Origin of the sequence: Parvibaculum sp., from assembly GCF_030651915.1 — a bacterium.
Classification (GTDB): Bacteria; Pseudomonadota; Alphaproteobacteria; order Parvibaculales; family Parvibaculaceae; genus Parvibaculum.
Map to the genome: position 1 here is coordinate 1 of NZ_JAUSBV010000010.1, position 109630 is coordinate 109630.

At 62.3% G+C, this 109630-nt stretch carries 123 protein-coding genes, 2 tRNA genes and 2 pseudogenes (1 of these 127 cut by a window edge); 89 read left to right on the forward strand and 38 right to left on the reverse strand.

Annotation, left to right across the window (positions count from 1 at the left end; genetic code table 11):
* From tuf to Q7V31_RS13990, 29 genes and pseudogenes are all read left to right on the forward strand, one after another.
* Positions 1-141: pseudogene (tuf, locus tag Q7V31_RS13850) on the forward strand (elongation factor Tu); the annotation flags it as partial.
* A gap of 83 nt (positions 142-224) precedes the next feature.
* Positions 225-533, forward strand: a complete 309-nt coding sequence (gene rpsJ, locus Q7V31_RS13855) for a 30S ribosomal protein S10 (protein ID WP_012111657.1) — start codon at positions 225-227, stop codon at positions 531-533.
* A 39-nt stretch (positions 534-572) separates the two neighbouring features.
* Positions 573-1334, forward strand: coding sequence for a 50S ribosomal protein L3 (gene rplC, locus Q7V31_RS13860; RefSeq protein ID WP_304735157.1), 762 nt, complete (start codon positions 573-575; stop codon positions 1332-1334).
* On the forward strand, positions 1334-1954 hold the full coding sequence (gene rplD / locus Q7V31_RS13865) for a 50S ribosomal protein L4 (RefSeq protein WP_304735158.1): 621 nt from the start codon (positions 1334-1336) through the stop codon (positions 1952-1954). The genes rplC and rplD overlap by 1 nt, the downstream gene beginning before the upstream one ends.
* Positions 1951-2241 (forward strand): 50S ribosomal protein L23, encoded by a 291-nt coding sequence (locus Q7V31_RS13870; RefSeq protein ID WP_304735159.1) that lies wholly within the window; start codon positions 1951-1953, stop codon positions 2239-2241. The genes rplD and Q7V31_RS13870 overlap by 4 nt, the downstream gene beginning before the upstream one ends.
* 4 nt (positions 2242-2245) lie before the next feature.
* Positions 2246-3082 (forward strand): 50S ribosomal protein L2, encoded by an 837-nt coding sequence (gene rplB, locus Q7V31_RS13875; RefSeq protein ID WP_304735161.1) that lies wholly within the window; start codon positions 2246-2248, stop codon positions 3080-3082.
* A gap of 11 nt (positions 3083-3093) precedes the next feature.
* Positions 3094-3372 (forward strand): 30S ribosomal protein S19, encoded by a 279-nt coding sequence (rpsS, locus tag Q7V31_RS13880; protein WP_304735163.1) that lies wholly within the window; start codon positions 3094-3096, stop codon positions 3370-3372.
* 3 nt (positions 3373-3375) lie between these two features.
* Entirely contained in the window at positions 3376-3756 is a 381-nt protein-coding gene (rplV, locus tag Q7V31_RS13885) for a 50S ribosomal protein L22 (protein WP_304735164.1), read from the forward strand.
* Positions 3756-4466 (forward strand): 30S ribosomal protein S3, encoded by a 711-nt coding sequence (gene rpsC, locus Q7V31_RS13890; protein WP_304735165.1) that lies wholly within the window; start codon positions 3756-3758, stop codon positions 4464-4466. Before rplV ends, rpsC begins: the two co-directional genes overlap by 1 nt.
* Before the next feature lie 33 nt (positions 4467-4499).
* Positions 4500-4919 carry a 50S ribosomal protein L16 gene (gene rplP / locus Q7V31_RS13895; RefSeq protein WP_304735166.1) on the forward strand — a complete coding sequence of 140 codons (420 nt, stop codon included), beginning with the start codon at positions 4500-4502 and terminating at the stop codon, positions 4917-4919.
* 47 nt (positions 4920-4966) lie between these two features.
* Entirely contained in the window at positions 4967-5173 is a 207-nt protein-coding gene (rpmC, locus tag Q7V31_RS13900; protein WP_304735167.1) for a 50S ribosomal protein L29, read from the forward strand.
* A 10-nt stretch (positions 5174-5183) separates the two neighbouring features.
* Positions 5184-5420: a 30S ribosomal protein S17 gene (gene rpsQ, locus Q7V31_RS13905; protein WP_304735169.1), complete on the forward strand. Its 237-nt coding sequence runs from the start codon at positions 5184-5186 to the stop codon at positions 5418-5420.
* Between the two features lie 46 nt (positions 5421-5466).
* Entirely contained in the window at positions 5467-5835 is a 369-nt protein-coding gene (gene rplN / locus Q7V31_RS13910; protein ID WP_304735171.1) for a 50S ribosomal protein L14, read from the forward strand.
* On the forward strand, positions 5835-6152 hold the full coding sequence (rplX, locus tag Q7V31_RS13915) for a 50S ribosomal protein L24 (RefSeq protein ID WP_304735172.1): 318 nt from the start codon (positions 5835-5837) through the stop codon (positions 6150-6152). The genes rplN and rplX overlap by 1 nt, the downstream gene beginning before the upstream one ends.
* Positions 6145-6702 (forward strand): 50S ribosomal protein L5, encoded by a 558-nt coding sequence (gene rplE / locus Q7V31_RS13920; protein ID WP_304735173.1) that lies wholly within the window; start codon positions 6145-6147, stop codon positions 6700-6702. The genes rplX and rplE overlap by 8 nt, the downstream gene beginning before the upstream one ends.
* A gap of 44 nt (positions 6703-6746) precedes the next feature.
* Positions 6747-7052, forward strand: coding sequence for a 30S ribosomal protein S14 (gene rpsN, locus Q7V31_RS13925; protein ID WP_304735175.1), 306 nt, complete (start codon positions 6747-6749; stop codon positions 7050-7052).
* Between the two features lie 11 nt (positions 7053-7063).
* A complete protein-coding gene (gene rpsH / locus Q7V31_RS13930; protein WP_304735176.1) occupies positions 7064-7462 on the forward strand; it encodes a 30S ribosomal protein S8 in 399 nt (132 codons plus the stop codon).
* Positions 7463-7509: 47 nt separating this feature from the next.
* Positions 7510-8043 carry a 50S ribosomal protein L6 gene (rplF, locus tag Q7V31_RS13935; protein ID WP_304735178.1) on the forward strand — a complete coding sequence of 178 codons (534 nt, stop codon included), beginning with the start codon at positions 7510-7512 and terminating at the stop codon, positions 8041-8043.
* Between the two features lie 13 nt (positions 8044-8056).
* The gene (rplR, locus tag Q7V31_RS13940) at positions 8057-8413 is read left to right on the forward strand and encodes a 50S ribosomal protein L18 (protein ID WP_304735180.1); all 357 of its coding nucleotides are present in this window, start codon (positions 8057-8059) and stop codon (positions 8411-8413) included.
* 12 nt (positions 8414-8425) lie between these two features.
* Positions 8426-8980, forward strand: coding sequence for a 30S ribosomal protein S5 (rpsE, locus tag Q7V31_RS13945; protein ID WP_304735181.1), 555 nt, complete (start codon positions 8426-8428; stop codon positions 8978-8980).
* Between the two features lie 23 nt (positions 8981-9003).
* Positions 9004-9207, forward strand: a complete 204-nt coding sequence (gene rpmD / locus Q7V31_RS13950) for a 50S ribosomal protein L30 (RefSeq protein WP_304735182.1) — start codon at positions 9004-9006, stop codon at positions 9205-9207.
* 40 nt (positions 9208-9247) lie between these two features.
* On the forward strand, positions 9248-9727 hold the full coding sequence (rplO, locus tag Q7V31_RS13955; protein ID WP_304735183.1) for a 50S ribosomal protein L15: 480 nt from the start codon (positions 9248-9250) through the stop codon (positions 9725-9727).
* Positions 9728-9797: 70 nt separating this feature from the next.
* A complete protein-coding gene (gene secY / locus Q7V31_RS13960; RefSeq protein WP_304735184.1) occupies positions 9798-11129 on the forward strand; it encodes a preprotein translocase subunit SecY in 1332 nt (443 codons plus the stop codon).
* Entirely contained in the window at positions 11126-11716 is a 591-nt protein-coding gene (locus tag Q7V31_RS13965; protein WP_370690663.1) for an adenylate kinase, read from the forward strand. The genes secY and Q7V31_RS13965 overlap by 4 nt, the downstream gene beginning before the upstream one ends.
* 177 nt (positions 11717-11893) lie before the next feature.
* A complete protein-coding gene (gene rpsM, locus Q7V31_RS13970; RefSeq protein WP_304735185.1) occupies positions 11894-12262 on the forward strand; it encodes a 30S ribosomal protein S13 in 369 nt (122 codons plus the stop codon).
* 68 nt (positions 12263-12330) lie between these two features.
* Entirely contained in the window at positions 12331-12720 is a 390-nt protein-coding gene (gene rpsK / locus Q7V31_RS13975; protein WP_304735186.1) for a 30S ribosomal protein S11, read from the forward strand.
* 96 nt (positions 12721-12816) lie between these two features.
* Positions 12817-13890 (forward strand): DNA-directed RNA polymerase subunit alpha, encoded by a 1074-nt coding sequence (locus tag Q7V31_RS13980; RefSeq protein WP_304735187.1) that lies wholly within the window; start codon positions 12817-12819, stop codon positions 13888-13890.
* A 56-nt stretch (positions 13891-13946) separates the two neighbouring features.
* Positions 13947-14366 carry a 50S ribosomal protein L17 gene (rplQ, locus tag Q7V31_RS13985; protein WP_304735188.1) on the forward strand — a complete coding sequence of 140 codons (420 nt, stop codon included), beginning with the start codon at positions 13947-13949 and terminating at the stop codon, positions 14364-14366.
* 182 nt (positions 14367-14548) lie between these two features.
* Positions 14549-16006, forward strand: coding sequence for a Do family serine endopeptidase (locus tag Q7V31_RS13990; protein WP_304735189.1), 1458 nt, complete (start codon positions 14549-14551; stop codon positions 16004-16006).
* Here the strand turns inward: Q7V31_RS13990 and bfr are convergent.
* Both bfr and Q7V31_RS14000 read right to left on the reverse strand, forming a co-directional pair.
* Entirely contained in the window at positions 16003-16485 is a 483-nt protein-coding gene (gene bfr, locus Q7V31_RS13995; RefSeq protein WP_304735190.1) for a bacterioferritin, read from the reverse strand. The genes Q7V31_RS13990 and bfr overlap by 4 nt on opposite strands.
* 133 nt (positions 16486-16618) lie before the next feature.
* A complete protein-coding gene (locus tag Q7V31_RS14000; RefSeq protein WP_304735191.1) occupies positions 16619-16825 on the reverse strand; it encodes a bacterioferritin-associated ferredoxin in 207 nt (68 codons plus the stop codon).
* A 186-nt stretch (positions 16826-17011) separates the two neighbouring features.
* On the opposite strand from Q7V31_RS14000, the gene Q7V31_RS14005 reads away from it, so the two are divergent.
* The 11 genes from Q7V31_RS14005 (at position 17012) to Q7V31_RS14055 (ending at position 28989) form a co-directional block, all read left to right on the forward strand.
* The gene (locus tag Q7V31_RS14005; RefSeq protein WP_304735192.1) at positions 17012-18316 is read left to right on the forward strand and encodes a replication-associated recombination protein A; all 1305 of its coding nucleotides are present in this window, start codon (positions 17012-17014) and stop codon (positions 18314-18316) included.
* On the forward strand, positions 18313-18696 hold the full coding sequence (gene crcB / locus Q7V31_RS14010; RefSeq protein WP_304735193.1) for a fluoride efflux transporter CrcB: 384 nt from the start codon (positions 18313-18315) through the stop codon (positions 18694-18696). Before Q7V31_RS14005 ends, crcB begins: the two co-directional genes overlap by 4 nt.
* Positions 18693-19685, forward strand: a complete 993-nt coding sequence (locus Q7V31_RS14015) for an RluA family pseudouridine synthase (protein ID WP_304735195.1) — start codon at positions 18693-18695, stop codon at positions 19683-19685. The genes crcB and Q7V31_RS14015 overlap by 4 nt, the downstream gene beginning before the upstream one ends.
* Positions 19686-19720: 35 nt before the next feature.
* Positions 19721-20104 carry a type II toxin-antitoxin system RelE/ParE family toxin gene (locus tag Q7V31_RS14020; protein WP_304735196.1) on the forward strand — a complete coding sequence of 128 codons (384 nt, stop codon included), beginning with the start codon at positions 19721-19723 and terminating at the stop codon, positions 20102-20104.
* Entirely contained in the window at positions 20085-20420 is a 336-nt protein-coding gene (locus Q7V31_RS14025) for a helix-turn-helix domain-containing protein (RefSeq protein WP_304735198.1), read from the forward strand. The genes Q7V31_RS14020 and Q7V31_RS14025 overlap by 20 nt, the downstream gene beginning before the upstream one ends.
* A complete protein-coding gene (locus tag Q7V31_RS14030; protein WP_304735200.1) occupies positions 20417-21145 on the forward strand; it encodes an HAD-IA family hydrolase in 729 nt (242 codons plus the stop codon). The genes Q7V31_RS14025 and Q7V31_RS14030 overlap by 4 nt, the downstream gene beginning before the upstream one ends.
* A complete protein-coding gene (locus Q7V31_RS14035; RefSeq protein ID WP_304735201.1) occupies positions 21142-22908 on the forward strand; it encodes an AsmA family protein in 1767 nt (588 codons plus the stop codon). The genes Q7V31_RS14030 and Q7V31_RS14035 overlap by 4 nt, the downstream gene beginning before the upstream one ends.
* A complete protein-coding gene (locus Q7V31_RS14040; protein WP_304735203.1) occupies positions 22905-23714 on the forward strand; it encodes an ATP12 family chaperone protein in 810 nt (269 codons plus the stop codon). Before Q7V31_RS14035 ends, Q7V31_RS14040 begins: the two co-directional genes overlap by 4 nt.
* A 148-nt stretch (positions 23715-23862) precedes the next feature.
* Positions 23863-25395: an acyl-CoA carboxylase subunit beta gene (locus tag Q7V31_RS14045; RefSeq protein WP_304735204.1), complete on the forward strand. Its 1533-nt coding sequence runs from the start codon at positions 23863-23865 to the stop codon at positions 25393-25395.
* A gap of 246 nt (positions 25396-25641) precedes the next feature.
* The gene (gene accC / locus Q7V31_RS14050) at positions 25642-27657 is read left to right on the forward strand and encodes an acetyl-CoA carboxylase biotin carboxylase subunit (protein ID WP_304735205.1); all 2016 of its coding nucleotides are present in this window, start codon (positions 25642-25644) and stop codon (positions 27655-27657) included.
* Positions 27658-27963: 306 nt separating this feature from the next.
* On the forward strand, positions 27964-28989 hold the full coding sequence (locus Q7V31_RS14055) for a polymer-forming cytoskeletal protein (RefSeq protein WP_304735206.1): 1026 nt from the start codon (positions 27964-27966) through the stop codon (positions 28987-28989).
* Positions 28990-28993: 4 nt separating this feature from the next.
* Here the strand turns inward: Q7V31_RS14055 and Q7V31_RS14060 are convergent, their stop codons facing one another.
* The 3 genes from Q7V31_RS14060 to Q7V31_RS14070 form a co-directional block, all read right to left on the reverse strand.
* A complete protein-coding gene (locus Q7V31_RS14060) occupies positions 28994-29200 on the reverse strand; it encodes a hypothetical protein (protein WP_304735207.1) in 207 nt (68 codons plus the stop codon).
* Positions 29201-29224: 24 nt separating this feature from the next.
* Complete coding sequence (locus tag Q7V31_RS14065; RefSeq protein ID WP_304735209.1) at positions 29225-29428, reverse strand: hypothetical protein; 204 nt, start codon at positions 29426-29428, stop codon at positions 29225-29227.
* Between the two features lie 163 nt (positions 29429-29591).
* A complete protein-coding gene (locus Q7V31_RS14070; RefSeq protein WP_370690664.1) occupies positions 29592-29759 on the reverse strand; it encodes a hypothetical protein in 168 nt (55 codons plus the stop codon).
* On the opposite strand from Q7V31_RS14070, the gene Q7V31_RS14075 reads away from it, so the two are divergent.
* Positions 29758-30075 carry a winged helix-turn-helix transcriptional regulator gene (locus Q7V31_RS14075; protein ID WP_370690665.1) on the forward strand — a complete coding sequence of 106 codons (318 nt, stop codon included), beginning with the start codon at positions 29758-29760 and terminating at the stop codon, positions 30073-30075. The genes Q7V31_RS14070 and Q7V31_RS14075 overlap by 2 nt on opposite strands.
* A gap of 290 nt (positions 30076-30365) precedes the next feature.
* Here the strand turns inward: Q7V31_RS14075 and lipB are convergent, their stop codons facing one another.
* On the reverse strand, positions 30366-31049 hold the full coding sequence (gene lipB, locus Q7V31_RS14080; RefSeq protein ID WP_304735211.1) for a lipoyl(octanoyl) transferase LipB: 684 nt from the start codon (positions 31047-31049) through the stop codon (positions 30366-30368).
* Positions 31050-31130: 81 nt separating this feature from the next.
* Here lipB and Q7V31_RS14085 point away from each other — a divergent pair, with 81 nt between their 5' ends.
* The 6 genes from Q7V31_RS14085 to Q7V31_RS14110 all read left to right on the forward strand — a co-directional run bounded on the left by Q7V31_RS14085 (position 31131) and on the right by Q7V31_RS14110 (position 35735).
* Positions 31131-31379, forward strand: a complete 249-nt coding sequence (locus Q7V31_RS14085; protein WP_304735212.1) for a FliM/FliN family flagellar motor switch protein — start codon at positions 31131-31133, stop codon at positions 31377-31379.
* Positions 31380-31548: 169 nt separating this feature from the next.
* A complete protein-coding gene (locus Q7V31_RS14090; protein WP_304735214.1) occupies positions 31549-32109 on the forward strand; it encodes a bifunctional precorrin-2 dehydrogenase/sirohydrochlorin ferrochelatase in 561 nt (186 codons plus the stop codon).
* A complete protein-coding gene (locus tag Q7V31_RS14095; RefSeq protein WP_304735216.1) occupies positions 32106-32930 on the forward strand; it encodes a phosphoadenylyl-sulfate reductase in 825 nt (274 codons plus the stop codon). Before Q7V31_RS14090 ends, Q7V31_RS14095 begins: the two co-directional genes overlap by 4 nt.
* A gap of 87 nt (positions 32931-33017) precedes the next feature.
* Positions 33018-33104 (forward strand) — tRNA-Leu (locus Q7V31_RS14100).
* A 201-nt stretch (positions 33105-33305) separates the two neighbouring features.
* A complete protein-coding gene (gene mgtE / locus Q7V31_RS14105; RefSeq protein ID WP_304735217.1) occupies positions 33306-34691 on the forward strand; it encodes a magnesium transporter in 1386 nt (461 codons plus the stop codon).
* A gap of 30 nt (positions 34692-34721) precedes the next feature.
* Positions 34722-35735, forward strand: coding sequence for a kelch repeat-containing protein (locus Q7V31_RS14110; RefSeq protein ID WP_304735218.1), 1014 nt, complete (start codon positions 34722-34724; stop codon positions 35733-35735).
* A gap of 22 nt (positions 35736-35757) precedes the next feature.
* Here the strand turns inward: Q7V31_RS14110 and Q7V31_RS14115 are convergent, their stop codons facing one another.
* Positions 35758-36648, reverse strand: coding sequence for a phosphatase PAP2 family protein (locus Q7V31_RS14115; protein WP_304735220.1), 891 nt, complete (start codon positions 36646-36648; stop codon positions 35758-35760).
* A 106-nt stretch (positions 36649-36754) separates the two neighbouring features.
* On the opposite strand from Q7V31_RS14115, the gene Q7V31_RS14120 reads away from it, so the two are divergent.
* The gene (locus tag Q7V31_RS14120) at positions 36755-37954 is read left to right on the forward strand and encodes an acetyl-CoA C-acyltransferase (RefSeq protein WP_304735222.1); all 1200 of its coding nucleotides are present in this window, start codon (positions 36755-36757) and stop codon (positions 37952-37954) included.
* Here the strand turns inward: Q7V31_RS14120 and Q7V31_RS14125 are convergent.
* The gene (locus Q7V31_RS14125; protein ID WP_304735224.1) at positions 37951-38346 is read right to left on the reverse strand and encodes a nuclear transport factor 2 family protein; all 396 of its coding nucleotides are present in this window, start codon (positions 38344-38346) and stop codon (positions 37951-37953) included. The two genes, Q7V31_RS14120 and Q7V31_RS14125, sit on opposite strands and share 4 nt — an antisense overlap.
* Before the next feature lie 63 nt (positions 38347-38409).
* Between Q7V31_RS14125 and Q7V31_RS14130 the strand changes: the two genes are divergently transcribed.
* Complete coding sequence (locus Q7V31_RS14130) at positions 38410-38844, forward strand: DUF1489 family protein (protein ID WP_304735226.1); 435 nt, start codon at positions 38410-38412, stop codon at positions 38842-38844.
* Here the strand turns inward: Q7V31_RS14130 and panC are convergent.
* Genes panC through Q7V31_RS14150 form a run of 4 tightly spaced genes read right to left on the reverse strand, consistent with a single transcriptional unit; the run spans position 38841 to position 43642 of the window.
* Positions 38841-39707: a pantoate--beta-alanine ligase gene (panC, locus tag Q7V31_RS14135; RefSeq protein ID WP_304735227.1), complete on the reverse strand. Its 867-nt coding sequence runs from the start codon at positions 39705-39707 to the stop codon at positions 38841-38843. The two genes, Q7V31_RS14130 and panC, sit on opposite strands and share 4 nt — an antisense overlap.
* Position 39708: 1 nt before the next feature.
* Complete coding sequence (locus Q7V31_RS14140; protein ID WP_304735228.1) at positions 39709-40887, reverse strand: iron-containing alcohol dehydrogenase; 1179 nt, start codon at positions 40885-40887, stop codon at positions 39709-39711.
* Positions 40884-42278, reverse strand: coding sequence for an aldehyde dehydrogenase family protein (locus Q7V31_RS14145; RefSeq protein WP_304735229.1), 1395 nt, complete (start codon positions 42276-42278; stop codon positions 40884-40886). Before Q7V31_RS14145 ends, Q7V31_RS14140 begins: the two co-directional genes overlap by 4 nt.
* Positions 42275-43642, reverse strand: coding sequence for a glutamine synthetase family protein (locus Q7V31_RS14150; RefSeq protein WP_304735230.1), 1368 nt, complete (start codon positions 43640-43642; stop codon positions 42275-42277). The genes Q7V31_RS14145 and Q7V31_RS14150 overlap by 4 nt, the downstream gene beginning before the upstream one ends.
* A gap of 216 nt (positions 43643-43858) precedes the next feature.
* On the opposite strand from Q7V31_RS14150, the gene Q7V31_RS14155 reads away from it, so the two are divergent.
* A complete protein-coding gene (locus tag Q7V31_RS14155) occupies positions 43859-44704 on the forward strand; it encodes a division plane positioning ATPase MipZ (protein ID WP_304735231.1) in 846 nt (281 codons plus the stop codon).
* Here the strand turns inward: Q7V31_RS14155 and Q7V31_RS14160 are convergent.
* Entirely contained in the window at positions 44701-46254 is a 1554-nt protein-coding gene (locus Q7V31_RS14160; protein ID WP_304735232.1) for a D-alanyl-D-alanine carboxypeptidase, read from the reverse strand. The two genes, Q7V31_RS14155 and Q7V31_RS14160, sit on opposite strands and share 4 nt — an antisense overlap.
* Before the next feature lie 347 nt (positions 46255-46601).
* Between Q7V31_RS14160 and Q7V31_RS14165 the strand changes: the two genes are divergently transcribed.
* The 4 genes from Q7V31_RS14165 to Q7V31_RS14180 all read left to right on the forward strand — a co-directional run bounded on the left by Q7V31_RS14165 (position 46602) and on the right by Q7V31_RS14180 (position 50386).
* Complete coding sequence (locus tag Q7V31_RS14165) at positions 46602-46994, forward strand: DUF1499 domain-containing protein (RefSeq protein ID WP_304735233.1); 393 nt, start codon at positions 46602-46604, stop codon at positions 46992-46994.
* A 141-nt stretch (positions 46995-47135) separates the two neighbouring features.
* The gene (clpS, locus tag Q7V31_RS14170) at positions 47136-47468 is read left to right on the forward strand and encodes an ATP-dependent Clp protease adapter ClpS (protein WP_304735234.1); all 333 of its coding nucleotides are present in this window, start codon (positions 47136-47138) and stop codon (positions 47466-47468) included.
* A 39-nt stretch (positions 47469-47507) separates the two neighbouring features.
* Positions 47508-49898 (forward strand): ATP-dependent Clp protease ATP-binding subunit ClpA, encoded by a 2391-nt coding sequence (gene clpA, locus Q7V31_RS14175; RefSeq protein ID WP_304735235.1) that lies wholly within the window; start codon positions 47508-47510, stop codon positions 49896-49898.
* 119 nt (positions 49899-50017) lie between these two features.
* Positions 50018-50386 (forward strand): VOC family protein, encoded by a 369-nt coding sequence (locus Q7V31_RS14180; protein WP_304735236.1) that lies wholly within the window; start codon positions 50018-50020, stop codon positions 50384-50386.
* 62 nt (positions 50387-50448) lie between these two features.
* Here Q7V31_RS14180 and Q7V31_RS14185 read toward each other — a convergent pair whose 3' ends face one another.
* Genes Q7V31_RS14185 through Q7V31_RS14200 form a run of 4 tightly spaced genes read right to left on the reverse strand, consistent with a single transcriptional unit; the run spans position 50449 to position 54218 of the window.
* Positions 50449-52059: an SMP-30/gluconolactonase/LRE family protein gene (locus Q7V31_RS14185; RefSeq protein WP_304735238.1), complete on the reverse strand. Its 1611-nt coding sequence runs from the start codon at positions 52057-52059 to the stop codon at positions 50449-50451.
* Positions 52060-52101: 42 nt separating this feature from the next.
* Positions 52102-52521: an HIT family protein gene (locus tag Q7V31_RS14190; protein ID WP_304735239.1), complete on the reverse strand. Its 420-nt coding sequence runs from the start codon at positions 52519-52521 to the stop codon at positions 52102-52104.
* Positions 52522-52523: 2 nt separating this feature from the next.
* Positions 52524-53723: a GNAT family N-acetyltransferase gene (locus tag Q7V31_RS14195; protein ID WP_304735240.1), complete on the reverse strand. Its 1200-nt coding sequence runs from the start codon at positions 53721-53723 to the stop codon at positions 52524-52526.
* Positions 53724-53750: 27 nt separating this feature from the next.
* A complete protein-coding gene (locus Q7V31_RS14200; RefSeq protein ID WP_304735241.1) occupies positions 53751-54218 on the reverse strand; it encodes a RidA family protein in 468 nt (155 codons plus the stop codon).
* A gap of 106 nt (positions 54219-54324) precedes the next feature.
* Between Q7V31_RS14200 and Q7V31_RS14205 the strand changes: the two genes are divergently transcribed.
* On the forward strand, positions 54325-55365 hold the full coding sequence (locus tag Q7V31_RS14205; protein WP_304735242.1) for an agmatine/peptidylarginine deiminase: 1041 nt from the start codon (positions 54325-54327) through the stop codon (positions 55363-55365).
* Between the two features lie 5 nt (positions 55366-55370).
* Here the strand turns inward: Q7V31_RS14205 and Q7V31_RS14210 are convergent, their stop codons facing one another.
* The 3 genes from Q7V31_RS14210 to Q7V31_RS14220 all read right to left on the reverse strand — a co-directional run bounded on the left by Q7V31_RS14210 (position 55371) and on the right by Q7V31_RS14220 (position 58124).
* Positions 55371-56090 carry a GGDEF domain-containing protein gene (locus tag Q7V31_RS14210; protein ID WP_304735243.1) on the reverse strand — a complete coding sequence of 240 codons (720 nt, stop codon included), beginning with the start codon at positions 56088-56090 and terminating at the stop codon, positions 55371-55373.
* 178 nt (positions 56091-56268) lie between these two features.
* Positions 56269-57162: a formylglycine-generating enzyme family protein gene (locus Q7V31_RS14215; RefSeq protein ID WP_304735244.1), complete on the reverse strand. Its 894-nt coding sequence runs from the start codon at positions 57160-57162 to the stop codon at positions 56269-56271.
* Entirely contained in the window at positions 57159-58124 is a 966-nt protein-coding gene (locus Q7V31_RS14220) for a D-glycerate dehydrogenase (RefSeq protein WP_304735246.1), read from the reverse strand. The genes Q7V31_RS14215 and Q7V31_RS14220 overlap by 4 nt, the downstream gene beginning before the upstream one ends.
* A gap of 95 nt (positions 58125-58219) precedes the next feature.
* On the opposite strand from Q7V31_RS14220, the gene Q7V31_RS14225 reads away from it, so the two are divergent.
* Positions 58220-59047, forward strand: a complete 828-nt coding sequence (locus Q7V31_RS14225) for a cell envelope integrity EipB family protein (RefSeq protein ID WP_304735247.1) — start codon at positions 58220-58222, stop codon at positions 59045-59047.
* A gap of 105 nt (positions 59048-59152) precedes the next feature.
* Here Q7V31_RS14225 and Q7V31_RS14230 read toward each other — a convergent pair whose 3' ends face one another.
* Positions 59153-60421 carry a DNA polymerase IV gene (locus Q7V31_RS14230; protein WP_304735248.1) on the reverse strand — a complete coding sequence of 423 codons (1269 nt, stop codon included), beginning with the start codon at positions 60419-60421 and terminating at the stop codon, positions 59153-59155.
* A 128-nt stretch (positions 60422-60549) separates the two neighbouring features.
* Here Q7V31_RS14230 and Q7V31_RS14235 point away from each other — a divergent pair, with 128 nt between their 5' ends.
* Positions 60550-61446 carry a hypothetical protein gene (locus Q7V31_RS14235; protein ID WP_304735250.1) on the forward strand — a complete coding sequence of 299 codons (897 nt, stop codon included), beginning with the start codon at positions 60550-60552 and terminating at the stop codon, positions 61444-61446.
* Between the two features lie 83 nt (positions 61447-61529).
* Here the strand turns inward: Q7V31_RS14235 and Q7V31_RS14240 are convergent, their stop codons facing one another.
* The gene (locus Q7V31_RS14240) at positions 61530-62549 is read right to left on the reverse strand and encodes an SIR2 family protein (protein WP_304735251.1); all 1020 of its coding nucleotides are present in this window, start codon (positions 62547-62549) and stop codon (positions 61530-61532) included.
* A gap of 11 nt (positions 62550-62560) precedes the next feature.
* Complete coding sequence (locus Q7V31_RS14245; RefSeq protein WP_304735252.1) at positions 62561-63493, reverse strand: ROK family protein; 933 nt, start codon at positions 63491-63493, stop codon at positions 62561-62563.
* 106 nt (positions 63494-63599) lie between these two features.
* Between Q7V31_RS14245 and Q7V31_RS14250 the strand changes: the two genes are divergently transcribed.
* Positions 63600-64796, forward strand: coding sequence for a CapA family protein (locus Q7V31_RS14250; RefSeq protein WP_304735253.1), 1197 nt, complete (start codon positions 63600-63602; stop codon positions 64794-64796).
* 258 nt (positions 64797-65054) lie between these two features.
* Here Q7V31_RS14250 and Q7V31_RS14255 read toward each other — a convergent pair whose 3' ends face one another.
* On the reverse strand, positions 65055-65759 hold the full coding sequence (locus Q7V31_RS14255; protein ID WP_304735254.1) for a hypothetical protein: 705 nt from the start codon (positions 65757-65759) through the stop codon (positions 65055-65057).
* Positions 65756-66034 (reverse strand): DUF3572 domain-containing protein, encoded by a 279-nt coding sequence (locus tag Q7V31_RS14260; RefSeq protein WP_304735255.1) that lies wholly within the window; start codon positions 66032-66034, stop codon positions 65756-65758. The genes Q7V31_RS14255 and Q7V31_RS14260 overlap by 4 nt, the downstream gene beginning before the upstream one ends.
* Before the next feature lie 221 nt (positions 66035-66255).
* On the opposite strand from Q7V31_RS14260, the gene Q7V31_RS14265 reads away from it, so the two are divergent.
* Both Q7V31_RS14265 and Q7V31_RS14270 read left to right on the forward strand, forming a co-directional pair.
* Complete coding sequence (locus Q7V31_RS14265) at positions 66256-66621, forward strand: response regulator (protein WP_304735257.1); 366 nt, start codon at positions 66256-66258, stop codon at positions 66619-66621.
* 30 nt (positions 66622-66651) lie between these two features.
* Positions 66652-68025: a PleD family two-component system response regulator gene (locus Q7V31_RS14270; protein ID WP_304735259.1), complete on the forward strand. Its 1374-nt coding sequence runs from the start codon at positions 66652-66654 to the stop codon at positions 68023-68025.
* A gap of 433 nt (positions 68026-68458) precedes the next feature.
* On the opposite strand, the gene rpmG is transcribed toward Q7V31_RS14270, so the two are convergent.
* From rpmG to Q7V31_RS14290, 4 genes are all read right to left on the reverse strand, one after another.
* Entirely contained in the window at positions 68459-68626 is a 168-nt protein-coding gene (rpmG, locus tag Q7V31_RS14275; protein WP_012111739.1) for a 50S ribosomal protein L33, read from the reverse strand.
* Positions 68627-68734: 108 nt separating this feature from the next.
* A complete protein-coding gene (locus Q7V31_RS14280; protein WP_304735262.1) occupies positions 68735-69940 on the reverse strand; it encodes an MFS transporter in 1206 nt (401 codons plus the stop codon).
* A 161-nt stretch (positions 69941-70101) separates the two neighbouring features.
* On the reverse strand, positions 70102-70773 hold the full coding sequence (locus Q7V31_RS14285) for an NUDIX hydrolase (protein WP_304735263.1): 672 nt from the start codon (positions 70771-70773) through the stop codon (positions 70102-70104).
* A 5-nt stretch (positions 70774-70778) separates the two neighbouring features.
* Entirely contained in the window at positions 70779-71546 is a 768-nt protein-coding gene (locus tag Q7V31_RS14290) for an NUDIX domain-containing protein (RefSeq protein ID WP_304735264.1), read from the reverse strand.
* A gap of 237 nt (positions 71547-71783) precedes the next feature.
* On the opposite strand from Q7V31_RS14290, the gene Q7V31_RS14295 reads away from it, so the two are divergent.
* On the forward strand, positions 71784-72797 hold the full coding sequence (locus tag Q7V31_RS14295; RefSeq protein ID WP_304735265.1) for a fatty acid desaturase: 1014 nt from the start codon (positions 71784-71786) through the stop codon (positions 72795-72797).
* Positions 72798-72802: 5 nt separating this feature from the next.
* Here Q7V31_RS14295 and Q7V31_RS14300 read toward each other — a convergent pair whose 3' ends face one another.
* From Q7V31_RS14300 to Q7V31_RS14330, 7 genes are all read right to left on the reverse strand, one after another.
* Positions 72803-73210 (reverse strand): DUF983 domain-containing protein, encoded by a 408-nt coding sequence (locus Q7V31_RS14300; protein ID WP_304735266.1) that lies wholly within the window; start codon positions 73208-73210, stop codon positions 72803-72805.
* A gap of 134 nt (positions 73211-73344) precedes the next feature.
* On the reverse strand, positions 73345-75690 hold the full coding sequence (rnr, locus tag Q7V31_RS14305) for a ribonuclease R (protein WP_304735267.1): 2346 nt from the start codon (positions 75688-75690) through the stop codon (positions 73345-73347).
* A 2-nt stretch (positions 75691-75692) separates the two neighbouring features.
* Positions 75693-78386, reverse strand: coding sequence for a type I DNA topoisomerase (gene topA, locus Q7V31_RS14310; protein ID WP_304735268.1), 2694 nt, complete (start codon positions 78384-78386; stop codon positions 75693-75695).
* Between the two features lie 269 nt (positions 78387-78655).
* Positions 78656-79771: a DNA-processing protein DprA gene (gene dprA, locus Q7V31_RS14315; RefSeq protein ID WP_304735269.1), complete on the reverse strand. Its 1116-nt coding sequence runs from the start codon at positions 79769-79771 to the stop codon at positions 78656-78658.
* A 5-nt stretch (positions 79772-79776) separates the two neighbouring features.
* Entirely contained in the window at positions 79777-80421 is a 645-nt protein-coding gene (gene plsY, locus Q7V31_RS14320; RefSeq protein ID WP_304735270.1) for a glycerol-3-phosphate 1-O-acyltransferase PlsY, read from the reverse strand.
* A 65-nt stretch (positions 80422-80486) separates the two neighbouring features.
* On the reverse strand, positions 80487-81788 hold the full coding sequence (locus Q7V31_RS14325; protein ID WP_304735271.1) for a dihydroorotase: 1302 nt from the start codon (positions 81786-81788) through the stop codon (positions 80487-80489).
* Positions 81785-82777, reverse strand: coding sequence for an aspartate carbamoyltransferase catalytic subunit (locus Q7V31_RS14330; RefSeq protein ID WP_304735272.1), 993 nt, complete (start codon positions 82775-82777; stop codon positions 81785-81787). Before Q7V31_RS14330 ends, Q7V31_RS14325 begins: the two co-directional genes overlap by 4 nt.
* A gap of 120 nt (positions 82778-82897) precedes the next feature.
* On the opposite strand from Q7V31_RS14330, the gene Q7V31_RS14335 reads away from it, so the two are divergent.
* A complete protein-coding gene (locus Q7V31_RS14335) occupies positions 82898-84589 on the forward strand; it encodes an isovaleryl-CoA dehydrogenase (RefSeq protein WP_304735273.1) in 1692 nt (563 codons plus the stop codon).
* On the opposite strand, the gene Q7V31_RS14340 is transcribed toward Q7V31_RS14335, so the two are convergent.
* Entirely contained in the window at positions 84590-85504 is a 915-nt protein-coding gene (locus Q7V31_RS14340) for an AEC family transporter (RefSeq protein WP_304735275.1), read from the reverse strand.
* A gap of 21 nt (positions 85505-85525) precedes the next feature.
* Entirely contained in the window at positions 85526-85996 is a 471-nt protein-coding gene (gene ruvX, locus Q7V31_RS14345) for a Holliday junction resolvase RuvX (protein WP_304735276.1), read from the reverse strand.
* A gap of 201 nt (positions 85997-86197) precedes the next feature.
* Here ruvX and gatC point away from each other — a divergent pair, with 201 nt between their 5' ends.
* From gatC to Q7V31_RS14480, 27 genes and pseudogenes are all read left to right on the forward strand, one after another.
* Entirely contained in the window at positions 86198-86485 is a 288-nt protein-coding gene (gatC, locus tag Q7V31_RS14350; protein WP_304735277.1) for an Asp-tRNA(Asn)/Glu-tRNA(Gln) amidotransferase subunit GatC, read from the forward strand.
* A 2-nt stretch (positions 86486-86487) separates the two neighbouring features.
* Entirely contained in the window at positions 86488-87966 is a 1479-nt protein-coding gene (gene gatA, locus Q7V31_RS14355) for an Asp-tRNA(Asn)/Glu-tRNA(Gln) amidotransferase subunit GatA (protein WP_304735279.1), read from the forward strand.
* On the forward strand, positions 87966-89471 hold the full coding sequence (gene gatB, locus Q7V31_RS14360; RefSeq protein WP_304735280.1) for an Asp-tRNA(Asn)/Glu-tRNA(Gln) amidotransferase subunit GatB: 1506 nt from the start codon (positions 87966-87968) through the stop codon (positions 89469-89471). Before gatA ends, gatB begins: the two co-directional genes overlap by 1 nt.
* A gap of 680 nt (positions 89472-90151) precedes the next feature.
* Positions 90152-90442 (forward strand): annotated as a pseudogene (locus Q7V31_RS14365) (glutathione S-transferase family protein); the annotation flags it as partial.
* Between the two features lie 276 nt (positions 90443-90718).
* Entirely contained in the window at positions 90719-91069 is a 351-nt protein-coding gene (locus tag Q7V31_RS14370; RefSeq protein WP_304735282.1) for a hypothetical protein, read from the forward strand.
* A gap of 68 nt (positions 91070-91137) precedes the next feature.
* The gene (locus tag Q7V31_RS14375; RefSeq protein ID WP_370690666.1) at positions 91138-91806 is read left to right on the forward strand and encodes a glutathione S-transferase N-terminal domain-containing protein; all 669 of its coding nucleotides are present in this window, start codon (positions 91138-91140) and stop codon (positions 91804-91806) included.
* A gap of 168 nt (positions 91807-91974) precedes the next feature.
* On the forward strand, positions 91975-92244 hold the full coding sequence (locus tag Q7V31_RS14380; protein ID WP_304735283.1) for a hypothetical protein: 270 nt from the start codon (positions 91975-91977) through the stop codon (positions 92242-92244).
* A gap of 111 nt (positions 92245-92355) precedes the next feature.
* Positions 92356-93261 (forward strand): acyl-CoA thioesterase II, encoded by a 906-nt coding sequence (tesB, locus tag Q7V31_RS14385; protein ID WP_304735285.1) that lies wholly within the window; start codon positions 92356-92358, stop codon positions 93259-93261.
* A 72-nt stretch (positions 93262-93333) separates the two neighbouring features.
* Positions 93334-93426: transfer RNA gene (locus Q7V31_RS14390), tRNA-Ser, on the forward strand.
* A gap of 243 nt (positions 93427-93669) precedes the next feature.
* The gene (locus Q7V31_RS14395; RefSeq protein ID WP_304735287.1) at positions 93670-94131 is read left to right on the forward strand and encodes a hypothetical protein; all 462 of its coding nucleotides are present in this window, start codon (positions 93670-93672) and stop codon (positions 94129-94131) included.
* Positions 94132-94173: 42 nt separating this feature from the next.
* On the forward strand, positions 94174-94938 hold the full coding sequence (locus Q7V31_RS14400; protein WP_304735289.1) for a beta-ketoacyl synthase chain length factor: 765 nt from the start codon (positions 94174-94176) through the stop codon (positions 94936-94938).
* Positions 94925-95701: a 1-acyl-sn-glycerol-3-phosphate acyltransferase gene (locus Q7V31_RS14405; RefSeq protein ID WP_304735290.1), complete on the forward strand. Its 777-nt coding sequence runs from the start codon at positions 94925-94927 to the stop codon at positions 95699-95701. Before Q7V31_RS14400 ends, Q7V31_RS14405 begins: the two co-directional genes overlap by 14 nt.
* Positions 95688-95954 (forward strand): phosphopantetheine-binding protein, encoded by a 267-nt coding sequence (locus tag Q7V31_RS14410; RefSeq protein ID WP_304735291.1) that lies wholly within the window; start codon positions 95688-95690, stop codon positions 95952-95954. The genes Q7V31_RS14405 and Q7V31_RS14410 overlap by 14 nt, the downstream gene beginning before the upstream one ends.
* Positions 95951-96202, forward strand: a complete 252-nt coding sequence (locus Q7V31_RS14415) for an acyl carrier protein (protein WP_304735292.1) — start codon at positions 95951-95953, stop codon at positions 96200-96202. The genes Q7V31_RS14410 and Q7V31_RS14415 overlap by 4 nt, the downstream gene beginning before the upstream one ends.
* The gene (locus tag Q7V31_RS14420) at positions 96177-96758 is read left to right on the forward strand and encodes a hypothetical protein (protein WP_304735293.1); all 582 of its coding nucleotides are present in this window, start codon (positions 96177-96179) and stop codon (positions 96756-96758) included. Before Q7V31_RS14415 ends, Q7V31_RS14420 begins: the two co-directional genes overlap by 26 nt.
* A complete protein-coding gene (locus Q7V31_RS14425) occupies positions 96755-98410 on the forward strand; it encodes an AMP-binding protein (protein ID WP_304735294.1) in 1656 nt (551 codons plus the stop codon). Before Q7V31_RS14420 ends, Q7V31_RS14425 begins: the two co-directional genes overlap by 4 nt.
* Positions 98407-100116 (forward strand): glycosyltransferase, encoded by a 1710-nt coding sequence (locus Q7V31_RS14430; RefSeq protein WP_304735295.1) that lies wholly within the window; start codon positions 98407-98409, stop codon positions 100114-100116. The genes Q7V31_RS14425 and Q7V31_RS14430 overlap by 4 nt, the downstream gene beginning before the upstream one ends.
* Positions 100117-100130: 14 nt before the next feature.
* The gene (hutH, locus tag Q7V31_RS14435) at positions 100131-101693 is read left to right on the forward strand and encodes a histidine ammonia-lyase (protein ID WP_304735296.1); all 1563 of its coding nucleotides are present in this window, start codon (positions 100131-100133) and stop codon (positions 101691-101693) included.
* Positions 101690-102109, forward strand: coding sequence for a thioesterase family protein (locus Q7V31_RS14440; protein WP_304735298.1), 420 nt, complete (start codon positions 101690-101692; stop codon positions 102107-102109). The genes hutH and Q7V31_RS14440 overlap by 4 nt, the downstream gene beginning before the upstream one ends.
* Positions 102058-102678 (forward strand): outer membrane lipoprotein carrier protein LolA, encoded by a 621-nt coding sequence (locus Q7V31_RS14445; protein ID WP_304735299.1) that lies wholly within the window; start codon positions 102058-102060, stop codon positions 102676-102678. Before Q7V31_RS14440 ends, Q7V31_RS14445 begins: the two co-directional genes overlap by 52 nt.
* Complete coding sequence (locus Q7V31_RS14450) at positions 102675-104909, forward strand: MMPL family transporter (protein WP_304735301.1); 2235 nt, start codon at positions 102675-102677, stop codon at positions 104907-104909. The genes Q7V31_RS14445 and Q7V31_RS14450 overlap by 4 nt, the downstream gene beginning before the upstream one ends.
* The gene (locus tag Q7V31_RS14455; RefSeq protein ID WP_304735304.1) at positions 104899-106119 is read left to right on the forward strand and encodes an NAD(P)/FAD-dependent oxidoreductase; all 1221 of its coding nucleotides are present in this window, start codon (positions 104899-104901) and stop codon (positions 106117-106119) included. Before Q7V31_RS14450 ends, Q7V31_RS14455 begins: the two co-directional genes overlap by 11 nt.
* Positions 106110-106676: a DUF3261 domain-containing protein gene (locus tag Q7V31_RS14460; protein WP_304735305.1), complete on the forward strand. Its 567-nt coding sequence runs from the start codon at positions 106110-106112 to the stop codon at positions 106674-106676. Before Q7V31_RS14455 ends, Q7V31_RS14460 begins: the two co-directional genes overlap by 10 nt.
* Positions 106677-106678: 2 nt before the next feature.
* Positions 106679-107854, forward strand: a complete 1176-nt coding sequence (locus Q7V31_RS14465; RefSeq protein ID WP_304735306.1) for a beta-ketoacyl-ACP synthase — start codon at positions 106679-106681, stop codon at positions 107852-107854.
* A 50-nt stretch (positions 107855-107904) separates the two neighbouring features.
* Positions 107905-108312 (forward strand): hypothetical protein, encoded by a 408-nt coding sequence (locus tag Q7V31_RS14470; protein WP_304735308.1) that lies wholly within the window; start codon positions 107905-107907, stop codon positions 108310-108312.
* Positions 108309-109046 (forward strand): 3-ketoacyl-ACP reductase FabG2, encoded by a 738-nt coding sequence (locus Q7V31_RS14475; RefSeq protein ID WP_304735309.1) that lies wholly within the window; start codon positions 108309-108311, stop codon positions 109044-109046. Before Q7V31_RS14470 ends, Q7V31_RS14475 begins: the two co-directional genes overlap by 4 nt.
* Positions 109046-109630 carry the 5' end (the start) of a beta-ketoacyl-ACP synthase gene (locus tag Q7V31_RS14480; protein WP_304735310.1) on the forward strand. Its footprint extends 642 nt past the window's final position, so the window shows 585 of its 1227 coding nt (coding positions 1-585); it begins with the start codon at positions 109046-109048; its stop codon lies off the right edge, out of view. The genes Q7V31_RS14475 and Q7V31_RS14480 overlap by 1 nt, the downstream gene beginning before the upstream one ends.

Sequence of the window (109630 nt, forward strand, 5' to 3'; positions counted from 1 at the left end):
GAGATGGTGATGCCGGGCGACAATGTGAAGATGAACGTGACGCTGATCGCGCCGATCGCGATGGAAGAGAAGCTCCGCTTCGCCATCCGTGAAGGCGGTCGTACCGTCGGCGCCGGCGTCGTCTCGAAAGTGTTGAAGTAAACGAAGTCGACGGGGCGCGGTCCGACCGCGCCTTCACTTTTCAAGTCGCGAAAGCGCAGGGCCGAGAGGCACAGGGACCGAAAATGCAAAGGCAGAAAATTCGCATCCGGTTGAAGGGATTTGATCATCGTGTGCTCGACGTATCGACACGCGAGATCGTCAACACGGCAAAACGCACCGGTGCTCAGGTGCTTGGTCCGATCCCGCTTCCGACCCGGCTCGAAAAGTTCACGGTGCTTCGCGGCCCGCATATCGACAAGAAAAGCCGCGAGCAATTTGAAATTCGGACACACAAACGTGTGCTCGACATCGTAGATCCCACCCCTCAGACGGTCGATGCGTTGATGAAGCTCGATCTTGCTGCCGGTGTGGACGTCGAGATCAAGCTTTAAGACGTGCTTGCTCTCGAAACAGAACGAGGAATGGGACCCATGCGTTCCGGTGTGATTGTCAAAAAGGTCGGTATGACCCGTCTCTTCATGGAAGACGGTCGTCATGTCCCGGTCACGGTGCTGAAGCTCGACAACTGTCAGGTTGTCAGTCAGCGCACAGAAGATAAGAACGGCTACACGGCTGTCCAGCTTGGTGCTGGTCGGGCCAAAGCCAAGAACGTGCCGAATGCGCAGCGCGGTCAGTTCGCGCGCGCCGAGGTGGAGCCGAAGCTGGAACTCGTTGAGTTTCGTGTGACGCCGGACAATCTGCTCGATATCGGCGTGGAAATCACAGCCGATCATTTCGTGGCGGGACAGTATGTCGACGTCAGCGGCACCTCGATCGGCAAGGGCTTTGCGGGCGTCATGAAGCGCCACAATTTCGGCGGCCTGCGCGCCACGCATGGCGTGTCCGTGAGCCATCGTAGCCACGGCTCGACCGGTCAGAACCAGGATCCGGGCAAGGTCTTCAAGGGCAAGAAGATGGCCGGCCACATGGGCGCGACGCGCGTCACCACGCAGAACCTCGAGGTCGTCCGCACGGACGCCGAGAAGGGCCTGATCATGGTCAAGGGCGCGGTGCCAGGTTCGAAGGGCGGCTGGGTGCTGCTGCGCGATGCGGTGAAGAGCAAGTTGCCGGACAGCGTGCCGATGCCGGGCGCGTTCCGCCGCAACGGCGAAGTGGCCGCGGCGCCGGCGACTGAAGAAGCGCCTGCCGCCGCCGATGTGGCGGATGCCGGTGCCGAGAAGGAAGGTGCGTGATGAAGGCCGACGTTAAAACTCTTGCGGCCAAGAGTGCCGGCACGGTCGAGCTGACGGACGACGTGTTCGCGCTCGAGCCCCGCGCCGACATCCTGCATCGGATGGTGACGTATCAGCTCGCCAAGCGGCAGGCCGGTACGCACAAGACCAAGGGCCGTTCCGAGATCGCGCTGACGGGCAAGAAGTTCGTCAAGCAGAAGGGTTCGGGCGGTGCGCGTCACGGCGATCGCAAAGCGCCGCAGTTCCGCGGTGGCGGCAAGGCTTTTGGTCCGGTTGTGCGCAGCCATGCGATCGATATGCCGAAAAAGGTTCGGGCTCTGGCGCTGAAGTTGGCGCTGTCGGCCAAGGCCAAGAGCGATAACCTCGTCATTCTCGACGAAGCAAAACTCAAGGACCCGAAGACCAAGGCGGTGAAGGACGCGTTTGCCAAGCTCGGTCTCAAGTCGGCGCTGATCGTCGATGGTGCGGAGCTTGACGACAACTTCGCGCTCGCGGCGCGCAACGTTCCGAATGTGGACGTGCTGCCGGTCCAAGGCATCAACGTCTACGACATTCTGCGCCGTGAGACGCTGGTGCTGACCAAGGCCGCGGTCGAAAGCCTGGAGGCTCGCTTCAAATGAACGCGCATCTTTATGACATCATCCTGTCGCCGGTGATCACCGAAAAGGCGACGATGGCTTCGGAAGCCAATCAGGTCATTTTCAAGGTGGCTCCGAAGGCAACGAAGCCGCAGGTCAAGGAAGCGGTCGAAAAGCTCTTCGATGTGAAGGTGAAGGCGGTCAATACGCTGATCCGGAAGGGCAAGACCAAGCGGTTCCGCGGCATTGCGGGACGGCAAAGCGATTTCAAGAAAGCGATCGTGACCCTTGAAGATGGTCATTCGATCGATGTGACGACCGGGCTCTGAAACCATGGCATTGAAAAAATATAAACCGACCAGCCCCGCGCAGCGCGGTCTTGTGCTTGTCGACCGTTCGGGCCTCTACAAGGGCAAGCCGGTCAAGGCGCTGACCGAAGGCCTGACGAAGTCGGGTGGCCGCAACAACCACGGTCGCATCACGGTGCGGTTCCGCGGTGGTGGGCACAAGCGTAGCTATCGCATGGTCGACTTCAAGCGCTCGAAGTTCGATATGCCGGCGACAGTCGAGCGGCTCGAATACGATCCGAACCGCACGGCGTTCATCGCGCTGATCAAATATGCGGATGGCGATCTCGCCTATATCCTGGCGCCGCAACGGCTTGCTGCCGGCGATACGGTCGTGTCGGGAAGCCGCGTCGACGTAAAGCCGGGCAATGCCATGCCACTGGCCAATATTCCAGTCGGCACCATCGTCCACAATGTGGAGATGAAGCCGGGCAAGGGTGGGCAGATCGCGCGGTCAGCGGGCACTTATGTGCAGCTCGTTGGGCGCGACCAGGGGTATGCGCTTCTGCGCCTTTCGTCAGGCGAACAGCGGATGGTCCCGGCCACATGCATGGCGTCGATCGGCGCGGTGTCGAACCCGGATCATTCGAACATCACGATTGCCAAGGCGGGTCGTAATCGCTGGCTCGGCAAGCGCCCACATGTGCGCGGCGTCGTGATGAACCCGGTCGACCATCCGCATGGTGGCGGCGAAGGCCGTACATCCGGCGGCCGTCATCCGGTCACGCCGTGGGGCAAGCCGACAAAGGGCAAGAAGACGCGTGCCAACAAGGCAACGGACAAGTACATCGTTCGTAGCCGTCATCAGAAGAAGAAGGGTTAAGGGAGCTCGATATGGCGCGTTCTGTCAAAAAAGGCCCCTTCGTGGATGGCTACCTTCTGAAGAAGGCAGAAGCCACACGCGGTTCGGGCCGCAAGGAAGTCATCAAGATGTGGAGCCGTCGTTCCACGGTCCTGCCGCAATTTGTTGGTCTGACCTTCGGTGTCCACAACGGCAAGAAGCACATTCCGGTTCTCGTGACTGAGGACATGGTGGGGCACAAGTTCGGTGAGTTCTCGCCGACGCGGACCTATTTCGGACACACGTCCGACAAGAAATCGAAGAAGGGCTAAGTCATGGGCAAAGCTGCTACAAAGCGTCGCCTGCCCGAGAACGAAGCGCAGGCCGTTGGCCGGATGCTCCGGGTGAGCCCGCAGAAGCTCAACCTCGTTGCGCAGCTCATTCGCGGCAAGAAGGTCGATACGGCGATCGCCGATCTCACTTTCTCACGCAAGCGGATTGCGAATGATGTGAAGAAGGTTTTGCAGAGCGCGATTGCGAATGCGGAAAACAACCACGATCTCGATGTCGACGATCTCGTCGTCGCCGAGGCTTATGTGGGCAAGAATCTGGTCATGAAGCGCTGGCATGCGCGGGCGCGCGGGCGCGTCGGCCGTATCGAAAAACCGTTCAGCCAGATCACGATCGTGGTTCGGCAAGTCGAGGAGCAAGCCTGATGGGTCACAAGGTCAATCCGATAGGGCTGCGCCTGGGCATCAACCGGACCTGGGATTCGCGCTGGTTCGCCGGCCGCCAGGAATACGGCAAGCTGCTGCACGAAGACATCAAGATCCGTGAGATGCTGAGCAGTCAGCTGAAGCAGGCTGGGGTCTCGAAGATCGTGATCGAACGTCCGCACAAGAAGTGTCGTGTGGCGATCCATACAGCGCGTCCGGGCGTCGTGATCGGCAAGAAGGGCGCTGATATCGAGAAGCTGCGCAAGGACATTGGCAAGATCACGGCATCCGAAGTGCATCTCAACATTGTTGAAGTGCGCAAGCCGGAAATCGACGCGACGCTGGTCGCCGAGAATATCGCACAGCAGCTCGAGCGCCGCGTGGCGTTCCGCCGGGCGATGAAGCGGGCCGTGCAGTCGGCCATGCGGCTTGGTGCGGGTGGTATCCGCATCAACTGCGCCGGTCGCCTCGGCGGTGCCGAAATCGCGCGTACGGAATGGTATCGCGAGGGTCGCGTGCCGCTGCACACGCTGCGCGCCGATATCGATTACGGCGTGGCAACGGCGAAGACGGCCTATGGCACCTGCGGTGTCAAGGTCTGGATCTATAAGGGCGAGATACTGGAGCACGACCCGATGGCTTCCGAGCGCCGTGCGCTCGAAGGCGGCGGCGATGGTGGTGGCCGTCAGCGTCGTGAAGAGCGGGCCTGAGCCCCGAAGAACTGAGCGAAGAGAGTTTCGACCATGTTGCAACCGAAGCGCACGAAGTTCCGCAAGGCCCACAAGGGCCGTATCCATGGCAAAGCCAAGGGTGGAATGAATCTCGACTTTGGGGCTTTCGGCCTCAAGGCGCAGGAGCCGGCCCGCATCACCGCGCGGCAGATCGAGGCGGCGCGCCGTGCGATCACGCGTCATATGAAGCGCGCGGGTCGTGTGTGGATCCGGATTTTCCCGGATGTGCCGGTGTCCTCGAAGCCGACCGAAGTCCGTATGGGCAAGGGCAAGGGCGCGCCGGAATATTGGGCGGCACGCGTGAAGCCGGGCCGGATCATGTTCGAGATCGACGGTGTGTCGCTCGCGGTCGCCGAAGAGGCGATGCGCCTTGGCGCCGCAAAGCTCCCGATCAAGACGCGCTTCGTTGCGCGTCCTGGCGAGCACGCCTGAGACTAACGACCCCCGCCGACAGGCGGATCGAATGAAAGGGTAAGGCCATGAAGGCCAGTGAAGTGAAAGATATGACGCCGGACCAGCTCGACGATGAGCTGCTCAAGCTGAAGAAGACGCAGTTCAATCTGCGATTCCAGGGCGCGAGCGGGCAGTTGGAGAAGGTTCACCAGATGCGTCAGGTGCGCCGCGACATCGCGCGCGTCAAGACCATCCAGCGCCAGCGCGACGCCGCGCAGGCGAACAAGGGCTGAGGATACCGAAATGCCGAAGAGAATCCTTCAGGGTGTCGTGGTCAGCGACAAGAATGAAAAGACAGTCGTGGTGAATGTCGAACGCCGCTTCAAGGACCCGCTCCTTAAGAAGATCGTGCGCAGTTCGAAGAAGTATCACGCGCATGACGAGAACAAATCGGCGAAGGTCGGCGATCTGGTGAAGATTCGCGAGTGCCGCCCGATTTCGAAACTGAAGAAATGGGAAGTTTTTACGGACGAGGCCTGATCCTTTTCGGATTTCAGGAACCGGTTCGAGCAAGGCGGATGAAGTTATGATCCAGCAAGAGACAAACCTGGAAGTGGCCGACAACTCGGGTGCGCGTCGTGTGATGTGCATCAAGGTGCTCGGCGGCTCCAAGCGGAAGTACGCTTCCGTTGGCGACATTATTGTCGTCAGCATCAAGGAAGCGATTCCGCGCGGCAAGGTTAAGAAGGGCGACGTCATGAAGGCGGTCGTTGTGCGCACGGCGAAGGATATCCGCCGCGCCGATGGCAGCGTCATTCGCTTCGACCGCAACGCGGCCGTTCTGATCAACGCCCAGGGCGAGCCGATCGGGACACGTATTTTCGGGCCTGTGACCCGCGAACTGCGCGCGAAGAACCATATGAAGATCGTATCGCTCGCGCCGGAGGTGCTTTGATGGCTGCGAAGATTAAAAAGGGCGACAAGGTCGTCGTTCTGACAGGCAAGGATAAGGGCAAGAAGGGCGCTGTGATCGCCGTCTTCCCGAAGGAAGAACGCGCGCTCGTGCAGGGCGTCAACATGGTCAAGCGCCACGAAAAGCCGTCGCAGACGACGACAGGCGGTATCGTGACGCGTGAAGCGAAGGTGCATTTGTCCAATCTGGCGATCCAGGATCCGAAGACGGGCGATGCGACGCGAGTTGGTTTCAAGACGCTGGACGACGGCCGCAAGGTCCGCTTTGCCAAGGCGTCGGGAGAGACGATCGATGGCTGAAGCTCAGTATATCCCGCGGCTCAAGGTTCAGTATCTGGACAGCATCCGTCCCGAGCTGACCGAGCAGTTCAAGTACAAGAACATGCTCCAGGTGCCGCGGCTCGACAAAATCGTGCTCAACATGGGTGTGGGCGAGGCCGTCGGCGACTCGAAGAAGATCAAGAGTGCTTTCGAGGACCTGCAGTCGATTGCCGGACAAAAGCCGGTCGTCACCAAGGCAAAGACCTCGATCGCGACCTTCAAGTTGCGTGAGGAGATGCCGATCGGTGTCAAGGTCACGCTGCGCAAGGATCGCATGTACGAATTCCTCGACCGGCTGGTGACGATCGCGCTACCGCGCGTGCGAGACTTCCGGGGCCTGAATGCGAAGAGCTTTGACGGGCGTGGCAACTTTGCCATGGGCCTCAAGGAGCACATCGTGTTCCCGGAAATCGACTACGACAAGGTCGATCAGGTTTGGGGCATGGATATCATCGTGTGTACGACGGCGAAGACGGATGACGAGGCGCGTGAGCTGCTTCGGAAGTTCAACTTCCCCTTCACGAAATAAGTTTTTTGAGCGGTTCGCGAATGGCGAATCCGACGGAGGTTTGAATGGCTAAGAAGAGCGCCATAAATCGGGATCAGAAGCGGCGCAAGCTGACGGCAAAGTTTGCCGCCAAGCGGGCGAAGCTGAAGGCCGCCACGAAAGACGATGCGCTTTCGATGGAAGACCGGTTTCAGGCGCAGCTCAAGCTCGCCGAGTTGCCGCGCAATTCGTCCAAGACCCGTATTCACAACCGCTGCGAGATCACGGGTCGCAGCAAGGCCTATTACCGCAAGCTGCGCATGTCGCGTATCGCCCTCCGGGACCTCGCGTCCAAAGGGCAGATCCCCGGCATGGTGAAGTCGAGCTGGTAGGAGAGACACGAATGACGATGACCGATCCTCTTGGCGATATGCTCACACGCATCCGCAATGCTCAGCTTCGCGGCAAGAGCAAAGTGGTAACGCCGGCCTCGAAGCTTCGTGGCTGGGTGCTGGATGTGCTTGCCGACGAAGGCTTTATCCGAGGCTATGCGCGTGTCGAATATCCGGGCGGCAAAAGCGATTTCGAGATCGAGCTGAAATACAATGAAGGCGCGCCGGTCATCCAGATGATCGAACGTGTTTCGACGCCGGGCCGGCGTGTTTATTCGTCGGTGAAGACCATGCCGACGGTGCACAACGGTCTCGGCATTTCGATCCTCTCGACGCCAAAGGGCATCATGTCCGACAACGCGGCGCGGGAACAGAATGTTGGTGGCGAGGTGCTCTGCCGCGTCTTCTAGAGGCGCGGGCGGCAATCGACGAATGCAGACGACAGGAAACAGAGACCATGTCGCGAATTGGTAAGTACCCCGTCGGAATCCCCAAAGGGGTGACGGTGACACTGAGTGGCCAGGAAGTGGCCGTGAAGGGTCCGAAGGGTGAGCTGAAGCTCACGCTGGTGGATGATGTTACGATCGAGCAGGGCGAGGCGGGGCTGACCGTGCGCCCGCGGGATGACTCACAGCGCGCCCGCGCGATGTGGGGGCTTTCGCGCACGCTGGTCGAAAATCTGGTTGTCGGTGTGACCGATGGCTTTACGAAGACGCTCGAGATCAATGGCGTCGGCTATCGTGCGGCGATTCAGGGAAAGAACCTGCAGCTCAATCTCGGCTTTAGCCATGATGTGATCTATCCGATCCCCGCGGGCATCGACATCAAGTGCGCCAAGCCGACCGAGGTCACGATCAGCGGCATCGACAAGCAGCAGGTCGGTCAGGTGGCGGCGGAAATCCGCGGCTATCGTGGTCCGGAACCCTACAAAGGCAAGGGCGTGAAGTACGCCGGCGAATATATCTTCCGCAAGGAAGGCAAGAAGAAGTGAGCGGATGCGCGCCATGAGCAAATTGAAAAACACCTCCCAACGCCGTGCGATGCGCAATCGCAGCAAGCTCGCAAGGGTTGCGACCGAGCGGCCACGACTTTCGGTGTTCCGTTCGTCGAAGCACATCTATGCGCAGGTCATCGACGACCGGCGCGGGATCACGCTGGCTGCTGCATCGACGCTCGACGAGAAATTCGGCAAGAAAGCCGGCGCCGATGTATCGGCAGCCGGAGAGGTTGGCAAGCTCGTCGCCGCGCGTGCGAAAGAAGCGGGTATCACCGATGTCGTCTTCGATCGCGGCGGCTACATCTATCATGGGCGCGTCAAGGCGCTCGCTGAGGGCGCCCGCGAAGGCGGCCTCAACTTCTAAGGGATTCAAGCTGTGGCACGTAAAGAAAACAGGGATCGGGACGAGCGCGACGGCGAATTTGTCGACAAGCTGGTCCACATCAATCGCGTCGCCAAGGTCGTGAAGGGCGGTCGGCGCTTCGGCTTTGCGGCGCTTGTCGTGATCGGCGACCAGAAGGGTCGGGTCGGCTTTGGCCATGGCAAGGCGCGCGAAGTTCCCGAAGCGATCCGCAAGGCGACGGAGTCGGCCAAGCGGGCGATGATCCGCGTGCCGCTGCGCGAGGGCCGGACGCTGCATCACGATGTCGACGGACGTCATGGCGCGGGCCGCGTTGTTCTGCGCGCCGCACCGCCCGGCACCGGCATCATTGCCGGTGGCCCGATGCGTGCTGTGTTCGAGACTCTCGGTGTCCAGGACGTGGTGGCAAAGTCGCTCGGTTCGAGCAATCCCTACAATATGGTGCGCGCGACCTTTGACGCGCTGAAGAACGAGGAAAGCCCGCGCATGGTTGCGGCGCGCCGCGGCAAGAAGGTCAGTGAGATCGTTGGCCGCCGTACGGATGCCGCCACCGAGGCGAGCGCCGAGTAAGGCCCGAGAAGAGGAAGCGAGCGATGTCAGCGAAGAAGACCGGCGACAAGACAGTGACTGTGCAGCAGATCGGAAGCCCGCTTCGGCGCGAGCCTTCGCAGCGGCAAACGCTGATCGGGCTCGGCCTCAACAAGATGCGGCGTACACGGACGCTGGAAGATACCGCCGCCGTGCGCGGCATGATCAACAAGGTTGCCCATCTCGTCCGCGTCGTGGACGAGGCTTAACCGGCAACAGGGTCGGACAACAGGCTCACGAGGCATTTCGATGAAATTGAATGAAATCACCGACAACGAAGGCGCGCGCAAGTCGCGTATCCGCGTCGGCCGCGGCATCGGCTCCGGCAAAGGCAAGACCGGCGGTCGTGGCGTGAAGGGCCAGAAGTCCCGCACCGGCGTCGCGATCAAGGGCTATGAGGGCGGCCAGATGCCGATCCACATGCGCCTGCCGAAGCGCGGCTTCAAGAATCTCTTCCGGCTCGACTACAACGCGGTCAATCTCGGTCGCGTCCAGGTTGCGGTCGATGCCGGCAAGCTCGACAAGGGCGCGACGGTCGATGCGGCGGCGCTCGTCGCCGCTGGCGTCATTCGGCGCGCCAAGGACGGCGTCCGGTTGCTTGCCAAGGGCGAACTGACAACCAAACTTAATTTCGAAGTGGCCGGTGCATCCGCAAGCGCGGTGACCGCGGTTGAAAAGGCTGGCGGGTCAGTCAAAGTGAGCGTGCCGGCTCGGGTTGCCGCCGAATAAGACGATCTGGGGAGCGGGCACTCTCTTTCATATGCGCGCACATGGTTCCGGTGTGCACAGGGTGAGATGAATGGCATCAGCAGCTGAACAGCTCGCGGCAAATCTTAACTTTGCCGCCTTCGCGAAAGCGACCGAGCTGAAAAAGCGCATCTGGTTCACACTGGGTGTGCTGATCGTCTATCGTCTCGGCACCTATGTGCCGCTGCCTGGCATTGACCCGCTGGCGCTGGCGCGTATTTTCGAGCAGCAGCAATCGGGCCTTCTTGGCGTTTTCGACATGTTTGCCGGCGGTGCTGTCGGCCGCATGGCGATCTTTGCTCTTGCGATCATGCCCTATATTTCCTCGTCGATCATCATGCAGCTGATGACGACGGTGTCGCCGCACCTCGCCCAGCTCAAAAAAGAGGGCGAACAGGGCCGCAAGCAGATCAATCAGTACACGCGCTACGGCACGGTTATCCTTGCCGCGCTTCAGGGCTACGGGATTGCCGTGGGCCTTGAAGGAGCGCAAGGCGTTGTCATCGATCCCGGGGTCTTCTTTCGCATGACCACGGTTATCACGCTGGTTGGCGGCACGATCTTTCTAATGTGGCTCGGCGAACAGATCACGGCACGCGGCGTCGGCAACGGCATTTCGCTGATCATCTTCTCCGGCATTGTGGCGGAGTTGCCGCGGGCATTGGCCGGCACGCTGGAGCTTGGACGTCAGGGCGCGCTATCGACCGTTATCATCCTTTTCCTCGCTGTGATGGTTGTGGTCGTCATCATGATCATCGTTTTCGTCGAGCGCGCGCAGCGTCGGTTGCTGGTTCAATACCCCAAGCGCCAGGTCGGCAACAAACTCTATGGTGGCGACAGTTCGCATCTTCCGCTGAAGCTCAACACGGCCGGCGTCATCCCGCCGATCTTTGCGTCGTCGCTGTTGCTGTTGCCCATGACGATCGCCAATTTCAGCTCAGGTCAGGGGCCGGACTGGCTCAACACCATGACGGCCATGCTCGGGCATGGTCAGCCGCTTTATATTGCGCTTTATGCGGCCGGTATCATCTTCTTTGCCTTCTTCTATACGGCGATCGTTTTCAACCCTGCAGACACGGCCGACAACCTCAAGAAGTATGGTGGTTTCATTCCAGGCATCCGCCCCGGACAGCGTACGGCCGAGTATATCGACTTCGTGCTGACCCGATTGACGGCTGTCGGCGCCGTGTATTTGACCATTGTCTGTCTGCTGCCGGAGATTCTGATCTCGCAATACAAGGTGCCGTTCTATTTCGGTGGTACCTCGCTCCTGATCGTTGTCAGCGTGACGATGGACACGGTATCGCAAGTCCAGAGCCATCTGCTCGCGCACCAGTATGAAGGACTGATCAAGAAATCGAAGCTGCGCGGGGGCAAGCGATGAGGTTGATCCTGCTTGGACCGCCTGGTGCCGGCAAGGGGACGCAGGCGAAGCGTCTCGAAGACAAGTACGGCTTCATCCAGCTTTCGACCGGGGACATGCTGCGGGCGGCGGTCGCTGCCGGGTCCGATGTCGGCAAGCAGGCCGAGGCTATCATGGCGCGCGGCGATCTGGTGCCGAACGAGGTGGTCGTCGGGATTATTGCCGAGCGGATATCTCAGCCGGATGCGGTAAAGGGCTACATCCTCGATGGGTTCCCGCGCAATGTGGCCCAGGCTGAAGCACTCGATGCGATGCTGGCAGGCCGGGGTGCGGGGCTCGACGCGGTGGTGGAGCTTGGCGTCGATGACGGCATTCTGCTGCAGCGGATTGAAACCCGCGCGGCGGAAACCGCCGGAGGCCCGCGGGCCGATGACAATGCCGAGGCGCTGGCGAAGCGCCTCAAGGTCTATCACGAGCAGACGGCGCCGCTGGTCGCCTATTACAAGACCAAGGGAACGCTTCGGACCGTGGACGGCATGAAGGATATGGATGAGGTGACCCGCCAGATCGAGGCGGCCCTCGGGCTTTCAAACAGGAATGGGAAATAGCTTAAGCGGTTGACTGGGAAAAAGTAAATTCTATAATCCCGGCCTTCGCGACGGTACTTTCAGGGCAAATGACGGTCTGGGCCGAAAAATGGCGGAATTCCGCGGTTTTCGGGCGCTCCCAGTCGGCATTTTACGCAAGTGCCGTGTCAGGCGATTCCCGAAGTTTAGGAGAAGAACGTGGCTCGTATCGCTGGTGTCAATATCCCGACCAACAAGCGGGTGGTCATTGCACTGACCTATATTCACGGCATTGGCGACACCAAGGCGGTGGAGATTTGCGGCAAGGTCGGTATTCCGGCCGAGCGCCGCGTCAACGAGCTGACCGATGCCGAGGTTATCCAGATCCGCGAAGCGATCGACAGCGATTATATGGTCGAGGGCGATCTGCGGCGCGAAGTGGCCATCAACATCAAGCGGTTGATGGATCTTGGCTGCTATCGTGGCCTCCGGCACCGCAAGGGCCTGCCGGTCCGCGGCCAGCGGACACACACCAATGCCCGCACCCGCAAGGGGCCGGCCAAGGCGATTGCCGGCAAGAAGAAGTAACGCCCTTAGGACATTAGAGCCGGGGCGCGTTTCTTGCGGCTCCCGCGTGACACGAAGGTTTAGGACGGATGGCGAAGGAAAAGACGCGCGTCAAGCGCAAGGAACGAAAGAATATCTCATCGGGCGTTGCCCATGTGAATTCGACGTTCAACAACACCATGATCACCATTGCGGATGCGCAGGGCAATGCGATTGCATGGTCGTCCGCCGGGATGATGGGTTTCAAGGGCAGCCGCAAGTCGACGCCCTTCGCCGCGCAGATGGCCGCGGAAGATGCGGGCAAGAAGGCCATGGAGCACGGCATGCGGACCCTCGAAGTCGAGGTTTGCGGTCCGGGTTCGGGCCGCGAGTCGGCGCTCCGCGCGTTGCAGTCGGTCGGCTTCACCGTCACGACGATCCGCGACGTGACGCCGATCCCGCACAACGGCTGCCGCCCGCCCAAGCGGCGTCGCGTCTAGGCTGGTATCTGGCCGGCAGCCCCTCGGGGTCTTTACCGGTCACGTCCGCTCGCACGATTGAATGGTGGGGTGGACGTTAAAGAGATCAGGTGGCGGATGTCTCCCGCCCGGTGCGTTCGCAAGGCGCGCCGCAAACGACACGAGGTTATCAACGTGATCCAGAAAAACTGGGAAGAGCTTATCAAACCGAACAAGCTCGAGATCAATCCGGGCCATGACGCGCAGCGTTTTGCGACCGTCGTCGCCGAGCCGCTGGAGCGCGGCTTTGGCCTGACGCTGGGCAACTCGCTTCGCCGCGTTCTGATGTCGTCGCTGCAGGGCGCAGCCGTCACCGCTGTCCAGATCGACGGTGTGTTGCACGAGTTTTCGTCGATCGCCGGTGTGCGCGAAGACGTGACCGATATCGTTCTGAACATCAAGCAGCTGGCGCTGCGCCTTCACGCTGAAGGCCCCAAGCGCATGTCGCTGACGAAGAAGGGCCCGGGCGTTGTCACGGCTGGCGATATCACAGTCGGCGCCGACATCGAGGTGCTCGATCCCGATCTCGTGCTCTGCACACTCGACGAGGGCGCTGAAATCCGCATGGAATTCACCGTCGCACTCGGCAAGGGTTATGTAGCGTCGGATCGCAATCGTCCGGAAGATGCGCCGATCGGCCTGATCCCGGTCGACAGCCTCTACAGCCCGGTGCGCCGCGTTTCCTACAAGGTCGAGAACACCCGTGAGGGCCAGATTCTCGACTACGACAAGCTGACCATGCAGATCGAGACCAACGGCGCCATCACGCCGGAAGACGCGGTCGCCTATGCCGCGCGCATCCTGCAGGACCAGCTCCAGACCTTCGTCAATTTCGACGAGCCGGAGCAGAAGCATGTCGAGGAGAGCCGCCCCGAACTCGAGTTCAATGCGGCGCTTCTGAAGAAGGTGGACGAGCTCGAACTTTCGGTGCGCTCGGCCAACTGCCTGAAGAACGACAACATCGTCTATATCGGCGACCTGATCCAGAAGACGGAAGGCGAGATGCTTCGCACGCCGAACTTTGGCCGCAAGTCGCTGAACGAGATCAAGGAAGTGCTGGCGCAGATGGGGCTCCATCTCGGCATGGAAGTGCCGAACTGGCCGCCGGAGAATATCGAAGAGCTGGCCAAGCGCTACGAAGACCAGTACTGAGTTTCAAGATGAACGCCGCGTCCCGGTGACGCCGCAGGTAACGAGGAGAAGGGCACATGCGTCACGGAAATTCCGGCCGCAAGCTCAACAGGACGGCAAGCCATCGCAAGGCCATGCTGGCGAACATGGCGATCGCGCTCATCAAGCATGAGCAGATCGTCACGACGCTGCCCAAGGCCAAGGAGCTTCGTCCCTATGTCGAGAAGCTGGTGACGTTGGGCAAGCGGGGCGATCTTCATGCACGCCGCCAGGCCTATGCGGCGTTGCCGGACAAGGTCTGGGCCGCAAAGCTGTTTGATGTGCTGGGCCCGCGTTACCAGGAACGCGCTGGCGGCTATATCCGCGTCCTCAAGGCCGGCTTCCGGCATGGTGACAGCGCGCCGATGGCCGTGATCGAGTTTGTCGATCGCGACGAGAGCGCCAAGGGTCAGGATTCCGGTCCGGTGCAGGTCGGGGCCGAAGACGAAGTCGCCTGATCGGCCGTTCAATCGTTGAATTAAAAAGGGCAGCTCCCGGCATCTGGGTGCTGCCCTTTTCATTAACCGTGCCGTTTTCGGTCATTTCGGTCTTGTCAGCGCGGTCTTGAGCACACAGAATTTCGTCGGCGGTGTGTCCGGGCTGGGGATCGATTACCCGTCCTTTTGTAAGGGCGCGGGTCATGGTGGTTGAGATGTTGTCCGAGTCTTCCTGGGCCGGTGTATTTTCGATGGCGCTGGCCGCAATCGTGCTGACGGCGGCCCTGGCGTTTCTGTCTTTCGGCGCAGCCGCGCAGGAGCGGCATTTGCCCGGTAGCCGCGCCGAAGTCCAGCTTTCCTATGCGCCGGTCGTCAAGCGCGTCGCACCCGCCGTGGTCAACGTTTACACCAAGCGCGTCGTGCAGGAGCAGGCCCGCTCGCCCTTCGCCAACGATCCCTTCTTCCAGCAGTTCTTCGGCAACCGTTTCAGCTTTGGCGTTCCGCGCGAGCGCGTGCAGCAGTCGCTGGGCTCTGGCGTCATCGTCGACCCCTCGGGCCTTATCGTCACCAATCACCACGTCATCAAGGGCGGGCAGCAGTTCACGGTGGCATTGTCGGACCGGCGCGAGTTCGACGCGCAACTGGTGCTCGCCGACGAGCGCACCGATCTCGCGGTGCTGAAGATCGACACCGGGCGGCAGCAACTACCGCATCTTGTCTTCAAGGATTCCGATACCATCGAAGTCGGCGATCTCGTGCTCGCGATCGGCAATCCGTTCGGCGTTGGCCAGACGGTGACGAGCGGCATCGTCTCGGCACTGGCGCGCACGCATGTCGGCGTTTCGGACTACCAGTTTTTCATCCAGACGGATGCCGCAATCAATCCCGGCAATTCGGGCGGTGCGCTGGTCACGATGGATGGCGGTCTCGTCGGCATCAACAGCGCCATCTATTCGCAGACCGGCGGCAGCATCGGCATCGGCTTTGCGATCCCCTCCAACATGGTCGAAAGCGTCGTCGCCTCGGCGCGCGACGGCGGTCATGTCAAACGGCCCTGGTTCGGTGCGCAATTGCAGGCCGTCGACAGCGATCTCGCGCAGTCGCTCGGGCTCGACCGGCCGGGCGGTGGCATTGTGCGCGATGTGCATCCGGGCGGTCCGGCCGACAAGGCAGGCTTACGCGTCGGCGACGTCATCCGCTCGATCGACGGCTTCGACGTCGATGATCCGCAAGCCGTGCGCTACCGGTTTGCGACCAAAGGCCTCGGCGGTCAGGTGCGGATCGGCTATCTGCGCGACGGCCGGGCGCGCGAGGCGCAAGTGGCGCTGATCGCGCCGCCCGAGGAGCCGGCGGCCGAAGAGACCGAAATCACAGGGCGCAATCCCTTCGCCGGTGCGACGGCAGCCAATCTTTCGCCAGCCGTTGCCGATCGCCTGGGCCTCGATACGATGAGCGCACGCGGCGTTGTCGTCACCAATGTCGGCGTCGGCACGCCGGCGGGGCGCATGCAGCTGCAGCGCGGCGATATCGTTGTCGAGGTGGCGGGAACGCGGATTGCGACCGTGCGCGACCTTGTCCGCGTCACGGCGACACCGCGCGCCCAATGGGATTTCTCGATCAAGCGCGGCGAGCGCACCTTCCAGGCGACGGTCGGCGGCTAGCTCGCGTCCCCGCCGCCCATCTGCGATTGCAGGTAATTCTCCAGCCCGACCTTCTTCACCAGATCAAGCTGCGTTTCGAGGAAGTCGATGTGCTCTTCCTCGTCCTCCAGAATGTCCTCGAAGATTTCGCGGCTGACATAGTCGCGCGCCTGCTCGCAATGGGCGATCGCTTCCTTGTAAAAGGCGTGGCCGGCATATTCGAGCTTCAGGTCGCATTCCATGCATTCGACGACATTCTCGCCGATCAGCAGCTTGTCGAGGTCCTGCAGGTTCGGCAGGCCCTCAAGGAACAAGATGCGCTCGATCAGCTTGTCGGCATGCTTCATCTCGTCGATCGATTCGTGATATTCGATCTCGCCGAGCTTCGTGAAGCCCCAGTTCCTGAACATCCGTGCATGCAGGAAATACTGGTTGATGGCCGTCAGTTCGAGCCTCAGGGCCTTGTTCAGATATTCGATGACCTTGGCGTCGCCGCGCATGTGCCGCTCCTTGTGACTCGGGATGCGACATGGTCGTCCCGCGCGTGCGCGGCGTCAAACGCAATTCGAAAAAAATCGAACGGCGACAAATAGTTGCGAATGATCTTGAGAGTGTCTCGCGAAAGTGGCGGTGTCAGTCGGCGGCGGCCATCAGTCCGGCGAGTGTTTCGTCGGCGCGCGCTTCGGCGATCAGTTCGGCCAGAGAGGGCAGGCAGCGGCCACATTGCGGCTTGCAGCCCATGGCGCGGTGGAGCGCGGCGGGCGTGTCGACATGCGGCGCGCCAGCGAGCGTCTCGCGGACGGTCTGGCAGTTCTTGGCATTGCACACGCAAACGATCATCTGGGTCGTTTCCTGCCGGCTTGTCGCTTGTTGGCCCGGGGGAGTCCCGGGCGCCCTTCAAAGTGTCAAATCTGCGAATGGTTTGCAATATCGTTGTGAATGCGAATCCCTTGCAAAATTGTCGCAGGGGCAAGCGGGCCCTGCAGGGTCGATGAGGGCGGCCCCGAAACGTGCTAAACAGCGCCCATGAGCAATCTTTTCGAGGCGGCGGGGATGGATGAGGGGGCGCCGCGCCCGCTCGCCGACCGGCTGCGCCCGAAGGTTCTGGAGGAGGTCGTCGGCCAGGAGCACCTGATCGGGCCGAAGGGCCCCCTGGGGCGGATGCTGGCCGCCGGGCACCTCTCCTCGATCGTCTTCTGGGGCCCGCCCGGCACCGGTAAAACCACCATCGCCCGCCTGCTGGCGGATCGGGTCGGCCTGCATTTCGAGCCGATGTCGGCGATCTTTTCGGGCGTTGCCGACCTCAAGAAGGTCTTCGAGGCCGCCCGCGCCCGGCGCTCGACCGGCAAGGGCACGCTGCTGTTTGTCGACGAGATCCACCGCTTCAACCGCGCCCAGCAGGACGGTTTCCTGCCGGTGATGGAAGACGGCACCGTCACGCTGGTCGGCGCCACCACCGAGAACCCCTCTTTCGAGCTCAATGCGGCGCTGCTGTCGCGCGCACAGGTGCTGGTGCTCAACCGGCTCGACGATGCGGCACTCGAAGAGCTGCTGACCCGTGCCGAAGCCTTCTACGAAAAGAAACTGCCGCTGACCGACGACGCCCGCGCCTCGCTTCGCGCGATGGCGGACGGCGACGGGCGCTATGCGCTCAATCTCGCCGAAGAAGTCTTCGCGCAGGCGCCCGAGGCGCCGCTCGATACCGGCGAACTGATCGCCGCCGTCCAGCGTCGCGCGCCGCTTTACGACAAGGGCCGGGAAGGGCACTACAACCTCATCAGCGCGCTCCACAAGTCGATCCGGGGATCGGATTGCGATGCGGCGCTCTACTGGCTGGCCCGCATGCTGGCGGGCGGCGAAGATCCGCTCTATATCGCGCGGCGTCTGGTGCGCGCGGCGATCGAGGATATCGGCCTTGCCGACCCGGAAGCCGTGCATCAGGCGCTGGCCGCGAAAGACGTGTTCGATTTCCTCGGCGCGCCGGAAGGCGAGCTGGCGCTGGCGCAGGCGGTGATCTATCTGGCCACCGCGCCGAAATCGAATGCCTCCTATGCCGCCTTTGGCGCGGCGAAGCGATCCGCGCGCGACACCGGCTCCGTCGCACCGCCGGCCCATATTCTCAACGCGCCGACGAAACTGATGAAAGACCTTGGCTACGGCGCCGGATATGAATACGACCACGATGCGCCGAACGCTTTTTCCGGGCAGGACTATTTCCCCGCGGAAGTCGGCCGCCAGAATTTTTACCGGCCCGAGGAACGCGGTTTCGAGCGCGAGATCGGCAAGCGGCTTGCTTACTGGCAGAAGCTGAGAGAGGAACGGCAGGGATGAACAGTCTGTTTGCGGTCGCCGCCGGCGGCGCCATCGGCGCCTCGGCGCGCTATCTCTTCAACCTTCAGGCGCTGCGGCTGCTTGGGCCCAATTTTCCGTGGGGCACATTCGGCGTCAACATCGTCGGCTCGCTGCTGATGGGCCTTCTCGCCGGCGCCTTCGCGCTGAAATACGATTTCTCGCCCGAAATGCGCAGCTTCCTGACCACCGGCATTCTCGGCGGCTTCACCACCTTCTCGGCCTTTTCGCTCGACGCCGCCAACATGATCGAACGCGGCGACATCGGCCTTGCCGGTCTCTACATGGCAGGCTCGGTCGTTGGCGCCGTCGGCGCACTTTTCGTCGGCCTGTGGATCGCACGCATGTTGTTTTCGGCATGAAAGAAGTCGCGCAGATCGGCGTCACCGCCGACGAGGACGGCATCCGCCTCGACCGCTGGTTCAAGCGGCGTTTCCCGGCGCTGACCCATGGCCGCCTTGAAAAGCTGCTGCGCACCGGCCAGGTGCGGGTCGATGGCGCACGCGCCAAGGCCAGCGCGCGGCTTGCCGCCGGCCAGACCGTGCGCGTGCCGCCTTTGGGAGAAGAGGCGGAGAAGCCGGCGCCGAAGACGGAGCCGGCGCTGAACGACAAGGATGCGGCCTTTGTCCGTTCGCTGGTGATCCACAAGGACAAGTCGCTGCTGGTGCTCAACAAGCCGGCCGGGCTTGCCGTGCAGGGCGGCACCAAGACCGAGCGTCACCTCGACGGCATGCTCGATGCGTTGCGCTTCGAGGCGAAGGAGCGCCCGCGCCTTGTCCATCGTCTCGATCGCGACACCTCGGGCGTCATCGTGCTGGCGCGCAGCGCCAAGGCTGCCGCCGCGCTTGGCCGTGCCTTCCAGCAGAAGGACGCGCGCAAGATCTACTGGGCGCTGGTCATCGGCACGCCAAGCCCGCTGCAGGGCACGATCGACCTTGCGCTGGCCAAGCAGGGCGGACCGCGCGCCGAGCGCGTTTCGCCGGCCGAACACGGCGATGAGGGCGCGCAGCACGCCGTCACGCATTATTCGGTCGTCACCAGCATCTCGACCAAGTTCGCCTGGGTTGCCTTCATGCCGCTGACGGGCCGCACGCACCAGATCAGGGCGCATGCGCGTGCCATCGAGGCGCCGATTGTCGGCGACGGCAAGTATGGCGGCATCACCGCGCATCCGGGCGGCGAAATCCCGCGCCAGCTTCATCTCCATGCCCGCTCGATCGACATTGCCCATCCCGAAGGCGGCCGCTTCTTCATCGAGGCCGAATTGCCGCCGCACATGAAGAAGAGCTGGAAGCTGCTCGGCCTTGAGGAGCGCGACGCCGAGGGCGCGTTTGACGGGCTGGAGGGGTAGCCAATGTTTGACATTATCCTTGAAATGGGATATCTATGGCCCGCAATCCCGTAGACGGCGAAAAGCCGCTCGACTGGGTCGGATCGTCCAAGAAGGACTTTCTGGCGTTCCCGGCACCCGTCAAGGACGAGATGGGCAACGCGCTGGGGCTGGCGCAATTTGGCGGCAAGCATCCGAAAGCGAAACCGTGGAAGGGGTTGGGCCCGGGCGTTCTCGAGATCGTCGAAAGCTATGACGGCGACACTTACCGCGCTGTCTACACGATCAGTTTCAAGGAAGTTGTGTACGTGCTTCACGCCTTCCAGAAGAAATCGCCGAAAGGCATCAGGACGGCGCAAGTCGATGTGGATTTGATCGAGCGGCGGTTGAAGGCTGCACGACAGGACTACGAGGTTCGTCATGGCAAAAGCAAAAGCTGAAAAAATTATCCGCGGGAGTGACAACGTCTTTGCCGACCTTGGCTATGCAGACGCGGATGAACGGCAGACGAAGCTCCGCCTTGCCTTCGAACTCAATCGGGTGATCGGCGAGCGTGGACTTGTGCAGGCGACAACTGCCGATCTGCTCGGGATCAACCAGCCGAAGGTCTCCGCGCTCGTCAACTACAAGCTTGACGGCTTTTCGGTGGAGCGCCTGATGGCGTTCCTGACGCAGCTCGACCGCGACGTCGAGATCGTCGTCAGGAAAAAACCAAAATCACGACAGGCGGGACGCATTACCGTGGTTGCCGCTTGACCGCGCCCCTCCGCCTCATCGTCTTCGATTGCGACGGCACGCTGATCGACAGTCAGCACATGATCGTGGCGGCGATGGCGCATGCCTTTGCGGCGCACGGGCTGGCCGAACTACCGCGCGAGCGGGTGCTCTCGATTGTCGGCCTCTCGCTCGACGAGGCGCTGGCGGCGCTGCTGCCGCAAGCGGAGGCGGGCTTTCGTCGCCGCGTCACCGACAGCTACCGGGACGCCTTTTTCGAAGTTCGCCAGCGCGCCGATCTTGCCGAGCCGCTTTTCCCCGGCGCGCGCGAGGCGATCGATGCGCTGCATGCGCGTGGCGACGTGCTGCTCGGCATTGCCACCGGCAAGTCGCAGCGCGGTCTGGCCCATGCGCTCGAAACGCACGGCCTTCGCGATTATTTCGTGACGCTGCAGACCGCCGACGATGCGCCCTCCAAGCCCCATCCCGAAATGCTCCATCGTGCGATGCGGGCCGCTGGCGCCGGGGCCGCCGACACGGTGCTGATCGGCGATACCAGCTACGACATCGAGATGGCGCGCGCGGCGGGGACCCATGCATTCGGCGTCGATTGGGGTTATCATCCAGCCGAAATGCTCCGGCAGAGCGGCGCGCATCAGGTTCTGTCCAGTTTTGCCGCGCTGGCGCCCGCGCTCGACACGCTCTGGGACGAAGCCGGGGTGCCGGAGACCGCCCGGATGGCCGTTCAGGGGAGGCAGAAGCCATGAGGAAGTTGCTGCGTTTCATTGTCGTTGTCGCGCTGCTGCTCGCTGGCGCGCTTTATGCGCTGACCTTTGTCGATCTCGGCCGTTTCGCCCCGCAGATCGAGGCGGCGGCGAAAGAGGCCACCGGCCGCACGCTGAAAATCGAGGGCGGCATTCACATCGGCTATTCGCTGGTGCCGACGGTGGTTGCCGAGCAGATCCGTTTCAGCAACGCCGATTGGGGCACGAAGCCGCAAATGCTGACGGCCGAAAAGCTGTCATTGCAGCTGGCGCTGCTGCCGCTTTTCTCGGGCAATGTCGATCTGCGCGAGGTGGCGCTGTCGGGCGCCGACATTTATCTCGAGACGGATCGCCGCGGCCGCGGCAACTGGGTGTTCGGCGATGCCGCAACAGCGCCCGCCGAAGCCCCGGCCGGCAGCGGCATGGCGCTGGCCGGCATTCCCCAGATCGAAATCTCCGACATCCGCATTGCCTATCGCGACGGCACGACGGGGCAGGTGACGGAAGCCGCTTTCCGTGAAATCACCGCACGGCCGAAAGGCGCCGGTGTCCATGCCGTCATCGAGGGCGACGTCAATGGTTCGGCGGTCGCCTTTGCGGCCGATATCGCCGGTGATGCGACGAAGATCGCGCTGGCCGATGCGGCGCTGACGGTTGCCGGCACCAGTGTCGGCGGCGATCTCATCCTCGATCTGACCGGCCGGCCGACACTGACCGGCGCGCTCGCGAGCCCGAATTTCGACGTGACGCCCTTTCTCGGTGGCGGTTCTTCGGGCGCGAAGGGCGGGCCGGTCTTCAGCCGCGATCCGCTGCCGCTCGACGCGCTTGAGGCGTTCGATGCCGATCTCGCCTTTGCGCTGGGCGAACTTCGCTACGGCAAACTGGTTCTGACCGACATGAAGCTGCCGCTGACGATCAAGGGTGGCAAGCTCAATGCGCCGCTCGCTGCCGTCTATCGCGGTACGCCGCTGACGCTGGCCGTCACCGCCGACGGCAAGGCGAAGTCGGTCGCGGTCGATGCCGGGGCGCTGAATTTCGATCTTGGCAGCCTCCTCACCGATCTCGATCTCACCACCATGCTGGTGGCGCGCGCCGATTTCGGGGCGAAGCTTTCGGGCCGCGGCAATTCGCTTCATGCGATTGCATCGTCGCTGGGCGGTCAGACCAATCTGGCGATCGGGAAGGGCACCATCAATTCGCGCGCCTTCGCGGTTGTCTCCGACGATCTCGTCAATGTGCTGATCCCCGGCGGCAAAACCGGCGACACGGCGCGCCTGACCTGCGCCATCAGCCGCTTCGATTTTTCCGGCGGCGTCGGCACCTCGAAGGCGCTGGCGCTTGAAACCGACAGCCTGGTCACGACCGGCACCGGCACGGTCGATCTCGGCCGCGAACGGATCGACCTCTTGTTCAAGCCGAAGCCGAAAAACGCCAGCCTGCTGAGCGTCGCCTTTCCGGTTCGCCTGTCGGGTCCGCTCTCGGCGCCGACCGCCGGGCTCGACCGGATGGGGGTTGCGACCGGCGTTGCCACGGCGTTTGGCGGCGCGGCGCTGACCGGCGGCGTCGGCCTGTTGCTGCCGCTGATGAGCACCGGCGCGGGCTCGGTTGCCGGCAGCGGCGATTGCGGCGCGGCGGCGGCCGCGGCACAGCAGGAATCCGGCGGCGTCACCGGCACCGTCCGCGATGTCGGCGGCGCCATCGGTGGCGCGGCCGAAGATGCCGCCAAGGGCGTCGGCGATGCGGTGCGCGGGATATTCGGACGGTGAGCGACAAGGGCGCCGACACGGCATCGGGTATCCTGTTCGATCTGGCGCGCAACCGCACGCTCGACGAACAGCCGCCGCATCCGGGCCGCGAGGCGCCCCGCCTGCCGAAACGTTTCTACAAGCGCGCCGAAGCGGGAGCGGTCGAAACCGGCCATGCGATCCTGCTCGACGGGCGCTCGGTCAAGACGCCGTCGAAACAGGTGCTGGCGGTGCCGCATCCGGCACTGGCGCGCGCCATGGCGGCGGAGTGGAACGCGCAGGGCGAATATATCGACCCGCGCTCGATGTGGCTGACCAAACTCGCCAACACCGCGCTCGATCTTGTGGCGCCGCGCCGCGATGCGGTCATTGCCGAAATCGTCACCTTCGCCGGCAGCGATCTCCTCTGCTACCGCGCCGAGGCGCCGGCGGCGCTTGTCGCGCGTCAGGCGGCGGTCTTCGATCCGCTGCTCGAATGGGCGGCGGCGGCGCATGGCATCCGGATGAAGGTCACGACCGGCATCGTCCATGTCGCGCAGGACGAGGCGGCGCTGGCGGCTTATGGCCGGGCGCTGGCCGCGCTCGATCATTTCCGCCTCGCCGCGCTCCACAATGCGGTCACGCTGGCCGGTTCGGCGGTCATCGGCCTCGCCTTGATCGAAGGCCGGATCGATGCCGCCGCCGCCTTCGAGGCGGCCTATCTCGACGAGGCCTGGCAGATGGAGATTTCGGGCCGCGACGAGGAGGAGGAAGCCCGTCTGGCGCGCCGCCGCGCCGAGCTTCTCGAAACCGCCCGGTTTCTCGATCTTCTTGCTGACGCAACGTAAGCCCCACCCATCGGAATGGCGGCCAAGCCATTGGCAAAAAGCAGATTTCGGTGCTATTCAAAGCCCGCAACAGCCGGTTTGCGGGATATTTTTTGGCAACGGTTTCAGGCCGCGCAAGCGCGCGGATTCTCCGGTTTCAGGGGGCGGTATGAAGGACATTCTTCGTCGGCTTGAGGAGCGGCGCGCGGTGGCGCGGCTGGGCGGCGGGCAGAAGCGCATCGATGCGCAGCACGCCAAGGGCAAGCTGACGGCGCGCGAGCGCATCGAGCTCCTGCTCGACGAAGGCTCCTTCGAGGAGTTCGACATGTTCGTCGAACATGACTGCAACGATTTCGGCATGGAGAAGCAGAAGATCCCCGGCGACGGCGTCGTCACCGGCTGGGGCACGGTCAATGGCCGTCCGGTCTATCTCTTCGTCAAGGACTTCACCGTCTTCGGCGGTTCGCTGTCGCGCAATCACGCGAAGAAGATGACCAAGGTCCAGGACATGGCGCTGAAAACCGGCGCCCCGATCATCGGATTGTTCGATGCCGGCGGCGCCCGCATCCAGGAAGGCGTCGATGCGCTGGGCGGCTATGGCGACGTCTTCACGCGCAATGTGATGGCGTCGGGCGTCATCCCGCAAATCTCGGTGATCATGGGCCCCTGCGCCGGCGGCGACGTCTATTCGCCGGCCATGACCGACTTCATCTTCATGGTCCGCGACACCTCCTACATGTTCGTCACCGGCCCCGATGTCGTGAAGACGGTGACCAACGAAACCGTGACCTCCGAACAGCTCGGCGGCGCCTCGATCCACACCGCCAAATCCTCGGTCGCCGACGGCGCCTTCGACAATGACGTGATCGCGATGACGCAGATCCGCCGCCTTGTCGATTTCCTGCCGTCCTCCAACAAGGACGAAGTGCCGGAGCGCCCCTTTTTCGACGAGCCGAACCGCATCGAGGCGTCGCTCGACACGCTGATCCCGGCCAATCCCAACATGCCCTACGACATGAAGGAACTGATCCTGAAGGTCGTGGATGAAAGCGACTTCTTCGAAATCCAGGAAAGCTTCGCCAAGAACATCATCACCGGCTTTGCCCGCATCGAGGGCCGCACGGTCGGCGTCGTCGCCAACCAGCCGATGGTGCTGGCGGGCGTGCTCGATTCCGATGCCAGCCGCAAGGCGGCGCGTTTCGTCCGCTTCTGCGATTGCTTCTCCATCCCCATCGTCACCTTTGTCGATGTGCCGGGCTTCCTGCCGGGCACGGCGCAGGAATATGGCGGGTTGATCAAGCACGGCGCCAAGCTCTTGTTCGCCTATACCGAAGCCACCGTGCCGAAAGTCACCGTCATCACCCGCAAGGCCTATGGCGGCGCCTATGACGTGATGGCCTCGAAACATATCCGCGGCGACCTCAACTATGCCTGGCCGACCGCCGAGATCGCGGTGATGGGCGCCAAGGGTGCGGTCGAGATCATCCACCGCGCCGACATCGGCGATCCCGACAAGATTGCGGCCCATACCAAGACCTACGAAGACCGCTTCCTCAATCCTTTCGTCGCCGCCGAACGCGGCTATATCGACGAAGTCATCATGCCGCATTCCACGCGGCCCCGCATCGCGCGGGCCCTTGCGCTCCTCCGCCACAAGGAGCTCGAGAACCCGTGGAAGAAGCACGACAACATTCCGTTGTGAGGATGAGAGGGTGACGGTTTTGTATTCGCCACGGCATCACACTTCCCACCCGCCCCTGGGGGGCGGGTCGACAAAATTCGAGCGGGACGCGAAGAATTTTTCGGGGCGGGGGCTGGACCTTACGGCTCACCCCACCCCGAAATTTGTGCCGCTGACGCGCCTCAAATTTCGACCCTCCCCCAAGGGGAGGGTGGGGAATGTGCTCCGCCTCCCGTCATTCGATTTCGCTTCGCAAGGTTCCCGCTGATGTTCAAGAAAATCCTGATCGCCAACCGGGGCGAAATCGCCTGCCGCGTGATGAAGACGGCGAAGAAGATGGGCATCGCGACGGTCGCGGTCTATTCGGCCGCCGACAAGGACGCGCTGCATGTCGAGATGGCGGATGAAGCCGTCGCCATCGGCCTCGCGCCGGCCTCGGACTCCTATCTCGTCATCGACAAGATCATCGCCGCCTGCAAACAGACCGGCGCCGAAGCCGTCCATCCGGGTTACGGCTTCCTGTCGGAGAATGCGAAATTCGCGCAGGCGCTGGCCGACAACGGCATCGCTTTCATCGGCCCCAACATCAAGGCCGTCGAGGTGATGGGCGACAAGATCGAGTCGAAGAAATTCGCCAACGCCGCCAAGGTCAACACCGTGCCGGGCTATCTCGGCGTGATTAAAGACGTCGCCGAGGCGACGAAGATCGCCAACGAGATCGGCTATCCGGTGATGATCAAGGCGTCCGCCGGTGGCGGCGGCAAGGGCATGCGCATCGCCTGGTCGGAAAAGGAAGTGGCCGAGGGCTTCACCTCCTCGATGTCGGAAGCCAAATCCTCCTTCGGCGACGACCGCGTCTTCATCGAGAAATTCGTGACGCAACCGCGCCACATCGAAATCCAGGTGCTGGGCGACAAGCACGGCAATGTGATCTATGCGATGGAGCGCGAATGCTCGATCCAGCGCCGCAACCAGAAAGTCATCGAAGAGGCGCCGTCGCCCTTCCTCGACGAGAAGACGCGGCATGCCATGGGCGAGCAGGCGGTGGCGCTGGCCAAGGCCGTCGATTATGAAAGCGCCGGCACGGTCGAATTCATCGTCGACAAGGACCGCAATTTCTATTTCCTCGAAATGAACACGCGCCTGCAGGTCGAGCATCCCGTGACCGAACTGATCACCGGCATCGATCTTGTCGAACAGATGATCCGCGTCGCCTATGGTGAAAAGCTCGCCATCAAGCAGTCGGATGTGAAGATAAAAGGCTGGGCGATCGAGTCCCGCGTCTATGCCGAAGATCCCTACCGCAATTTCCTGCCCTCGACCGGCCGCCTCGTGCGCTACCAGCCGCCGGCGGAGGGAACGGCGAACGGCCTCACCGTCCGCAACGATACCGGCGTCTATGAAGGCGGCGAGATTTCGATGTTCTACGATCCGATGATCGCCAAGCTCTGCACGCATGGGCCCGACCGTCTCGCCGCCATCGACCGCATGGCGCTGGCGCTCGACGAGTTCCACATCGAGGGCATCCAGCACAACATTCCCTTCGTCAACGCGATCATGGAACATCCGCGTTTCCGCTCCGGCAACATCACCACCGGCTTCATCGCCGAGGAATATCCGGAAGGCTTCCACGGTGTGGCGCTGGCCGACGAACGTGCCGTGCGTTTCGCGGCGATTGCCGTCTATATCAATTCGGTTCACATGGGCCGCGCCGTGCAGATTTCCGGCCAGCTGTCGGGACGGCCGCGCAAGCTGCCGACGGAATGGGTGGTTTCGGTCGGCGACTGGAACCAGCGCGTGACGGCGGAAGATGCGAACGGGGCGCTGCGCGTCGTTTTCGTCGACGACAAGGGCGGGCGCGGCGAAAGCCATCTGGTGCGCTCCGAATGGGTGCCGGGCCAGGCCGTTTTCCGCGGCGAGGTCGACGGCGTGGCGATGACGGTCGAGATCGTCCGCGCCAAGCAGGGCTATGTGCTGCGCTATCGCGGCGCCTCGGCCCATGCGGTGGTGCGCACCGTGGCCGGCCATCGCCTCAATGCGTTGATGCCGGAAAAGGTCGCGGCCGACACCTCGAAGTTCCTGCTCTGTCCGATGCCGGGTCTCGTCAAGGCGATCCATGTGACGGAAGGCCAGGAAGTCAAAGCCGGCGAGGCGCTGGCCGTGGTCGAGGCGATGAAGATGGAAAACATCCTGCGCGCCGAAAACGACTGCACGGTCGAAAAAATCAACGCCGCCCCCGGCGACAGCCTCGCGGTCGATGCGGTGATCATGGAGTTTGCGTAGAGGGGCAGGGGCCGCCGCGCCCCTCACCCTTCCGCGGGCTGACGCCCGCTCCCTCCCTCTCCCCGGAGGGGAGAGGGAATAGAGTGTCGACCCTTATCTCCCTCTCCCCAGCGGGGAGAGGGGTGAGAGGGCACAGGAAAAGGTCCAGAGGACCTTTTCTTCCTCGAACGCCCGCCGAAGCAGCGAAGCTGCGCAGGTGGGAAGGGTGAGGGGGCGCCGCACCCGCTTCCACCCCCCAATCCATGCACCCGCCACATTCTCACGCTATAGTCCTTTCCGGGGCTAAATGAATCGCAAGGAGAGACCATGCGCGGCGCAATCCGGTCGACACTCGTCATTCTGGCCCTTGCTTTCGGCGCCGGCGCCGCCCAGGCCGAGCCTGCCTCCGGCCGCAGCGTCGAATGGGTCAGCGGCAAGGATGTCTTCGCCGCGGCCGAGGAACTGACCATCGATCGCCAGATCGAGGGCGCGCTGACGGCCGCCGGCCAGATCGTGATCCTGACCCGCGATGCCCATGTCAAGGGCGACGCCTGGATCGCGGCGCGGCGCGTGGCCATCGAGGGCGAGTTCGAGGGCGACCTCTCGATCCGCGCCCAGGAAGCGCTGATCAACGGTCATGTGCAGGGCGATGTCACCTTTTACGGCCTCCAGCTCTCGCTCGGGCCCGATGCGCGCATCGACGGCGATGTCGACTATTATTCGGCCTCGGCGGCGAAGATCGACAAGGGCGCGCGGGTCAAGGGCGAGGTCAACGGCCATGCCTTCCGCGCCACCGATGACAGGGTCACGCGCGACACGCGTGAGCACTGGCGCGAAAGCCATATGCGCGACCGCCGCGGCGGCTTTTCGGCGCCGGGCTATCACATGTCGGCCGGCGGTGCGGTCGTCTTTGGCGGCCTGGCGATCCTGCTTGGCCTGCTTGCGCCGGGTGCGGCGGCGCGGATGCGCGACGCTGCCACCGCCGAACCCTGGCAGGCGCTCGGTCTCGGCTTCGTCTGGCTGGTCGGTGTGCCGGTGCTGGCCATCGCCTCGGCGATCACGCTGGTCGGCCTGCCGGTCGCCTTCCTGCTGATGCTGCTTTACCCGCTCGGCATCGTTTTCGGTCTCGTCGCGGCGCTTGTGGCGCTGGGCGGTCTCATCGCGGCGCGCCTCGGCGCGGCCGGCGAGGGCGCGCTCGGCCTGGTCGTCGGCATTGTGCTCGCCGCCGCCATTCTCTGGATCGCCATCTCGATCCCCGCCATCGGCGCCATCGTCTGGCTCGCCGCCGTCGCCGCCGGTCTCGGCCTCGTCGTCATGGCGCTGTGGGGGCCGCCGGTAACGGCCCCCGCCTGAGACGCTATTCCTCGACGGGCACGCCCTCGCCGGGATCTGGCACATCCGGCGGCGGTTCGCCGGGGAAATGCGCGCCGCTGTCGTCGGTTTCGATGCAGGTCTCGGCAACGCCGTCATCGTCGAAGTCGACGCAGGTCATGCCGGCTGCCGCGGGACCGGCGGCAAACGCCGCGGCCAGCGCGGCAAGCAATGGCCATATCGCTCTTGTCATGGGTTTGCTCCTTTGCCGAAGGGCCTATTCGTCGCTCTCGATCGGGCCGCCGTCCGGCGGGTTGCAGCGTTCGGGCGCGAGCGTGCAGGGATCGATGGGCGGGCAGTCGGCCGGGTCGCAAGGCAGCGGCACGGGATCGGCGGTGGCGATGCCGTCTGCAAGCCAGATCGCGCCGCCCAGCGCGACGGCGGCAAGAATGACCGCCAGTTTTCTTGTAAACTTCGACATGGTGGACCCTCCCTTTTCCATGCGGGAGCACGGGATGGATCTCCGCCCGGGGCGGCCCCCGTCGCGCGGGAGCGGAGCATTTTCACCAGGGTCGCAAGCGGTATCGGCATTCATTCTATCAGCCCGTCGGGCCTTTGCCTATCGGTTCTCCCGACGCCCCTCGTCACGCCGCCGGAAACAGATGCCGGTAGGGCGCCGCTTCCTCGAAGACGCGGGCGAAGGAGGGGCGTTTCATCAGCCGGTCGAAATAGACGGCGAGGTTTTTGTATGCGTCGAAGGGGACAATGCGGTTGGCATAATAAAGCGTCGGCGCGGCGGCGCAGTCGGCCATGCTGAAATCCGTGCCCGCCGCCCACAAGCAGAAAGTCATCTACAGCCTCACCGAACGGGGCGTCGAGCTCTTGCCGATCCTCGCCGCCATGTCGGCCTGGGGTGTCAAACACATGCCTGTCACCGAGGAACTCGGCATCCGCGCCAAACTCCTCACCGATGGCGGCCCCAAACTTGTCGCCCGCTTCATGGACGAACTCCGCGCCGAGCATCTCGGCACCGCGAAGAAGGGCAGGCGGGGTCCCACCGTGCGCGCGGCGTTGCAGGCGGCTTATGAAGCGGTGGTGGCGCGGAAGGGACGGCGCGCGAAGCGCTGATCATTCCCCCGGGGACAAGTTTTTTCGCCTCGGGAGACAAAAAAACTTATCCCCGCCCTTTGTCCCTGGCAGCCGGTGCCGGCCGGGGATTCGTTGCGGGGGCAATAAAACCGGGGATAAGTTTCTTCTTCATCCGTACACGGATATTCATTTTCGCGGTTTGTGACAGTTTTATGACTGTTTTGTGACAGAAGGGGGGTCCGCTCTTCAGCCATCGTCTGTGCATTCCGGCGCAAGCCGTTGATGCGGCCGGGAAATCCGGCCTGGAGGCTGTTTAGTCTGTAGACGGATTATTCGCTGTCGCGGTTGAAGACCGTGTCGAAGGTCGATCGGAGGGCGATGTCGACATCGGCCATCGTCGCTGTCAGGCCGAGATCGGCCAGGCTGGTGACGCCATGTTGTGCGATTCCGCACGGCACGATCCCCGAAAAATGATCGAGGTCCGGATCGACATTGAGGCTAACCCCATGAAACGTCACCCATTTGCGGATGCGCACGCCGATGGCGGCGATCTTGTCTTCGGCTGTCAGCCCGCGCTCGGGGCGGCGGACCCAGACGCCGACGCGGTCGGGTCGCGTCTCGCCGGTGACGTTGAACTGTGCCAGCGTGGCGATCAGCCAGGCCTCGAGGTCCTGCACGAAGGCGCGCACATCGGGCCTGCGCCGCTTCAGGTCGAGCATCACATAGGCGACCCGCTGGCCGGGCCCATGATAGGTGTATTGCCCGCCGCGTCCGGTCTGGAAGACGGGAAAGCGTTTGGGATCAATGAGATCGGCGGTGTCGGCGCTGGTGCCGGCGGTATAGAGGGCCGGGTGTTCGAGCAGCCAGACCAGCTCCGGCGCGCTCCCCTCGGCGATCGCCGCCACGCGTGCCTCCATCTCCGCCACCGCCATTTCATAAGGCACCGGCGCATCCGAGACACGCCATTCAACGGCGTGGGCCAGCATGTCGGCAAGGGGCAGGGGCTTAACCATCGGGTAACTCTAGCATGGCAATTTGGTTGGCTGGTAAAGCACTTGGGACCGGTCCGGTCTCTGGTTCAGGTGGAGTTGCGCGTGAATTCGGTCAACAACGTCTTCGTCGAAATTACCGTCGTTCTGGGCCGGACGACGCTGCCGATCCATCAGCTTCTGCGGATGGGCCGCGGCGCGATCATCGAACTCGGCACCATCCAGGACGAAGAAGTCTGGATTCTCGCCAACAACGTGCCGATCGCGCGCGGCGAGATCATCGTCAAGGGCGAGCGCCTCGCGGTCTCGGTCACCTCGGTCATCTCCAGCGCCATGGCCGAAGCACGGGGCTGAAATCATTCGATTTTTCGTTCGGGACGGGCTCCTTTCGGGGCCCGTTTTTTTGTTCTACCATTCTTTTTGTGTGAATTTTAGAATTATACGGACGTGAGTTGAATTATTCGTCACAATTGCTATCTCTAACGGGAATTGGAAGACCTGCTGCCTTCTGGAGGTGCGCGCCATGTTTCCAGTCATGCTCGATCTTGGCACGCTGAAAGCGATGCTCATCGGCGAGGGCGAAGTGGCTGAAAAGCGGCTGGCGGCGCTGGATGCCGCCGGTGCGGCCCATCTGGAGGTTTATTCGGGCGCGCCGACGCCGGTTCTGGTCAAGCAGGCCGGCAGACGGCTGAAGGGCGCGCGGCCCACAGGCGAGGCATTCCGGGGCGCTCGCGTCGTGTTTATCGCCGGTCTGGGCGATGCCGAAAGCGTGGCGCTGGCCGGGCTGGCGCGGTCGGCCGGGGCGCTGGTCAACACCGAGGATGTGAAGCCGCTCTGCGATTTTCACGTGCCCTCGGTGATGCGGCGCGGCGAGCTGACGATCACCGTCTCGACCGCCGGCAAGTCGCCGGGGCTGGCGCGGCGCCTGCGGCGGCATCTGGAAGGGTTGTTCGGGCCCGAATGGGCCGGGCGGCTCGACGAACTGGGCCGGCAGCGCAAGCTCTGGCGCTCTCAGGGTCTCGAAATGGCCGAAATCGGCCGCCGTGTCGATGCCTATATCGAAGAGAAAGGCTGGTTGTCATGACCGCACTGGATTTGAGCCGGCGTCCCGCTGGCGTCGCGGTCACCGAAAGCCGCGCCGCCGCCATGGATACGCCGACGCTGGTGTCGCCGCGGCTGACGGCCTTGCGCGAAGCCCATCAAGGGCTGACCGGGCGGGCCTTGCTCGAGCAGATGATCCGCACCGAATTTAAGGGCCGCATCGCGGTCGTTTCGTCCTTTGGCGCCGAATCTGCGGTGCTTCTGCACATGGTCGCCGAGATCGATCCGTCGACGCCGGTGATTTTTCTCAACACCGGCAAGCTCTTCGGCGAAACGCTGCGCTATCGCGACCGGCTTCAGGAGAAATTCGGCCTGACCGATTTACGCGCTGCCGGTCCGCATCCGGCCGACCTTGCTGCAGTGGATCCCAATGGCGGGTTGTGGAACAGCGATCCCGATGCCTGCTGCCATGTCCGCAAGGTGCTGCCGCTCGAGCGCGCGCTGCAGGGTTTCAATGCCTCGATCACGGGCCGCAAGCGTTTCCAGACCTCGACACGGGCCACGATGCATCCGATCGAGGAAGAGCGTGTGCGCGGCACCGGCGAGCCGGGGTCGGCCGCCGGAACCCGCTTCAAAATCAACCCGCTAGCCTATTGGGGCGAGGCGGAGCTCGACGCCTATGTCGACGCGCACAAGCTGCCGCGCCATCCGCTGGTCAAGGACAACTACCTCTCGATCGGCTGCATGCCCTGCACCGAGCGCGTGCCTGAAGGCGGTTCCTATCGCGACGGCCGCTGGGTCGGTCGCGACAAGGACGAGTGCGGCATCCACCTGCCGGCCAATCTGGATGGCGACGGGATTTGAGCTTATTGCGCTAAACCCCCGTCCGGCCTCAATTTGCAGCTTGAGCAAGCCATCCGGATTTGTTACATCGGCGCGGCTTGCGAACATGCGGTCGTGGCGGAATTGGTAGACGCGCAGCGTTGAGGTCGCTGTGGGGTAACTCCCGTGGAAGTTCGAGTCTTCTCGACCGCACCATCGCAGGGCCGGGCCAAGGCCCGGTACGACGGACGAACCGACAAGACCGGTGGCCGGTCGCTGACAAAGCGCAGGCGCCGGTTTTTCATTTCGGCCATGGCCGTCCGATTCAAAGGCGTTTCAGACCGCGCGCGGTGGCGGGACCCGGCCAAATAACGCACACTCGCGGCCTGTTCGACGAACCAGATTCGCAGGCGCCGAATGACCGATACCTCGACACCCACCCCAGCGGAAGATGCCGTCGACGACGCCTTGTCGCCGGCCTATGTGCGTTCCGTTGTCGATGCCGTGGACCGGGGCGACAAGGCGCAGGCGCGCGAGCTGGTTTTGCCCCTGCGCCCGGCCGATACCGCCGAACTCCTTGAATTGTTGCGCAGCGACGAGCGGCGCGATCTGGTCGATATGCTCGGCTCCGATCTCAATCCGGAGGTGCTGAGCGAGCTTGACGAAGGTGTCCGCGACCACTTGATGGAGCTGCTTGACCCGAAGGACATTGCCGCCGCGCTGACGGAAATGGATTCGGACGACGCCGTCTATCTCCTCGAGGACATGAACGAGGCCGAGCAGCGCGAAATTCTCGACCAGCTTCCGGCCAGCGAGCGCGCCGTGCTCGAGCAGTCGCTCGATTATCCGGAATACAGCGCCGGCCGTCTGATGCAGCGCGAACTGGTCGCGGTGCCGCCCTATTGGGATGTCGGCCAGACGCTCGACTATCTGCGCGAGGCGCCGGATCTGCCGCATGAATTCTACGAAATCTTCGCCGTCGATGCGGCCCACAGGCCGATCGGCACCGTGCCGCTGTCGCGGGTCACGCGATCGAAGCGCCCGGTCCGGATTTCCGAGATCATGGAGACCGAGCAGACGCTGATCCCGGTCGAGATGGATCAGGAAGACGTGGCGCTGCAGTTCAGCAAATACGATCTGATCTCGGCTGCCGTGGTGGATGAGGACGGGCGGCTTGTCGGCGTCATCACGGTTGACGACATCGTCGAGGTTATCAGCGAGGAAGCTGCCGAGGATATCCGCCTGCTCGCCGGCGTCGGCGAGGAATCGATTTCGGATACGGTGCTGCAAACCAGCCGCAGCCGCATTCCCTGGCTCGCGGTCAATCTTGTCACGGCTGTTATTGCGGCCTCGGTGATTGCCCTTTTTGATGCCGCGATCGAAGAGATGGTGGCGCTTGCCGTGCTGATGCCGATCGTTGCGTCGATGGGGGGCAATGCCGGCACCCAGACCATGACCGTGACGGTGCGGGCGCTGGCGACCCGCGATCTCGTTCATTTCAATGCGCGGCGCACGATTTTGCGCGAGGTGCTGGTCGGCTTTCTGAACGGTATGGTTTTCGCGGTCATGCTCGGCTGCCTCGGTGGCTTGATCTTCCAGAGTGTTTGGCTGGGCGGGGTGCTGGCGGCGGCCATGATGATTAATCTTGTGGTTGCGGGGTTGACGGGCATTCTCGTTCCGCTGGGCCTTGATAAGCTGGGTGCCGACCCGGCTGTGTCATCGGCCGTGTTTGTGACGACGACCACGGATGTCGTGGGATTCTTCGCGTTTTTGGGACTCGCGGCGCTGGTCCTGTTTTACTGAGCGTGTCGGCGAGTGTGGGAGAGTTGAGCGATGCGTAGCGCGATCCGTTCCGGCGTTTCGGGGTTTCTACTGGCGACGGGCCTCTGTCTTGCGACAGCGACGGCCTCGGCGCAGGGCTGGCGCGACGGCACGCCGATGACGACAGCGCGAGCCTTTGCCGGCGCGGCATTGCTTGGAGACGACCTCTATGTCGTCGGCGGCGACAGTACGTCGGGTCCACGCTCCGTGGCGGAAATCTACGATGTGCGCGGCAATATCTGGCGTCCCGCCGTTGCCTTGCCGGTGGGGCTGCAGCATTTCGGCATGGCCGAACTCAACGGCCGGCTCTTCATCGCCGGCGGGCATGAGGCGCCGCCGCCCCGGCGCGCCGACGATTTTGGCGGTCCGGGCGCCACCGCGTCCAGCGCGGTTTCGGATGGCGCCGACACGGGCAATGTGTGGATATTCGATCCGAATGTCGGAACCTGGCTTTCCGGCCCGTCGATGCCGGCCGCACGCGCTGGTCACGGCCTCGTCGCCGCAAACGGCCAGCTCTACGCAATCGGCGGGCGCGGCGACGGCGCCTCGCGGGTTTTCGTCTACGATCCGGGTCGCGACCGCTGGAGCGTGTCGGGGTCGCCGATGCCGTCGCCGCGCGTTGCCTCCGCCTATGTGGCCGGTGGCGGGCTCATCTACGCAATCGGCGGGCTCGACAGTGCCGGGGCGGCGTCGTCGCGGGTCGATATTTTCGATCCGTCGAACGGTAGCTGGCGAACGGGCCCCTCATTGCCCGAGCCGCGCGCCGGCCATGTCGCGGCCGTTCTCGACGGGCGGCTTCATGTGACAGGCGGCGAGCAGCGGCGGCCGTTGCGCACCTATGGCGATCACTTCGTGCTCGATCTGGCAACTAATGTCTGGCGGCGCGCGCCGTCGATGCCGACGCCACGCCACGGCGCGGTGGCGACCGCCACCGCTGACCGGTTCATCGTCGTGGGCGGTAGCCCCGGCGCCGGCGTCTACACGGTTTTCACCGAGTCCGACGTGGTCGATATCTACTCCGAATAAGCGGTTAGCGTATTCGGTTCATCTATTTCATCAGCTTCAATGCCCGGAAGCCCATCGGCGCGAGACCGGTCATGTAGAAGCCGAGAATGGCCGCACCGAGGAACAGAATGGCGGCCGGCGGCAGACCAATGGCCGCGCCACCGGTTTCGACCGCCCAGCGCAACGCGAACAGCACCACGATGCCACAGACAACCATGATGGCCTGCTGCCAGAGGGCTGTACGGGGCCCGCGGACCGGCGCGAGGCGGTAGTCGAGCGTCTGACCGGCGACCCAGCCAAACAGCAGGAACAGAACCGATGTGTGGCCGTAAAAGCTGCTGCCCGCGGGGCCTTCGGGCGGCCAGATGAACCACAGCGCCGGCACCAGGGCCAGAATGACAGCCAGATGAACAATGGCAGGCAGGCGCCGCCAGAAGTCGAACGAGGGGCCGAGCAGCCAGATGAAAAGCACGATGCCGGCAAGGCCGAGCACGCTGCCCGTCAGGATATCATCGACGTCGTGGACGCCCACATAGAGGCGGCTCAGTCCGACACCGGCGGCGATGACGATGGCCACGATCCAGGCCCAGCTCTTCCTGATTTCATAGGCAAGCCACAGCCACATGGCGACCGCCACCTGTGCATGGCCGGACGGGCGTCCGGGTGAGCCTTCGACGCGGTTGTCGATCCAGTAGCGCGGGTCGGGGCGGGCGTCCTGCCAGAAATCCTTCAGCCAGCCGTTGACGACGGCGGTGATTGCGATCAGGACCGCGAGCCGCGTGAAGATGGCGCGATCCCACAGCCAGTAGCCGAGCGGCAGGAACATCAGGAAAAACGGCGTATAGCCGAGCCAGGTGAAGCCGTTGGCGATGGGCGTCGCCCAGTCGCTGCGCAGAGGCAGCACCCAATCCATGTTGTGCAGGAAATCTTCCACCGAGCATCCCCCATAGGCGCGGCCTGTTTGGCGGCCACTAGTTTTAGGCTAGGGTTCTGCCCCGAATCCCGGCCTCGATCGCCAGTCTAAACGCGGAAACAGCTCAATGTCACATAACCGTCATGAAACCGATCCCGTCGTCATCGTCAGCGCGGCGCGCACGCCGATGGGCGGTTTTCAGGGCGCATTGTCTGGCCTCACCGGCCCTGAGCTTGGTGCGGCCGCTGTCAAGGGCGCGGTCGCGCGTGCGGGCGTCGGACCGGCCGAAATCGACGAAGTGCTGATGGGGTGCGTTTTGTCCGCAGGTGCGAAACAGGCGCCGGCGCGTCAGGCGGCACTCAAGGCAGGGCTGGACGAAAGCACGCCCTGTACGACCGTCAACAAGATGTGCGGCTCGGGCATGAAGGCGGTGATGATGGCGCATGACGCCATTGTCGCTGGTCACGGCGATGTCATCGTGGCCGGCGGCCTCGAGAGCATGACCAATGCACCCTATCTGCTGCCCAAGGCGCGGGGCGGCCTGCGGCTCGGCCACGGCGAGGTCAAGGATCACATGTTCCTCGACGGGCTCGAAGACGCCTATGAGGGGCGGCTGATGGGTTCTTATGCGGAAGATACCGCGCGGCACTACCAATTCACGCGCGGCGCGCAGGACGCCTATGCGGTCGAATCCCTCAAGCGGGCCAAACATGCGGTTGAGGGCGGCGCGTTCGCGCCGGAAATCGTGACGGTCAGCGCGCCGGGCCGGAAGGGTGCGGTCGATGTCGCGCAGGACGAACAGCCGCTGACGGCGGATGCGTCGAAAATCCCGACGCTGAAGCCCGCCTTTGCGAAGGACGGCACGGTGACGGCCGCCAATTCGAGCTCGATTTCGGATGGTGCCGCGGCGCTGGTGTTGATGCGTTTGTCGGAAGCCGAAAAGCGTGGACTTTCGCCGCTTGCCGCCATTCGCGGACATGCGATGCATGCGCAGGCACCGGCCTGGTTCTCGACCGCGCCGGTCGGTGCGATCTCAAAGCTGTTGGAGCGCGCCGGCTGGAGCACGAAGGATGTCGATCTCTGGGAGGTCAACGAGGCCTTTGCCGTCGTCGCCATGGCCGCGATCAAGGAACTCAACCTCAGCCACGACAACATGAACATTTATGGCGGCGCCTGCGCGCTCGGCCATCCGATCGGTGCTTCGGGGGCGCGCATTCTCGTGACGCTGCTCAATGCGCTTCAGCGGACCGGCGGCAAGCGCGGCGTCGCTTCGCTTTGCATCGGCGGCGGCGAGGCGACGGCGGTTGCGGTCGAACGGCTGAACTAGGCGGCGGCTTGCCCGAGCGATGCCTTCACGTGTTCGGCGAGCGCAATCAGGCCGTTCAGCGGGCGTATCAGCACCTCAATGTGGCTCATCCGGCCGTCGGCGTCGACGGTGATCCGGTCGATGCCCTTCAATTTCGTTGCACCGATGCGTGACTCGAATTCGAGAATGATCTCGTTGCCGTCGGTCCATTGCTTCGTATAGGTGAAATCCTCGAAGCCGTCGGTGACGGTCGTCAGGATCGCAATCACATAGTCTTTTGAGGTTTTGGGCTTGTAGAAGGCGGGCGAAGAAATGGTCGCACCGTCGGCGACAATGGTCTGCAGCAACGCCGGGTCGTGGCTCTCGACATAGGCGTACCAGCGGGTCAGAAAGGTCTGGGCGGGATCGCTCATCTGTCAGGCTCCTGTCCGATGTTTTTATAACGGTGTTATAGATTGAGAAGAGATAGCCCGTCAATGCCTCTTCACCTGATCAAGCTTTGCGTTGGCGCCGAAGATATTGCGGATCTGGCGACATGGCAGGCGGCGCGGCTCGCCGAAATGAAAAAGCGTCGGCAGCCGCAGAAGCTCGTTCACGTGACGCGCATGACGCCGAAGCGCGCCGACGAGATTCTGGCCGGCGGCTCGCTTTACTGGGTGATGAAGGGTGTCATTCGCTGTCGCCAGCGTCTGATCGGCATCGAGCCTTTCAAGGACGGAGAGGGCGTCGGTCGCTGCCGTCTTGTGCTCGACAAGGAGATCGTCACGACGCGGCGCCAGGATCGCCGGCCCTTTCAGGGCTGGCGCTATTTCGAGGCGAAGGACGCGCCGCCCGACGTGAAGAAGGGCGATCCCGGCGAGGACATGCCGGACGAGATGCGGCGCGAACTGGAAGAGCTCGGGCTGATCTAGACCGGCATGTTGTCGATCAGGCGCGTCCTTCCGATTTTCGCCGCGACCAGAATGCGTGCGGGGCTTGTCGGACGGTCGTCTGGAAAAGCGGCCAGCGAGGCGGCGTCGCGGATTTCGAGATAGTCGAGTTTGTCGAAGCCGAGAGCGAGGATTTTTTCAGCGCCGTCTCTTGTTGCATCGGAAATAATCCTGCCGCTGGAGACGCTTGCGGCGGTTTCCTTGAGGATAACATTGAGCTTTCCCGCCGCCTTGCGTTCGGCGGGCGTCAGATAGACGTTGCGCGACGACATGGCGAGACCGTCGGCTTCGCGCATGATCGGGCCGCCCAGAATTTCGACCGGGATGTCGAGATCGGCAACCATGCGGCGGATGACCATCAGCTGCTGCCAGTCCTTTTCACCGAAGATTGCGATGTCGGGCATGGCGCGCAGGATCAGCTTGGCGACCACTGTCGCAACGCCGGCGAAATGCGTCGGGCGGAACTGTCCCTCAAGCGGTTCGGTGACACCGGTCAGCGAGATCGTCGTCGAAAAGCCTTCGGGGTACATATCGGCGGCATCCGGCGCGAAAATCAGGTCGGCCTTGCCTTCGAGCTTGGCGGCGTCGGCGGCCTCGGTGCGGGGATAGGCCGAGAAGTCCTCATGCGGGGCAAACTGCGTCGGGTTGACGAAGATCGAGACGACAACGCGATCGGCTTTTGTCCGCACCAGATCGACAAGGGAAAGATGCCCCTCGTGCAGCGCGCCCATCGTCGGCACCAGCGCAACGGTGCTGCCCTCGGCGCGCCATGCGGCAACAGCCGCGCGGAGGTCTGCGGTGTTGCGGGCGACGGGGACTTTGTGGCTCGTGGTGTCGAGCGACATGTCAGGCGAGCTTGCCTTCGATCGCCCGCGCGAACAGGTCTTCATAGACCGGCACGCTCATCGGCAGCGGGTTGCCGCCGGTGCAGGGGTCTTCGAGCGCCATCGCTGCCAATTGCGGGATGATGCCGCTATCGACGCCGATCTCGCTCAGCGTGTTCGGGATACCGATCTCCTCGCGCAGCGCCAGAACCCAGTCGACGAAGCCATTGAAACTACGGTCCTTTAGCGCCAGGTAGTTGGCCGCCGCGACGATCTTTTCTTCAATAGCTTTGCGGTTGTGCAGCAAGACATAGGGCATCACCACGGCGTTGGTGAGACCATGATGCGTGCCCCGCAGCGACGAGCAGGGATGGCTCATCGCATGCATCGAACCGAGACCTTTCTGGAAGGCCGTCGCACCCATCGACGATGCGGCGAGCATGAACGAGCGCGCCTCGATATTGCTGCCGCGCTTTACCGCTTCCGGCAGCCATTCCTTGCAAAGCCGCATGCCTTCAAGCGAAATGCCTTGCGCCAGCGGATGCCAGAAGGGCGCGCAATAGGCTTCGAGATTGTGGGAGAGCGCGTCCATGCCTGTGGCCGCGGTGATGCTCGGCGGCAGGCCGACGGTCAATTCCGGATCGCAGATCACGTCGACCGGCATCATCTTCGGATGAAAGATGATTTTCTTGGTGTGGTCGCTCTCGTCGGTGATGACAGCGGCGCGGCCGACTTCGGAGCCGGTGCCGGCGGTCGTCGGCACCGCGATGACCGGCGCAATGCCGTTGGGGTCGGCACGTGTCCACCAGTCCTCGCGATCCTCATAATCCCACATCGGCCGCGTCTGGCCCGACATGAAGGCGACCGCCTTGCCGGCGTCCATGGCGCTGCCGCCACCGAAAACGATGACGCCGTCATGCTTGCCGCGCTGGAATGCCTTGAGGCCCGCGTCCACGTCCGCGCTCACGGGGTTGGGATGAACATCGGCGAAAAGCGCGGCGGCGAGGCCGTTCTTTTCCAGGAGCGCCAAGGCTTCGGCGATCATCGGCAAGGGCTTGAGGCCGGGATCGGTGACCAGCAGCGGCCGTTCGATACCGGCTGTGCCGCAGGCCTCGGCCAATTCCTTGATGCGCCCGGCGCCGAAGCGCATTTTGGTGGGGAAGTTCCAGTTGCCGGTGAGGCTTGGATAGGTATCGATCATTTTGTTTGCGTTCTCAGGTGATAGCTCTTGGGCCGCGTCAGGCTTTCATAGCCGACGGGCGACAGCGTGGCGCCCCGGCCCGTATTCTTGACGCCGGTCCATGCGAGTGCGGGATCGAGATAGTCGCAGCGATTGAGAAAGAAGGTGCCGGTTTCGAGGCGTTCGCCAAGCTTTTCTCCGGTTTCGGTATCTTCCGTCCAGACGGAGGCGGTCAATCCGTAGGGGCTGTCGTTCATCAGTGCGATAGCCTCGTCGTCCGACGCGACTTTCATGATGCCGATCACGGGGCCGAAGGTTTCCTCGCGCATCACTTCCATCTGGTGGTTGACGTCCACCAGTACTTCGGGGCCGAGATAGGGCGAACCGGGCCGTGAAGCCGGGAAATGTGCCTCGCCGATCAATGCCTTTGCGCCGCCGCGGACGGCCTGGGCGATCTGACCGCGTACAAAGGTTGCGGCGGAGGTGCGGACCATCGGGCCAATCGTCGTTTCCGGGTCGAGCGGGTCGCCGAGCCTGTACTTCTTCGTCAGGTCGACGAAACCTTCAACGAAATCGTCATAGACGTCGGCATGGACGTAAAGCCGTTCCTTGCCGCAGCAGGACTGCCCGGAGTTGAAATAGGCGCCGTCGACCAGATTTTCGACCGCGAAGGGCAGGTTGGCGTCGGCGCGGACATAGGCCGGATCCTTGCCACCAAGTTCGAGGCCGATGCCGATGAAACGGTTGACTGCTGCCTTCACAACCGCGCGGCCGCCGGCCACCGAGCCGGTGAATTGCACGAAATCGACGCGTGGGTCGCCGATCGTTTTCTCGGTCATTTCGTGGCTCATATGGACCGCCTGGAAGAGACCGTCTGGCGCCCCTGCCTTTTCAAAAGCCATGGCAAAACGCTCGGCGCAAAGCGGCGTCTGGCCGGAATGCTTCAAGATGATTGCATTGCCGGCCATGATTGCCGGGACGACCGAATTGACGGCGATCAGATAGGGGTAGTTCCAGGCGGCGATGGCGAGCACGGTGCCGACCGGCTCGCGGCGCACCCAGCGGCGGAAGCCCTCTTTCGGTCCCGCGTCGATGTCGGCCAGTGTCTCGGGCGCAATGCCGATCATGTAGCGCGCTCGTTCCTCGAAGCCGCGCAGTTCGCCGGCTCCATAGGCGACGGGACGACCCATCTGCCACGCAAGTTCCGGCACGATTCCGTCTTTCATCGCGACAAAGGCTTCGATGAAACGGGTGCAGAGAGCGGCGCGTTCGGCGAGGGGAACGAGTTTCCATGCGGCTTGTGCGGCGCGTGCAGCGTTCAACGCGCCGTCGACCTCTTCCCACGAGGCGAGGGGCCGTTCGGCATAAACACTGCCGTCAACAGGGGAAATGACCTTCAATATGGCACTCATCCGCGTTCGAAGCCTCTCTTCAATTCCCAATCGGTGACCCGGCGGTCATATTCGAACTGCTCCCAGCGACCGGTGTGGAGATAGTGTTCCACCACGTCATTGCCCAGAGCGGCGCGGAGCGTATCCGACTTTTCCAGTTCGGTCAGGGCGTCACGCAGGTTCTTTGCCAGTGACGGAATGCCGCTGCTGACATAGGCGTCGCCTGAAAACTCGGGCTCAAGAACCATCTTGTTCTCGACGCCGTCAAGACCGGCGGCCAGAAGTGCGGCATAGGCCAGATAGGGGTTCAGGTCGGCACCGCCAATACGGCATTCGATGCGCAGGCTCTTGCCCTGGCCGCACATGCGGAAGCCGGCCGTCCGGTTGTCGTTGGACCAGACGATGTTGGTGGGGGCGAAGGAGCCGTTGACGAAGCGCTTGTAGGAATTGACCTGCGGCGCAAGGAAATAGGTCAGTTCGCGCGCGTGCCGAAGCTGACCCGCCAGGAATTGCTGACACAGTTCCGACATGCCGTGGGGCTTGGCGTTCTTGTCGAAAAAGTGCGCCTCCTTGGCCTTTTCGTCCCAGAGCGACATGTGGATATGGCAGGACGAGCCTGCCTGCTCGTAGTTCCACTTGGCCATGAAAGTTATCGCCTTGCCGTGCAGCCAGGCGATTTCCTTGATGCCGTTCTTGAGGATGGTATGCCGGTCGGCCATTTCGAGCGCCTCGGCATAGCGGATGTTGATTTCCTCCTGACCGGGCCCCCACTCGCCCTTCGAATTCTCGACCGGGATACCGGCGCCTTCCAGCCCGTTGCGGATGGCGCGCATGATGCCTTCCTCTTTCGAGGTGGCGAGCACGTGATAGTCCTCGATATACCAATTGGCGGTTTTCAAGCCTTGGTAGCGCTTCTCATGCGCCGCCTCGTAAGTGTCATCGAACAGGTAGAATTCGAGTTCCGACGCGGTGAAGGCTTTCATCTTCATCGCCGCGATGCGCTTCAGTTGCTTTTTCAGAATGGCGCGCGGTGCATGGGGCACGTCTTCGCCGTGATGATCGAGCGTATCGCAAAGTACGAGGGCGGTTGCCGGAAGCCAGGGAATACGGCGCAATGTCGCGAGGTCCGGCTTCAACACGAAGTCGCCATAGCCCTGCGCCCAGCTCGCGGCCTTGTAGCCGGGGACCGGCTCCATGTCGGTGTCGACGGTCAGCAGATAGTTGCAGGCATGGGTTTCATGTACCGCCGTGTCGAGGAAATATCCGGCGGCCATGCGCTTACCGACCAGGCGACCCTGCATGTCCGGCATCGCCATGACCACAGTGTCGATTTCGCCGGCGGCGACGAGGTCGGAAAGCTGGTCGAGAGTAAGCATGCCATTCATTCGGAAGGACTCCTCGGGATTGCCACGTCAGGGGGAACGGCGGAAATGTCGAATTCGTGTGGGCCGCCGGCCGCGCGGGCCGAGTGTAGCCGGTCGGACGGGGGGGACTGCAAGAGTGGTGCGCAGGGGCTGCCGCCGCGCGGGGCCAGTTGACGCTCATGGCCGCACTACCCAAACTCCGCTCGCGATTCGGACGGCGGGATTTCTGGGGGATATATGACTGAATCCGGGGACGGGCGGCGGCCCGCCCATGTGGTCGTTCTGGGCAATGAAAAGGGCGGGTCGGGCAAGACCACGACCGCCATGCATCTGATTGCCTTGCTTTTACATGAGGGCATGCGCGTCGGATCGGTCGATCTCGACGGGCGCCAGCGGTCGCTGACGCGCTATGTGGAGAACCGCAAGGCTTGGGCCGATGCTGCCGGGGTCAAGCTTGTGATGCCGGACCATGCCGTCATCGCCCGCTCGACGCTTGGCACCGTCAGCGAAGCCAATGCGGCGGATGAACTGGCGCTTGATGCCGTCATGACGCGGCTTGAGGCCGAAAACGACTTCATCGTTATCGATTGCCCGGGCAGCGACAACCATTTGTCGCGGCTTGGGCATGCGCGCGCGGATACGCTGGTGACGCCGATGAATGACAGTTTCGTCGACTTCGATCTGCTCGGCCGGGTCGATCCGCAAACCTACCGCATCAAGGGTCCAAGCGTTTACAGCGAGATGGTTTGGGAAAGCCGGAAGCGCCGTGCCATGCGCGATGGCGGCGAGATCGACTGGGTGGTTATCCGGAACCGGCTTTCGCATCTCGATGCCAAGAACAAGCGGCGTGTCGAGGCGGTGCTCGGTGCGCTGGCGGACCGGATCGGTTTTCGCACAGGGCCGGGCTTTGGCGAACGCGTGATCTTCCGCGAGATGTTTCCCTCGGGACTGACGTTGCTCGATCTTCGGGAAGAGGGGGTCGACGCCCAGATGTCGATGTCGCATGTGGCGGCGCGGGCCGAAGTCCGGGCATTGATCGATGCGCTGGTGTTGCCGGTCGAGGAACGGCGCGCTTCCGCCTAGCCGCGGCTCTCGGCCTTGGCCGTCTGCGGCATGGCCCAATTTGCGGGCGGAATGGCAATGCAGGGAATGCTCTGGCGCGCGAGACGGCCGCAGGCGGTCTTTGCCAGGGTTTCGTTGTCGAAGCCGCCGAAGCGCGAACGATAAAGCGTTCTGTTGTCGGCGGTCTTGACCGGAATGGTGACGGGCACGGCTGTGCCGAGTTCGCCCGGCGCGGCGCGCAGTGCCTTGCGGATACTGCCGACGGCATCAGCCTGGTCGGCATAGGCGCCGATCTGGATGATCCATGTGCCCTCGGGAATAAGGGGGTCGCCTTCGCGCCATGACTGTCGTGCGGCAGGTGCTGTGCGTGCGGGGTCGTCAAGGGCTGCTTCGCGTATCAGCGGGCTGGCCGGGGCGTCCGGGCTGATACTCGCATTGGCCGGGGCAACAAGGAAGTTGCCGATTTCGCGTCCCGCCTGACGACCTGCGTCCTCGGCTGTGCGCAAGGCGGCCATTGTATAAGCGGTCACGTTGTCCACGGGCGCCGACGGCTTTTTCGTCGCGGCAACAGGTTCAGACAGGGTGGCCAGGACGACCGGCGCGGCCGTCGTCGTGCCGCTGGCGTCACCCTCGGCATAACCCGCCGTGTCGGCGCCATCGTCGATCATGGCCGCAAGCTGCGCCAATGCGGCGCGGTCTTCGGCGGGAGCGACTGTGAACTGGGTCTCAGGCCTCACAACCGGAACGGGCGGCGGCGCGGCTGCGAATTGTGTCCGGCTTGTCTTCATCGCGACGGCTTGCGGGAGGGCGCGGTCCAGAATCTCGATCATGTGCTGGTCGCGCGATTTGGCCTTTTCGCCTCCGATAACAACGCCAATCAGGAATTTATCGTCGCGCTCGACTGTGGCTGTCAGATTGAAGCCGGATGCGTTGGTGTAACCGGTCTTGAGGCCTGTTGTGCCGCGATATTCGCCGAGCAGGCGGTTGTGATTGCGGATGTTGGCCTTGCCCCAAACGAACTGTTCGGTGCTGAAATAGTGATAATATTGCGGGAAATCGCGATGGATGCGTTGCGCCAGCGTGGCCTGGTCCCGGGCGGTCGTCTTTTGCGCACTGTTCGGGAGGCCCGAGGCATTCTTGTAGGTCGTACGGGTCATTCCGAGATCGCGCGCCTTCTTGGTCATGGCGTTGGCGAAATTTGCTTCGGAGCCGGAGATAAAGGCACCGGTCGCCGAAGCAACGTCATTGGCGGAGCGGGTGACGAGGGCGAGGATCGCGTCCTCGACGCGGATCGTTTGACCCGGACGAAGGCCGAGTTTCGATGGCGGCTGGTTGGCGCCGCGCTGGGTCATCGTGATCCGGGTATCGAGCGTGATTTCGCGCTTTTCGAGCTTCTCGAAGAGGAGATAGAGCGTCATCACCTTGGTCAGGGAGGCCGGATAACGGAGTTCGTCGGCGTTCCGGGAATAGAGAACCTTGCCGGTGTGGGCGTCCATGACGAGGGCGGCGGTTTGCGGCTTTGCCGCATGGGCGGGGAGGGCGGTGACGGCCATCATCAGGACGGCTGCCATTATGGCGGCTACCCCCCTGAATCCATGAGAGATGCGCACGATACTCACAAGCGCAGACCCCGACATATCCTGAAGACCCCTCTTGCTGACACGTCCGGCCAAAGCCTCAAACGCGCCATCCCGAATATTCGCCCACGCGAACTGTAGCGCCGGAACCAGAGTTTGCGAAGGCCCTTTGACCCGAAAACGACAAAAAACCGTATATTTTCCCGATGCTTGAGCCGATCAGGTCAAGATTAAGCCGTAGGTGTTACAGTTTGGTTAACGACGTTAAGGGCGCGTTAACAGGCTGGCCGATGGCGCCAGAATCGACGTATCCAAGTAAACGGGGCATTGGGCGAGGCAAAATGGATTTTCAGACGCTGAGACTGACGGCCAAGCCGAACCAATATCTCGTTGCCCCTGCCGGCTTCTGCGCGCAGGCTGAACCCCATCGCATTGCTCCCGATTTTGGTCTCGAACCGGCGGCGCTCAGGCGCCGATTTCGCGACCTGGCGCTTGCGCAGCCCCGGGTCGTCCAGGTCGACGCGGATGATGGGCGCTTGTTGGACACCTATGTGCAGCGAAGCGCGCTTCTTGGCTTTCCGGACACCATTTCGGCCCAGTTTTTGGCCGCCGGGGCCGCAAGGTCAAGCATCGCGATCTACAGTCGCTCGCGTTACGGCTATTCGGATTTAGGTGTCAACAAGGCACGGATCGATGCCTGGTTGCGGGATCTCGCTGCCACATGCCCGGTTTGATTGGGTTGGGCTTTGAAATTCGATATGTTCGACTATGTAATAGAGGGTGTTGTTGTCAGCCGGGACGGCCGTTGCCCTGCAATAATGCTCGTCGGCACCTGTCCGGCCGGGACGGACGCGATGAATTGGCAGGAACGGGGAATGTCGGACGACAAGCGGCGCGGCGGTGAAGATGGTGGCGCAGGCACCGGCGTCATCACCAAGACGAAACCGAAGACGAAGAAGCCCTCGCTCTACAAGGTTCTGCTCCTCAACGACGACTACACACCGATGGAGTTCGTCGTTCATGTACTGGAGCGGTTCTTTAGCAAGGGGAGGGACGAAGCGACGGTCATCATGCTCCATGTGCATCAGCATGGTGTCGGCATCTGCGGTCTCTATACCTATGAGGTGGCGGAGACCAAGGTGACGCAGGTGATGGATTTCGCGCAGCAGCATCAGCATCCGCTGCAGTGCACGATGGAGCGAGAATAGCGCGTTCAGGCTGTAGCCCAGCAGAAGGGAAGGTTCGGAGTGCCGACGTTTTCACGCAGTCTCGAGGAGGGGCTTCACCGCGCGCTGGCGCTCGCCAATGAACGCAACCACGAGTACGCGACACTTGAACATCTGCTGCTGTCGCTGGTCGATGACCAGGACGCAGCGGCCGTCATGCGGGCCTGCAATGTCGACATGGAGTTGCTGCGTCACCAGTTGACCAATTATGTCGACAACGAACTTTCAAGCCTTGTTGTCGACGACGGACAGGAATCGAAGCCGACGGCCGGCTTTCAACGCGTGATCCAGCGTGCCGTCATCCATGTTCAATCGTCGGGACGTGAGGAGGTGACAGGCGCGAATGTGCTTGTTGCGATGTTTGCCGAGCGCGAGAGTCATGCCGCCTATTTCCTGCAGGAGCAGGACATGACGCGTTACGACGCCGTCAATTACATCAGCCACGGGATTGCCAAGCGAGCGGACATGACCGAGGCGCGGCCGGTGCGCGGTGCGCAGGAAGAACCGGAAGCGAATGAGCGTGGCCGCAAGGAGCGCACGACCGAGGCGCTCGACAATTACTGCGTCAATCTCAATGAGAAGGCCAAACAGGGCAAAATCGATCCGCTGATTGGGCGCACGCGCGAGGTTGAGCGCACAATCCAGATTCTTTGCCGCCGTTCCAAGAACAATCCGTTGTTCGTCGGTGATCCCGGCGTCGGCAAAACGGCGATTGCCGAAGGTCTGGCGCGACGGATCGTAAAGGGCGAAGTGCCCGACGTGTTGCGGAATGCCACGATCTTCTCGCTCGACATGGGGACGTTGCTGGCAGGCACACGCTATCGTGGCGATTTCGAAGAGCGCATCAAGGCGGTCATCAAGGAGATCGAAGCCTATCCTGGCGCGATCATGTTCATCGATGAAATCCACACGGTGATCGGCGCCGGGGCGACCAGCGGCGGCGCGATGGATGCGTCCAACCTGTTGAAGCCGGCGCTTGCCAGCGGCAATGTGCGGTGCATCGGGTCGACGACCTACAAGGAATACCGGCAGCATTTCGAGAAGGACCGGGCGCTGGTGCGGCGCTTTCAGAAGATCGATGTGGCTGAACCATCCGTGCCTGACACGATCAAGATACTGAAGGGGCTCAAGCCCTATTTTGAGGACTTTCACAAGGTTCGGTATACCAACGACGCTGTGAAAGCGGCTGTGGATTTGTCGGCGAAGTACATGCATGACCGGAAGCTACCGGACAAGGCGATCGACGTGATTGACGAAGCCGGCGCGTCGCAAATGCTGCTGCCGGAGTCGCGGCGCAAGAAGACAATCGGCGTCGCGGAGATCGAGGCTGTGGTGGCGACGATGGCGCGCATTCCGCCGAAGTCGGTGTCAAAGAGCGATACGGAGAAGCTGAAAGACCTCGATACCGAGCTGAAGCGCGTCGTATTCGGGCAGGACGCCGCGATCGAAGCATTGGCGGCATCGATCAAGCTGGCCCGGGCCGGACTGCGTGAAGCGGAAAAGCCCATCGGTTGCTATCTGTTCTCCGGCCCGACCGGGGTTGGCAAAACAGAGGTTGCACGGCAGCTCGCGTCCGTGCTCGGCGTCGAGATGCTGCGCTTCGATATGTCCGAATATATGGAGCGGCATACGGTGTCGCGTCTGATCGGTGCGCCGCCTGGATATGTCGGCTTCGATCAGGGCGGCCTTCTGACCGATGGTGTCGATCAGCACCCCCATTGTGTGCTTCTGCTCGATGAAATCGAAAAAGCACATCCCGATCTCTTCAACATTCTTCTGCAGGTTATGGATCACGGGAAGCTCACGGATCACAACGGCAAGAAGATCGATTTCCGGAATGTCGTTCTCATCATGACGACCAATGCAGGCGCTGCCGATATGGCGAGAACGCCGATCGGATTTGCGCGTACAAAACGCACAGGCGACGACGAAGATGCCATCAAGCGGTTGTTCACGCCGGAATTCCGCAATCGTCTCGACGCCACCATACCTTTCGGCCATCTGCCGGAAGATGTGATCTCGCGGGTGGTCGAGAAATTTGTGCTGCAACTCGAGGCGCAACTGGCGGATCGCAACGTGACAATCGAACTGACGCCGGATGCCAACAAGTGGTTGGCAACGCGCGGCTACGACGAGCAGATGGGCGCGCGTCCGCTCGCGCGCGTCATTCAGGAACACATCAAGAAGCCTTTGGCCGACGAGGTGTTGTTCGGGCGACTCGTGAAGGGTGGGCATGTCCGCGTTGCGGTCAAGGACGATGCTCTCGACTTCGATATCGAAGCAGCACCGCCGCGCAGTTCGGGGCATTCCGGAAATGAAGGGCCAAAGAAGCCCCGCGTCAGGAAACCGAAAGACCGGCCGGACGATGGTTCGGGCGGTAGCGTGCCCAAAGTGCCTTTGCTAGCGGAATAGCGGTATCGGGTTTTACCCGATGCCAGTGAATTGAAGACGGCCATGAGGCATGCGTGCTTTGTGGCCGTTTTCGATGCAAACGACCAAGAGAAACGTCCAACCCCAGGGAGATTGAAGAGATGATCGGTTACGTAATGGTGGGAACCAACGACCTCGACAAGGCAACGAAGTTTTATGATGAGCTGCTCGGTGAAATTGGGGCCAAGCGTGCGATGTCGGATCCGGGCCGGTTCGTCGGCTGGAGCAATGGCGGTCCGATGCTCGCGGTGACGAAGCCGCATGACGGCAACAAGGCGAACTTCGGCAATGGTACGATGGTGGCGTTGGCAGTCGGGTCGCGCGCCAATGTCGACAAGGTTCACGCGAAGGCAATGAGCCTCGGCGGCAAGGACGAGGGCGCGCCGGGTGTGCGCGGCGGTAGTTTCTACGGCGGTTATTTTCGCGATCTGGACGGCAACAAGTTTGTTGCCTTCCATATGGGCGAATAGGGAATCGTCACTCGGCATGAAGGCCGCCGTGTGAACACGGCGGCCTTTTGCGTTTCCGGATGTCAGTTTTTCTTGAGTCGATAGATGGCGACGTCGATGTCGGACGAGTAGTAGATGTCGCCATTGGCTGCGACTGCGACGCCGGTTGGAATGAAGAGGTCGGGGGCACCGTCGGGCGCCTCGAAGCCGATCGGAAGGTTGGACTTCAGAACGGTTGACTTGCCATTCGCAGGATTGATTGCCGAGATGCGTTTTGCGCCAACCTCGGCGACGACGATCCGGCCGTCGGGCGCGATGTCGAAGCCCTCCGGTTCGGCGAGACCTTCGGCGATCACTGTGCGTTCGCCGGTATCTGTGTTGATGAGCGAAATGCGCCCGCCCGTTCTCTCGCCGACATAGACGGAGCCGTCGAGTCCGAGCTTCATCATGGCCGGCCCGGAGAGGCCCGTGGCGAGGTCGGTGCGGCTGGACCAGTCCGCAGCGTCGACGCGAACAATCGCGCCGCGCGTATATTCGGTGACCAGAACGCTGCCGTCCGAGAGCACCAATGCCTCTGCCGGTGTTGTGAAGCCATGATGGAGGCCAAGCGAAGCGCCTGTTTCTTCGTCGAACAGCTGCACTGCACCTGCTGTCAGCGCGGCAAACGCGATGCGTCCATTGGCAACTGAAACGCTCAGCGGGTAGTCGATGTCGGAGGCAAAGACACGCCCAAGCTCCGTCACTTCGCCCGAGGCCGGATCGACCATGCGCGCGGCAAAAAGATCGGCCACATAGAGGGCGCCGGCATCTGACATTTCAATGTCCCCGGCGACGGCCAGAGCGCCGGAGACAATTGTCCGTGTTTCGCCAGTGTCCGTATCGATGGCAATGACGGCGTTGTCCGCCATATTGGTGATGTAGAGATTGTCTTCGGCGTCGAGCGCCAGGTTATCGATTGCCGGCGCGACCTCCGCGATCAGTGTCTTCTCGCCGCTTGCCACGTCGATGCGATAGACATGACCGGCAGCTGTATCGACTGCGTAGAGATTTCCTTTTGAATCGAAGTTCACAGCCGCGGGGACGTTGAAGCCAGTGGCAACGATCTCGATCGTGGCCGCCTCGACATCGACACGAACGACCTGCTTCTTGAACCAGAGTGGCCCGTAAAGCTTGCCGTCGGGACCGAAGTCGAAGCCGTTGAGTCCGCCCATGCCTTCCATGATCTTGCGCGGCGGGTTTGTGCCGGAGGGATCGAGTTCGTAGAGCGCGTCGCCCAGGAAAACCTGCGTTGCGAACAGGCGGCCGTCATCGGTCCAGGCCAGCGAATTCATGCCAGGCAGGCCTTCGGCCAGCGTCAAAAGGCGACCGTCCGGTTTGCGGGCGTAGACCTTGCCATCGAGGAAAGCCGTCCAGGCGATGGTGCCGTCCGGTCCTTGTTCGACATCGTCGGCCATGCCTTCGGGTGGCCCCTCGGCGATGCTGGTCTCGCCTGTGTCGCGGTTCACCTCATAAAGCGCGCGGCCGACGACGCTGCCGGCAAGCAATCGTCCATCGGAGGTAAATGTCAGCCCGTGGATGCCGTGGAACGGCGAGGGCGCGACGACGGTCTCTTGCGTGTAGCTCTCGCTTTCCGAGCAAGCCGTCGCCAACGAAAATGCGACGGCCAGCGCCGCCGCTGTGCGGACGATCTTCATTGATTGTTCCCCCTCCCATGTGGCGACAGACGCGCCTGGCGTTCAGTTCATCGCCGCCTTGATGCGTTCGGCATGTTTCTTAAGTTCATCGAAGTCGGCCATCTGACGCGCATGCAGCTTGAGATCGATACCTTGCGAGCGCGGGATGATATGGGTGTGAATGTGAAAGACGGTCTGGCCGGCTGGCGCGCCGTTGAGCTGCGCAACCAGTATGCCCGGAGCGGCGAAAGCCTTCTTCACCGCTGCGGCGATCTTCTTGACGGTTTTGGCCATGGCGCCGGCATATTCGGGATCGAGGTCGAGCAGGTCTTCGGCCGGGTATTTGGGGATCACCAGCGTATGTCCCTCGGCTTGCGGCATGACGTCCATGAAGGCGAGCGTCATCTCGTCTTCATAGACTTTGAAGCACGGCGCTTCGCCCCGGAGAATTTTTGCAAAGATATTGTTTGGATCGTAGGCCACGGTCAGAAATCATCCTCTTGATGTTCGTTGTTGGCACTATCGTGCCGGAACGGGGCGTATTCGCCAAGGGCGGCGATGTCCCGATCGACATATTGGCGCTCGCGGCACAGATATTCGGCCACGGCTTCGCGGAACGACGGGTTGGCAATCCAGTGTGCCGAATGGGTTCGCGCCGGCAGGTAGCCGCGGGCCAGCTTGTGTTCACCCTGCGCGCCGGCCTCGACTCGCGCCAGACCCCTGACAATGGCGAATTCGATCGCCTGATAGTAACAGCACTCGAAATGCAGGAAGGGGTGGTGCTCGATGGCACCCCAGTTGCGGCCATAGAGGGCATCGCCGCCGATGAAGTTCAGCGCGCCGGCGATGAGACGCCCATTGCGGCGGGCCATCACCAGAAGCGTCTCCCGCGACATCCGCTCGCCGATCAGACTGAAGAATTCGCGACTGAGATATGGAGACCCCCATTTGCGCGCTCCTGTGTCCATGTAGAACGCAAAAAACGCGTCCCAATGATCCTCGGTGATGTCGGCGCCGGTAACCCACTCGACGGCGACGCCGTTTTCCCGCGCTCGCTCGCGCTCCTTGCGGATCATTTTGCGTTTGCGCGAAGAGAGATCGGCCAGGAAGTCGTCGAACGAGCCATAGCCGCGATTGTGCCAATGGAACTGCTGGTCGGTGCGCTGCAGAAAGCCGAGCCGGCCGAGCCGGTCCCATTGCCGCTGTGCGAGGAAGGTGATGTGGAGCGACGAGACGGAGAGGCGTGTCGCGAGTTCAATTGCGCCGGCTGCGAGTGCGTCTTCCACCGCTTCGCAGCCGAGCCCCGGCGGCACCAGCAGGCGCGGGCCCGTTGCGGGCGTGAACGGAATCGAGGCTTGCAGTTTGGGGTAGTAGCGGCCGCCGGCATTTTCAAGCGCGTTGGCCCAACCGTGATCGAAGACGTATTCGCCGCGGCTGTGACTTTTCAGGTAGAGCGGCATGGCGCCGGCCAGCCGGCCTCGATCGTCTTCCAGCAGCAGGTGTTGCGGCAGCCAACCGGTGCGGCGTGTCGCCGATCCGCTTTCCTCAAGCGCCGAGAGGAAGGCGTGCGACACGAATGGATTGGCCGGTTCGCCCGGCGGGTTGGCGCAGGCATCCCATGCGACTGCATCGACGCCAGTGAGGCTGTCGGCGACGCGGATGATGGCCTGCTCGCTATCTCCCATGCGGTAATTCTAGAGAAGGGTTCCGCTTCACGCGATCTCGAAAATGGCCTCAATTTCGACTGTGATCTGGAAGGGGAGGCTCGGCGCGGCGACTGCCGAGCGGGCATGGCGTCCGGCGTCGCCGAATATCTCGACAAGGAGGTCGGACGCCCCGTTGATGACGGCCGGTTGCTGGTCAAATTCGGGTGTTGCGTTGACGAAGCCGAGAATTTTTACGGCGCGCTTCACGCGATCGAGATCGCCGCCGCAAGCGGCCTTCAATTGTGCCAGCACATTGAGCATGGTCAGCCGGGCGGCCGCCTTGCCGGCATCAATGTCGTGATCCTTGCCGAGCTTGCCCTGATAGGCGATGCCTGAGCCGCCCATCGGTCCCTGACCGGAAATGAAGACCAGATTGCCGGTGACAACATAGGGCACGTAGGTGCCCGCGGGCCCGGCCGGCGCCGGCAACTCAATTCCCAATTCCTTCAGGCGTCCGTCGATTTTTCCAGTCATTCGCATTCTCCCGTCTGTGCCCGTGCTTGCCGCGCGTATTCCAGAAGCTATACCTAACCGTTCGGACGAACCGGCGAAAGCCCGACGGGCATGGGAGAGGCCGCAAATGAGCGAAACGCGCAGGCCGATGGACGATGGGCTATTCATGCCGGCCGAATGGGAGCCGCATGAGCGCTGCTGGATGCAGTGGCCGAGTCGCGGCGAGGTGTGGGGCGAACGTCTGCCACAGGCCTATGCCGCCTATGCCCAGGTAGCGCGGACGATAGCGGGCTTTGAGCCGGTGTCGATGATCTGCCGTCCGGAGGATGAAGCCCAGGCACGGCTTGCCTGCGGCCGTGACGTCGAGATCGTTCCGCTGCCCATCGACGATAGCTGGGCACGGGATTCCGGTCCGATTTTCGTTGCCGATGGCAAGGGCTGTGTCGCCGGCACACATTGGCGCTTCAACGCCTGGGGCAACGCCTATCAGAACTACGATCACGACGCGGCGGTCGGCGGCCTCGTTCTAGAGCGGCTCGGTATGCGTGTCTACAAGGGCGGCATGGTGCTGGAGGGCGGTTCGATATGCGCGGATGGATACGGAACGCTTCTGACGACCGAGGAATGCCTGTTCAACGACAATCGCAATCCGGAGCTGACACGTCAGCAGATCGAGGAAAATCTTGCATTGAACCTTGGCGTGTCGCGGATCATCTGGCTCGATCGAGGGCTTCAGGATGATGAGACGAGCGGTCATGTCGACATGATCGCCTGTTTTGCTGGCGCGGGCCGTGTGTTGCTGCATATGCCGGAGGATCGCAACGATCCAAACCATGCCCGTATGCAGGACAATCGCGCGCGGATCGAAACGGCGCGCGATGCGCGCGGGAAAAAGCTCGAGATCATCGAAATTCCACAACCCCGGCGCAATCTGCTGCGGCCCGACGGACGTCGGCTCTGCACATCCTATGTCAATGCCTATATCGCAAATGGCGGCGTCGTCATGCCGACCTATGACGATCCGAACGACGGCAAGGCAGCCGAGATCATGGCGGCGGCTTTTCCGGGGCGTCAGGTGATGCAGGTGCCGGCGCTTGAAATTGCGCAAGGCGGCGGTTCGATCCACTGCATCACGCAACAGCAGCCGAAGGGAACTTCGATAAAATAGGCGGGTTATCCGTGCGTGGTCAGGCGCGCGGCGCGTCCACCATTCTTCTTGTCCGCATACATGGCGCGGTCGGCGCGGTCGAGCAGCTCCTTCGGCGAGGTTTCGCCCGTATATGAGGCAAAGCCGAGGCTGGCGCTGACCGAGATCGTGTGCGACTTGCAGGCGATTTCGAGCTGTGCGGTGCCGCGCAGCATTTCGCGGGCACGCTCGCGCGCACGCTTGTGGTCGGCGCGCACGAAGAGAATGGCGAATTCGTCGCCGCCAAGGCGTGCGGCGTAATCTGTGGCACGGATGCTCTTGCTGAGAAAAGCGCCGACCGTTCGCAAGACTTCGTCGCCCGCCACGTGTCCACAACGATCATTGATGGTCTTGAATCCGTCGAGGTCGATATAGGCGAGCAGCCCGGCTTCCTCGTAACGTGCGGCGCTCAGCAGGTTGCGGCGCAAAACTTCGTCGAAGCCACGCCGGTTGAGCAGGCCGGTCAACTCGTCAGTCTGCGTCAGCGCTTCCAGCCGGCGTACACGTTCGTTCAGTTCGGCAATGCGTATTTCGGCCTCGTCGGCGAACGCGAGCGCCCTGTCGACCAGGTCGCGGCTTGCCGGTCCGCGCGAGACGGCGCCGATGCTTCGGCGGAACCGCTCCGTTGGCGGATCGACTTGCAGCACCCCTTCGCCCAGCGAAGACGGCCGCGTTCCAGTACCTGCCATGCGTTTCACGTAGCCCATCGTTCCCCTCGCAATTTTCTTGCGATCCCCTTCAAGGCCTGCTCATCCCGCTATGGGAAATGCAAGGGCTTTGCCAAAGGAAAACCCTTTTAAAATCAATGCATTGGGGGCGTGGAGCCATGTTGGCGCCCGGCAAAATATTCCCGTGTGACTCAGCTTTGCCGGGTCAACCGGGCCGTTATTCGAGGTCGCGAACGAGGCGGAATCCGGCAATCGAAAGCCGCTCGTCCGGGAGGCGGTTCTCTCTGGCGCCAATCCGCACGGGCCCTGGTGTGTCCGTCCAAGAGCCTCCGCGGAGGATGCGGATGCCGCAATTTTCGGCCACGTTCGGGCTGCCGTCGCGCGGTCCGAGTCTGTAGTCGCCCAACCAGCAGTCGGCGAGCCAGACCCATGCGTTTCCGACCATGTCGTAAAGGCCGAATGGATTGGGAAGGAAACTGCCTACCGGACTTGTGTACATGAAGCCGTCGTCGCAGGGCTCGGCGACCTTTGCCGCCTTGTTCTTGGCGGTCAGGTCGTTGACGCTGGCGTAGTCGCAGGTGAGACTGTCGTCGTCGCCCCAGAAATTCATGCCTGTCGTGCCGCCGCGCGCTGCATATTCCCATTCGGCCTCGCTCGGCAGGCGATAGTTTTTTCCGGTTCGTTCTGTCATCCACGCTGCATATGCGTTTGCGTCGTGCCATGAGACGCAGACGACGGGATGCGACGGATCTTGCGGGAAGCCGGGGGCGCGCCAGCTCGCGGTTTCGTCGACGCGCCAGCCGTCGTCGGTGAAGGCGAAGCAGCCTTGCTCCGGTTCGTGGTTTGTAGCGTCGGCGAAGGCTGCAAATTCCGCCACCGTGACGGCGAGGGTTGCCATCGCGAAGGGCTTTGAAATGGTAACTTCGTGGCGTGGGTATTCGCTGATGTCGGCGGCCGGGTCGTCTTCGTCGGCACCCCGCATGAACGACCCCGTCGGCAGGACGATGAGCGTGGGGCAATCGTCGCAGTCGCGCATCGTCTTGAAGGAATCGGGCGCATCGCCGCACGCGGAGAGCCCGATCAATGCGCCTGCCAGCAAAACACGAATCATGGCGCCACCCGATCGCGCGGCGGGCGTCCGGCGAAGAAATCGTCGAGATTGTCGAGCGCGCGGAAACCCATTGCGTTGCGCGTTTCGAGCGTCGCGCTTCCCAGATGCGGCAGCAGAAAGGCGTTCGACAATCCGAGATAACCCGGATGCAGGTTCGGTTCGTTGTTGAAAACATCGAGTCCGGCAGCGCCGATGCGGCCGGAGGAAAGCGCGGCAATCAACGCGTCGTCGTCGACAATGTCGCCGCGTGCCGTGTTGACGACGATGGCGCCGGATGGCAGCAGCGCCAGGGTTTCGGCGTTGACGATGCGGCGCGTTTCGGGTGTCGACGCGCAATGGATCGACAATATGTCCGAGGCGCGGAACAGCGATGCGGCGTCCGCGTGGAAGACCGCGCCTTCTTCGGCATCGGGCCGCAAGCGGTTGCGATTGTGATAGTGGATCGTCATGTTGAAGGCGCGCGCGCGGCGGGCGACGGCCTGACCGATACGCCCAAGTCCCAGAATGCCGAGACGCTTGCCCGAGATTTCGCGGCCGAGCATGCCGGTTGGCGCCCAGTTCTTCCAGCGTCCCTCGCGAATGGTTGCGGCGCCGGCCGTTGCACCGCGTGCGGCGCCGAGCATCAGCAGCATTGCTATTTCGGCCGTTGCGTCGGTCAGCACGTCGGGTGTGTTGGTGACAGTGACGTCGCGGCCCGTGGCCGCGGCGACATCGATATGGTCGTAGCCGACCGAAAACGTAGCAATAACGCGGATTTCTGCCGGAAGGGCGGCGATCAGCTTGGCGTCGATCCTGTCCGTTACAGTGACGAGGAGGCCGTCCTTGTCCGCTGCGCGGGCGAGCAGCTCGTCGCGTGCATAAAGACGATCATCCGTGTTCAGGTCGGCTTCGTAGTCGCGCATGGCGCGCGCTTCGACCTCTGTCGGGAGCTTGCGGGTCAGGAGAATGCGGGGACGGGACATTGAGGGCCCTTGGCGTTCGATTGATTATCCGGTTTAGCCGATGGTGTAGGATTACAAAAGGCCGGACACGATGACGGGAAGGAAAGCCGGAAGCCATGCGAACGACAAGCTCGAGTTTTGTTGCCGTCCTGCTGTGGACCGTCGCAATGCATTCAACTGCCGCAGCGGTCGAAGCCGAATTGCAGATGCATCGCGCCGTGTACGAACTGTCGCTGGGGCGATCGCAGGCGGTCAGCGATGTTGCCGGTATTGAAGGGCGGATGGTCGTGGAATGGCGCGGCGGACGCGAATGCGGCGGCTATACGTCGATGCAGCGGGTCGTGACGCAGGTGACGGGGGACGAGGACAGGGCGGTCAGCAACGATGTCCGGCTGAGCACCTGGGAGGCGGCGGATGGCGGCGAATTCCGGTTCACGCGGACGGAATATGTAAACGGCCAACTTGTTGAAACTGAAAGCGGAATCGCCCGCCGCGCGGCGCCGAAGGGCGCGGTGACGGTCGAGCGCGAGGGTCTGCCTCCGATCGAAATACCAGGCGAGGTGCTGTTTCCGGTTGCCTATAATCTGCAGTTGATGGCAGCGGCGAAGGCCGGCCGGCAGCTCTTCAGCGCCCCGATTTTCGATGGCACCGAGGAGGGCGAGAATCCGACAAATGCCTTTATCGGCAAGACCTTAGCGATACCGGACGACGCTCTTTCGGCGGCTGTGAGCGGCAGCGTAGCGCCGCTGCTGTCCGAAATGACGGCGCGGCCGGTCAGGCTGAGCTATTTCGACCGCGACGCGCGCGAGGGCCTGCCCAATTTCGAAATGGGCTATGTCCTTCTATCCAATGGCGTTTCGGCGTCGCTGGTGCTCGACTATGACGATGTGGTGATGAACGGACGGCTGAGCGAGGTTCACTATTTCGCAGCAGGCAGTTGCTGAAGACCCCCCCTCTGTCACAAATCTGTCAAAAAACTGTCACAAATCGACTTATCCCCGGCCGGTGCCACGACTTGTCCCCGGGGCGAAGTCCGACTTATCCCCGGGTCAGCGCGGCAGGCCACGACCCTTGCCGATCGACTTGTCTCCGAATCGCGCTCTCAGCCGGTCCATCGCGCGTTCGGCGGTGGCGCGCCGCGTCGCCGCCGGGTCGAGCATGTCGGGCGGGTCGGCGAGATCGGCGGGGCCGAGTTGCGAGATGCCGACGCCGAGCAGGCGGAAGGCGGTGCCGGTCGCTTCCTTCGCCAGCAGGGGGGCGGCGATGCGATAGACCACATCGGCCAGCTGCGTCGGATCGTGCAGGGTCTGGTTGCGGGTGCGGGTCTTGAAGTCGGCGGTCTTCAGCTTCAGCACCACGGTCGCGCCGGACAGGCCGGCCGCCTTGGCGCGGCGGGAGACCTTTTCGCAGAGCGGCCAGAGGATGCGGTCAAGCGCGGCAGCGTCCGAAATATCATCCGTGAACGTCGTTTCGGCCGAAATGCTTTTGGCGCCCTGGGACGGTTCGACGGTGCGGACATCGAGGCCGCGGGCGAGGCGCCAGAGTCGACTGCCCATCGAGCCGTAACGCGCCATCAACTCGTTTTCCTCCATGCGCTGGAGCTGCGAAATTCGGGTGATGCCGTCGCGGGCGAGCCTGGCCTCGAAGGCCTTGCCGACGCCCCAGATCAGCGAGACGGGTTTTGCGGCCAGGAAGGCGAGCGTTTCGGCGCGGCCGATGACCGAGAAGCCGCGCGGCTTGTCGAGGTCGGAGGCGATCTTGGCCAGAAACTTGTTGTGACTGAGGCCGACCGAGACGGTGATACCGATCTCCTTCTCGATGCGGTTGACGAGGCGGGCCATGCTGAGCGCCGGCGCGCCGTGATGCAGGCGCTCGGTGCCGGACAGGTCGAGAAAGGCCTCGTCGATCGACAGCGGCTCGACCAGCGGCGTCAATTCCTGCATCAACTGCCGAACCTCGCGGCCGACTTTCGCGTATTTGGCCATGTCGGGCGGCATGACGACGGCTTCGGGACAGGCCGCCATGGCCTTGAACATCGGCATGGCCGAGCGGACGCCGCGCACGCGGGCGATGTAGCAGCAGGTCGAGACGACGCCGCGCTTGCCGCCGCCGATGATCAGCGGCTTGTCGCGCAGGGCGGGGTCGTCGCGCTTTTCGACGGCGGCATAGAAGGCGTCGCAATCGAGATGGGCGATCGAAAGTTCGTGCAGCTCGGGATGGAATTTCAGGCGCGGCCGCTTGCAGGACGGACAACGCACCGCGCCTTCGGGGGCGGGCGAGAGGCAGTCGCGGCAGAAGCCTTGCGGGGCGGCGGTCATGGGTACGAGCCAGGTAGCGGAATTTTGCTGCAGTCTAGCATAGTGCGTGCCGCTTTTTGCTTGGTGGCTCCGAACGTCGCACCTACAGTTGGGAAGTTGTGAGCTGCCACGCCGGTTCGGGGGAATCGTTGAAAAAGCTGTCGTCTTTGGCGCTCTGCGCGACCGTTACTTTCATTGCCATGGCGCTGGCCGCCTGCGCCGCGAAAGCACCACCACCAGTGAAAACCGCGCTTGCGGCGGCGGAAGCTCCCGCTTCAACGCCTGAAGCTCTAACGGCATCCATTCGCGGCTCGCGGGAACGCAATGTGTTCGACAGCGAGGGCGTCTATGTGGCGGGGATTGACGGGAAGATGATCCGCCAGTCGGGGCGCACCTATGAAAACCCCATCGCCATTGCGCCAGGACCCCATTCCCTGCTGATCGGTTCCAGCAGGGCAGCCTATGGGACGCTGCACACGCGGCTTGAGGCGAAAGAAGGCGCAAGCTATGTGCTCCGCTGGGAAAGCGATGCGACCGGCATCCCGATCTATGGCGGCACGATGACTGTATGGATCGAGGACGAGGCGAGCGGTGAACTCGTCATGCCCAAGCGCAATATCTGGGGCGAGATTTCGAAGAATGCCACCTATGTAAGCCCGGATATTCCGGAGCAGGAGGCGGCGCTGATTTCAGGCGTGAAGCCTGAAGGCTTTCCTGGTGTCGATCACACCTACCTCGCGGCTGTGGACGGCGTCTATACGGCTGACAACAAGGCATCCAGAATGCCGATCAAGGTGAGGCCCGGAAAGCGAGCACTGCTTCTTGGCTATTACAGCGGCGGGATTGCGGAGTACCCAGTGCTGGTCGATCTGCAAGCAGGGCACAGCTATGTTATCGGCTTCGTTTCCGATTTGGGGGCAGTGCCGGGGCTGGCAAATGAACGTCTCTCGATATGGCTCGACGATCAGACAACGGGCGTGCGCGTGGTGCCGGCCCAACGCGTGATGGTGCAGCGTATTCGGCGTGGAGCGATCATTCTGCCGTAGGAGAGAGGAGCCCGGTATTGTTCGATCCTCCACAGCAGGAGGGCGGGAAGCGGCGTTCGCGGCAGAAGCCGTCGCTCATGTGCCTAGCGTCCAATTTTGTCGAGAAGGCGATCTCTCTTGATGTCAAAGAAAGTATCCATATCAAAGTAGTTGAAGATTTTCTTGACGGAAAAGCGTTGTTGTAGGCGCCTCTGAATATCGACAGCATCTGGATTTACAAGAACTATCGCTGGATCATTTTTCCGAATTGCGAGAACTGATCGAAGGACGGATGAGAAATACAAATCTGCTACTGGAAACGAGTATCCGATGAACACGAATGCCTTCGCAGATTGCATCTCGCGTTCCATTTGTTCCCAAATGGACTTAATTTCCTCAGAATGGTTCAGCGTTCCTAAGTGCTTGTTCCCATCATTCTCGGAACCGACGAACTTAAGGTGAGTTGGCGCAACAATAAGAGATTGGTCTGGGTTGTCCCTTACATCGATTTTGTTTTTGGTCAGCGTCCAATTGATGGAACCATGCGGCTTTAGGACCTTCAACCCATTGCTTGCTTTGTTGAGGCCAACATAGTGCCACGGCTTTTGCTTCGGCATTGAGCGTTCAAAAATTATGTCGTAATTGAAGGAGACCATGGCATCGCGAGATCTGATGTGATTCAGCAAAAGCTGACCGTATGAATGTCGGGTGCTTTTGTTGGCTCTATAGCGTCCAAATACGTTCCCAATTTCCGAAACTAGATCACCCCAAATTTGGGTTGTGTAAGTTCGAAGCTGTGCGCTGGTGCCCGGCGCTTGGATTCGCTCAGAGAGAAATGTGAATACTTCCTCTACGTCAATATCGGAAAGGGATTGCCGTCGCTGTTTGGTGCTATGCCTAGCGGGAACCTTGGCGTAGTTGAGAAAATACCGAAATAGGAATGCCTCGATGCGCTTGGACTTTTCTTTGTTCGTACAGAATCGCAGAAAAGTGGGCCAAAATTCTTTTTGGATTGGGATTGGTACTTTTCCGCCGCCTTGAACTGCAGCGGTCGCTCCGGCACCGTACGAAGCTCCAGCACCGATAAAATATACAATCTTTCGGCTTGGCTTTTGCTTTGCCATTCGTGCAACTCCTAAAGTTCTTTTGTTCCAATGTCTCGGTACAAGCGATCTTCCGGCCACAGCCATGCGGCGCCGCGGACGCCGCTGGCGTCGCCGTGCTGGTGGGGGCGCAAGCGGGTGGCGACGGTGTCGGAGAAGACGTAAGCGCCCCAGCGGGCAGGCACTTCGTCGTAGAGGGCTTCGATGTTGGACATGCCGCCGCCCAGGACGATCACTTCGGGGTCGAGAATGTTGATCGTGTGGGCCAGCGCGCGGGCGAGGCGGTCGGCGTAGCGGCGGAGCGCCAGGCGGGCGGGGCGGGCGCCCGTTTGCGCCGCGGCGACGATTTCTTCGGGCGTCAGCGCCTCGCCTTCTTCCTCCTTGTAGAGGCGGGCGAAAGCGGGCCCCGAAGCCCATGTTTCGATGCAGCCCTTCTTGCCGCAATAACAATCCGTACCCGGATATTCGTCCGGGTGCATCCAGGGCAGCGGATTGTGGCCCCATTCGCCGGCAATCGCGTTGGGGCCCGCCAGCAGCCTGCCGCCGATGACAATGCCGCCGCCGACGCCGGTGCCGAGAATGACGCCAAAGACCGAGGCGGCGCCGGCGCCCGCGCCGTCGGTTGCTTCGGAGAGCGCGAAACAATCGGCGTCGTTGGCGAGGCGGAGGGGGCGGGCCAGCGCCGTTTCGAGATCGCGCCCGAAGGGATGGCCGATCAGCCAGGTGCTGTTGGCGTTTTTGACGAGGCCTGTCGCCGGCGAGATCGTGCCCGGCATGCCGATGCCAACCGTGCCTTGTTGTCCGGTCTCGGCTTCGAGGGCGGCGACCAGATCGCGGATCGCGGCGACGGTGGCCGCGTAGTTGCCCTGTGGGGCGGCGATGCGGCGGCGCGTCAATTCGCGGCCTTCAGCGTCGAGGGCCAGGGCTTCGATTTTGGTGCCGCCGAGGTCGATGCCAATGCGCATGGGGAGATTTCACGATTCAGGTTGTGCGGGGTGTTTATATTACGATGAAGGAAGGCGTGGATGGCCCGAATAAATCGGGCCATGACGGCTTTGGGGGATCGGGTGCATGGCGTTTGTTGCTTGCTGGCTGCTTGCCTTTGTACTTCTCGCACTTCCCGCCCAGGCGGATGACCGCCTGACGGTGGTGCTGGTGGGGGATACCGGGCTTAACGCCGGCGGGGCGCCGGTCGATGCGCGGGGCGGCTGGAAGGGCGGGCGGCTGGTGACGACGGCGGAAGCGCTGGAGGAGATCGCGCCGTGGCTTCAGGGCGATGTCGTGTTCGCCAATCTCGAAAGCGTGGTGACCGACCGCAACGACATTCCGGCGCGCGAAAAGATGTTCGTATTCCGCATGCATCCCCAAGGCGTGCGGGGGCTGGCGGCGGCAGGGATCAATGTGTTCTCGCTCGCCAATAATCATGCGCTCGACTACGGGACGCGCGGGGCCGGCGAGACACTGGCCCATGTGGCGGCGGTGCCGGGACTGAAGGCATGGCCGGGGCTCGGGCGGACGCGCGAGGCGGCGATGCGGCCGCACGTCTTCGAGATGCGCGGGCTCAAGGTGGCGGTGTCGGCGGTCGGCAATGCCGGCGGCGGGTTGCCGGCGGGCGAAGGCCATGCGGGGATGCTGCAGGAGCGGACCGACTTTGCGGAGGTGGCGGCGCGGCTGAAGGACGAGGCGGCGGATCTGCGGATCCTGTCGGTGCATTACGGGCGCGAGTTCGCGCCGCTGACCGATGCCGTGGATATTGCGCGCTTCCGGGGCGCGGCAGCGGGGGCGGGGGCGACGATTGTCGCCGGGCATCATGCGCATGTGGCCAAGGGGGTCGAGATTTCAGGGGCCCATCTCGTCGCCTATGGGCTTGGGAATTTTTTGCATCTGGGGACGCAGAACATGGCGCGGTTCGATATCTGCCGCGATTTCGGGCTGCTGCTCAGGGTGGGGCTGGCGCGGGGCGCTGCGGGGCTCGCGGTCGAGACGGTGGAGGCGGTGCCGCTCAAGGGCATGCATTTGCGGGTGGAACCGATGGGCGGGGAGGCGGCGCGGCTGCGGCTTGAGGTGCTGAACTATCTCGGGGGCCGGCTCGATGGCGGCGAGGCGCGGGGCTTGCGGTTTCGTCCGCAGGCGGACGGGTCGGGGCTCTGGTGCGCGGCCGGGGCGAGCGATGCGCGCTGTGCGGGCTGGGAGGAGCCGGAGGAATCGGTGCGAGAGGCGGAGATTGTGGCGGCTTGCGGGAAGGATGTGAGAAGAGGGAATTTTTGAAGGGAAGGCAGGTCGCACGCGAAGGGAAGAAGGGGTTCACGCGGAGACGCGGAGTCGCGGAGAGGAGAAGGTTTCTGGCGCTTCCGCCTTCGCTCCTGGCGGAGCTTCGGCGGACAAGTCGCGCCGGAAACAAAAAACAATGTCATTGCGAGGAGCGAAGCGACGAAGCAATCCAGAAGCCGCAAACTCCGAGACTGCCGCTTCTGGATTGCTTCGCCTTCGGCTCGCAATGACGAATCTGTTTTTCCGTTGGAGATGTCAGAACCCGTCCGCCTTCAGCTTTTCCGAAATGAAATCTTCCGCGGCGCTCCATTCCGTTGTGTGGAAGTGGCTGTCGGGGGCCTGTCCCAGCAATTTGGCGAGGCGGGGGTCGGCGATGAAGTGGACGCGGTGGGAGGGGGCATGGGCCCTGGCGACCGATGAAATGTTGTGGGGGATGTCGTCGAGGAAGAAGACCGGGGCCTTGACGCGCTCGGCCATGCGGCGGACGGCGCCGCCTTTCAGGCCCTTGTTGGCGATGACCGGGTAGTCGATGCCTTGCGCGGCGAGGCTGGCGGCGCGGGTTTCGCGGGCTTCGAAGGGGACATTGGTCAGGACGACGATCTGGGTGCGTTCGGAGAGGCGGGAAAGCGCTTCGGCGGCGCCGGGGACGACCAGCAGCGAATGGGTCTGGGCGGCGAAGAAGCCGTCGAGGAGCGCCGGCATGGCGGCCGGCAGCACAGGCTCGCCGGTTTCGCGGCTCTTGATGTTGCCGGTCAGCGCGAAACTCTGCAGGTCGAGCCAGAGGCCCTGGGTTTCGAGATAGAGCTCGAGGCCGGCGACGAACTGGATCAGTACCTCGTCGGCGTCCGAGACGATGATCGGGCGGCCGGGGATCAGATCGAGGGCGTCGATCTGGGGGATCACCGCCTCGTCAATGGCCAGCGGGTCCGGTTTCGGCGGCTTCGGGCTTTCGGCATTCATGACCAGTGATGCTCCTCACCGCCCGGCAGCGCCCGGCGGGCGGCGGCCGGAAGCTCGGGCGCGAGGCCGGCTTCGGCACAAAAGGCCAGCAGGCGGGGTTCGTCGTTCAGCAGATATTCGAGGACGAAACCGAGGAATACCGGGTCGGCGGCGCGGGCGCGCAACTCGTCGGGCGCCAGGCCCGAACGGTCGAGGAAGTCGCCCAGCAGGTCCTCGTCGGCCGCGATGTGCCCCAAGGCGTGGATCGCCACGAATTCAGCCTCGTCTGCGGTCATTTTCCTCGTCATCCGATTTGCACACGCAACGTTAATCATAGGCACAGTTTAATTAGAAACCGAAGGAAAGCGGGCGCCGGAGACCCCTCGTTAAAGACTTAGTTAAGGATATTCGGGTCATATGATCCAAGCGGCGTCCCTGTCGGGCGTCCCGGTGACCGGGGATTCGGGTCGACTACGGGCTTGCCCGGTACAAGTGGAGTTCTGGAGCTATGGACGCAATGTCTAAGAAGGTCCTGATCGTCGAAGACAATGAGCTCAACATGAAGCTCTTCCACGATCTTTTGGACGCGCACGGCTATCAGACGCTGCAGACGCGGGACGGCATCGAGGCGCTTGAAATCGCGCGGACGAATCGCCCCGACCTTATCCTCATGGACATCCAGCTGCCGGAAGTGTCGGGGCTCGAAGTCACCAAGTGGATCAAGGAAGACGACAGCCTGCGCTCGATCCCGGTGATCGCCGTCACGGCCTTCGCCATGAAGGGCGACGAGGAGAAGATCCGCGAAGGCGGCTGCGAGGCCTATATCTCGAAGCCGATTTCGGTGACGCAGTTCCTGGAGACGGTTCAACGTTTCCTTCGCTAAAGACAATTTTCTCGGCAAGGACGGGATCCTGTGACTGCTCGCGTATTGATCGTTGATGACGTTCCCGCCAATCTGAAGCTGCTCGACGCCAAGCTCACAGCCGAATATTTCGATGTGTTCAAGGCGTCGTCCGGCCCGGAAGCGCTGGATGCCGCCCGCGAGCAGCAGCCGGACATCATCCTGCTCGATGTGATGATGCCGGGCATGGACGGTTTCGAGGTCTGCCGCCGCCTGAAGGCGATGCCGGAGACCGAACATATTCCCGTCGTCATGGTGACCGCACTCGACCAGCCGAAGGACCGCGTGCAGGGACTGGAAGCGGGCGCCGACGATTTCCTGACCAAGCCGCTCAACGATCTGGCGCTGTTTGCGCGGGTGAAGAGCCTTGTGCGCCTGAAAATGGTGACCGACGAATTGCGCATGCGCGAGGCGACCGGCCAGCGTATCGGCGCGCTCACCGTTGGCGGCGACAATTTCCTGATGAAGGAGCCGGGCCGCATTCTGGTCATCGACGACCGGCCGACCTCGCTGAAGCGCATCACCGAGACGCTTTCGAGCGAACACACGCTGACGGTGGCCGAAAGCCAGGACGAGCTTTTCGAGCTCGCCACCCAAGGCAATTTCGATCTGCTGATCGTCAGCCTGACATTGCAGGAATATGACGGGCTTCGGCTGTGTTCGCAGCTTCGCTCGCTTGAAGCGACGCGTCAGACCCCGATTCTCGCGATCGTCGAGGACGGCGATACGAGCCGGCTGGTCCGGGCGCTCGACATGGGCGTCAACGATTATCTGGTGCGGCCGATGGAGCGCAACGAGCTGGTCGCGCGGGCGCGCAGCCAGCTGCGCCGCAAGCGCTACCAGGATTATCTGCGCGACAAGTTCCAGCAGGGGCTCGAGCTGGCGATCACGGACGGGCTGACGGGGCTCTACAACCGGCGTTACATGGAAGGCCATCTTTCGACGCTGGTGGCCGACGGCGTCAAGACCGGCAAGTCCGTGGCGCTGCTGATTTTCGATATCGACTATTTCAAGCCTGTCAACGACACCTATGGCCATGCCGCGGGCGACGCCGTTCTCAAACAGTTTGCGACGCGGATCGCGCAGAATGTGCGCGGCATCGATCTGACCTGCCGCCTGGGCGGCGAGGAGTTCGTGGTCGTGATGCCCGATACCGACCTTGCCTATGCGATGATGGTGGCCGAGCGGTTGCGCCTGCGTGTGGCCTCCGAGCCTTTCGTGCTGAACGCGGAGACCGGGCAGACGCTCGAAATCACGGTCAGCATCGGCATAGCCATGACCGAGGGTTCCCATGATACGGCCTCGAAGCTGCTCGAGCGTGCCGATCAGGGGCTTTACCGGGCCAAGCGCGACGGCCGCAACCGCGTCGCCGCCGAAGCCGCCTGAAGTTTCCTTCTTCCTGTCGAGATCAGATGCAGTCTTCGTTTGTCTTCGCGCAACAAGACTGCCGGTTAACCTTGTATATTCATGGTTAACATGGCCGGTCCCAGAAATGCGGCCCGAATTCCTTTATTGGCACAACAGAGCGTGCTAGCTTTTCTATGGGCATTTCGGTTTCGCCGCCGATGCGCATCCGCTCTCGCTGGGGGGTGAGTCGGACGCGGTACAGGTGGCGATTTGTGTCCTCGTGGGGTGCTCAGGTCCGCCGCATCTCCTGGGTCCGCGAGGCACGGCCGGTCGGGGCGTGGTTCATGGAGTGGCCTCCTCTGATAAGCCGCGGTTACCCCGGCCGGCCACCTTTCTATTTCGATTGCAGCGACGAAAAAGCCGGTCCCTGGGGGACCGGCTTTTTTGCGTTCGGAGCGCCTGAAGACGGCTCTTACTTGATCTTGGTTTCCTTGAACTCGACATGCTTGCGCGCGATCGGGTCGTATTTCTTGATGACCATCTTTTCGGTCATGGTGCGGCTGTTCTTCTTCGTCACGTAGAAGTAGCCGGTGTCGGCCGTGCTTTCGAGCTTGATCTTGATGGAGGCGGGCTTCGCCATGACCGGAAATCCTTGCAATTACAGGGGCTTGAGGCATCAGCCCGGAAGGCCGCGCCGGAATCTCCGGCTGGCCGATTTGGGCGCAGACTACTCAGGCGCAGGCTGAAGTCAAGCCGGGCCGCCAATACGCGGGGCGGTGAAGAAGCGCCAGCCCGCGACCAGCAGATAGACGCCGCAGAAGCCGGCCATGACGACGATCAGGCCATGCGGGTCCCAGAGGTCCATGCCGATGCCGGCCATGGGCGGGCCGATCAGCGCGCCGGTCGAATACATCAGCACGAAGGCCGCATTGGCCGAGGCGAGGTCGGCGCCGCGGAAGCGCTGGCCAAGCAGGGTCAGGCCGACCGTGTAGAGGCCGACGACGACGCCGCCGAAGACGAAGAGCGTGGGCGCGAAGAGCCAGAGATTGTGGGCGACCAGTGGGATCGCCGAAGCACCGAGCAGGCCGACAAGAGCGCAGACCAGCAGCACCATGCGGCGGTCGGCGCGGTCGGCCCAGATGCCGATCGGGATCTGACAGAGAATGTTGCCGGCGGCGAAGATCGAGAGCACGAAGGCGGCGGTCTGTTCGGTCATGCCGGTGCGCACGCCATAGACCGGCAGCAGATTGAAGATGTTGGTTTCGGTGGCGCCGTAGACGAGGCCTGCCAGCGTGGCGGCCGGGGCGACGACCAGAAAGCTCGCGAAACTTTTGGTCGGGCGTTCGGTGACGCGGGGGGCGAGGCCGCGGCCGAAAAGGATCAGCGGTATGCCGGCGGCGAGGATCAGCACGCCGATGGTGGCGAAGGGCAAGAGGCCCTGCGTGCCGACCAGAAAGAGCAGCACCGGGCCGGAAGCGAAGCCGCAGGAGAGCACCGTGCCGTAAATGCCGATCAGACGGCCGCGGTTTTTTTCATCCGCCAGCGTGTTGATCCAGAATTCGCTGACGACGAAGAGGCCGGTCAGCGCCAGACCGTTGGCGAAGCGGATCGGGAACCAGATCCAGACATCGGGAAAGATGTAATAGGCCGGCATGGCGACGGCCGAGACCAGAATGCAGGTCATCAGGAAGGTGATTGCCGGAACCCGGCGCAGCAGCGCCGGGATGAAGGGCGTCAGCATGAATGTGGCGAGCGCCGGCATGGCCGTGTTGAGGCCAATGATCGAGGCGGGCACGCCCTGACGCTCCATCAGCAGCGCCAGCAGCGGGATCGAGACTCCAAGGCCCATGCCGACGACGCTGATGCAGGCGATGACCGCGACGAGGCTGCGGCGGCGCTCTGCGGGTGAGAGCGGCGCGTCGGCCAGCATGGTGAGGGTTTTCGGGTCTTGCATGGGTTCTTCTTTTTCGCGGTTCGGAATGTACCGCGTTTGCAGCATATGCCGCACCTCAGAGCCCCCGCCCCGAAAAATTCTTCGAATTTTTCGACCCGCCCCCCAGGGGCGGGTGGGTGTTGTATTCAACGGTCAAAGTGGCTCTGCGCCGGTGAAACCGCTCAGGCGCGGATCAGGGGTTTGTTGTTGCGGTAGGCGTAGAGCGGGATGCGGGTGCGGGGGCCTTCCTTGTGGCGGCGGCCGATCTCGCGGAGGACGAATTCGGTGACGTCGATCACCGGCAATTTCAGCGCATCGGAGAGCGGATACCAGTCGAGTTCGCTCAGTTCGCCGCTGCCTTTGAGCACGCCTTCGGCGCTCGAGGCCGGGGCGGCGAAAAAGCGGGCGTGGAAGCGGATCGGGCTCGAGGCCGGCGTGATGGCGCGGGCGACGAAATCGAGGATGTCGAGGCGGGGCGCAATCCCGCGTTCGCGGAAGGGCTGCCAGCCGTCGCCGGATGTGTCGCCGACCTGGCCGGGGCGGGCGACGATGAGGCCGGTTTCCTCGAAAGTTTCGCGGATCGCGGCCATGGCCAGCGCCTCGGCCTTGGCGCCGGCGGCGGCGCTTTGCATCATCCGCGCGGTCTCGCCGGAAAAACCCGTGGCCGGTCTTGCGAGAAGATCGCCGGCATCGAGCTTGCCGCCGGGAAAGACGAAAGCATCGGGAATGAACTTCATCCGCGCATGGCGGCGGCCCATCAGGATCAGCGGTTCGCTGCCCGCGTCGTCGATCAGGACGAGGCTGGCGGCGTCGCGCGGGCGGATGGCGCGGGGGCGCGGGGCTTCGGCATTCACGGCCATCAATCCTCGATCGCGTCGCGGATGGCGTTGCCGCCGCGGAAATAGATGAAAGGCACGGCGCGCGCGTTTTGCGCGGCGACGGCCAGGCGCAGGCGCTCGTCGATCTCGTCGAGGACGACACGGGTGATGTTGGGCAGATCGAGATCGCGCGCATCGGCGATGGTCAGCCAGTGCAGGCCCTGCAATTCGCCGGAGCCCGTCGTCTGCAGCGGATCGCCCTGAATGGTTTCGGCGTCGGCGATGAAGAAGCGGGTGTCGAAGCGGCGGGTGCGATAGGGCGGCGTGATGGCGCGGGCGACGAAGTCGAGCGAACCGAGTGCCGGCGCGACGCCTTGTGCAAAGTATTCGTTCCAGTCGGGATGACTGCTGCGCGGCGGCGCCTCGACCGGGCGGCCGATGACGAGACCGGTTTCCTCGAAGGTTTCGCGGATCGCGGCCATGGCCAGCGCGCGCGCGCGGCGTTCGGTCGGGGTGCCGCGCATGCGCGCCATCAGGCGGCGCGTCACCGGGTCACGCAGGTCCTCGGCCGGGACGATGCGGCTGTCGGCGGGATCGACGCGACCGCCCGGGAAGACGAACTTGTTGGGCATGAATTTGTGATCGGCGTGACGCTGGCCCATCAGCACCTGGGGCGCGGCCGCGTCGCGGCGGACGATGATCAGGGTCGAGGCATCGCGCGGACGGACCGCCCGGCCTTGCGTGGTTTCGCGATATTCCTGCTCGCGCGACTTCTTGGGGTCGAAAGCGCCCCGCGGTTCCTCGCTCATGATTCCGTTCCGATGCTCAAAATGGCTTGATGGGCTGGAGGATGCCCGCCGGCGGGGAGGCTGTCCAGCGCCGGAAAGGGCCGGAATCGGGGTGTTTACCTCCGGTACATATAAAGGCCGCTATTGTCGGCGAAATATGGTCTATTCCCGCGCATTGTCATTCAACTTGAGGCCGTTCGCGCCGTGTTGCGCGATGGCGGCCGTCAACCCGGGTTTCAGTCATTGAGTAACGGACATATGGCGGAAGTTTCATCCGCCGCGGCCAGCAGCTGGACGCAAGTTCTCAACCGCTATCGCAAACCGAGTCAGACGCGCAGCACCATCGAGCTGGCGATCACGGCGCTGCCGCTGGTGGCGCTGTGGTTTGCGGCCTGGTTCACCTATTCGCTCGGCTATTGGTGGGCGCCGCTGGCGATCGCCATTCCGGCGGCCGGATTTCTGGTGCGTCTGTTTGCCATCCAGCATGATTGCGGCCATGGCTCGTTCTTTCCGCAGCGTTGGGCCAATGACTGGGCCGGCCGGGCGCTCGGCGTGTTGACGGTGACGCCCTTCGACGTCTGGCGACGCGCCCATGCCGTTCATCATGCATCCTGCGGCAATCTCGACCGGCGCGGCATCGGCGATATCGACACGCTGACGGTTGCGGAATACCGGGCGCGGTCGCGCTGGGGCCGGCTGCAATACCGGATCTATCGCAACCCCGTGGTGTTGTTCGGCGTCGGACCGGCCTATCTGTTTCTGCTGCAGCAGCGATTGCCGGTGGGCATGATGCGCGACGGCTGGCGGCCCTGGATCAGCACGCAGGCGACCAATGCGGCGATGCTGGCGATTGCGGCGGCGCTGATCTGGCTGGTCGGCTTCAAGGCGTTCTTTCTGGTGCATCTGCCGATCGTCGCGATCGCATCGTCGATCGGCGTCTGGATGTTCTATGTGCAGCATCAGTTCGAGGGCACGTTCTGGCGCAAGACGCTGAGCTGGGACTTTCATGAGGCGGCGTTGCATGGCTCGTCGCATTACGATCTGCCGCGGCTGCTGCGCTGGTTCACGGCCAATATCGGCGTGCATCATGTGCACCATCTTCACGCGCGCATTCCGTTTTACCGGTTGCCGCGGGTGTTGCGCGATCATCCCGATCTCGGCCGGATCGGCCGGCTGACGCTGGGCGAGAGCCTGCGTTGCGTGCGGCTGGTGTTGTGGGATGAAGACAAGCAGCGGCTGGTGTCGTTCCGCGAGGCGCGGGCGCAAGCCTGATCCGGTCAGTCCTCGGTCTGACCGCCGAAGCCGTGCATGCGGAGCGCCCATTGCCAGCCGACGACCGCGCCCTTGAGGCGGGGCAGGAACCAGAGCGACAGCGCGAGCGTCAATGCCGGCCAGAGCGTGGCATGTAGCCAGATCGGCGGCAGGTAAGCCAGTTCCGTCCAGAGCATCATCGGCACCACGATATGACCGACCACCATGATGGTGAAATAGGGCGGCGCATCGTCGGCCTGGTGATGCAGCAATTCCTCGCCGCAATGTCCGCAGCTGTCGGCGACCTTCAGAAAGCGCCCAAAGACATAACCCTTGCCGCAGGCCGGGCAGCGCTGCGCGAAGCCGCGCCGGATTGCCGGAAAGGCTGGCCGGGGCGCCGCGTCCGCTGCCTCGAAGACGAGGGGGTCGGTCATGTCCGTTGGGGTACTCATTGATACGTCGACCAATTCCGTTCAGGCGTCACGTTCTCCGCCTTGCATCTCCCAGTAAAATGGTCGGAAACCGGGCGCGATGAAATGTGGCAGGTTGCCGCGCGACATGGCGGCTGTCAGCGGCGGGTGTCGGGCTTTCGGGCCGGCGCGCCTTGCTTGCCGCGGGGGCGGCCGCGCGGCGGACCACGACGGGCGGGCGGGCGCTGGCGGTCGCTGCGGCCGGCGGGTTTGCCCTGGCTGCCGCCTTCCAGAAGGGCAAGGCGCAGACCGCCGGTGATCGGCACGGCTTCTTCGAGGCGCACCAGCACCGCATCGCCGAGACGATAGGTGAGGCCGGTGCGTTCGCCGATCAGGGCGTGGAGAATTTCGTCGTGATGGAAGAAATCACCGCCCAGCGTCGAAATCGGCACAAAGCCGTCGGCGCCGGTCTCGTCGAGCTTGACGAAGAGGCCGAAGCGGGTGACGCCGGCGACGCGGCCGCGGAACTCGGCGCCGATGCGCGCTTCGAGATAGGCGGCGATGAAGCGGTCCTTGGAGTCGCGTTCGGCCAGCATCGAGCGGCGCTCGGTCATTGAAATATGTTCGGCGATTTCGACAAGGCCCGCCGCGTCGTCGTCGCTCTGGCCGTCCTTGCCGAGGCCCAGCCCCGCGATCAGCGCGCGATGCACGATCAGATCGGCATAGCGGCGGATCGGCGAGGTGAAATGTGCGTAGCGGCGCAGGTTGAGGCCGAAATGGCCGATATTGTCGGGCGAATAGACCGCCTGGGCCTGCGAGCGCAGAATGACGTCGGAGACCATGCGGTCGTGTTCGGTGCCGTCGACCGCCTTCAGGATGCGGTTGAAATTGGCGGGGCGGACGGCTTCGCCCTTGGCGAAACTCAGATTGAGCGTGGCCAGAAATTCGGCCAGCGCCATCAGCTTTTCGCGCGTCGGCGCGTCGTGGATGCGGTAGACGACCGGACGGTGCCGGGCCTCGGCGGATTCGGCGGCGCAGACATTGGCCTGGATCATGAACTCTTCGATGAGTTTCATCGATTCATGCTTCTCGCCGATGCGGATGGCGGCGACGCGGCCTTCGGCGCTGATGTCGATCTTGTATTCGGGCAGATCGAGATCGAGGGGGCCGCGCGCTTCGCGGGCCTTTGCGAGGATGCGATAGGCGGCCCAGAGCGGTTTCAGCACCGGTTCGAGCAGCGGGCCGGCGATGTCGTCCGGATTTCCGTCGATCGCCTGCTGGACCTGCTTGTAGTTGAGGCTGGCGGCCGAGCGCATCAGGCCGCGGATGAATTCGTGCCCGCGCTTCTGGCCGTTGCGGTCGAAGACCATGCGCACGGCGAAGCAGGCGCGGTCCTCGCCGTCGACCAGCGAACAGAGATCGTTGGAGATGCGCTCCGGCAGCATCGGTACGACGCGATCGGGGAAGTAGGTCGAGTTGCCCCGCTTGTGCGCTTCGCGGTCCATCGGCGAGCCGGGCTTCACATAGGCGGCGACATCGGCGATGGCGACGATGGCGACGACGCCACCTTCGTTTTTCGGATCGGTGTCGGGCGCGGCCCAGACCGCATCGTCATGGTCGCGCGCATCCGGCGGATCGATGGTGATGAGGGGAATGTCGCGCAGATCGACGCGGCCCTTGAGGCCCTGATGTTTCGCCGCTTCGGCATCGGCGATGACGCTGTCGGGAAAGGCGTCCGGGATGCCGTGGGTGTGGATGGCGATCAGGCTGATCGAACGCGGATCGTCGCCGTCGCCGAAGACTTCGCGCACGCGGGCGCGGGGAATGCCGTGGCGCTTGCCGGGGATGGTTTCGGCCAGCACCAGATTGCCGTCCTCGGCGCCGTTCGTGTCTTCGACGGCGATTTCGAACTCGACGCGGAGTTTCTTGTCGACGGGGATCAGGCGGGCGATCTTCGTGCCCTTGGCGCGGCGAAGAAGGCCGAGGACGCGTTCAGCACCCTTGCCGACGCGGCGAATGACATGGGCCTCGAAGGGATAGCTCTCGTCATCGGATTTTTCGATGCGCGCCAGCACGCGGTCGCCGACACCGGCCGGCGGTTCGTCGAGACTGTCGCGCTTCGGCCGCCGTTTGGTGTCCGGTGCGATGACGATCAGCGGCGGCGGCGTTTCGCCGGGCCAGGAGACCGGCCGTGCGATCAGATCGCCATCGGTGTCGGTGTGGGTGATTTCGATGATAGTGACGGGCGGCAGTTCGCCGACGCGGCGCAGGCTTTTCGTTTCGTCCTTCGCGATCAGGCCTTCGTCCTTCAGCTCCTTCAACAGCTTCTTGAAGGGCAGACGATCCTCGCCCTTGATGCCGAAGGCGCGGCCGATCTCGCGTTTGCCGAGCTTGCCGCCGCTTTCAGCTATGAACTTGAGAATGTCGTCGCGCGACGGCAGGCGGCCGCTGGACTTGCTTTTCTTTCCGGGGCCGGTTTTTTTGGGCTTGCTGCGTTCGGCCAAGATCAGTCCGCCGGTTCAGCGACGTTGACGGCGCTTTTCGACTTCGACGCCGGCTTCTTTGCGGCCGGCTTCTTTTTCGGCGCTGTCTTTTTCGCGGCTGTCTTCTTCGGCGCGGCTTTCTTTGCCGCCGGCTTTTTCGCGGGCTTGGCGTCGCCGTTCTTTTTGGCCGCTGCTTTTTTCGCCGGTTTCTTCTTGCCGCTCTTCGCTTCGCGTTCGGCGATGAGCGCGAGCGCTTCCTCGAGCGTTACCGACATCGGGTCGCCCGATTTCGGCAGTGTCGCGTTGGTGGAGGCGTGCTTGATGTAGGGCCCGTATTTGCCTTCGCGCACCTGCACCGGCTTGCCGGTTTCGGGGTGCTCGCCCAGCTCCTTCAGCACCTTGCCGGCGCGCTCCTCGGCGCGGATGATTTTTTCGGCGAGGACGGCAATCGCACGGTTGAGACCGATGTCGAAAAGCTCTTCGGGGTCTTTCAGGTTGGCGTAGGTGCCATCATGCAGAACGAAGGGGCCGAAGCGGCCGAGGCCGGCGGTGATCTTCTTGCCGGTTTCGGGGTGGATGCCGACTTCGCGCGGCAGGGTGAGCAGCCGCAGCGCCTTTTCGAGATCGACATCGGCGGCCGACATTTTAGCCGGCAGGCCGCTGCGTTTCGGCTTGTCGTCGGGCTCAAGCGGCGCGCGTTCGACATAAGGCCCGAAACGGCCGGTCTTGAGGCTGATCTCGGCATTGGTTTCCGGATCGATGCCGAGCACACGATCGCCCGACTGCTCTTCGCCGTCGGCACCGACGGTGAGCTGGCGGGTGAAGCGGCATTCGGGATAGTTCGAGCAACCGACAAAGGCACCGAAGCGGCCGACCTTCAGCGAGATGCGGCCATCGGCGCAGGCCGGGCATTTGCGCGGGTCGGAGCCGTCCTCCTTTTCGGGGAAGACATGCGGCGCCAGCACTTCGTTGAGGCGGTCGAGCACTTCGGTGATGCGCAGTTCGAGCGCCTTGGCGACGTCGACGGTGAATTCCTTCCAGAATTCGCGCAGCAGATCCTTCCAGTCGAGTTCGCCGGCCGAGACCTTGTCGAGTTTCTCCTCCAACGCTGCCGTGAAGTCGTATTCGACATAGCGGGTGAAGAAGTTCTCGAGGAAGGCCGTGACGAGGCGGCCCTTGTCGTGCGGAACGAAACGGTTCTTGTCCATGTGGACATATTCGCGGTCGCGCAAGGTCTGCAGCGTCGAGGCATAGGTGGAGGGGCGGCCGATGCCGAGCTCTTCCATGCGCTTGACCAGCGTCGCTTCGGTGAAGCGGGGCGGCGGCTCGGTGAAATGCTGTTCGGGGCGCACCTTGTCGAGGCCGAGCTTGTCGCCCTTGGCGACCTTCGGCAGGCGGCCGCCATCCTCGCCTTCCTCCGGCTCGTCGCGGCCTTCCTGATAAAGGCGCAGGAAACCGTCGAAGACGATCACGGAGCCGGTGGCGCGCAGACCGATGGGTGCGTCGTCGGCTTCGATTTCGATGGTGGTGCGCTCAAGCTGCACGCTTTCCATCTGGCTGGCGACGGTGCGGTTCCAGACCAGTTCGTAGAGGCGGCGCTGGTCGTCGTCGAGGCGACCGGCAACGTGTTTCGGCAGGCGCGCGAGATCGGTCGGGCGGATCGCTTCGTGCGCTTCCTGCGCGTTCTTTGCTTTTGTCGTGTAGACGCGTGGCGCGTCCGGCAGATAGGCCTCGCCGAATTCGTTGTTGATGACGGTGCGGGCCTGGGCGATCGCTTCCGGTGCGATCTGCACGCCGTCGGTACGCATATAGGTGATGAGGCCGGTGGTTTCGCCGTCGATCTCGACGCCTTCATAGAGGCGCTGGGCGACCTGCATGGTGCGGCTGGCGGAGAAGCCGAGCTTGCGCGAGGCTTCCTGCTGGATGGTGGAGGTGGTGAAGGGCGGGTTCGGGTGGCGGCGCGCCGGCTTGCTCTCGACCGATTTCACCGAATAATGCGAGGCCTTGATGCGGGCTTCGATCTCGCGGGCGCTCTTTTCGTCGGCGATGTCGAACTTGTCGAGCTTCTTGCCGTCGACATTGACAAGACGCGCGACAAAGGCCGCACCGCCACCCGTCTTCATGTCGGCTTCGACGGTCCAGTATTCGCGGGCGCGGAAGGCCTCGATTTCGAGTTCGCGGTCGCAGATCAACCGCAGCGAGACCGATTGAACGCGGCCGGCCGAGCGCGAGCCCGGCAGCTTGCGCCAGAGGACCGGCGACAGCGTGAACCCGACCAGATAATCGAGGGCGCGGCGGGCGAGGTAGGCGTCGATCAATTCCTTGTCGAGGCCGCGCGGATGCAGCATTGCCTCGGTGACGGACTGTTTGGTGATGGCATTGAAGACGACCCGCTGGATTTCGACGTCCTTGAGCGCCTTCTTTTTGTTCAGGACTTCAAGCACATGCCAGGAAATCGCCTCGCCTTCGCGATCCGGGTCAGTGGCGAGGATCAGGCGGTCGGCGCCTTTGACGGCGGCCGCAATTTCGTTGAGGCGCTTCTGGGATTTGGCATCGACGTCCCAGGCCATGGCGAAGTCGTCGTCCGGCAGGACCGAGCCGTCTTTCGACGGCAGATCGCGGACATGGCCGTAGGAGGCCAGGACCTTGTAGCCCTTGCCGAGATACTTGTTGATGGTCTTCGCCTTGGCCGGCGACTCGACAATAACGACGTCCATCGAACGCTCAAACTCTCTATATAAATGTGGCCTGCCGTCGCCAAGCGCCAACGGCGCGCCGTGCGATCTGGTCGCCGATCTGCCGTGAGGTGCACAGGTGAGCCGCCGCTACCGGCCGCCTTCAGCCGCCGGCTGAACATGGTGAAAAGGGGAGACACTGTCAAATCCGGCAGAAAACCGCCGAAATTTCCTTGTGCGCCGCGATATGAGCCCGGACGGCTACCGCAGGATCTCAAAATCGGCGGCCATTTTCGCGATTGCTTTGGCGTTCAGACGAGGCTGACGCGGTTGCCGGGATCGCGATGGAGACGGCCGGCGAGCTCCAGTTCGAGCAGGACGGCGCGGGCGACAGGAACCGAAACGCCCGATTGACGCAGAATCTCGTCAAGCGGCATGGGGGTCGGCCCCAGCGCAGCCAGCAATGCAGCACGGTCGCCATCATCAATCTCGCGGGAAACCGCCAAATCGGACCCCGGGCCGTCATATGTGGAGGGCCCCGGTTCGCGCCATCGGCCGCCTGTCGGGGTCGCCAGGGCGGCGATGACATCCTCCGCCGTCTCGACCAGGGGGGCGCCGTCCTTGATCAGACGGTTGGAGCCGCCGGCGCGAGGGTCGAGGGGGGAGCCCGGAACGGCGAAAACGTCGCGGCCTTGCTCAAGGGCGAAGCGGGCGGTGATGAGCGAACCGGAGCGCAACGCCGCTTCGACCACGATGACGGCCAGCGAGAGGCCGGAGATCAGCCGGTTGCGGCGCGGGAAGTGACGCGCCTGAGGACTGGTGCCGGGCGGCATTTCGGAGACCAGCGTTCCGCCGTCGGCGATCAAGGCCTGCAGTTCGCGGTTCTCGTCCGGATAGACGATGTCGAGGCCGCCGGCCAGCACGGCGGCGGTGCCGGTGGCCAGTGCCGCGCGATGGGCGGCCGTGTCGATGCCGCGGGCGAGGCCCGAGACTACAACGAAACCTTCCGTACCCAGTTCTTTGGCCATGTCGCCGGCGATCCGGCGGCCGGCGGCAGACGCATTGCGCGAGCCGACAATGGCGATTGAGGGGCGGGCCAGCAGTTCGGCGCTGCCCATCACGGCGATCACGGGCGGCGGCGGGTCGATTGCGGCGAGGCGTGCCGGATAATCGCCGTCGCCCCAGACCAGAAGCCGGGCGTCGAGCCGGGTCAGTTTTGACAGTTCGGCTTCCGCATCGGCGGCGGTGGCGATCTTGACGGCGCGTTTCGTGCCGCCGCGCGCGGCGAGATCAGGCAGCGCGTCGATGGCGGCGACCGCGCTGCCGCAATGCTGCAGCAGATCGCGAAAGGTGACGGGGCCGATATTGTCGCTGCGGGCGAGACGAAGACGGGCGAGGCGCTCGGTGTCGGAGAGCGGCGCGCCCATGGCGGTCAGGCCTCGGACGTCTTTTGTCCGATGCGGGATTCCGTACCGGCGAGAAGGCGGCGGATGTTGTCGCGATGCGCAATGTAGATCAGCGCGGCCAGCAGAACGCCGAGACCGACCAGATGCCACTGATCGAGCCAGGCGAGATAGATTGGCGTCAGCAGCGCACCGACCAGTGCCGACAATGACGAGTAGCGCGAGATCGCGGCGACAAGGGCCCATGTGGCACAGAACAAGAGTCCGACCGGCCAATGCAGCGCCAGAAGAACGCCGATGAAAGTGGAGATGCCCTTGCCACCCTTGAACCCGAGCCAGATCGGATAGAGATGGCCGAGAAAGGCGGCCAGCGCGGCGATCGCCGACATCCAGACCGGATCGGTTCCGGTCACGACACCGAGCTGTGCGGCGACGAGGACGGCGACGGCGCCCTTGCCCGCATCGCCGATCAACGTGCCTGCCGCCACCCAGCGATTGCCGGTCCGCAGCGCGTTGGTGGCACCGATATTGCCGGAGCCGATGTCACGGATGTCGCCGAGACCGGCCAGGCGCGTCAGCAGCAGGCCGAAAGGGATGGAGCCCAGCAGATAGCCGAGCACGGCAACGGCGAGCAGAAGCGGCGCGGCGGCTGCGAAATCGATTTCAGCGGGCATTCAGATCTACCTCCCCTTGGTCCCTCCCGCAGGCGGCGGGTGGGAGAGAATTGCAACGACAGAGGTTAGTGTCCAGCCCCGTCGCCGCGAACATAGACCGTGCGGCCGCCGACCATGGTGCGGATGGCGCGGCCCTGGAAGCGGCGGTCCTCGAAGGGCGTGTTCTTCGAGATCGATTTGAGCTTCGAGGGATCGAGAACCCAGGGCGTGTCGGTGTCGATGAGGACCAGATCGGCGGGGAGGCCCGCGGCGAGACGTCCGCGGCCCAGACCGAGCAGATCGGAAGGCGCGTGGGTCAACGCCGCCAGCAGGCGGGCCAGCGGCATGTCGCCATTGTGGACGAGGGCGAGTCCCGCCGGCAGCAGGGTTTCGAGGCCGATGGCGCCGAAATTCGCCTCGGCAAAGGGCCGGCGCTTCACTTCGGCGTCCTGCGGGTCGTGGCTCGAGACGACGACGTCGATGGTGCCGTCGGCCAGTCCCTCGACCAGCGCCCGGCGGTCGGCCTCGCCGCGCAAGGGCGGGGAGAGCTTGAAGAAGGTGCGATAGCTCTGGACGTCGTTCTCGTTGAGCTGGAGATGCGCCGCCGAGACGCCGCAGGTCACCGGCAGGCCGCGATTTCGGGCGCGGCGGATAATCTCGACCGAGGCCTCGCAGGAAATCTGCGCAACGTGATAGCGCCCGCCCGCGAGTTCAAGGAGGCGCAGGTCGCGTTCGATGATGATGGTCTCGGCGACGGCGGGAATACCGGCAAGGCCGAGGCGGGTCGCCAGCTCGCTCTCGTTCATCACGCCGCCCGAGAGCGACGGCTCCTCCGCATGCTGAACGATCAACGCGCCGAAATGGGCCGCATAGGTCATGGCGCGGCGCATGACCTGCGCGCTTGCCAGGGCCTTGTCGCCGTCGGTGAAGGCGACAGCGCCGGCATCGCGCAAGAGGCCGATCTCCGTCATCTGTTCGCCGCCAAGGCCCTTGGTGAGGGCGGCCATGGTATGGACGTTGACGATGGCGGTGTCACGGGCGCGGCGTTCGATGTAGTCGACCAGCGCGACATCGTCGATCACCGGATTTGTGTTGGGCATCACGATCATGGTGGTGACGCCGCCGGCGGCGGCCGCCTGGCTCGCCAGTGCCAGCGTCTCGCGATATTCGGCGCCCGGTTCGCCGGTGAAGACGCGGCAATCGATCAGACCCGGCGCCAGAACATGGCCGCCGCAATCGACGATTTCGGCGCCGTCGGGCAGACCGTCATTCAAGAGGGCCGGACCGAGATCGGCGATCACGCCGTCGGCGACTAGGAGGCCGCCTTGCGTGTCGAGACCGCTTGCGGGATCGAGCAGGCGCGCATTGATGAAAGCGGTGCGGCTCATGCGACGCCCCGGTTGTGCTCGTTGGCGCCGCGCTCGTTCGGCAGATTGCGGGCCAAAGCATCAAGCACGGCCATGCGGACGGCGACGCCCATTTCGACCTGCTCGCGAATGACGCTGCGGTTGATGTCGTCGGCAACGGCGCTGTCGATCTCGACACCGCGGTTCATGGGGCCGGGATGCATGACCAGCGCGTCGGGCTTTGCGACGGCGAGCTTGGCGTAGTCGAGGCCATAGAAATGGAAATACTCGCGCTGCGAGGGGACATAGGAGCCCGTCATGCGCTCGAGCTGCAAGCGCAGCATCATCACGATGTCGACGCCTTCGAGGCCCTTGGCCATGTCGTGGAAGACCTCGACGCCGAGGCGGTCGATGCCTTTCGGCAGCAAGGTCGGCGGCGCGACGACGCGCACCCGCGCACCCATCGCATTCAGCAGCAGGATGTTCGAACGGGCGACGCGGCTGTGCATGATGTCGCCACAGATGGCGACGGTGAGGCCCTGAAGCTTGCCCTTGCGGCGGCGGATCGTCAGCGCATCAAGGAGGGCTTGCGTCGGATGCTCATGTGCACCGTCGCCGGCATTGATCACCGAGCAGGAAACTTTCTGGGAGAGAAGCTCGACCGCGCCCGAGGAGCCGTGGCGGATGACAATGAGGTCGGGGTGCATCGCGTTCAGCGTGACCGCGGTGTCGATCAGGGTTTCACCCTTCTTCACCGATGAGGCGCCGACCGACATGTTCATCACATCGGCGCCGAGGCGCTTGCCGGCCAGCTCGAAGGAGCTCTGGGTGCGGGTGGAGGCCTCGAAGAAGAGGTTGATCTGGGTGCGGCCGCGCAGGACCGAACCCTTTTTGTCGATCTGACGGTTCTGCTCGACATAGGTGTCGGCAAGATCGAGAAGGGCGGTGATGTCGGCGGGGGAAAGCCCTTCGATGCCCAGCAAATGCCGGTGCGGGAAGAGGGCTTGGGGCTGTTTTTCAGCGCTGGTCATTAAAGCCGCATTGTATAGGGCCGAAAGCGGGGCGCGGCAAGGCGGAATCGGCGCGGAATTGGCCGGGTCCCGGAACGGGTGCTAGGCTTTGCCAAAGTCAGGCAAAGAGGAGGATGTGGGATGGAGAGCCGCTCGGGACAGCCGGAGGCCTTCGCGACGCATGAGGTTTTCAACCAGCCGCCGCCGCTGGAGGACGTCAACCTCTATACCTCCGACACGGCGCTGCAAGAGACCGTCGAGCGAGAGGGCGCGGGCGCGGCCAAGGCGTCGCTGACGGCGTTCGGGAAACTTGTGGGCAGCGCCGAGACGATCGATCTCGGGCGGCAGGCCAATGCCTATCTGCCGGTGCTGAAGAGCTTCGACCGTTTCGGGCATCGCGCCGACCGGGTGGAATTTCATCCGTCCTATCACAAGCTGATGGCGATGTCTGTGGCGCAGGGTCTGCATGGTTCGCCCTGGGATCATCTGAAAGACGGGCTTGACGCGAAGCCGAAGCCGGGCGCTGTCGTGGCGCGGCTGGCGGGCACCTACATGATGACGCAGGTGGAAGCCGGGCATGGCTGCCCGATCACCATGACCAATGCGGCTGTGCCGGCGCTGATGTTCCAGCCGTCGCTGGCCAAGGAATGGATTCCGCGCATTCTCTCGCGCGACTATGACGAGCGGTTCGCACCTGCGAAGGAAAAGCGCGGCGTGACGCTCGGCATGGGGATGACCGAGAAGCAGGGCGGGACGGATGTGCGTGCCAACACGACGGCGGCAATGCCGGTCAATGGCGGCGGGCCGGGGGCGGAATATCGCATCACCGGGCATAAGTGGTTTTTCTCGGCGCCGATGTGCGATGCGTTTCTGGTGCTGGCACAGGCGCCGAATGGCATCTCGTGTTTCCTGATGCCGCGTTTCACGCCGGACGGCGAGCCGAATGCGATCCGCATTCAGCGGCTGAAGGACAAGGTGGGCAACAAGTCGAACGCTTCTTCGGAGGTCGAGTTTCAAGCCGCGAGCGGCTGGCTGATCGGCGAGGAAGGGCGGGGCGTCAGGAACATCATCGAGATGGCGACCTATACGCGCCTCGACTGCGCGGTGGCGACGGCGGGGATGATGCGGCAAGCGGTTTCGCAAGCCGTCCATCATTGCTCCTACCGCACGGTGTTCCAGAAGAAGCTGATCGACCAGCCGCTGATGGCCAATGTGCTGGCCGATCTCGCGCTCGAAACCGAGGCGGCGACGGCCTTGTCGTTCCGCGTCGCGCGCTCGTTCGACCGGGCGCATGAGGATGAGGCGGAGGCCGCCTTCCGCCGCATCATGACGCCGGTGGCCAAATACTGGGTGTGCAAACGGGCGCCGAACCTCGCTTATGAGGCGATGGAGTGTCTCGGCGGCAATGGTTATGTGGAAGAAGGGATTGCGGGGCGCATCTATCGCGAGATGCCGGTCAACGCGATCTGGGAAGGCTCGGGCAATGTGATGTGCCTTGACGTGCTGCGCGCGCTGGCGCGGGAGCCGCAGGCGCTCGATGTCGTGTTCGCCGAGTTCGATGGCGCGCGGGGCGCGAATGCGGCTTATGACGGCGCGCTGGAGGCGCTGAAGGAAGCGTTCAGGGATTTCGGTTCGCTGGAGGCGCGCTCAAGGCAGGTGGTGGAGCAGATGGCGAAGGTGGCGGCGGGATCGGTGCTGCTGCGCCATGCGCCTCATGCGGTGTCGGACGCCTATTGCGCAACGCGGCTCGGGCGCGACTGGGGCGATGTCTACGGGACGCTGCCGGTGGGCGCGGATATTGCGGCGATTGTGGAGCGGGCGCGGGTGGCGTAACTACCCCAACACCCACAACATCAGCGGCATGGTGATTGCCGCAAGGATGGTGGAGCCGGTGATCAGGCTTGCCATCAGCGTGGCGTCGCCGCCGAGTTGGCGGGCGAGGATGTAGGACGATGTCGCGCCGGGGACCGCGCCGCAGAGGATGACGACGGCGGCGGCAAGCCCGGTGACGCCGAAGACGAAACACCAGCCTGCCATCAGCACCGGCATGACGAGAAGTTTCAGGCCGCTGGTCAGCGCGACGATCCAGCCGGTTTCGAGCGCGTGTTTGGGTTGCAAGCCGGCGCCGATGGCGATGAGGCCGATGGTCAGCGCGGCGGCACCGAGAATGTCGAAGGTCGAGGCAAGCGGGCCGGGAAGGCCCAGCCCTGAGACGTTGAGCGCGATGCCGGCCGCGCAGGCGAGGATCAACGGATTCTTCGACAAGAGGCGCAGCACCGCGACGAGGCCGGCCGGTTCGTCGCCGGCATAGCGTGTCAGGATCAGCACCGAGAGCACGTTGACTGTCGGCACCAGCACCGCGAAGGCGACGGCGGCGAGCGTCACGCCTTCGGGGCCAAAGAGGGAGCCGATGGCGGCGAGCGCGACGAAGCCGTTCCAGCGCGCGGCGCCCTGGAAGACAGACGAGAACTGCGGGCCGGAAAGCGGCAGCGCCTGCTTCATCAGCATCAGGATCGCGACCATCGAGAAGAGGCCGGCGCCGAGCGCCGAGGCCATCGGTCCGATGTCGTGATCGGCGAGGTTGGCGGTTGCCAGCGTGTGCAGCAGCAGGGCAGGAAAGAAGATGTAATAGGTCAGGCGGTCGAGCGGCGCCCAGAGGCCTTCACCCGGAAAATCCATCCGCTTGATGACGAAACCGAGCGCGATGACCAGGAAGACGGGGATGAGGGAATTCAGAATGGGCAGCATGCGTTTCTTCTTGTTCTTTGCTCAGAGCTTCTTCAGCCGGTCCAGCGCGCCTTGCAGAATGTACGCCGCCGCCAATTTGTCCACCAGTTCGGCGCGGCGGGCGCGGCTGGCGTCGGCGTCGAGCAGGGTACGGGTGACGGCCTGGGTGGACATGCGCTCGTCCCAGAAGGCGATGGGGAGATCGGTCAGTTTTTCGAGGTTGCGGATGAAGGCGCGAGTCGACTGGCAGCGCGGGCCTTCGGTGCCGTCCATGTTGAGGGGGAGGCCGATGATGAGGCCGCCGGCATCGTGTTCGGCGGCCAGCGCCAGCAGGCGGGCGGCGTCGGCGGCGAACTTCGTGCGCTTGATGGTTTCGAGGGGGCTAGCGATCGAAAGCGAGACGTCGGAGAGGGCAAGGCCGATGGTTTTCGAGCCGAGATCGACACCGATCAGGCGCTGATGGCGCTTCAGGGCCGGCTGCAGCTCGTCCAGTGACTTCAGATTGCCGCTCAAGTGGCTGTCATCCTTGAAAAAATCTGTCCGGCCGGACAATAGTGAGGCGGCAGGAGCGGCGCAATCCGCTTGCCTCATATAAAGAGGGCAGCGGCGTTGCGGCGCTGGCCCGCAGCTTGTTATGTTCCCCCGCGATTCAGCGGGCAAGGGGCGGCTTCGGCCCCCCGGACCCCGCTTTCACAACCAGGACAAGGCAGGCCCATGTCGGTCGATCAGAAAACGGTCCGGCACATCGCCCGACTTGCGCGGATTGCCGTGCGGGACGATGAGCTGGAAGCGCTTGAGAAGGAACTCAACGGCATTCTCGACTGGGTCGAGCAGTTGGGCGAGGTCGATGTCGAGGGCGTCGAGCCGATGACCAGCGCCGTCGAGGTTGCGATGAAGATGCGCGACGACGTGGCGGTGGTTCAGGACCTGCAGAAGGAAGTGACGCGGAACGCGCCGGGCGCCGAGGACGGCTTCTATGTGGTGCCGAAGGTGGTGGAGTGAGCATGAGCGAGTTGACCAAACTGACGCTGGCGGCCGCCCGCGACGCGCTGAAGAAGAAGGAGATCAGCGCAGTGGAGCTGACGGGGGCCTATCTCGCCGAGATGGCGGCGGGCACAGCGCTCAACACCTATGTGACGGTAACTGCCGAAAAGTCGATGGAGATGGCGAAGGCGTCCGACGCCAGGCTCGCCAAGGGCGCGGGCGGGGCGCTGGAAGGGCTGCCACTCGGCATCAAGGATCTCTTCTGCACCAAGGACGTGCTGACGACGGCCTCCAGCCATATTCTCGACGGCTTCCGTCCGCCTTACGAGTCGACCGTGACCGCCAATCTGTGGCGCGACGGGGCGGTGATGCTGGGCAAGCTCAACAATGACGAGTTCGCCATGGGCTCGTCCAACGAGACAAGCTTCTACGGACCGGTCGTCAATCCGTGGCGGCGCAAGGGCGACGCGACGAGGCTGGTGCCGGGCGGCTCGTCGGGCGGTTCGTCGGCGGCCGTGGCGGCGAAGCTCTGCCTTGCCGCGACGGCGACCGATACGGGCGGTTCGATCCGCCAGCCGGCGGCCTTTACCGGCACGGTCGGCATCAAGCCGACCTATGGGCGCTGCTCGCGCTGGGGGATCGTCGCCTTCGCCTCGTCGCTCGACCAGGCGGGTCCGATCACGCGCGACGTGCGCGATGCGGCGATCATGCTGACCTCGATGGCTGGGCACGACGAAAAGGACACGACCAGCGTCGACCGGCCGGTGCCGGACTACGAGGCGGCGCTCGGGCAGGGCGTGAAGGGCCTCAGGGTCGGCATTCCGAAAGAATACCGGGTTGACGGCATGCCGGCGGAGATCGACGCGCTGTGGTCGCGCGGCATCGAGTGGCTGAAGGCGGCGGGGGCCGAGATCAAGGAGGTCAGCCTGCCGCATACGAAATATGCGCTGCCGACCTATTACATCGTGGCGCCGGCGGAATGTTCGTCGAATCTCGCGCGTTACGACGGTGTGCGCTACGGCCTCAGAGTCGAGGGCCGCGACATCACCGACATGTACGAGAAGACGCGGGCGGCCGGTTTCGGCGCCGAGGTGCGGCGTCGGGTGCTGATGGGCACTTATGTGCTGTCGGCCGGCTACTACGACGCCTATTACCTGAAGGCGCAGAAGGTGCGGACGCTGATCGCGCGGGATTTCGCCGCGGCCTTCGCCGATGTGGATGTGCTGCTAACGCCGACCGCCCCTTCGGCCGCCTTCGGCATTGGCGAAAAGACCGATGATCCGCTGTCGATGTATCTGAACGACGTCTTCACCGTGCCTGTGAACCTCGCCGGACTGCCTGGCATTTCGGTGCCGGCCGGGCTCTCGTCCGACGGATTGCCGCTCGGATTGCAGCTGATCGGGCGGACGTTCGACGAGGAGACGCTGTTGCGGGCCGCCTACGCGGTCGAGCAGGCCGCAGACTTCAAAGCGGCACCTGAAGCGTGGTGGAAAGCATGATGACCGATTTCGAAAGCACGATGCGCAAGCGGGAACCCCGCGAAGAAGACCTGATCCGGGGCGCGACGGGCGATTGGGAGATCATCCTCGGCCTTGAGGTTCATGCCCAGGTCACCTCCGAAGCGAAGCTTTTTTCTGCCTCGTCGACCAAGTTCGGTGCCGAACAGAACACGCAGGTCAGCTTTGTCGACGCGGCGATGCCGGGCATGCTGCCGGTCATCAACCGCTATTGTGTCGAGCAGGCGGTCAGGACCGGGCTCGGGCTCAAAGCGCAGATCAACCTGCGCTCCGTGTTTGACCGGAAGAATTATTTCTATCCGGATCTGCCGCAGGGCTACCAGATTTCGCAGTTCAAGCATCCGATCGTCGGCGAGGGCGAAGTCGTGCTCGACATGCCGGATGCGCGGACTGTCATTGTCGGCATTGAACGGCTGCATCTCGAGCAGGATGCTGGCAAAAGCCTGCACGACCAGCACCCGGCCATGAGTTTCGTCGATCTCAACCGGTCGGGTGTGGCGCTGATGGAGATTGTTTCAAAGCCGGATATGCGCTCGGCCGAGGAAGCGCGCGCCTATGTGACGAAACTCCGGACGATCCTGCGCTATCTCGGTACCTGCGACGGCAACATGGAAGAGGGTAGCTTGCGCGCCGACGTTAACGTTTCGGTACGCAAGGTTGGCGCGCCGCTGGGCACGCGTTGCGAAATCAAGAACGTCAACTCGATCCGGTTCATCGGTCAGGCGATCGAATACGAGGCGCGGCGACAGATCGACATCCTTGAAGACGGCGGCAAGATCGACCAGGAAACACGGCTGTTCGACCCGAAAACCGGCGAAACACGACCGATGCGTTCCAAGGAAGAGGCGCATGACTATCGTTACTTCCCCGATCCCGACTTGTTGCCGTTGGTGCTCAGGCAGGCGGAGGTCGATGCAATCCGGGCGTCGCTGCCGGAACTCCCGGACGAGAAGAAGGCGCGGTTGATCTCGGCGTACGGGTTGTCGGCCTATGACGCGACCGTCCTGGTGAGCGACGGCGCCCGCGCCGACTTCTTCGAGGCGGTGGCGAAGGGGCGCGATGCGAAGCTCGCCGCCAACTGGGTGACGGGCGATTTCTTCGCCGCGCTGAACCGCGAAGGGCACTCGATCGAGCAGTCTCCGGTCACCGCAAAACAGCTCGGAGAGCTCCTCGATCTGATCTCGGACGGGACCATCTCCGGACGAATCGCCAAGCAGATTTTTGATTCGATGTACAAAACGGGTCGCGACCCCTCCAAAATCGTCGAGGATGAAGGCCTAAGGCAAGTCACGGATTTTGGGGCGATCGAGGCCGCGATCGATGCCGTCATCGCGGCAAACCCCGATAAAGTCGAGCAAACGAAAGTCAAGCCTCAACTTGCAGGCTGGTTTGTCGGACAAGTGATGAAATCCACGTCTGGCAAGGCAAATCCGCAAGTCGTCAACGAAATTCTCGCCCGAAAACTCGGTCTATCATCCGACGGCTGATGAAAATTTCCGGCCCTCGTGTGAACCGTTTGTAAACCACTCTCGACCAAGAGTGGGGTGGGCGCGCTTGCACAAAACCGTTGCAATGTGTTGCCGAGCGCTTTTTCGGCGCTCATATTATTCGTGTGCGCCTGAGGGGTACGAGGGCGCTCGTAGCGTGTGCGTTGCGAATACACAGATTGTCGCCAAAGATAACGGCACATCAGGAGCTAGAGAAATATGGCTACCAAGACAAAAGCGAAACCGAAAGCGGCTGCCAAAAAGGCCCCCGCCAAGAAGGCTGCGGCCAAGAAGCCCGCTGCCAAGAAGAAGACCGTGAAGAAGCTCGCTGCCAAGACCAGCGCGGCGAAGAAGGCCCCCGCCAAGAAGGCAGCGGCCAAAAAGAAGGCTCCGGCCAAGAAGAAGTCGGTGAAGAAGGCCGCCGCGAAGAAGACGGTTGCCAAGAAGGCGCCGGCGAAGCGCAAGCCTGCCGCCAAGAAGAAGCCGGCAGCGAAGCGCAAGCCTGCGGCACGCAAAAAGGCCGTCAAGAAGGCCTAAAGAGCGATACTCGCCGGCCAAAACCCGCGAAGGCGGCGGCGAAGCTTTCTTCAGCCAGGCAAAGTCCCGCATCATCGCGGGGTGATGCCAAGGTGATCGATCTCGACTACCGGCCAACATCTGACGGCTGGAAGATTTCGACGATGCTGAAGGAGTGCAAGCCGCCTTACGCGGTCCGGCCGGTGAATATCGGTGTTGGTGACCCGTTCAAGCGATCTCTTTTTGAAGATCGCGTCGAACAACCGGATGCCAGCCATCGTGGACTCTGACGGTCCCGGGGGGAAACCGATCTCGGCATTCGAGTCGGGGGCTATCCTTCAATATCTCGGCCTCATGGCAGGAAGTTCTATCTTGCCGGCGAGCGCTCGAGAGTTGAGGTCGACCAATGGCTGTTCTGGCAGATGGCTGGGCTTGGTCCGATGGCGGGCCAAGCCCATCGTCTCGCCGGTCGACGAGATTCAATTCCTGTGGGACAAGTTCGGTCAGGCGGGTTCCTGGCTGGCGGTCCGGAGGAGTATGCCCTGAGGCGCTGTCGGCGCCGGGGCTTCATCGGCGACAAGATCAAGGAAACCGCGCAGGCACGTCAAATCCTGTTCGGGCAACGCGCACAATGAATTACTGGACCGGACTTAACGGACGGTCCGTATATGCTAAGCTGGCGGCGCTTCCGGGAAACCGGGGGCGCTGTTTGCATTCCGGAGGGATTTACGATGCGCGTTTACATGCGGGCGATGCTGCTCGCGGCAGCGGCCGCCTTGGCGCCGCAAGCCGCAGGTGCAGATACGGTGACCGGAACCGGGAGCATGGTCAAGAAAGATGCCTATGGCACCGAGAACCTCTGGGGCCGGGCGCTTGTGGTGCCGCGCGACGGTACTATCGTCCGGGTCATGTACGGCACCTATGGATTTTCGATCCGCGATACAGAGGGGCGAACTGTCGCTGACTTTCTGGTTGCTGACATGGCGGTTGGCACTCGGCTTGCCGCCGGCGAATATCGCGTCGTGCCCTATGTCTGCGAGAAACACCGGCATCATCACGTCGAGGTGACGGTCGCCTACTGATCTTCCGCCTCGACTTTATCCCGCATGGTTCCTATACGCCGTCGACCATCAACCGGCGGGAGCGCAGCATGCGGTTTCTCGCATATGCGAATGACGGGGGGCGCATGATCGATCTCTATACCTGGACGACACCCAACGGGCGCAAGGTTTCCATCATGCTGGAGGAGGCCGGGCTCACCTATGAAGTGTACCCGGTCAATATCGGTAAGGCGGAGCAGTTCGCGCCGGGCTTCCTGAAAATCAGCCCGAACAACCGCATTCCAGCCATTGTCGATCATGACGCTGATGACGGCTCGCTTCCCGTGTTCGAGTCCGGGGCCATCCTGATCTACCTTGCCGAAAAGACCGGCAAGTTTCTGGCCGCCAAGGGCGCGCAGCGGGCCAAGACGCTCGAATGGCTGATGTGGCAGATGAGCGGTGTCGGCCCGATGTTCGGGCAGCTCAACCACTTCGCCAATGTGGCGCCCGAAAAGATCCCCTATGCGATCGACCGTTATGCAAGCGAAGCGGCACGGCTGATCGCCGTTCTCGACAAGCGGCTCGGCGAAGCGCCGTTCCTCGGCGGCGACTATTCGATCGCCGATATGATTACCTATCCGTGGATTGCGCCGGCGCTCGACCTGATCGCCGGACTGAAGCCTGAGATCGTCGGCGAGGCGGCTAACGCGCGGCGCTGGCTGGCCGAGGTTGGCGCCCGGCCCGGTGTGCAACGCGGCATGGCCGTGCCGAACGTCTGAACGGCACCGCGCCGGCCCGTTTTTGGTGAGTCAGACGTTAACCATTTTTTCAGGGGGGTCATGGAAAGTGGTTCCATGGGCAAGGGGGTTTCCTTGCTTCTTCGATGAACGGCGGGCGCAGATGGGCAATGGGCCGGGGGCGCCCCGTTCCTTTGAGGAGGAACCGGGATGGCGCGTATGCAGCTCGACGGGATCGAGAGGGGCGAACTTTCCGCCGAGGGTGGAAAGTGCGATGCGCTTTACAATCTCGGCCTGATGTATTCGACGGGCAGGGGCGTTGATGTCGATCTCGTGACCGCGCATAAGTGGTTCAACCTGGCAGCGATGAAAGGCAGCAACGCGGCGCGGATGTGCAGGGCCGAACTTACCGTCGAGATGACGCCAACCCAGATCGCGGAAGCGCAGCGCCAGGCGCGCGAATGGCTGGCTAGCCAGTGATTTGCCGGGTCGATTCGTTCTACCCCCTTCTCCAAAGACGGTGACAGCCCCGCAGCGGCCGCTTATGTTCCGGCTTTTCGCCAGCGTCGCGCGACAGGAGAGACCGGGCCCATGACCGACAATTCCGCCAACAACGGTCCGAGCGCCGACACAAATGCGGTCGAAGACCTCATTCAAATCCTCGATCTCGAGCAGATCGAAGTGAACCTGTTTCGCGGCCACAGTCCGGACGTGAGCTGGCAGCGCGTGTTCGGCGGGCAGGTGATCGGGCAGGCACTGGTCGCGGCCTACCGGACTGTCGACGAGCGAATATGCCATTCGCTGCATGCTTATTTCATCCGGCCGGGCGACCCGAAAATTCCGATCCTCTACGAAGTCGATCGTTCGCGCGACGGCAAGAGCTTCACCACACGGCGCGTGGTGGCAATCCAGCACGGCAAGCAGATATTCAATCTTGCGGCGTCATTCCAGGTGCCGGAGACGGGCTTTGAGCATCAGGCGACGATGCCCGATGTGCCCGCACCGGAAGATCTGCCGAACGAACGCGAACTGCGGAAAGCCATCGAGGGCCGCCTGCCGCCCGAAATCGCCAAGCATTTTGCCAGACCTCGACCAATCGAAATCCGGCCGGTCAACCCGCAGGACTATATCGACCCGTCGCCAATGGAGCCGATGCAGCATGTCTGGTTTCGGGCCCGCAAGCAGGTCGGCGACAGCCCGGCCCTGCATCAGTGTATAACGGCCTATGCGTCAGATATGACGTTGCTCGATACCTGCATCCGGCCTCACGGTGTGAGCTGGCTCTCGGGGAAGCTGCAGACGGCCAGTCTCGATCATGCGATGTGGTTTCATGCGCCGTTCCGCAGCGATGAATGGCTGCTTTACACGCAAGACAGCCCGTCGGCATCGGGTGCGCGGGGATTCAACCGGGGCAGCATCTATACGCGGGCGGGCCAGCTTGTTGCCTCGGTCGCCCAAGAGGGGCTGATCCGGTATCACGGCAAATCGGGACGCTAGGGGGCCCCTGTTGGGGGCAGGACGGATATCGCGCTTGAAGCCAGGCCCGTTCTTGGGCATACACGGGGGACCGGAGAGGTGGCCGAGTGGCTGAAGGCGGCGGTTTGCTAAACCGTTGTACAGTGTAAAGCTGTACCGTGGGTTCGAATCCCATCCTCTCCGCCAATCCGCAAGATAAGCATTTGATTTAGTTGATATTTTCTGTGGAAGGATTTCCGCGCTCCGGCGGCCTCGGGCGGGGGCAGGCGCCATGCGCCTCGGCGGTCCGGGTCCCAGACATCAATAAAATCAACCGGGCCGTTCCGGCGTTGCGCCGCTCCTTCGAGCGATGATTAACAGCTTGAAATTTTCCATTTTCTACCAGAGGTTGAGCGGATGTTCGACAGTTCGGCCGCAGGGGGGAAGTGCATGAGCAGGGGGTTCAGTTCTCAATTACGATTCGCGGTTGCGGTTTCGTCTCTGTTTCTGGGGCTTGGCATTGCGTCTGCGCATGCCGCGGACAAGGTTGTGATGATGCCGGTAGATTTGGCTCTTGCGACGCCAGACGCCCAATCCGCTTTGAATGGCTCGGTTGCCTTCTACTTTGGTGATACAGGGCATCCGCAAGTCACACAGTCCTTTGGCGAAATTGTTTCGAACAAGCGGACCAATGCCTTCGCCAAGTCCGACGAAGTGACATGCCAACGCGTGGCGCTCTCGAGATTCATTGGGCTTCAGGAGCGTGCAAATCAGTTGGGCGGCAACGCCGTCGTCAATATTCGCAGCTATTTTCGTTCGAACGAAGTAAAGAGTGACACGCACTACGAATGCCATATCGGCTTCCTGATGTCGGGTGTCATGCTCAAGGGCGAAGTCAGTCAGGCTAGCTGACTGAGAAGAGCCAGTATTTCACTGTATCAGGGAGGGCTGGCGATGCAGATCGACCGCACGTTGTCCGTCCCGACCGGTCTCACGGCCGCGTATGTGGAGTCGTGGGCGGCGATATTGCTCCCGACAGATGATGCCCCCGCGCGGCGACTTGGCGATTGTGCGGAGGAGGCGGATATCCCCGTCAATCTGCGACGTCGCCTAAGGCCGTTGGCGCGTATGGGGGTTGCCTGTGGCCTTGGCGTGGCCCCGCAGAGCGATTCAGATATTGTCTTCTGTTCACGCTATGGCGATGTCGCCCTTGCTCATCAGCTTCTTACCTCGCTTCTCGAAGGGGAGCCCATGTCGCCAGCCGGCTTTTCCATGTCGGTCCACAATACTGTTCCCGGGGTGCTCGATCTTGCGCGCAAGGCACGGATCGGTCACACGGCTATAGCGGCGGGCACACAGACACTGTCGACGGGTCTTATGGAAGCATGGCTCCGCCTTGCCGAGCGGCCACATTTGAAGCTCGTGCTGATATTCGTGGATCTCCCTCTACCGGAGATTTACCGCGAGGTTGCCGATTGTGACAGGGGCGGATTGGCATTTGGGCTCCGTCTTTCTGCTGAAGCAGGTGCACACGCTCACGTCTCCCTGATGCGCACCCAAGATACCGGGGAACACGGCGACGTTCTCGACGCTCCCCATGCGGAACTGTTGGCCCGGGAAATCATTTCACGTTTGCGGGGCGATACTCTTGAGACGCTGCGTTGGCGTTCGCAAGGTTCTCTCTGGTCGTTCGAAGGGAACACCGATGCTGCGGCTTGATTATATCTGGCGGCTATTTGGTACGGGTCTTTCCTTTTCCTTCTTTGGCATAGGAGGCCTCGTGCTTTCACTCACCGTGTTTCCAGTAATGAACCTGGTGGTGCGGGACCGTGAGGCGCGTGCTCAATATGCACAACGGTTCGTCCACACGATGTTTCGACTACATCGCAATTTCATGATTGTGATGGGCGTAATCGAGTTTGAAACGCACAATGCCGAAGCGCTGGCGCAGGATACGGGTGTTCTCGTCGTCGCAAACCACCCGACACTCCTTGATGTCGTTTTGCTGATGTCGATGATGCACCGGTCGCAATGCATCGTGAAAGCGGATATCTGGCGAAATCCCTTCATGCGCGGCGTTGTCACAGCGACGAATTACCTTCGCAACGACGGCGACCCCGAAACGCTGCTGGCGGATTGTGCTGCGGCGCTCGCCGGCGGCAACAACCTCATCGTGTTTCCGGAGGGGTCCCGTACGGTTCCCGGTGCGCCTGTGAAGCTGCAACGCGGGGTGGCCAATATCGCAATCAGGGCGGGTTCGCCCATTCGGCTCGTAACCATAAAATGCGAGCCACCGACCTTGATGAAAGGCCAGAAATGGTACCATATTCCGCCGCGCCGAATGCATTTCACAATCACGGTACACGGACTGGTTGAAACCCAGACATATATAGGTGAGTCTGTGCCGTCGATTGCCGCGCGGCGCCTAAACGAGTATTTGGCCGGCTGGTTGATGGGGGAAGTGGGCCATGGAGCGGCTTGAAGATCAAATTCGGCGCCTGATCATTGAGACTCTGAATCTGGAGGATATTTCTGTGCAGGACATCGACGAGGATGAGCCTCTCTTTGGGGAGGGCCTCGGCCTCGATTCGATCGATGCACTTGAGATCGGCATCGAAATTCAGAAGGTGTTTGGCGTGAAGATCGACTCAAGCGATGAAAATCTAGCGAGTTACTTTTCAAGTGTGAGAGAACTGGCCCGATTTGTTGCTCGACAGCAGGGTCCCGCAACATGAATCGAGATGAGATTTATGAAATGCTGAAGGGCTTTCTCGTGGAACTCTTCGAGATTCCGGAGGAGCGGATTTCGCTCGATGCCCATCTGGCGAACGACCTCGACCTCGACAGTATCGACGCCGTCGATCTGGTGCTGAAACTTCAGGAATTCGCCGGCCGCAAGGTCTCTGCGGAGCAATTTCGGTCGGTGCGGACGGTTCGCGATGTTATCGACCAGGTCCATGAGCTTCTCGACCAAGCGTCCTGATTCCTGGGACACAGCGGTTACGGTCGCAATGTTGCTGATCCCGATCGGGACAGCGATCGGTTTGCGCTGGATTGGCCCATGGCCAATTATCATTGCGCTTGTGGCCTGTATTGCTGCGCGCATCTTGTTGCCGCGGACCGCGCCTGTTCCGGTGGCGATGACACTTTGTCTCATTGCTGTTGTTGTTGCGGTTCTGGCTGTCGGTAGTTTCGCCCCAGACCTGGCGGCAATGCTTTACCCGGTTTTCATGAGTGCTGGTTTGTTCGTTGTCTTCACCGCCACACTCGTCAAGCCCCCCAGCATGGTTGAGCGTTTTGCCCGCATTGTCGAACCGGATCTTGATGAGCGCGGCGTTCGCTATACGCGCAAGGTGACAGAAGTCTGGATTGTTTTTTTTGCGTTCAATGGCCTTGTTGCGCTCTGGACCGTTCAACAGAACGACCTTTTTTATTGGGGCCTCTATAATGGCTTCATCAGCTATTTGATCGCGGGGCTTCTTTTTGTCGGTGAGTTCTTTGTGCGCCAACGCGTGCGTTCGCAGAGCGGGGCGCCATGACCAAGGACTTGTGGCAGCGTCTCTCGACTGCACCGAACGACACGCCTGTCGCCACGGATGGAACACGAAATGCGACAGCGGGTACCATTCGCGGCGCAGCCCTGTCGATGGCGGAGCGCCTGAGCGGGGACGATGGTCCGGTCTTTGTCTTTTGCGAAGACGCAGCGAACTTCGTCGTGGGACTTGCCGGCGCGTTGCTTGCGGGCCGCGACGTGTGTTTGCCGGGTCATGCCGCGCATGAGTATCTAAATGAGATCGGCGTCCATCCTGGCGCGTTCATCAGCGATCTTGAGGGGGTCAAGTCGATTTCGGTTTCCGCCTATGCGGGGCACCAGCAGGCCGAGGGTCTTCCGACTGTGCCGGAAGGCCGGATCGGCTTCTTTACATCCGGCTCTTCAGGGGAACCGAAGCGCTGCATGAAGGTGACAAGGCAGCTAGCGGCGGAGGTCGAGGCGCTGGGCCGTCTCTGGGGTGCGCCACGAGGCGTGGTCCTGGGAACGGTCTCGCATCAGCATATCTACGGCATTCTTTTCCGTGTGCTCTGGCCACTTGCAACGGGCGTGCGATTTTTTTCGCGACAGTACGAGACCTGGGAAGCTGTCGCCGGACATCTCGAACCGAACGGCGTCATCGTTTCGAGTCCCGCGCATTTGAGCCGTATCCCCAATGCGGTTCGCCTTCCGCATGTGCCGTCGGCTATTTTTTCCTCCGGTGGGCCGTTGTCGACCGATGCAGCGGCATTTGCTTCTGCGCAATTTGGTGTCACGCCGATAGAGGTTTTGGGTAGCACGGAAACCGGAGGAGTAGCGTGGCGGCAGCAGACGGGAAAATCCGTTCCATGGACAGCCTTGCCCGGGGTCTCGGTTCGTGCCGACGAGGAGGGTGCTCTTGCCGTGCGTTCGCCGTTCACCGGACATGACGAGTTTCTGTCGATGGGAGACGCCGTCGCTATTTCGGAAGATGGCCGCTTTACGCTGGGTGGCCGTCTTGATCGCATTGTCAAAATAGAGGGCAAACGCGTTTCTCTGCAGCGTGTTGAAGATGCGCTCAGGAATCTGCCCAACGTCGTAGATGTTGCCGTCATCGATCTGCCCGCCCGACAAGGTGCGCTCGGCGCTGCCGTCGTCGTGCATGAGAACGATCAAACGCTGCTCGCCACAATGGGGCGTTTTCGCTACTCAAGGCACCTGCGTACCGCGCTTAAAGATCGACTTGAGCCGATGGAATTGCCCCGTTTCTGGCGTTTTGTGCAGCGGATTCATGAGAACGCGCAAGGCAAGCGCGTCGCTGCCGACATTCGCGCGCTCTTCAGATCAGCCGAACTGCCGCAGATCGATGCGAGTGACATCAGCGGAGGTCGCGCGCGCTTTGAGCTTCGGCTGCAACCCGAGTTGCGCTGGTTTGAGGGGCATTTTCCCGGCCAACCCATACTTCCGGGTGTCGCCCAGCTTCACATTGCGGCTTTGCTTGCCGAACGAACGTGGGGCAGCGCCTTCGACGGAAGGGAGATGTCCCGCGTTAAGTTTCGCCATGTCATGCAGCCGGATGAGCGGATATCACTTACGCTGGTCAAGAGTGGATCGCGTCTTGATTTCCAGTATAGCCGCGAGGGCGAGGTGGTTGCGAGCGGCACGCTCAGGGGCAGTTCGTGAACGCGGTAAAACCCTGTGTGGTTATCCCAACATATCATCACGTGAGCGTCCTAGATGGCATCGTCTCCGGTCTGCGCATGCAGGGATTGCCGGTCATCGTTGTCGATGATGGAAACGAACCAGACGATGCCCGTCGTATAGCGGGCATATGTGCCGCACACGACGGCGTGGAGCTGTTGAGGCGCCATTTCAATGGCGGCAAGGGTGCTGCAGTTCTGGATGGCATTGAGCGGGCTGAGGCGCGCGGCTTCACACATGCGTTGCAGATCGACGCCGATGGGCAACATGATCTTGCGCGTGTCGCCGATCTGTTGCGTCTTGCCAGCGCATATCCGACAGCGCTCGTCGTTGGCGAACCCGTTTACGATGAGACGGTCCCGCGCAGCCGTCGTTTTGCTCGCTGGATTACCCACATATGGGTTTCGATCAACACCGCGTCCTTCCGGATAGTAGACAGCATGTGCGGTTTTCGCATCTATCCCATCGCGGCGACTCTGGCCATCTCGCGGTCGGTGTGTGTTGCCCAACGCATGGCCTTTGACACCGAAATACTTGTGAGGCTTGTCTGGCGTGGTGTTGATGTCGTTACATTTCCGGTTCCCGTTACTTATCCGCCGGGAAATTATTCGAACTTCGCAATGTGGGACGACAATCTGCGACTGTCGGGTATGCATGCGAAGCTCTTCTTTCTGATGTTAATGCGTCTGCCGTTTCTTCTTTTCTCGCGCATCCGGGTACGCCGCCGATCATCGCGGCATTGGGCCGCGATCGGTGAGCGGGGCAGCTATGCGGGACTCTGGATTTTGGGCGCTATCTACAAGGTGCTCGGCCGTCGCGTTTGTCTCGTTGCTTTGGCACCGGTCGTGTTTTTCTTTTTCCTGACTGGAGGAGAGCAGCGCCGGGGTTCACTCTTGTATCTCAGGCGCGCTCATGAGATGGGTTTTGTGTCACGGGCGCCCGACTTGTTCTTGTCGTTTCGGCACTTCTTGACCTTTGCTTCCTCGGCGATCGACAAACTTGCTGCATGGACGGGCAAGATTCCGGCATCGTCGGTATGTGGAGTCGATGAAGGTGAATTCGACCGAGCCAAGAAGCAGGGCCAAGGCGCGGTAATATTCACCGCGCATTTCGGCAACCCTGAAGTCCTGCGTGCAATCGCGACGCTTCGACTTCGTTGGCGCATCAATGTGCTGGTTCATACGGCTCACGCCGTTCACTTCAATCGGCTTGTCAATGAACTCTCGGAGTCTTCCACCGTCCGTGTCATTCAAGTTACAGAGGTCGGGCCAGATACAGCGATCCTGCTTCAAGAGGCGGTGGCGAATGGTGACTGGGTCGTTATGGCCGGTGATCGAATACCGGTGACCGGAAATGAGCGGATCAGCTGGGTGCCATTCCTCGGCAAGCCCGCGCCTTTTCCGCAGGGGCCACATATTCTGGCCGGTCTTCTCAAGTGCCCGGTTCATCTTCTCTTCTGTTTACGCGAGGGGGCGCATCACCGCATCTATTTCGAGCGCTTCGCGGAGAGGGTCGAGTTGCCGCGGAAAGGCAGGAATGAAGCGATCTCCGCCTCAGTGGCGCGATATGCCGAGCGTCTCGAAAGTCATTTGCGTATTGCGCCTTTGCAATGGTTCAATTTTTTCGACTTCTGGCATCCTGGGGGGCTCAAGCCGCCAGAACCAGCCGGGCAGTTAGAGGGGCAGTGAAGGTGGACGTGGTGATGGACGACGTTACAGGCGAAGTCGTCTTTGGTGGGGCGCGTCTCACGATCGGCGGCATCGCGTCAATTTCAACGCGCGCTGTTTCCGTGCGCTTGGATGATAGCGCCGCGTTTCGCGACAGAATTTCCCGTTCGGCCGTCCATGTTGATGAAACGTTGCGTCGTGACGGGATGATCTACGGTGTCACGACGGGTTTTGGCGACTCTTGCACAACACCGATTGCGGACGATCTCGTTGCGGAGCTGCCGTTGCATCTTACTCGGTTTCACGGCGTCGGCCTGGGCCGTTTTCTAACGGCGGAGGAAACGCGCGCCGTCATGGCCGTGCGTCTCGCATCGCTGGTTCAGGGCTGGTCCGGCGTCAGCCTGGGGCTGGTCGAACTGCTGACCGAAATGTTGAAATGCGACATTTTGCCGATGATTCCGGCTGAAGGGTCGGTCGGCGCCAGTGGCGATCTAACGCCATTGAGTTACATAGCCGGTGCGCTTGCCGGTGAACGTATGGTCCGCTTCGGCGACCGCGAAATGATGGCGGCCGATGCCTTCCGGGAAGCGGGGCTTACGCCGATCACACTGCGCCCGAAAGAGGCCCTGGCGGTGATGAACGGCACCGCGGTCATGTCTGGCCTCGGTGCTATTGTGTTTACGCGAGCGGCTTACCTTTCCCGCCTTTCAACACGCCTGACTTCGCTAGCCTGCATGTCACTGATGGGCAATCCGGCCCATTTCGATGGACGACTCCACTTGGCTAAACCACATCCCGGTCAGATGCTTGTCGCGGCGCGTATCCGCGAAGACCTTGCCGCGTTCGCCATGCATCATGAGCCATCGCGCTTGCAGGACCGGTACTCAATCCGTTGCGCACCACATGTCGTCGGTGTGCTCGAAGACGTGCTTCCCGGATTTCGCGAAATGCTCGAAATCGAGATCAATAGCGCCAATGATAACCCGTTGGTTGACCCTGATAGCGGGGCCATACTGCATGGCGGCCACTTCTATGGAGGCCATGTCGCTTTCGTGATGGACAGTCTGAAGAATCTTGTGGCGAATATCGCCGATCTGATGGATCGGCAGATGGCGCTGCTGGTCGATACGCGTTTCAGCAACGGACTTCCAGCCAATCTTTCGGGTGTAACAGGGCCGCGCGCGGCCATCAATCATGGGCTGAAGGCATTGCAGATTGCCACCTCCGCATGGACCGCCGAGGCACTGAAGCTCACCATGCCGGCCAGTGTCTTTTCCCGTTCCACGGAATGTCATAACCAGGACAAGGTCTCGATGGGTACTATCGCGGCTCGTGACGCGCTGCGTGTTCTGGAACTCACCGAGCAGGTTGCGGCTGCACATTCCGTTGCGTGTATCCAGGCGCTGCGCTTGCGTATCCGGAGCGGGGAGGTTTCGGCTGGCGATCTTGCAGGTCCACTTTCCGTTTTTGCCAATACACTGCAATCGGTCATTCCGTTCATCGAGGAGGACCGCCCAATCGACCATTTACTGAGCAATCTCTGTGCAGGCATTGGCCGGCAGGCATGGATGATCGACTGGGCGGAGGCAGACCGGTGAAGGCTATCGTGACCGCCTCGACGTTGTTCAATGTTCAGTTCTACGACCTCGATCCGATGAACATCGTTTGGCACGGAAACTATGCAAAGTACTTCGAGATCGGTCGCGTCGCCCTCCTTTCGAAGATTGGATATGGATACAATGCAATGAAGGATTCGGGCTATGCGTGGCCGGTTATCGACATGCATGTCCGGTACTACCGTCCTCTGGAACTCGGACGGCAGGTTGAGGTTGTGGCGGGCATCGTTGAGTGGGAAAATCGCCTTAAAATCGACTATTTGCTCCGTGACCCTCAATCCGGACTTAAGATTACACGGGGCCACACTGTTCATGTTGCACTCGATATCGAGACGAAGGAAATGCAATGGGAAACGCCACCGGTCTTACGCGGAAAAATTGCGCGATGGCTTTCATAGGCTGCCCCCAGCTTCTTGTGGTCGCCGTTTCGATGATTTTTCTTTCCACGCCTGTATATGCAGTGACGTGTTCCACGCCCGACTCATTTGACGAAAAGACCGTTGAACGACGCTTCATGCAGGAGCGCCAAATTGAGGGTATGTCGAAGACGCTCAGTTCGGAGGGCGTGTTACGTGCGGGTGAGGGACGGATCGTCTGGCACATGACAAAGCCGTTCAATGTGGAGATGGTGATAACCGCCGACGGCATTACGGAATCTGTTGATGGCGAGGCGCCGCAGCCGGTCCGCGCGGGCTCGATCAACATGGGTGCGAGCATCGCGCGTTCTGTCACTGCTGTGATGCAGGGTCAATGGACCGAACTTGAATCACTCTTCATCGTATCCGCGCCGCTGACGCTTGAGGGGGGCGATTGGGAGATTCTCCTGGTGCCTCGTCAAGAACGTATGAAGGCAGTCATCGAAACGATCAAGGTGCGAGGTTGCAGCGATGTTGCACGTGTCGAGATCGGCGGAGGGAGAGGTGATCTTCAAGTCATCGAATTTCTGCCTATGGACAGCGCGTCGTGAGTCTTGCGCGATGGCCAGCCGTTCTGATCGGTCTCGGCTTCGCCGCTGCACTAATTCTCTCCGCATTACGAATACCGGACGCGATCGACACCGATATTATGTCGCTTCTTCCGGGGGATGCACACGATCCTGTTCTTGCAGCGGCAGTTGTCCGCGCGAGTGAGGTGGCCTCGAACAGGGTTGTCTTCGTCATAGAAGGGGCAACGCCCGGGGAGCGCCGTATCGCGATTGACGCATTGTCCGCTTCCCTCACGGATACTGGCCATTTCAATGCGGCCGACGTCGATGGCGAGGCGCTTTGGAAGTGGCTGTTTTTCCATCGCGCGAGGCTTTTGTGCCCTGACGATCGCGCTCTTCTCGAGGCGAGTGGGGGCAGTGCAATCGTCGACCACGCGTTACGCCAATGGTATGCGCCGTCGATGGTCGGTATGGGAGGGCTGCTGAAGAGCGATCCCTTTCTTCTCACCAATCGCCTGATAGACTGCCTGGCACCAGGTGTCTTTGTGGGCGATGTGCCAGCGGCGGAAATGCTATCTGGAAGTATCTCCGCATCGGTTTTTCGTCTCGACGTTCAGGATGACATCGCCGCGGCAGTTGCGAGCTGGCGAATGGAGTGGGAGCCGAAAGGGCTTGTGCTCTTGCGGGGTGGTGCAATTTTTCACGCCACTCATGGCGCGATGCAGGCGCGGTCGGAGGTTTCGCTAATTGGCGGTATCACGCTTGCGGCCATTTTCCTTTTATACTGGCTGACGTTTCGCACTCTTCGTGCGCCTGTTCTCGCGATCATCATGGTGGCCTACGCGCTTGCGACGGGTCTAGCTGTAACTCTGCTCGTCTTCAGCAATGTGCATGTCATGGCGCTTGTATTTGGTGCGGCGCTGATTGGCATGGTGGTCGACTATACGACCTACTATCTCGTGACCGGAATTGGCGATGCACCAACGAGCCAGGTACAGCGAAGGGCGCATCTCTTCAAGCCGCTAACGCTCGGCATGTTGACTTCGGTCGGTGCGTTTGCGGCGCTGCTTGTCTTTCCTGTTCCGGCGTTTCGGCAGATGGCCGTCTTTGGTATGTCGGGCCTTGTTGCCGCTTGGCTCGCCACGTTCTGGGTTATTCCGCTCATCGAAGGTGGCCGTATGGCGACGGGGCCGGGTGCGGCGTGGATTTCCCGCCGCGCAGGATACTATCTGGCGCGGACACCGGCGCCGCTGTGGCGGGGACTCGTCATCTTTCTCGCACTTCTTATGTTGGCAGTTGGCTGGCGCTCCGGTGGAATTCTCGATGATGTACGCGGGATGCAAGCACCGTCGCAAACCTTGGGTATGGAAGAGGCGCGTCTTCGCGAGCTTTCCGGCTTTGAAGCGTCGAGTGCCTTCATTCTGGTTCGCGGAGATTCCGCTGCCGATGCCATTCGTGGTGAGGAGATGCTGCTTGCGCTGCTTCCCCCCGAAGATACACAGGCGATCATTTTTGCAGCGAGCCGTCTGGACCCTTCGGCTGGTACCAAGGCGCGCGACGCCGAGCTTCTTGAGACACGTCTTATTGCACCTTTCCTGCCGAAGCTTATGGCGGAACTTAGCTCGAACGGTTCGAATGCCTATGAGGCTGGTGACGTCGGTCAGATAAATCTTCCAGCTCTTGTCGCTTCGCTGCGGGGGGAGGTGTCCGGGGTCCACTGGTCCCTCATGCCGGTGACGCGCACAGTCACGTTGCCGTCGATCGGTGCGGGGGCTTGGCAGTTTGTGGATCCGGCCGACCTCTATTCCGCTCTTTTTGGGGAGTACCGGCGGCTTGCCACATTTGGCGTCGCCGCCGCCTGCTTCATGACAGGTCTCATGCTGCTGGGAATCTATCGCGAGTTTTCGGCACTCAGGGTCCTGCTGCCGGCCCTTCTCGCCGTCGTTATAACGCCTACCATTGTCATGATGCTCGGCCTGCCATTTTCATTCTTCTCCGCCATGGGCCTGTTTCTGGTGCTCGGCGCAGGGGTCGATTACGCAATATTTCAACGGGAACACCCGGGCGAGATTGGTAAATGGACACGGGTCGGCATTGTTCTGGCAGCTCTCATGACTTGTATTTCACTGGGGCTTCTCAGTCTAAGTTCGGTCTTGCCCGTCAGGAGTTTCGGGGTCACCGTAGCGGTCGGCATTTTTGTGTCGTTGGCGCTTTCGCCTTTCGCAAGGGGGCGTCGGGCCGACATTTCGAGTGGGGACGAAATTGAATCCTGACGTGGTCATTATTGGTGCCGGGCCGGCAGGGTCGGTCGCGGCAGCAATGCTTGTCGATGCGGGCTTTTCGGTTGAGGTGTTGGAGCGGGTGCATTTTCCCCGTTTTTCCATCGGCGAAAGCCTGCTGCCGCAGGCGATGGAGTGGCTCGCCGAAGCCGATCTCTTGCGTGACGTCGTTGAAGCCGGATTTCAGCACAAAAATGGGGCCATCTTTCGGTGCGGCGATAAAGAGGAGTGTTTTGACTTCCGCACGAAGAGCGCCAATGGTTGGGGCACGACCTTTCAAGTCCGTCGTGACAAGTTTGATGATCTGCTTGCGCGCGGCGCAGTGCGCAAGGGCGCGAAGGTGAGCTTTGGACAGACCGTTGTTGCGATGCAGCCAGATCCGGTCATGCCGCGCCTTACCGTACGTGATGAAGCCGGAGCCGAGCGCGACATCACGGCGCGCTTTGTTCTCGATGCAAGCGGTTTTGGACGTGTTCTCGCACGGCTACTCGATCTCGAGACGCCGACAAGCTTTCCGAATCGAATGTCGATCTTCACCCATGTCGAAGACAACATCCCGGTGCGAGCATATGACCGCAACAAGATTCTGATTACCGTCAATCCGCTCAACAACGAAATTTGGTATTGGCTCATTCCGCTGGCGGACGGGCTTTGTTCCATGGGTGTGGTCGGAAAGCCCGAGCACCTCCTGCCTTATGGATCCACACGCGAGGAACAACTTTCGGCGCTGGTCGCGGAATCCGGCCTTATGTCGGAACTTCTTGTCAACGCGAAGCGGGTGCGCGATGTAGGCGAAATTTCCGGATATGCGTGCCGCGTCAGTAGCCTTACAGGAGACGGCTATGCGTTGCTTGGAAATGCCGGGGAATTTCTTGATCCGGTTTTCTCATCGGGGGTTACCATCGCGCTTAAATCTGCGTCTCTGGCCACCCACACGCTGATAAAGCAATTGAATGGAGAAGCGCCGGATTGGGACGTTGAGTTTTCTCGACCGCTCTGTCGCGGCGTCGAGGTCTTCCGCGCCTATGTGAGCGGCTGGTACGATGGCTCTCTGCAGAAGATCATTTTCAGTGGGCGAACGGATGCGAACCAGGTCAAGGGGATGATTACGTCGGTTTTGGCGGGATATGCCTGGGACGAGAAAAATCCGTTCGTTCGCGAGCCCGACAAGTATCTCGGGATGGTTAAGTCGCTATGCGGTTAATTTGTGTCATCCTTCCTGCTCTGCTTTTTGTTGCGGGGTGTGCGTCCGGCGTTTCACCTTTGCCCACTCGTCTGGAGATAGCCCCTGGCGTTTCGTTCACTTTGCCTGTGCGACCGCCGTTTGGTGCCGATGCGAATGCGGTTCAACTTGTGCGCAGCAGCTTTGGTCGCCGGAACGACCGCTTCCAAACCATCGTCGAAGTAACGTCATCGCGATTCGCATTGGCAATGGCAGTGCCGTCCGGCCCTCATATCGTGACGATAGAGTGGCATGAAGGCGCCATTGTCGTCAGGCGCGGCATTGCGCCGGAAAGTCTACCGATGCAGCGCCTCCTCGTCGATTTCATGCTCGTCTATGCCTCGGACGAGGCAGTACGCGAGGCGCTTGTGGGCGCCCATTTCGTCAGCTCCGGAAGTGGTGCACGTCGAATTTTTCGAAATGGCAACCTGCTTGTCGAAGTGGTTCGTCCGGAGGCGAATCCGTGGGAGGGTTCATCAAGACTTCGCAACCATGTCCATGGCTACGAGCTTGTCATCGACAGTCACACGGTAAAGTAAGAATGACCGGACGGAGCGTTTATATCGTGGCATCGTCCGTTGCCAATGCTCTTGGTGCGGACTGGGACACTGTTTCAGGCGCACTTTTCAGCGGCGATCTATCGGGGCTTCAGCAGACCGAAAAAATAGCGGATGGCCGGACGCCGCCTGTCGGGCGACTGCGTTTTGCGCTTGCTGAGTTGCCGTTGGCTTTTGAGGAGTGGGAGAGTCGCAATAACCGTCTTGTTTATCATTGTCTTGAGCCCCTAATGCCGATTATCGCAGAGGCGATCTCGAAGTTCGGCCCGGCGCGCGTCGGCGTCGTTGTCGGAACGAGTACGTCGGGAATTGAGGGCTGGGAATTGGCGCTTGGAAAGCGCTTCTCCGCCAATGGTTGGCCAAATTATTTTCGGCTTGCGCGAACCGAACTTGGCGATCCCGCTGCATTCGTAGAGGCCGTTACGGGAACAGCAGGTCCCTGTTATGGCGTGTCGACGGCCTGCACGTCCGGCGGCAAGGCAATCGTGGCCGCGGTACGGCTCATACAGGCCGACCTGTGTGATGTCGTCGTGACGGGCGGCATTGATACACTGTGCAGCCTGACGCTGAATGGGTTTTCCGTCCTGGATTCGATCTCCTCTGCGCGGTGTAATCCGTTCAGCATCAACCGGGATGGAATAAATATTGGTGACGGTGGTGCACTGTTCGTCCTGGGGCGAGAGGAAGCGCATACCAGAATAGCGGGTTGGGGCGAAAGTTCTGATGCGCATCATCTGAGCGCACCCGACCCAGAAGGCTACGGCGCCGAGCTCGCCATCGAACAGGCGCTTCTTCACTCGGGGATTTCTCCGTCGGACATTGCCTATCTCAATCTTCACGGTACAGCGACCCGACTTAATGACGCGATGGAAGCTAAGGTGACGCACCGGCTTTTCGGCGGCGATCTTCCGTGCAGTTCCACCAAGGCGCTGACGGGCCATATGCTGGGCGCGGCAGGTTCCTGCGAAGCGGCCTTCGTCTCTATGGCGCTGGCGCGACGCGAGGTACCACCACATCTCTGGGATGGAGATGTTGATCCGAAGCTTCCACCGCTTCATCTCGTCGATCGCATTGGCGAGCGCGTCGAGGGACGGTATATGATGAGTTGTTCCTATGCCTTCGGCGGGAACAATCTGGCCTTGATTCTGGCTCGCGAATGATGACCGATCCCCTCCCATATATCGGAGAGCTCGTCCGGCACAGCGGCACCATGCTGCTGATCGACAGATTGATCGAGGCATCGGATTTTCATGCCGTTGCGGAAGTGTCGATTACCGAGAATTCGACGTTCTTTCGTGATGGATGCGGCGTTCCTGCATATGTCGGCCTTGAGTATCTTGCGCAGACCATTGCGGCGTATGACGGCGCCAGCCGCCACGCCAGCGGTGAGCCACCGGAGATCGGCTTCCTTCTTGGGACACGACGATACATGGCGACGCGCGGATATTTTGCCGTAGGCGAGACACTGCATATCCGTGTCGACATGACCTTTAATGAAAACGGCATGGCGGCGTTTGATGGCGTCATTCGCATAGACGACGACGACTGTGTTATTGCGTCTATAAACGTCTATCGACCCGAAGGGCGCGCTGCGGGGTTGCGGCAGGATATGTCATGAACGATACAGCGAAGCGGACCATTCTCGTTACCGGAGCGAGCAAGGGGATCGGGCGGGCGATAGCCATTCGAGTCGCGCGGGACGGATTTCCGGTCACAATCCATTTCGGTTCTGATGAGGCAGGTGCGGATGATACGCGTCGCTTGATCGAGGAAGCAGGCGGAACGGCACGCGTTCTCGGATTCGACGTCTCGAGCCGTGATGCGTCTCTTGCCGCGCTTGAATCCGACATCGCGGCGCATGGCGCCTATTGGGGTATCGTTCTCAACGCTGGAATAGCGCGGGACAATGCCTTTCCGGCGATTTCAAGAGAAGATTGGGACAGTGTGATCGACACCAATCTTGGCGGTTTCTTCAATGTTGTTCATCCGCTTGTGATGCCCATGATCCGCCGTCGCGATGGAGGCCGCATTGTTACCATTTCGTCCGTCTCCGGTATAATCGGCAACCGTGGTCAGGTAAACTACAGTGCGGCGAAGGCCGGCATTATCGGCGCCACCAAGGCGCTGGCGGTTGAGCTCGCGACGAGAAGGATCACAGTCAATTGCGTTGCACCCGGCGTGATAGAAACCGCGATGATCAAAGAAGCGCCCGTCGAGGAAATTGTCAGAATGATTCCGATGCAGCGTCTGGGAAAGCCTGAGGAGATATCCGGCATCGTCGCCTTTATTCTCTCTGATGAGGCCAGTTATATGACACGTCAGGTCATATCGGTGAATGGGGGAATGTGTTGATGCGGCGCGTCGTTGTAACAGGTATGGCTGGAGTAACACCGCTTGGTGCGGACTGGAGCGATATTCGTGCCGCGATGGGAGAGGGGCGTACGGGCGTCAGATATATCGAAGCTTGGGACAGGCTTGGCGATTTGAGAACGCGGCTTGGTGCGCCAGCGACATATTTTGAGCATGAGAAGATTTTCCCACGCAAAAAGATGCGCTCCATGGGGCGGGTTGCGATACTTGCTGTGCGTTCGGCGGAGCGAGCGCTTGCGGCTGCGGGTCTTACAGATGATCCTGTCCTCACATCCGGCCGTGCCGGTGTCGCCTTCGGGTCGTCTTACGGTTCTACCGAGTCTACCAAAGGTTTTGTCCATTTCATGGATTCGGGAGAGGCGACAGGCCTCAGCGCGATGAGCTACATTAAAATGATGAGCCATACGGCTGCCATTAATATTGGTATCTTCTTCGGGCTACAGGGACGCATCATCACGACGTCGTCGGCATGCACGTCGGGTTCGCAAGCGATCGGATATTCCTGTGAGGCCATTCGATATGGACACGCCGACGTAATGATCGCAGGTGGCGCGGAAGAATTGTGT

Coding starts and splice junctions, on each gene's coding strand:
- mgtE (WP_304735217.1), top strand. CDS start 33,306: ATGACCGATACCTCGACACCCACCCCAGCGGAAGATGCCGTCGACGAC.
- rplF (WP_304735178.1), top strand. CDS start 7,510: ATGTCGCGAATTGGTAAGTACCCCGTCGGAATCCCCAAAGGGGTGACG.
- Q7V31_RS14145 (WP_304735229.1), bottom strand. CDS start 42,278: ATGAGTGCCATATTGAAGGTCATTTCCCCTGTTGACGGCAGTGTTTAT.
- Q7V31_RS13870 (WP_304735159.1), top strand. CDS start 1,951: ATGAACGCGCATCTTTATGACATCATCCTGTCGCCGGTGATCACCGAA.
- rpsN (WP_304735175.1), top strand. CDS start 6,747: ATGGCTAAGAAGAGCGCCATAAATCGGGATCAGAAGCGGCGCAAGCTG.
- Q7V31_RS14120 (WP_304735222.1), top strand. CDS start 36,755: ATGTCACATAACCGTCATGAAACCGATCCCGTCGTCATCGTCAGCGCG.
- Q7V31_RS14420 (WP_304735293.1), top strand. CDS start 96,177: ATGAGCTTCTCGACCAAGCGTCCTGATTCCTGGGACACAGCGGTTACG.
- Q7V31_RS14330 (WP_304735272.1), bottom strand. CDS start 82,777: ATGACCAGCGCTGAAAAACAGCCCCAAGCCCTCTTCCCGCACCGGCAT.
- clpS (WP_304735234.1), top strand. CDS start 47,136: ATGTCGGACGACAAGCGGCGCGGCGGTGAAGATGGTGGCGCAGGCACC.
- Q7V31_RS14015 (WP_304735195.1), top strand. CDS start 18,693: ATGAAAGAAGTCGCGCAGATCGGCGTCACCGCCGACGAGGACGGCATC.
- Q7V31_RS14070 (WP_370690664.1), bottom strand. CDS start 29,759: ATGGCCGACTGCGCCGCCGCGCCGACGCTTTATTATGCCAACCGCATT.
- bfr (WP_304735190.1), bottom strand. CDS start 16,485: ATGCGCGGCGACGCCAAGGTCATCGAATATCTGAACAAGGCCCTGAGG.
- rplP (WP_304735166.1), top strand. CDS start 4,500: ATGTTGCAACCGAAGCGCACGAAGTTCCGCAAGGCCCACAAGGGCCGT.
- tesB (WP_304735285.1), top strand. CDS start 92,356: ATGACCGACAATTCCGCCAACAACGGTCCGAGCGCCGACACAAATGCG.
- Q7V31_RS14160 (WP_304735232.1), bottom strand. CDS start 46,254: ATGGCAGCCGTCCTGATGATGGCCGTCACCGCCCTCCCCGCCCATGCG.
- topA (WP_304735268.1), bottom strand. CDS start 78,386: ATGGACGTCGTTATTGTCGAGTCGCCGGCCAAGGCGAAGACCATCAAC.
- Q7V31_RS14125 (WP_304735224.1), bottom strand. CDS start 38,346: ATGAGCGATCCCGCCCAGACCTTTCTGACCCGCTGGTACGCCTATGTC.
- rplB (WP_304735161.1), top strand. CDS start 2,246: ATGGCATTGAAAAAATATAAACCGACCAGCCCCGCGCAGCGCGGTCTT.
- Q7V31_RS14370 (WP_304735282.1), top strand. CDS start 90,719: ATGCGCGTTTACATGCGGGCGATGCTGCTCGCGGCAGCGGCCGCCTTG.
- Q7V31_RS14475 (WP_304735309.1), top strand. CDS start 108,309: ATGAACGATACAGCGAAGCGGACCATTCTCGTTACCGGAGCGAGCAAG.
- Q7V31_RS14460 (WP_304735305.1), top strand. CDS start 106,110: ATGCGGTTAATTTGTGTCATCCTTCCTGCTCTGCTTTTTGTTGCGGGG.
- Q7V31_RS14140 (WP_304735228.1), bottom strand. CDS start 40,887: ATGATCGATACCTATCCAAGCCTCACCGGCAACTGGAACTTCCCCACC.
- rpmD (WP_304735182.1), top strand. CDS start 9,004: ATGTCAGCGAAGAAGACCGGCGACAAGACAGTGACTGTGCAGCAGATC.
- rpsH (WP_304735176.1), top strand. CDS start 7,064: ATGACGATGACCGATCCTCTTGGCGATATGCTCACACGCATCCGCAAT.
- Q7V31_RS14470 (WP_304735308.1), top strand. CDS start 107,905: ATGCTGCTGATCGACAGATTGATCGAGGCATCGGATTTTCATGCCGTT.
- Q7V31_RS14065 (WP_304735209.1), bottom strand. CDS start 29,428: ATGTCGAAGTTTACAAGAAAACTGGCGGTCATTCTTGCCGCCGTCGCG.
- Q7V31_RS14375 (WP_370690666.1), top strand. CDS start 91,138: ATGCGGTTTCTCGCATATGCGAATGACGGGGGGCGCATGATCGATCTC.
- Q7V31_RS14415 (WP_304735292.1), top strand. CDS start 95,951: ATGAATCGAGATGAGATTTATGAAATGCTGAAGGGCTTTCTCGTGGAA.
- Q7V31_RS14400 (WP_304735289.1), top strand. CDS start 94,174: ATGCAGATCGACCGCACGTTGTCCGTCCCGACCGGTCTCACGGCCGCG.
- Q7V31_RS14405 (WP_304735290.1), top strand. CDS start 94,925: ATGCTGCGGCTTGATTATATCTGGCGGCTATTTGGTACGGGTCTTTCC.
- Q7V31_RS14260 (WP_304735255.1), bottom strand. CDS start 66,034: ATGACCGCAGACGAGGCTGAATTCGTGGCGATCCACGCCTTGGGGCAC.
- Q7V31_RS14185 (WP_304735238.1), bottom strand. CDS start 52,059: ATGAAGATCGTCCGCACAGCGGCGGCGCTGGCCGTCGCATTTTCGTTG.
- Q7V31_RS14045 (WP_304735204.1), top strand. CDS start 23,863: ATGAAGGACATTCTTCGTCGGCTTGAGGAGCGGCGCGCGGTGGCGCGG.
- rpsC (WP_304735165.1), top strand. CDS start 3,756: ATGGGTCACAAGGTCAATCCGATAGGGCTGCGCCTGGGCATCAACCGG.
- secY (WP_304735184.1), top strand. CDS start 9,798: ATGGCATCAGCAGCTGAACAGCTCGCGGCAAATCTTAACTTTGCCGCC.
- crcB (WP_304735193.1), top strand. CDS start 18,313: ATGAACAGTCTGTTTGCGGTCGCCGCCGGCGGCGCCATCGGCGCCTCG.
- rplN (WP_304735171.1), top strand. CDS start 5,467: ATGATCCAGCAAGAGACAAACCTGGAAGTGGCCGACAACTCGGGTGCG.
- Q7V31_RS14300 (WP_304735266.1), bottom strand. CDS start 73,210: ATGACCGACCCCCTCGTCTTCGAGGCAGCGGACGCGGCGCCCCGGCCA.
- rplC (WP_304735157.1), top strand. CDS start 573: ATGCGTTCCGGTGTGATTGTCAAAAAGGTCGGTATGACCCGTCTCTTC.
- Q7V31_RS14340 (WP_304735275.1), bottom strand. CDS start 85,504: ATGCTGCCCATTCTGAATTCCCTCATCCCCGTCTTCCTGGTCATCGCG.
- rpsQ (WP_304735169.1), top strand. CDS start 5,184: ATGCCGAAGAGAATCCTTCAGGGTGTCGTGGTCAGCGACAAGAATGAA.
- Q7V31_RS14025 (WP_304735198.1), top strand. CDS start 20,085: ATGGCAAAAGCAAAAGCTGAAAAAATTATCCGCGGGAGTGACAACGTC.
- gatA (WP_304735279.1), top strand. CDS start 86,488: ATGAGCGAGTTGACCAAACTGACGCTGGCGGCCGCCCGCGACGCGCTG.
- Q7V31_RS14380 (WP_304735283.1), top strand. CDS start 91,975: ATGGCGCGTATGCAGCTCGACGGGATCGAGAGGGGCGAACTTTCCGCC.
- Q7V31_RS14250 (WP_304735253.1), top strand. CDS start 63,600: ATGGCGTTTGTTGCTTGCTGGCTGCTTGCCTTTGTACTTCTCGCACTT.
- accC (WP_304735205.1), top strand. CDS start 25,642: ATGTTCAAGAAAATCCTGATCGCCAACCGGGGCGAAATCGCCTGCCGC.
- hutH (WP_304735296.1), top strand. CDS start 100,131: ATGGACGACGTTACAGGCGAAGTCGTCTTTGGTGGGGCGCGTCTCACG.
- Q7V31_RS14335 (WP_304735273.1), top strand. CDS start 82,898: ATGGAGAGCCGCTCGGGACAGCCGGAGGCCTTCGCGACGCATGAGGTT.
- gatC (WP_304735277.1), top strand. CDS start 86,198: ATGTCGGTCGATCAGAAAACGGTCCGGCACATCGCCCGACTTGCGCGG.
- Q7V31_RS14255 (WP_304735254.1), bottom strand. CDS start 65,759: ATGAATGCCGAAAGCCCGAAGCCGCCGAAACCGGACCCGCTGGCCATT.
- Q7V31_RS14095 (WP_304735216.1), top strand. CDS start 32,106: ATGACCGCACTGGATTTGAGCCGGCGTCCCGCTGGCGTCGCGGTCACC.
- rplO (WP_304735183.1), top strand. CDS start 9,248: ATGAAATTGAATGAAATCACCGACAACGAAGGCGCGCGCAAGTCGCGT.
- rpsK (WP_304735186.1), top strand. CDS start 12,331: ATGGCGAAGGAAAAGACGCGCGTCAAGCGCAAGGAACGAAAGAATATC.
- plsY (WP_304735270.1), bottom strand. CDS start 80,421: ATGCCCGCTGAAATCGATTTCGCAGCCGCCGCGCCGCTTCTGCTCGCC.
- gatB (WP_304735280.1), top strand. CDS start 87,966: ATGACCGATTTCGAAAGCACGATGCGCAAGCGGGAACCCCGCGAAGAA.
- Q7V31_RS14425 (WP_304735294.1), top strand. CDS start 96,755: ATGACCAAGGACTTGTGGCAGCGTCTCTCGACTGCACCGAACGACACG.
- Q7V31_RS13980 (WP_304735187.1), top strand. CDS start 12,817: ATGTCTCCCGCCCGGTGCGTTCGCAAGGCGCGCCGCAAACGACACGAG.
- Q7V31_RS14230 (WP_304735248.1), bottom strand. CDS start 60,421: ATGACCGCCGCCCCGCAAGGCTTCTGCCGCGACTGCCTCTCGCCCGCC.
- Q7V31_RS14225 (WP_304735247.1), top strand. CDS start 58,220: ATGCGAACGACAAGCTCGAGTTTTGTTGCCGTCCTGCTGTGGACCGTC.
- Q7V31_RS14395 (WP_304735287.1), top strand. CDS start 93,670: ATGAGCAGGGGGTTCAGTTCTCAATTACGATTCGCGGTTGCGGTTTCG.
- Q7V31_RS14290 (WP_304735264.1), bottom strand. CDS start 71,546: ATGAGCGAGGAACCGCGGGGCGCTTTCGACCCCAAGAAGTCGCGCGAG.
- Q7V31_RS13965 (WP_370690663.1), top strand. CDS start 11,126: ATGAGGTTGATCCTGCTTGGACCGCCTGGTGCCGGCAAGGGGACGCAG.
- rplD (WP_304735158.1), top strand. CDS start 1,334: ATGAAGGCCGACGTTAAAACTCTTGCGGCCAAGAGTGCCGGCACGGTC.
- rplR (WP_304735180.1), top strand. CDS start 8,057: ATGAGCAAATTGAAAAACACCTCCCAACGCCGTGCGATGCGCAATCGC.
- Q7V31_RS13990 (WP_304735189.1), top strand. CDS start 14,549: ATGGTGGTTGAGATGTTGTCCGAGTCTTCCTGGGCCGGTGTATTTTCG.
- rpmC (WP_304735167.1), top strand. CDS start 4,967: ATGAAGGCCAGTGAAGTGAAAGATATGACGCCGGACCAGCTCGACGAT.
- Q7V31_RS14035 (WP_304735201.1), top strand. CDS start 21,142: ATGAGGAAGTTGCTGCGTTTCATTGTCGTTGTCGCGCTGCTGCTCGCT.
- Q7V31_RS14200 (WP_304735241.1), bottom strand. CDS start 54,218: ATGACTGGAAAAATCGACGGACGCCTGAAGGAATTGGGAATTGAGTTG.
- rplE (WP_304735173.1), top strand. CDS start 6,145: ATGGCTGAAGCTCAGTATATCCCGCGGCTCAAGGTTCAGTATCTGGAC.
- rplX (WP_304735172.1), top strand. CDS start 5,835: ATGGCTGCGAAGATTAAAAAGGGCGACAAGGTCGTCGTTCTGACAGGC.
- Q7V31_RS14410 (WP_304735291.1), top strand. CDS start 95,688: ATGGAGCGGCTTGAAGATCAAATTCGGCGCCTGATCATTGAGACTCTG.
- Q7V31_RS14020 (WP_304735196.1), top strand. CDS start 19,721: ATGGCCCGCAATCCCGTAGACGGCGAAAAGCCGCTCGACTGGGTCGGA.
- Q7V31_RS14090 (WP_304735214.1), top strand. CDS start 31,549: ATGTTTCCAGTCATGCTCGATCTTGGCACGCTGAAAGCGATGCTCATC.
- rpsJ (WP_012111657.1), top strand. CDS start 225: ATGCAAAGGCAGAAAATTCGCATCCGGTTGAAGGGATTTGATCATCGT.
- Q7V31_RS14195 (WP_304735240.1), bottom strand. CDS start 53,723: ATGGGAGATAGCGAGCAGGCCATCATCCGCGTCGCCGACAGCCTCACT.
- Q7V31_RS14205 (WP_304735242.1), top strand. CDS start 54,325: ATGAGCGAAACGCGCAGGCCGATGGACGATGGGCTATTCATGCCGGCC.
- Q7V31_RS14295 (WP_304735265.1), top strand. CDS start 71,784: ATGGCGGAAGTTTCATCCGCCGCGGCCAGCAGCTGGACGCAAGTTCTC.
- Q7V31_RS14060 (WP_304735207.1), bottom strand. CDS start 29,200: ATGACAAGAGCGATATGGCCATTGCTTGCCGCGCTGGCCGCGGCGTTT.
- dprA (WP_304735269.1), bottom strand. CDS start 79,771: ATGGGCGCGCCGCTCTCCGACACCGAGCGCCTCGCCCGTCTTCGTCTC.
- Q7V31_RS14165 (WP_304735233.1), top strand. CDS start 46,602: ATGGATTTTCAGACGCTGAGACTGACGGCCAAGCCGAACCAATATCTC.
- Q7V31_RS14280 (WP_304735262.1), bottom strand. CDS start 69,940: ATGCAAGACCCGAAAACCCTCACCATGCTGGCCGACGCGCCGCTCTCA.
- rpmG (WP_012111739.1), bottom strand. CDS start 68,626: ATGGCGAAGCCCGCCTCCATCAAGATCAAGCTCGAAAGCACGGCCGAC.
- Q7V31_RS14220 (WP_304735246.1), bottom strand. CDS start 58,124: ATGTCCCGTCCCCGCATTCTCCTGACCCGCAAGCTCCCGACAGAGGTC.
- Q7V31_RS14215 (WP_304735244.1), bottom strand. CDS start 57,162: ATGATTCGTGTTTTGCTGGCAGGCGCATTGATCGGGCTCTCCGCGTGC.
- Q7V31_RS14210 (WP_304735243.1), bottom strand. CDS start 56,090: ATGGGCTACGTGAAACGCATGGCAGGTACTGGAACGCGGCCGTCTTCG.
- Q7V31_RS14000 (WP_304735191.1), bottom strand. CDS start 16,825: ATGATCGTTTGCGTGTGCAATGCCAAGAACTGCCAGACCGTCCGCGAG.
- Q7V31_RS14155 (WP_304735231.1), top strand. CDS start 43,859: ATGACTGAATCCGGGGACGGGCGGCGGCCCGCCCATGTGGTCGTTCTG.
- Q7V31_RS14445 (WP_304735299.1), top strand. CDS start 102,058: ATGGGAAACGCCACCGGTCTTACGCGGAAAAATTGCGCGATGGCTTTC.
- rplV (WP_304735164.1), top strand. CDS start 3,376: ATGGGCAAAGCTGCTACAAAGCGTCGCCTGCCCGAGAACGAAGCGCAG.
- Q7V31_RS14150 (WP_304735230.1), bottom strand. CDS start 43,642: ATGAATGGCATGCTTACTCTCGACCAGCTTTCCGACCTCGTCGCCGCC.
- Q7V31_RS14180 (WP_304735236.1), top strand. CDS start 50,018: ATGATCGGTTACGTAATGGTGGGAACCAACGACCTCGACAAGGCAACG.
- Q7V31_RS14240 (WP_304735251.1), bottom strand. CDS start 62,549: ATGGCAAAGCAAAAGCCAAGCCGAAAGATTGTATATTTTATCGGTGCT.
- lipB (WP_304735211.1), bottom strand. CDS start 31,049: ATGGTTAAGCCCCTGCCCCTTGCCGACATGCTGGCCCACGCCGTTGAA.
- rplQ (WP_304735188.1), top strand. CDS start 13,947: ATGCGTCACGGAAATTCCGGCCGCAAGCTCAACAGGACGGCAAGCCAT.
- Q7V31_RS14245 (WP_304735252.1), bottom strand. CDS start 63,493: ATGCGCATTGGCATCGACCTCGGCGGCACCAAAATCGAAGCCCTGGCC.
- Q7V31_RS14110 (WP_304735218.1), top strand. CDS start 34,722: ATGCGTAGCGCGATCCGTTCCGGCGTTTCGGGGTTTCTACTGGCGACG.
- Q7V31_RS14265 (WP_304735257.1), top strand. CDS start 66,256: ATGTCTAAGAAGGTCCTGATCGTCGAAGACAATGAGCTCAACATGAAG.
- Q7V31_RS14325 (WP_304735271.1), bottom strand. CDS start 81,788: ATGAGCCGCACCGCTTTCATCAATGCGCGCCTGCTCGATCCCGCAAGC.
- Q7V31_RS14130 (WP_304735226.1), top strand. CDS start 38,410: ATGCCTCTTCACCTGATCAAGCTTTGCGTTGGCGCCGAAGATATTGCG.
- rpsS (WP_304735163.1), top strand. CDS start 3,094: ATGGCGCGTTCTGTCAAAAAAGGCCCCTTCGTGGATGGCTACCTTCTG.
- panC (WP_304735227.1), bottom strand. CDS start 39,707: ATGTCGCTCGACACCACGAGCCACAAAGTCCCCGTCGCCCGCAACACC.
- Q7V31_RS14055 (WP_304735206.1), top strand. CDS start 27,964: ATGCGCGGCGCAATCCGGTCGACACTCGTCATTCTGGCCCTTGCTTTC.
- Q7V31_RS14005 (WP_304735192.1), top strand. CDS start 17,012: ATGAGCAATCTTTTCGAGGCGGCGGGGATGGATGAGGGGGCGCCGCGC.
- Q7V31_RS14075 (WP_370690665.1), top strand. CDS start 29,758: ATGCTGAAATCCGTGCCCGCCGCCCACAAGCAGAAAGTCATCTACAGC.
- Q7V31_RS14465 (WP_304735306.1), top strand. CDS start 106,679: ATGACCGGACGGAGCGTTTATATCGTGGCATCGTCCGTTGCCAATGCT.